Source organism: Streptomyces sp. NPDC003023 (assembly GCF_042888225.1).
In the GTDB taxonomy this organism is placed as follows: domain Bacteria; phylum Actinomycetota; class Actinomycetes; order Streptomycetales; family Streptomycetaceae; genus Streptomyces.
In genome coordinates this window covers 225938-337084 of the sequence record NZ_JBIAPL010000007.1, presented here as the reverse complement: position 1 = coordinate 337084, position 111147 = coordinate 225938, and the positions used below count along the sequence as shown (strand labels likewise).

General features: G+C 71.6%; 104 protein-coding genes, 7 tRNA genes and 1 pseudogene (1 of these 112 running past the window's edge). 34 read left to right on the top strand and 78 right to left on the bottom strand.

What is annotated here, in order from left to right:
- Window positions 1-481: the 5' portion of an MBL fold metallo-hydrolase gene (locus ACFYV1_RS24035; RefSeq protein ID WP_389397588.1), read on the bottom strand. 230 nt of this gene lie to the left of the window's left edge; only the first 481 of its 711 coding nucleotides appear in the window; the start codon lies at window positions 479-481; its stop codon lies beyond the left edge, outside the window.
- A gap of 200 nt (window positions 482-681) precedes the next feature.
- On the opposite strand from ACFYV1_RS24035, the gene ACFYV1_RS24030 reads away from it, so the two are divergent.
- Entirely contained in the window at window positions 682-1461 is a 780-nt protein-coding gene (locus tag ACFYV1_RS24030) for a peptidylprolyl isomerase (RefSeq protein WP_389397587.1), read from the top strand.
- A gap of 175 nt (window positions 1462-1636) precedes the next feature.
- Complete coding sequence (locus tag ACFYV1_RS24025; RefSeq protein WP_389397586.1) at window positions 1637-2866, top strand: DUF349 domain-containing protein; 1230 nt, start codon at window positions 1637-1639, stop codon at window positions 2864-2866.
- 86 nt (window positions 2867-2952) lie between these two features.
- On the opposite strand, the gene ACFYV1_RS24020 is transcribed toward ACFYV1_RS24025, so the two are convergent.
- The 15 genes from ACFYV1_RS24020 to pgsA form a co-directional block, all read right to left on the bottom strand.
- Complete coding sequence (locus ACFYV1_RS24020) at window positions 2953-5436, bottom strand: RelA/SpoT family protein (protein ID WP_389397585.1); 2484 nt, start codon at window positions 5434-5436, stop codon at window positions 2953-2955.
- A 214-nt stretch (window positions 5437-5650) separates the two neighbouring features.
- Window positions 5651-6193, bottom strand: coding sequence for an adenine phosphoribosyltransferase (locus ACFYV1_RS24015; protein ID WP_389397584.1), 543 nt, complete (start codon window positions 6191-6193; stop codon window positions 5651-5653).
- Window positions 6190-7290 (bottom strand): protein translocase subunit SecF, encoded by a 1101-nt coding sequence (gene secF, locus ACFYV1_RS24010; protein WP_389397583.1) that lies wholly within the window; start codon window positions 7288-7290, stop codon window positions 6190-6192. Before secF ends, ACFYV1_RS24015 begins: the two co-directional genes overlap by 4 nt.
- Before the next feature lies 1 nt (window position 7291).
- On the bottom strand, window positions 7292-9073 hold the full coding sequence (gene secD / locus ACFYV1_RS24005; RefSeq protein ID WP_389397582.1) for a protein translocase subunit SecD: 1782 nt from the start codon (window positions 9071-9073) through the stop codon (window positions 7292-7294).
- A gap of 151 nt (window positions 9074-9224) precedes the next feature.
- Window positions 9225-9704, bottom strand: coding sequence for a preprotein translocase subunit YajC (yajC, locus tag ACFYV1_RS24000; RefSeq protein WP_389397581.1), 480 nt, complete (start codon window positions 9702-9704; stop codon window positions 9225-9227).
- A gap of 162 nt (window positions 9705-9866) precedes the next feature.
- Window positions 9867-10943: a Holliday junction branch migration DNA helicase RuvB gene (gene ruvB / locus ACFYV1_RS23995; protein WP_389397580.1), complete on the bottom strand. Its 1077-nt coding sequence runs from the start codon at window positions 10941-10943 to the stop codon at window positions 9867-9869.
- A gap of 55 nt (window positions 10944-10998) precedes the next feature.
- Window positions 10999-11610 (bottom strand): Holliday junction branch migration protein RuvA, encoded by a 612-nt coding sequence (gene ruvA, locus ACFYV1_RS23990; RefSeq protein ID WP_389397579.1) that lies wholly within the window; start codon window positions 11608-11610, stop codon window positions 10999-11001.
- Window positions 11607-12152, bottom strand: coding sequence for a crossover junction endodeoxyribonuclease RuvC (ruvC, locus tag ACFYV1_RS23985; protein ID WP_389397578.1), 546 nt, complete (start codon window positions 12150-12152; stop codon window positions 11607-11609). The genes ruvA and ruvC overlap by 4 nt, the downstream gene beginning before the upstream one ends.
- A gap of 119 nt (window positions 12153-12271) precedes the next feature.
- Window positions 12272-13024: a YebC/PmpR family DNA-binding transcriptional regulator gene (locus ACFYV1_RS23980; protein ID WP_389397577.1), complete on the bottom strand. Its 753-nt coding sequence runs from the start codon at window positions 13022-13024 to the stop codon at window positions 12272-12274.
- 62 nt (window positions 13025-13086) lie between these two features.
- On the bottom strand, window positions 13087-13677 hold the full coding sequence (pdxT, locus tag ACFYV1_RS23975) for a pyridoxal 5'-phosphate synthase glutaminase subunit PdxT (protein ID WP_389397576.1): 591 nt from the start codon (window positions 13675-13677) through the stop codon (window positions 13087-13089).
- Window positions 13677-14585 (bottom strand): pyridoxal 5'-phosphate synthase lyase subunit PdxS, encoded by a 909-nt coding sequence (gene pdxS / locus ACFYV1_RS23970; protein ID WP_389397575.1) that lies wholly within the window; start codon window positions 14583-14585, stop codon window positions 13677-13679. Before pdxS ends, pdxT begins: the two co-directional genes overlap by 1 nt.
- A 115-nt stretch (window positions 14586-14700) precedes the next feature.
- Entirely contained in the window at window positions 14701-15195 is a 495-nt protein-coding gene (locus ACFYV1_RS23965; protein ID WP_389397715.1) for a hypothetical protein, read from the bottom strand.
- A 719-nt stretch (window positions 15196-15914) separates the two neighbouring features.
- Entirely contained in the window at window positions 15915-17078 is a 1164-nt protein-coding gene (locus ACFYV1_RS23960) for a glycosyltransferase family 4 protein (RefSeq protein WP_389397574.1), read from the bottom strand.
- Window positions 17075-17971 carry a phosphatidylinositol mannoside acyltransferase gene (locus tag ACFYV1_RS23955; RefSeq protein WP_389397573.1) on the bottom strand — a complete coding sequence of 299 codons (897 nt, stop codon included), beginning with the start codon at window positions 17969-17971 and terminating at the stop codon, window positions 17075-17077. The genes ACFYV1_RS23960 and ACFYV1_RS23955 overlap by 4 nt, the downstream gene beginning before the upstream one ends.
- Window positions 17971-18636: a phosphatidylinositol phosphate synthase gene (gene pgsA, locus ACFYV1_RS23950; protein ID WP_389397572.1), complete on the bottom strand. Its 666-nt coding sequence runs from the start codon at window positions 18634-18636 to the stop codon at window positions 17971-17973. The genes ACFYV1_RS23955 and pgsA overlap by 1 nt, the downstream gene beginning before the upstream one ends.
- A gap of 268 nt (window positions 18637-18904) precedes the next feature.
- Here pgsA and ACFYV1_RS23945 point away from each other — a divergent pair, with 268 nt between their 5' ends.
- Together ACFYV1_RS23945 and ACFYV1_RS23940 are read left to right on the top strand one after the other, a co-directional pair.
- Complete coding sequence (locus tag ACFYV1_RS23945; protein WP_389397571.1) at window positions 18905-21124, top strand: elongation factor G-like protein EF-G2; 2220 nt, start codon at window positions 18905-18907, stop codon at window positions 21122-21124.
- 236 nt (window positions 21125-21360) lie between these two features.
- Window positions 21361-23016: a hypothetical protein gene (locus tag ACFYV1_RS23940; RefSeq protein WP_389397570.1), complete on the top strand. Its 1656-nt coding sequence runs from the start codon at window positions 21361-21363 to the stop codon at window positions 23014-23016.
- 3 nt (window positions 23017-23019) lie between these two features.
- On the opposite strand, the gene ACFYV1_RS23935 is transcribed toward ACFYV1_RS23940, so the two are convergent.
- The 4 genes from ACFYV1_RS23935 to ACFYV1_RS23920 form a co-directional block, all read right to left on the bottom strand.
- Window positions 23020-23583: an HIT family protein gene (locus ACFYV1_RS23935; RefSeq protein ID WP_389397569.1), complete on the bottom strand. Its 564-nt coding sequence runs from the start codon at window positions 23581-23583 to the stop codon at window positions 23020-23022.
- A gap of 84 nt (window positions 23584-23667) precedes the next feature.
- Window positions 23668-25641, bottom strand: a complete 1974-nt coding sequence (thrS, locus tag ACFYV1_RS23930) for a threonine--tRNA ligase (RefSeq protein ID WP_389397568.1) — start codon at window positions 25639-25641, stop codon at window positions 23668-23670.
- Between the two features lie 102 nt (window positions 25642-25743).
- Window positions 25744-26979: a hypothetical protein gene (locus ACFYV1_RS23925; protein ID WP_389397567.1), complete on the bottom strand. Its 1236-nt coding sequence runs from the start codon at window positions 26977-26979 to the stop codon at window positions 25744-25746.
- On the bottom strand, window positions 26979-27569 hold the full coding sequence (locus ACFYV1_RS23920; protein WP_389397566.1) for a DUF4365 domain-containing protein: 591 nt from the start codon (window positions 27567-27569) through the stop codon (window positions 26979-26981). The genes ACFYV1_RS23925 and ACFYV1_RS23920 overlap by 1 nt, the downstream gene beginning before the upstream one ends.
- Window positions 27570-27690: 121 nt before the next feature.
- Between ACFYV1_RS23920 and ACFYV1_RS23915 the strand changes: the two genes are divergently transcribed.
- Window positions 27691-28416, top strand: a complete 726-nt coding sequence (locus ACFYV1_RS23915; RefSeq protein WP_389397565.1) for a 3'-5' exonuclease — start codon at window positions 27691-27693, stop codon at window positions 28414-28416.
- A 58-nt stretch (window positions 28417-28474) separates the two neighbouring features.
- On the opposite strand, the gene ACFYV1_RS23910 is transcribed toward ACFYV1_RS23915, so the two are convergent.
- Both ACFYV1_RS23910 and ACFYV1_RS23905 read right to left on the bottom strand, forming a co-directional pair.
- Window positions 28475-28546: transfer RNA gene (locus ACFYV1_RS23910), tRNA-Val, on the bottom strand.
- 39 nt (window positions 28547-28585) lie between these two features.
- Window positions 28586-29032 (bottom strand): SRPBCC family protein, encoded by a 447-nt coding sequence (locus ACFYV1_RS23905; RefSeq protein WP_389397564.1) that lies wholly within the window; start codon window positions 29030-29032, stop codon window positions 28586-28588.
- Between the two features lie 92 nt (window positions 29033-29124).
- On the opposite strand from ACFYV1_RS23905, the gene ACFYV1_RS23900 reads away from it, so the two are divergent.
- Complete coding sequence (locus tag ACFYV1_RS23900) at window positions 29125-31608, top strand: SCO7613 C-terminal domain-containing membrane protein (RefSeq protein ID WP_389397563.1); 2484 nt, start codon at window positions 29125-29127, stop codon at window positions 31606-31608.
- 78 nt (window positions 31609-31686) lie between these two features.
- Here ACFYV1_RS23900 and ACFYV1_RS23895 read toward each other — a convergent pair.
- Both ACFYV1_RS23895 and ACFYV1_RS23890 read right to left on the bottom strand, forming a co-directional pair.
- Window positions 31687-31758, bottom strand: a tRNA-Val gene (locus ACFYV1_RS23895).
- A 54-nt stretch (window positions 31759-31812) separates the two neighbouring features.
- Window positions 31813-32301 carry a TIGR02611 family protein gene (locus ACFYV1_RS23890; protein ID WP_389397562.1) on the bottom strand — a complete coding sequence of 163 codons (489 nt, stop codon included), beginning with the start codon at window positions 32299-32301 and terminating at the stop codon, window positions 31813-31815.
- Between the two features lie 190 nt (window positions 32302-32491).
- Between ACFYV1_RS23890 and ACFYV1_RS23885 the strand changes: the two genes are divergently transcribed.
- Both ACFYV1_RS23885 and ACFYV1_RS23880 read left to right on the top strand, forming a co-directional pair.
- Window positions 32492-32905, top strand: a complete 414-nt coding sequence (locus ACFYV1_RS23885; protein WP_003959770.1) for an SsgA family sporulation/cell division regulator — start codon at window positions 32492-32494, stop codon at window positions 32903-32905.
- Window positions 32906-33106: 201 nt separating this feature from the next.
- Window positions 33107-33661 carry a CGNR zinc finger domain-containing protein gene (locus ACFYV1_RS23880; RefSeq protein WP_389397561.1) on the top strand — a complete coding sequence of 185 codons (555 nt, stop codon included), beginning with the start codon at window positions 33107-33109 and terminating at the stop codon, window positions 33659-33661.
- Between the two features lie 23 nt (window positions 33662-33684).
- Here ACFYV1_RS23880 and ACFYV1_RS23875 read toward each other — a convergent pair whose 3' ends face one another.
- A complete protein-coding gene (locus ACFYV1_RS23875; RefSeq protein WP_389397560.1) occupies window positions 33685-33837 on the bottom strand; it encodes a hypothetical protein in 153 nt (50 codons plus the stop codon).
- A 116-nt stretch (window positions 33838-33953) separates the two neighbouring features.
- Complete coding sequence (locus ACFYV1_RS23870) at window positions 33954-34397, bottom strand: hypothetical protein (RefSeq protein ID WP_389397559.1); 444 nt, start codon at window positions 34395-34397, stop codon at window positions 33954-33956.
- Between the two features lie 176 nt (window positions 34398-34573).
- Between ACFYV1_RS23870 and ACFYV1_RS23865 the strand changes: the two genes are divergently transcribed.
- Complete coding sequence (locus ACFYV1_RS23865) at window positions 34574-35086, top strand: DsbA family protein (protein ID WP_389397558.1); 513 nt, start codon at window positions 34574-34576, stop codon at window positions 35084-35086.
- 16 nt (window positions 35087-35102) lie between these two features.
- Here ACFYV1_RS23865 and ACFYV1_RS23860 read toward each other — a convergent pair whose 3' ends face one another.
- The 3 genes from ACFYV1_RS23860 to ACFYV1_RS23850 form a co-directional block, all read right to left on the bottom strand.
- Complete coding sequence (locus ACFYV1_RS23860; RefSeq protein WP_389397557.1) at window positions 35103-35948, bottom strand: GNAT family N-acetyltransferase; 846 nt, start codon at window positions 35946-35948, stop codon at window positions 35103-35105.
- 63 nt (window positions 35949-36011) lie between these two features.
- A complete protein-coding gene (locus tag ACFYV1_RS23855; protein ID WP_389397556.1) occupies window positions 36012-36842 on the bottom strand; it encodes an aminotransferase class IV in 831 nt (276 codons plus the stop codon).
- Window positions 36839-37888: a chorismate-binding protein gene (locus tag ACFYV1_RS23850; RefSeq protein WP_389397555.1), complete on the bottom strand. Its 1050-nt coding sequence runs from the start codon at window positions 37886-37888 to the stop codon at window positions 36839-36841. The genes ACFYV1_RS23855 and ACFYV1_RS23850 overlap by 4 nt, the downstream gene beginning before the upstream one ends.
- A gap of 166 nt (window positions 37889-38054) precedes the next feature.
- On the opposite strand from ACFYV1_RS23850, the gene ACFYV1_RS23845 reads away from it, so the two are divergent.
- The 5 genes from ACFYV1_RS23845 (at window position 38055) to ACFYV1_RS23825 (ending at window position 38524) form a co-directional block, all read left to right on the top strand.
- Window positions 38055-38127: transfer RNA gene (locus ACFYV1_RS23845), tRNA-Gly, on the top strand.
- Window positions 38128-38166: 39 nt separating this feature from the next.
- Window positions 38167-38240 (top strand) — tRNA-Cys (locus tag ACFYV1_RS23840).
- 1 nt (window position 38241) lies between these two features.
- Window positions 38242-38313, top strand: a tRNA-Val gene (locus ACFYV1_RS23835).
- 20 nt (window positions 38314-38333) lie between these two features.
- Window positions 38334-38405 (top strand) — tRNA-Val (locus ACFYV1_RS23830).
- A 44-nt stretch (window positions 38406-38449) separates the two neighbouring features.
- Window positions 38450-38524: transfer RNA gene (locus ACFYV1_RS23825), tRNA-Val, on the top strand.
- Between the two features lie 56 nt (window positions 38525-38580).
- Here the strand turns inward: ACFYV1_RS23825 and ACFYV1_RS23820 are convergent.
- The 3 genes from ACFYV1_RS23820 to ACFYV1_RS23810 all read right to left on the bottom strand — a co-directional run bounded on the left by ACFYV1_RS23820 (window position 38581) and on the right by ACFYV1_RS23810 (window position 40346).
- A complete protein-coding gene (locus ACFYV1_RS23820) occupies window positions 38581-38868 on the bottom strand; it encodes a zf-TFIIB domain-containing protein (protein WP_389397554.1) in 288 nt (95 codons plus the stop codon).
- Window positions 38869-38936: 68 nt separating this feature from the next.
- Window positions 38937-39914 carry a phosphotransferase family protein gene (locus ACFYV1_RS23815; protein WP_389397553.1) on the bottom strand — a complete coding sequence of 326 codons (978 nt, stop codon included), beginning with the start codon at window positions 39912-39914 and terminating at the stop codon, window positions 38937-38939.
- A 225-nt stretch (window positions 39915-40139) separates the two neighbouring features.
- A complete protein-coding gene (locus tag ACFYV1_RS23810; protein ID WP_389397552.1) occupies window positions 40140-40346 on the bottom strand; it encodes a hypothetical protein in 207 nt (68 codons plus the stop codon).
- A 564-nt stretch (window positions 40347-40910) separates the two neighbouring features.
- Between ACFYV1_RS23810 and ACFYV1_RS23805 the strand changes: the two genes are divergently transcribed.
- A complete protein-coding gene (locus ACFYV1_RS23805) occupies window positions 40911-42068 on the top strand; it encodes a serine/threonine-protein kinase (RefSeq protein ID WP_389397551.1) in 1158 nt (385 codons plus the stop codon).
- A 25-nt stretch (window positions 42069-42093) separates the two neighbouring features.
- Here the strand turns inward: ACFYV1_RS23805 and ACFYV1_RS23800 are convergent, their stop codons facing one another.
- From ACFYV1_RS23800 to ACFYV1_RS23765, 8 genes are all read right to left on the bottom strand, one after another.
- Window positions 42094-42909, bottom strand: coding sequence for a TrmH family RNA methyltransferase (locus tag ACFYV1_RS23800; protein ID WP_389397550.1), 816 nt, complete (start codon window positions 42907-42909; stop codon window positions 42094-42096).
- Between the two features lie 64 nt (window positions 42910-42973).
- Window positions 42974-44206 carry a uroporphyrinogen-III C-methyltransferase gene (gene cobA, locus ACFYV1_RS23795; protein WP_389397549.1) on the bottom strand — a complete coding sequence of 411 codons (1233 nt, stop codon included), beginning with the start codon at window positions 44204-44206 and terminating at the stop codon, window positions 42974-42976.
- Window positions 44207-44401: 195 nt separating this feature from the next.
- Window positions 44402-48331: a nicotinate-nucleotide--dimethylbenzimidazole phosphoribosyltransferase gene (gene cobT / locus ACFYV1_RS23790; RefSeq protein ID WP_389397548.1), complete on the bottom strand. Its 3930-nt coding sequence runs from the start codon at window positions 48329-48331 to the stop codon at window positions 44402-44404.
- Window positions 48332-48639: 308 nt separating this feature from the next.
- Window positions 48640-49890 carry a precorrin-6y C5,15-methyltransferase (decarboxylating) subunit CbiE gene (cbiE, locus tag ACFYV1_RS23785; RefSeq protein ID WP_389397547.1) on the bottom strand — a complete coding sequence of 417 codons (1251 nt, stop codon included), beginning with the start codon at window positions 49888-49890 and terminating at the stop codon, window positions 48640-48642.
- A 124-nt stretch (window positions 49891-50014) separates the two neighbouring features.
- Window positions 50015-50656 (bottom strand): GNAT family N-acetyltransferase, encoded by a 642-nt coding sequence (locus tag ACFYV1_RS23780; RefSeq protein WP_389397546.1) that lies wholly within the window; start codon window positions 50654-50656, stop codon window positions 50015-50017.
- 165 nt (window positions 50657-50821) lie between these two features.
- Window positions 50822-51682 (bottom strand): MetQ/NlpA family ABC transporter substrate-binding protein, encoded by an 861-nt coding sequence (locus ACFYV1_RS23775; RefSeq protein WP_389397545.1) that lies wholly within the window; start codon window positions 51680-51682, stop codon window positions 50822-50824.
- Between the two features lie 72 nt (window positions 51683-51754).
- Entirely contained in the window at window positions 51755-52426 is a 672-nt protein-coding gene (locus ACFYV1_RS23770; protein ID WP_389397544.1) for a methionine ABC transporter permease, read from the bottom strand.
- Window positions 52423-53508, bottom strand: coding sequence for a methionine ABC transporter ATP-binding protein (locus ACFYV1_RS23765; RefSeq protein ID WP_389397543.1), 1086 nt, complete (start codon window positions 53506-53508; stop codon window positions 52423-52425). The genes ACFYV1_RS23770 and ACFYV1_RS23765 overlap by 4 nt, the downstream gene beginning before the upstream one ends.
- Window positions 53509-54101: 593 nt before the next feature.
- Between ACFYV1_RS23765 and ACFYV1_RS23760 the strand changes: the two genes are divergently transcribed.
- Window positions 54102-54461, top strand: a complete 360-nt coding sequence (locus ACFYV1_RS23760; protein ID WP_389397542.1) for a hypothetical protein — start codon at window positions 54102-54104, stop codon at window positions 54459-54461.
- Window positions 54462-54463: 2 nt separating this feature from the next.
- A complete protein-coding gene (locus ACFYV1_RS23755; protein WP_389397541.1) occupies window positions 54464-54880 on the top strand; it encodes a hypothetical protein in 417 nt (138 codons plus the stop codon).
- Between the two features lie 64 nt (window positions 54881-54944).
- On the opposite strand, the gene ACFYV1_RS23750 is transcribed toward ACFYV1_RS23755, so the two are convergent.
- From ACFYV1_RS23750 to ACFYV1_RS23740, 3 genes are all read right to left on the bottom strand, one after another.
- The gene (locus ACFYV1_RS23750; RefSeq protein ID WP_389397540.1) at window positions 54945-55448 is read right to left on the bottom strand and encodes a GNAT family N-acetyltransferase; all 504 of its coding nucleotides are present in this window, start codon (window positions 55446-55448) and stop codon (window positions 54945-54947) included.
- Window positions 55449-55486: 38 nt separating this feature from the next.
- Entirely contained in the window at window positions 55487-56020 is a 534-nt protein-coding gene (locus ACFYV1_RS23745; protein ID WP_389397539.1) for an RNA polymerase sigma factor, read from the bottom strand.
- A gap of 186 nt (window positions 56021-56206) precedes the next feature.
- Window positions 56207-57361 (bottom strand): glycerophosphodiester phosphodiesterase, encoded by a 1155-nt coding sequence (locus ACFYV1_RS23740; protein WP_389397538.1) that lies wholly within the window; start codon window positions 57359-57361, stop codon window positions 56207-56209.
- A gap of 258 nt (window positions 57362-57619) precedes the next feature.
- On the opposite strand from ACFYV1_RS23740, the gene ACFYV1_RS23735 reads away from it, so the two are divergent.
- Complete coding sequence (locus ACFYV1_RS23735) at window positions 57620-58282, top strand: lysophospholipid acyltransferase family protein (RefSeq protein ID WP_389397537.1); 663 nt, start codon at window positions 57620-57622, stop codon at window positions 58280-58282.
- 191 nt (window positions 58283-58473) lie between these two features.
- Here the strand turns inward: ACFYV1_RS23735 and ACFYV1_RS23730 are convergent, their stop codons facing one another.
- Genes ACFYV1_RS23730 through ACFYV1_RS23720 form a run of 3 tightly spaced genes read right to left on the bottom strand, consistent with a single transcriptional unit; the run spans window position 58474 to window position 61945 of the window.
- Entirely contained in the window at window positions 58474-60018 is a 1545-nt protein-coding gene (locus ACFYV1_RS23730; protein ID WP_389397536.1) for an MFS transporter, read from the bottom strand.
- Complete coding sequence (locus ACFYV1_RS23725; RefSeq protein WP_389397535.1) at window positions 60015-60566, bottom strand: TetR/AcrR family transcriptional regulator; 552 nt, start codon at window positions 60564-60566, stop codon at window positions 60015-60017. Before ACFYV1_RS23725 ends, ACFYV1_RS23730 begins: the two co-directional genes overlap by 4 nt.
- 38 nt (window positions 60567-60604) lie before the next feature.
- Window positions 60605-61945 (bottom strand): BTAD domain-containing putative transcriptional regulator, encoded by a 1341-nt coding sequence (locus ACFYV1_RS23720; protein ID WP_389397534.1) that lies wholly within the window; start codon window positions 61943-61945, stop codon window positions 60605-60607.
- A 117-nt stretch (window positions 61946-62062) separates the two neighbouring features.
- Between ACFYV1_RS23720 and ACFYV1_RS23715 the strand changes: the two genes are divergently transcribed.
- From ACFYV1_RS23715 to helR, 3 genes are all read left to right on the top strand, one after another.
- Window positions 62063-62581: a hypothetical protein gene (locus ACFYV1_RS23715; RefSeq protein ID WP_389397533.1), complete on the top strand. Its 519-nt coding sequence runs from the start codon at window positions 62063-62065 to the stop codon at window positions 62579-62581.
- A 238-nt stretch (window positions 62582-62819) separates the two neighbouring features.
- Window positions 62820-64061 (top strand): glycosyltransferase, encoded by a 1242-nt coding sequence (locus tag ACFYV1_RS23710; protein ID WP_389397532.1) that lies wholly within the window; start codon window positions 62820-62822, stop codon window positions 64059-64061.
- Between the two features lie 190 nt (window positions 64062-64251).
- Window positions 64252-66411, top strand: coding sequence for an RNA polymerase recycling motor ATPase HelR (gene helR / locus ACFYV1_RS23705; protein ID WP_389397531.1), 2160 nt, complete (start codon window positions 64252-64254; stop codon window positions 66409-66411).
- Window positions 66412-66538: 127 nt separating this feature from the next.
- Here helR and trxB read toward each other — a convergent pair.
- The 6 genes and pseudogenes from trxB to ACFYV1_RS23675 form a co-directional block, all read right to left on the bottom strand.
- Window positions 66539-67489, bottom strand: a pseudogene (gene trxB, locus ACFYV1_RS23700) (thioredoxin-disulfide reductase); the annotation flags it as partial.
- Between the two features lie 17 nt (window positions 67490-67506).
- Window positions 67507-68769, bottom strand: a complete 1263-nt coding sequence (locus ACFYV1_RS23695; protein ID WP_389397530.1) for a S8 family peptidase — start codon at window positions 68767-68769, stop codon at window positions 67507-67509.
- A gap of 131 nt (window positions 68770-68900) precedes the next feature.
- Window positions 68901-69350, bottom strand: a complete 450-nt coding sequence (locus ACFYV1_RS23690) for a thioredoxin family protein (RefSeq protein WP_389397529.1) — start codon at window positions 69348-69350, stop codon at window positions 68901-68903.
- A 90-nt stretch (window positions 69351-69440) separates the two neighbouring features.
- A complete protein-coding gene (locus ACFYV1_RS23685) occupies window positions 69441-69794 on the bottom strand; it encodes a rhodanese-like domain-containing protein (protein WP_389397528.1) in 354 nt (117 codons plus the stop codon).
- 1 nt (window position 69795) lies between these two features.
- Window positions 69796-71142, bottom strand: coding sequence for a purine-cytosine permease family protein (locus ACFYV1_RS23680; RefSeq protein WP_389397527.1), 1347 nt, complete (start codon window positions 71140-71142; stop codon window positions 69796-69798).
- A complete protein-coding gene (locus ACFYV1_RS23675) occupies window positions 71139-71864 on the bottom strand; it encodes a tRNA-dependent cyclodipeptide synthase (protein WP_389397526.1) in 726 nt (241 codons plus the stop codon). Before ACFYV1_RS23675 ends, ACFYV1_RS23680 begins: the two co-directional genes overlap by 4 nt.
- 258 nt (window positions 71865-72122) lie before the next feature.
- Here ACFYV1_RS23675 and ACFYV1_RS23670 point away from each other — a divergent pair, with 258 nt between their 5' ends.
- A complete protein-coding gene (locus ACFYV1_RS23670) occupies window positions 72123-73220 on the top strand; it encodes a LysR family transcriptional regulator (protein WP_389397525.1) in 1098 nt (365 codons plus the stop codon).
- Between the two features lie 53 nt (window positions 73221-73273).
- Window positions 73274-73924, top strand: a complete 651-nt coding sequence (locus ACFYV1_RS23665; protein WP_389397524.1) for a LysR family transcriptional regulator — start codon at window positions 73274-73276, stop codon at window positions 73922-73924.
- A 129-nt stretch (window positions 73925-74053) separates the two neighbouring features.
- Here ACFYV1_RS23665 and argH read toward each other — a convergent pair whose 3' ends face one another.
- Window positions 74054-75481 (bottom strand): argininosuccinate lyase, encoded by a 1428-nt coding sequence (gene argH, locus ACFYV1_RS23660; protein WP_389397523.1) that lies wholly within the window; start codon window positions 75479-75481, stop codon window positions 74054-74056.
- 97 nt (window positions 75482-75578) lie between these two features.
- Complete coding sequence (locus ACFYV1_RS23655) at window positions 75579-76775, bottom strand: argininosuccinate synthase (protein ID WP_389397522.1); 1197 nt, start codon at window positions 76773-76775, stop codon at window positions 75579-75581.
- 144 nt (window positions 76776-76919) lie between these two features.
- Here ACFYV1_RS23655 and ACFYV1_RS23650 point away from each other — a divergent pair, with 144 nt between their 5' ends.
- Both ACFYV1_RS23650 and ACFYV1_RS23645 read left to right on the top strand, forming a co-directional pair.
- Entirely contained in the window at window positions 76920-78359 is a 1440-nt protein-coding gene (locus ACFYV1_RS23650; protein ID WP_389397521.1) for a hypothetical protein, read from the top strand.
- Window positions 78360-78381: 22 nt separating this feature from the next.
- Window positions 78382-78963: a pyridoxamine 5'-phosphate oxidase family protein gene (locus tag ACFYV1_RS23645; RefSeq protein WP_389397520.1), complete on the top strand. Its 582-nt coding sequence runs from the start codon at window positions 78382-78384 to the stop codon at window positions 78961-78963.
- 319 nt (window positions 78964-79282) lie between these two features.
- Here ACFYV1_RS23645 and ACFYV1_RS23640 read toward each other — a convergent pair whose 3' ends face one another.
- From ACFYV1_RS23640 to ACFYV1_RS23610, 7 genes are all read right to left on the bottom strand, one after another.
- Entirely contained in the window at window positions 79283-79828 is a 546-nt protein-coding gene (locus tag ACFYV1_RS23640) for an arginine repressor (RefSeq protein WP_389397519.1), read from the bottom strand.
- 7 nt (window positions 79829-79835) lie between these two features.
- Window positions 79836-81041: an acetylornithine transaminase gene (locus tag ACFYV1_RS23635; RefSeq protein WP_389397518.1), complete on the bottom strand. Its 1206-nt coding sequence runs from the start codon at window positions 81039-81041 to the stop codon at window positions 79836-79838.
- Window positions 81038-81952 (bottom strand): acetylglutamate kinase, encoded by a 915-nt coding sequence (gene argB, locus ACFYV1_RS23630; RefSeq protein ID WP_389397517.1) that lies wholly within the window; start codon window positions 81950-81952, stop codon window positions 81038-81040. Before argB ends, ACFYV1_RS23635 begins: the two co-directional genes overlap by 4 nt.
- Window positions 81949-83130 carry a bifunctional glutamate N-acetyltransferase/amino-acid acetyltransferase ArgJ gene (gene argJ / locus ACFYV1_RS23625; protein WP_389397516.1) on the bottom strand — a complete coding sequence of 394 codons (1182 nt, stop codon included), beginning with the start codon at window positions 83128-83130 and terminating at the stop codon, window positions 81949-81951. Before argJ ends, argB begins: the two co-directional genes overlap by 4 nt.
- On the bottom strand, window positions 83127-84155 hold the full coding sequence (gene argC, locus ACFYV1_RS23620) for an N-acetyl-gamma-glutamyl-phosphate reductase (protein WP_389397515.1): 1029 nt from the start codon (window positions 84153-84155) through the stop codon (window positions 83127-83129). Before argC ends, argJ begins: the two co-directional genes overlap by 4 nt.
- A 117-nt stretch (window positions 84156-84272) precedes the next feature.
- Window positions 84273-84815, bottom strand: a complete 543-nt coding sequence (locus ACFYV1_RS23615; RefSeq protein ID WP_389397514.1) for a DinB family protein — start codon at window positions 84813-84815, stop codon at window positions 84273-84275.
- Between the two features lie 58 nt (window positions 84816-84873).
- Entirely contained in the window at window positions 84874-85836 is a 963-nt protein-coding gene (locus ACFYV1_RS23610; protein ID WP_389397513.1) for a hypothetical protein, read from the bottom strand.
- 231 nt (window positions 85837-86067) lie between these two features.
- Here ACFYV1_RS23610 and ACFYV1_RS23605 point away from each other — a divergent pair, with 231 nt between their 5' ends.
- Entirely contained in the window at window positions 86068-86532 is a 465-nt protein-coding gene (locus tag ACFYV1_RS23605; RefSeq protein WP_389397512.1) for a hypothetical protein, read from the top strand.
- A gap of 117 nt (window positions 86533-86649) precedes the next feature.
- Here ACFYV1_RS23605 and ACFYV1_RS23600 read toward each other — a convergent pair whose 3' ends face one another.
- Together ACFYV1_RS23600 and rox are read right to left on the bottom strand one after the other, a co-directional pair.
- Window positions 86650-87171: an AAA family ATPase gene (locus ACFYV1_RS23600; protein ID WP_389397511.1), complete on the bottom strand. Its 522-nt coding sequence runs from the start codon at window positions 87169-87171 to the stop codon at window positions 86650-86652.
- Window positions 87172-87370: 199 nt separating this feature from the next.
- On the bottom strand, window positions 87371-88849 hold the full coding sequence (rox, locus tag ACFYV1_RS23595; RefSeq protein WP_389397714.1) for a rifampin monooxygenase: 1479 nt from the start codon (window positions 88847-88849) through the stop codon (window positions 87371-87373).
- Between the two features lie 415 nt (window positions 88850-89264).
- On the opposite strand from rox, the gene ACFYV1_RS23590 reads away from it, so the two are divergent.
- Entirely contained in the window at window positions 89265-89816 is a 552-nt protein-coding gene (locus tag ACFYV1_RS23590) for a YciI family protein (RefSeq protein WP_389397510.1), read from the top strand.
- Between the two features lie 109 nt (window positions 89817-89925).
- Here ACFYV1_RS23590 and ACFYV1_RS23585 read toward each other — a convergent pair whose 3' ends face one another.
- Entirely contained in the window at window positions 89926-90342 is a 417-nt protein-coding gene (locus tag ACFYV1_RS23585; RefSeq protein ID WP_389397509.1) for a nuclear transport factor 2 family protein, read from the bottom strand.
- A gap of 87 nt (window positions 90343-90429) precedes the next feature.
- On the opposite strand from ACFYV1_RS23585, the gene ACFYV1_RS23580 reads away from it, so the two are divergent.
- Window positions 90430-90999 (top strand): PadR family transcriptional regulator, encoded by a 570-nt coding sequence (locus tag ACFYV1_RS23580; protein ID WP_389397508.1) that lies wholly within the window; start codon window positions 90430-90432, stop codon window positions 90997-90999.
- The gene (locus tag ACFYV1_RS23575; RefSeq protein ID WP_389397507.1) at window positions 90986-91819 is read left to right on the top strand and encodes an SGNH/GDSL hydrolase family protein; all 834 of its coding nucleotides are present in this window, start codon (window positions 90986-90988) and stop codon (window positions 91817-91819) included. Before ACFYV1_RS23580 ends, ACFYV1_RS23575 begins: the two co-directional genes overlap by 14 nt.
- A 42-nt stretch (window positions 91820-91861) precedes the next feature.
- Here the strand turns inward: ACFYV1_RS23575 and ACFYV1_RS23570 are convergent, their stop codons facing one another.
- Window positions 91862-92281, bottom strand: a complete 420-nt coding sequence (locus tag ACFYV1_RS23570) for a DUF5997 family protein (RefSeq protein WP_389397506.1) — start codon at window positions 92279-92281, stop codon at window positions 91862-91864.
- A 37-nt stretch (window positions 92282-92318) separates the two neighbouring features.
- Here ACFYV1_RS23570 and ACFYV1_RS23565 point away from each other — a divergent pair, with 37 nt between their 5' ends.
- Window positions 92319-93155, top strand: coding sequence for a LysR substrate-binding domain-containing protein (locus ACFYV1_RS23565; RefSeq protein WP_389397505.1), 837 nt, complete (start codon window positions 92319-92321; stop codon window positions 93153-93155).
- 53 nt (window positions 93156-93208) lie between these two features.
- Here ACFYV1_RS23565 and ACFYV1_RS23560 read toward each other — a convergent pair whose 3' ends face one another.
- Together ACFYV1_RS23560 and ACFYV1_RS23555 are read right to left on the bottom strand one after the other, a co-directional pair.
- A complete protein-coding gene (locus ACFYV1_RS23560; protein ID WP_389397504.1) occupies window positions 93209-93784 on the bottom strand; it encodes a histidine phosphatase family protein in 576 nt (191 codons plus the stop codon).
- Between the two features lie 109 nt (window positions 93785-93893).
- Entirely contained in the window at window positions 93894-95330 is a 1437-nt protein-coding gene (locus ACFYV1_RS23555) for a PLP-dependent aminotransferase family protein (protein ID WP_389397503.1), read from the bottom strand.
- Between ACFYV1_RS23555 and ACFYV1_RS23550 the strand changes: the two genes are divergently transcribed.
- Window positions 95329-96225 (top strand): DMT family transporter, encoded by an 897-nt coding sequence (locus ACFYV1_RS23550; protein ID WP_389397502.1) that lies wholly within the window; start codon window positions 95329-95331, stop codon window positions 96223-96225. The two genes, ACFYV1_RS23555 and ACFYV1_RS23550, sit on opposite strands and share 2 nt — an antisense overlap.
- 82 nt (window positions 96226-96307) lie before the next feature.
- Window positions 96308-96499 carry a DUF1918 domain-containing protein gene (locus ACFYV1_RS23545; RefSeq protein ID WP_389397501.1) on the top strand — a complete coding sequence of 64 codons (192 nt, stop codon included), beginning with the start codon at window positions 96308-96310 and terminating at the stop codon, window positions 96497-96499.
- Between the two features lie 27 nt (window positions 96500-96526).
- Here the strand turns inward: ACFYV1_RS23545 and ACFYV1_RS23540 are convergent, their stop codons facing one another.
- Window positions 96527-97804 carry a glycoside hydrolase family 10 protein gene (locus ACFYV1_RS23540; RefSeq protein WP_389397500.1) on the bottom strand — a complete coding sequence of 426 codons (1278 nt, stop codon included), beginning with the start codon at window positions 97802-97804 and terminating at the stop codon, window positions 96527-96529.
- Between the two features lie 173 nt (window positions 97805-97977).
- Between ACFYV1_RS23540 and ACFYV1_RS23535 the strand changes: the two genes are divergently transcribed.
- Complete coding sequence (locus ACFYV1_RS23535; protein WP_389397499.1) at window positions 97978-98838, top strand: 3-hydroxybutyryl-CoA dehydrogenase; 861 nt, start codon at window positions 97978-97980, stop codon at window positions 98836-98838.
- A 39-nt stretch (window positions 98839-98877) separates the two neighbouring features.
- Here the strand turns inward: ACFYV1_RS23535 and ACFYV1_RS23530 are convergent, their stop codons facing one another.
- The 9 genes from ACFYV1_RS23530 to infC all read right to left on the bottom strand — a co-directional run bounded on the left by ACFYV1_RS23530 (window position 98878) and on the right by infC (window position 109527).
- On the bottom strand, window positions 98878-99408 hold the full coding sequence (locus ACFYV1_RS23530) for an NUDIX domain-containing protein (RefSeq protein WP_389397498.1): 531 nt from the start codon (window positions 99406-99408) through the stop codon (window positions 98878-98880).
- A 51-nt stretch (window positions 99409-99459) separates the two neighbouring features.
- Window positions 99460-100809, bottom strand: coding sequence for a transcriptional regulator (locus ACFYV1_RS23525; RefSeq protein WP_389397497.1), 1350 nt, complete (start codon window positions 100807-100809; stop codon window positions 99460-99462).
- Between the two features lie 1053 nt (window positions 100810-101862).
- Window positions 101863-104376, bottom strand: a complete 2514-nt coding sequence (gene pheT, locus ACFYV1_RS23520; protein ID WP_389397496.1) for a phenylalanine--tRNA ligase subunit beta — start codon at window positions 104374-104376, stop codon at window positions 101863-101865.
- The gene (gene pheS / locus ACFYV1_RS23515; protein WP_389397495.1) at window positions 104376-105515 is read right to left on the bottom strand and encodes a phenylalanine--tRNA ligase subunit alpha; all 1140 of its coding nucleotides are present in this window, start codon (window positions 105513-105515) and stop codon (window positions 104376-104378) included. Before pheS ends, pheT begins: the two co-directional genes overlap by 1 nt.
- 197 nt (window positions 105516-105712) lie before the next feature.
- Complete coding sequence (locus tag ACFYV1_RS23510) at window positions 105713-106831, bottom strand: ATP-binding protein (RefSeq protein WP_389397494.1); 1119 nt, start codon at window positions 106829-106831, stop codon at window positions 105713-105715.
- Between the two features lie 98 nt (window positions 106832-106929).
- Window positions 106930-107781, bottom strand: coding sequence for a TrmH family RNA methyltransferase (locus ACFYV1_RS23505; RefSeq protein ID WP_389397493.1), 852 nt, complete (start codon window positions 107779-107781; stop codon window positions 106930-106932).
- Window positions 107782-108075: 294 nt separating this feature from the next.
- On the bottom strand, window positions 108076-108459 hold the full coding sequence (gene rplT, locus ACFYV1_RS23500; protein ID WP_389397492.1) for a 50S ribosomal protein L20: 384 nt from the start codon (window positions 108457-108459) through the stop codon (window positions 108076-108078).
- Between the two features lie 98 nt (window positions 108460-108557).
- Window positions 108558-108752, bottom strand: a complete 195-nt coding sequence (gene rpmI / locus ACFYV1_RS23495) for a 50S ribosomal protein L35 (protein ID WP_005319593.1) — start codon at window positions 108750-108752, stop codon at window positions 108558-108560.
- Window positions 108753-108873: 121 nt separating this feature from the next.
- Window positions 108874-109527 (bottom strand): translation initiation factor IF-3, encoded by a 654-nt coding sequence (gene infC / locus ACFYV1_RS23490; RefSeq protein ID WP_389397713.1) that lies wholly within the window; start codon window positions 109525-109527, stop codon window positions 108874-108876.
- 353 nt (window positions 109528-109880) lie between these two features.
- On the opposite strand from infC, the gene ACFYV1_RS23485 reads away from it, so the two are divergent.
- The gene (locus tag ACFYV1_RS23485) at window positions 109881-110261 is read left to right on the top strand and encodes a DUF1844 domain-containing protein (RefSeq protein WP_389397491.1); all 381 of its coding nucleotides are present in this window, start codon (window positions 109881-109883) and stop codon (window positions 110259-110261) included.
- A gap of 42 nt (window positions 110262-110303) precedes the next feature.
- Here the strand turns inward: ACFYV1_RS23485 and ACFYV1_RS23480 are convergent, their stop codons facing one another.
- Entirely contained in the window at window positions 110304-111050 is a 747-nt protein-coding gene (locus tag ACFYV1_RS23480) for an SseB family protein (protein ID WP_389397490.1), read from the bottom strand.
- Window positions 111051-111147 lie beyond the last annotated feature (97 nt).

Here is a 111147-nt window from a genome sequence, read left to right as displayed (position 1 = left end):
CTCCCGAGAAGAAGACGGACGGAACGTCCGCCGACTCGGGCATCCTGAAGGTCACCGACCCCTTGGTATGGCCGGGCGCGTGCGAGACGGAGAATTCGAGGCCGGCCAGGCTCAGCGCCGCGCCGTCGGTGAGTTCCCTGACGTTGTCGGGCTCGCCCACGGTGAGCTCGCCCATGAGCGGCATCCCGATGGAGCGGCCGAGGGCCTTCTCCGGGTCGCTCATCATGTAGCGGTCCTCCGGGTGGATCCAGGCGGGTACGTCGTGGGCGCCGCAGACGGGGACGACGGAGGCCACATGGTCGATGTGGCCATGGGTGAGGACGACGGCGACGGGCTTGAGCCGGTGCTTCTTCAGCGTTTCCTCGACACCCTCGGCGGCCTGGTGGCCCGGGTCGATGATCACGCACTCCTCGCCGGCGGCGGGGGCGACCAGGTAGCAGTTGGTCCCCCAGGCCCCGGCGGGGAACCCGGCAATAAGCACGATCGTCCTCAGTTCGGTCGTCGTCGGACAGCTGACGCGGTGGATTGCAGCAGATCAGAGCCTACCGGCGCTGCTCATCACACAGCCAACCCGTATACGGTACGGGGCAAGCTCGGCGGTTAGCACTGCGCGACGTACCCAGACCTACGACGTACGAGACCTACGACGTCGACGTACGAGACCTACAAGGAGACGACCCGGTGGTCAGCAGCGATCAGCGGCGGCGGCAGCTCGCCCGGGAGAAGTTCGAGCGCCAGCAGCAGCGCAGGGAGCAGGCGCGGCGGAAGGCCAGGGTGCGCAACTCGGTCATCGCGGCCGCGGTCGCCGTGGTGCTCTGCGCGGGCGGGGCCGTCTATGCCATCGGTCTCACCGGTGACAAGAAGGACGACGCGGCATCGGCCGACGCCTCGCCGAGCGCCTCCCCGTCGGAGAGCAGCACGCCCGAGCCGGCCATGGCGATCGACCGGAAGGCGAAGTACTCGTTCTCGCTCGAGACGAACGAGGGCGACATCAAGATCGCGATGGACGCCGCGAAGACGCCGCACACGGTCAACTCCTTCAAGGCGCTGGCGGACAAGGGGTACTTCAAGGACACGAAGTGCCACCGTCTGACCACGCAGGGCATCTTCGTGCTGCAGTGCGGGGACCCCAAGGGCGACGGCACCGGCGGCCCCGGCTACACGATCCCCGACGAGAACCTGGACGGCCTCGGCAAGCCGGGCGCGGACGGCACGGTCACCTTCCCCGCGGGCACGGTGGCGATGGCTAACACCAGCCAGCCCAACACGGGCGGCAGCCAGTTCTTCCTCGTGTACAAGGACAGCAAACTGCCGCCCACCTACACACCGTTCGGCACCATGGACGACAAGACCCTCAAGGCCGTGCAGGACGTCGCGAAGGCCGGAGTCGAGGGCGGCGGCCAGGACGGTCCCCCGAAGAAGCCGGTCACCGTCGCGAAGGCCACGGTCACGAAGGTGTGAGCCGGACAATTTCGGCCGCGCTGAGTGCGGACAGCCGGGCGGCCGGTCGCCTAGATTGGGCGTTGTGCAGCGCGTGCTGGACTCGCGTTGTGGAGGGCGGGCGAGGCCCGTCCAGGAAACTGTGGACGATGCCCGGGGGATGAACCCCTCGTCGGCATCAGGTTGAGGAGGCGCTGTGAGCAGCGACCCGTGGGGCCGCGTCGACGAGACGGGCACCGTGTACGTGCGTACTGCCGAGGGCGAGCAGGTCGTCGGATCGTGGCAGGCCGGGACTCCCGAGGAGGCTCTGGCCTACTTCGAGCGCAAGTACGAGGGCCTGGTGGTCGAGATCGGCCTCCTCGAGCGGCGGGTGAAGACCACCGACCTGTCGGCCAAGGACGCGCAGATCGCCATCGACCATCTGCGCCGGCAGGTGGACGAGCACCATGCGGTGGGCGACCTCCAGGCGCTGCGGGTGCGGCTCGACGCGCTGGTGGCGACGGTCGACAAGCGCCGCGAGGAGCGCAAGGCGCAGAGGGCGAAGCAGACCGACGAGGCGCGCCTGGCCAAGGAGGCGCTGGTCACCGAGGCCGAGGAGCTGGCCCAGAGCGAGCAGTGGCGCTCCGCGGGCGAGCGTCTGCGCGCGCTGGTGGACACCTGGAAGGGCCTGCCCAGGCTCGACCGGAAGTCCGACGACGAGTTGTGGCACCGCTTCTCGCACGCGCGCTCCGCGTTCTCCAAGCGACGCAAGGCGCACTTCGCGTCGCTCGACGCGCAGCGCGAGGAGGCCCGCAGGACCAAGGAGAAGCTGGTCGCGGAGGCCGAGGCGCTCTCCGGTTCCACGGACTGGGGGGTCACCGCGGCCCGCTACCGTGACCTGATGGCGCAGTGGAAGGCCGCCGGCCGTGCCCAGCGCGAGGCGGAGGACGACCTGTGGAACCGCTTCCGCGGTGCCCAGGACGTCTTCTTCGCCGCCCGCAGCGGTGTCTTCGCCGAGCGGGACGCCGAGCAGGCGGAGAACCTCAAGCTCAAGGAGGAGCTCGCGGTCGAGGCCGAGAAGCTGGTGCCCGTGACCGATCTGAAGGCCGCCCGTGCCGCCTTCCGTTCGATCAACGAGCGCTGGGAGGCCATCGGCCATGTGCCGCGCGACGCCCGTCCCAAGGTCGAGGGCCGGATGCACGCGGTGGAGCGGGCCCTGCAGGAGTCCGAGGAGACCGAGTGGCGCCGGACGAACCCGGAGGCGCGTGCGCGCGCCGAGGGTCTGACCGGGCAGCTGCAGGCGGCTGTGGACAAGCTGCGCGGGCAGATCGACACCGCTCGCGCCTCGGGCAACAACGCGAAGGCCGACAAGCTGGCCAAGGAGCTCGAGGGCCGTCAGGCGCTGCTGGACCAGGCGCTGAAGGGCCTCCAGGAGTTCGGCGGCTGAGTGTCACGGGAAGAGCCCGGTACGCGATGCGTACCGGGCTCTTCCCGTGTCTGCCGCGGGGCTGCGGGGCGCCCTCGCGCGGCTTCTCACGGCCGGCGGGCCGAGGTGACGCGGTAGACGTCGTAGACGCCCTCCACGCCCCGTACGGCCTTGAGGACGTGGCCGAGGTGCTTGGGGTCGCCCATCTCGAACGTGAAGCGCGAGGTGGCCACCCGGTCGCGGGAGGTCTGCACGGCCGCCGAGAGGATGTTGACGTGCTGGTCGGACAGGACCCGGGTCACGTCGGACAGCAGCCGGGAGCGGTCCAGCGCCTCGACCTGGATGGCGACCAGGAAGACGGACGACTGGGTCGGGGCCCACTCGACGTCGAGAATCCGTTCGGGCTGTTGCGAGAGCGAGTCGACGTTGACGCAGTCCGCGCGGTGCACGGAGACGCCGCTGCCGCGGGTGACGAAGCCGATGATCGGGTCGCCCGGCACCGGCGTGCAGCAGCGGGCCAGCTTGACCCACACGTCCTCGACGCCCTTGACCACCACACCCGGGTCGGCGCTCTTGCGACGCTGGCCGCGGCCGTGGGACGGCGGGGTGGCCTCCGCGATGTCCTCGTTGGCGGCTTCCTCGCCTCCGAGGGCCTGCACCAGCTTCTGCACGACGCCCTGCGCGGCGACATGGCCCTCGCCGATCGCCGCGTACAGCGAGGAGATGTCGGGGTAGCGCATCTCATGGGCGAGGGTGACCAGCGAGTCGCCGGTGAGGATCCGCTGGATCGGCAGGTTCTGCTTGCGCATCGCGCGTGCGATGGCGTCCTTGCCCTGCTCGATGGCCTCGTCGCGGCGCTCCTTGGAGAACCAGGCGCGGATCTTGTTGCGTGCCCGCGGCGACTTGACGAAGCCGAGCCAGTCGCGGGACGGTCCCGCGCCCTCGGCCTTGGAGGTGAAGACCTCCACCAGGTCGCCGTTGTCGAGGGTGGACTCGAGCGGTACGAGACGCCCGTTGACGCGGGCGCCTATGGTGCGGTGCCCCACCTCGGTGTGCACGGCGTACGCGAAGTCGACGGGGGTGGCGCCCGCGGGGAGCGCTATGACGTCGCCCTTGGGCGTGAAGACGAAGACCTCGTTGCGGGAGAGGTCGAAGCGCAGCGACTCGAGGAACTCGCCCGGGTCCTCCGTCTCCTTCTGCCAGTCCAGCAACTGCCGCAGCCAGGCCATGTCGTTGACGGTGTCCTGGCCGGCGGTGCCCTTGCCCGCCCTGGGGACGTCGGTGCGGATCTTGGAGGCTCCGGCGACGGTCTCCTGCTTGTACTTCCAGTGCGCGGCGATGCCGTATTCGGCCCGGCGGTGCATGTCGAAGGTGCGGATCTGCAGTTCGACGGGCTTGCCGTTGGGGCCGATGACCGTCGTGTGCAGCGACTGGTACATGTTGAACTTCGGCATCGCGATGTAGTCCTTGAACCGGCCGGGGACCGGGTTCCATCGCGCGTGGACGGTGCCGAGGGCGGCGTAGCAGTCGCGGACCGTGTCGACGAGGACGCGGATGCCGACCAGGTCGTAGATCTCCGCGAAGTCACGGCCGCGGACGATCATCTTCTGGTAGACGCTGTAGTAGTGCTTGGGTCTGCCGGTGACGGTGGCCTTGATACGGGCGGCGCGCAGGTCGGACTGGACCTCGTCGGTCACTATGGCGAGGTACTCGTCGCGCTTGGGCGCCCGCTCGGCGACGAGACGCACGATCTCGTCGTACATCTTGGGGTAGAGGATCGCGAAGGCGAGGTCCTCGAGCTCCCACTTGATGGTGTTCATGCCCAGGCGGTGGGCCAGGGGCGCGTAGATCTCGAGGGTCTCGCGGGCCTTCTTCTCCTGCTTCTCCCGCTTGAGGTAGCGCATCGTGCGCATGTTGTGCAGCCGGTCGGCGAGCTTGATGACCAGGACGCGCGGGTCCTTGGCCATGGCGACGACCATCTTGCGCACCGTCTCGGCCTGCGCGGCCTCGCCGAACTTGACCTTGTCGAGCTTGGTGACACCGTCGACGAGGAGTGCCACGGAGTCGCCGAAGTCGCGGCGCAGCTGGTCGAGCCCGTACTCGGTGTCCTCGACGGTGTCGTGGAGCAGACCGGCCATCAGGGTCGCCGGGTCCATGCCGAGCTCGGCGAGGATGGTCGTGACGGCGAGCGGATGCGTGATGTACGGGTCGCCGCTCTTGCGCTTCTGGCCGCGGTGCCAGCGCTCGGCGACCTGGTAGGCCTTCTCGACCTGGCGCAGCGTGGACGTCTCGATCTTCGGGTCGTTGCTGCGGACGATCCGCAGCAGCGGTTCGAGCACCGGGTTGTACGGCGACGAGCGCTGCACACCCAGACGGGCGAGACGAGCGCGCACACGGTTGGAGGAGCCGCCGGTACGCGCGGTGCCGGCCGGCAGGGGCTTGGGCGCGCTGACGGGCGTGGGGCTCAGTCGCTCGGGCGCAGCCGGGGCCGGCCTCTCAGTCCGCTTCGGCTCGGGCGTAACAGGGGTTGCCGCGGCCTTGTCGGCGTTCTGGGCGGGCTGCGCGGCGGCGGGCTGGGCCTCGTCTGGCAAGAGCGCTCCTCTGGGGGTCCCCCGGACGGACTCCGGGGGAGGTTCCGGATCCCCGGTCAGGCCCGGAAGGCCATGGTATCGACCTCGGCCGTCCTGCTCGCGCGGGAGGGGACGCGGCTCACAACGCGAGACGGGCACCCGGGGTGTTCCCGGGTGCCCGTCCTGGCAGGGTCATACGCGCGACCGTGCCGTGAATCCGCAGCTCAGCCGCGATTCACAGGGTGATCAGGGCCTCCAGCGGCGCCGTGCCCAGGGCGGGCTCGAGCCGGGCCCGGCCGCCCAGGAATCCCAGCTCCATGAGGACCGCGACGCCGGCGACTTCCGCTCCGGCCCGGCGGATCAGCTCGAGGGAGGCCTCCGCGGTGCCACCGGTGGCGAGGACGTCGTCGATGACCATGACGCGGTCGCCCGCGCTGAGGTCCTCGGCGTGCACCTCGATCTCGGCGGTGCCGTACTCCAGCTCGTACGCCTGGGAGAGCGTCGCCCCGGGGAGCTTGCCCGCCTTGCGCACCGGGATGAACCCGATCCCGGCCCGGACGGCGACCGGCGCGGCCAGGATGAAGCCGCGGGCCTCGAGGCCCACGATCTTCGTCGCGCCGTGCCGGACGCAGAACTCGGTGAGCGCGTCCGTCAGCGCCGTGAAGGCGACCGGGTCCGCGAGCAGGGGCGTGATGTCCTTGAACATCACCCCCGGCTTCGGGTAGTCCGCGACATCACGGATACGGCTGAGCAGGAGCTCCTGTGTGCTGACCGTCATCGACGCCTGCCAGAGGGGCGGCCGCGGCCACGGCCGCGAGGTCCGACGACCGCACCGGCGGCCGCGGCTTCGTCGTCGGCCGGACCGTCGTGCTCTTCCGGCCGGTCGTCCCTGGTCGCGTCCCCGGCCCCGGCGGTCGCGCGCTTGGCGAGCACCCGCTTCTTCAGGGCCTTCATCTGCGGGTCGTGTTCCTTGAGGTCGGCGACGAGCGGGGTGGCGATGAAGATCGACGAGTAGGCACCGGCCGCGAGGCCGACGAACAGCGACAGCGAGATGTCGTTGAGCATGCCCGCGCCGAGGAAACCGCCGCCGATGAACAGCAGGCCGGCGACCGGCAGCAGCGCGACGACCGTGGTGTTGATGGAGCGCACCAGGGTGCTGTTGATGCTGCGGTTCGCGATCTCGCTGTAGGTGAAGCGGGTCTGCTTGGTGATGTCCTTCTGCCCCTCCTTGAGGCTGTCGAAGACGACCACCGTGTCGTACAGCGAGTAACCGAGGATCGTCAGCAGACCGATGACCGTACCGACGGTGACCTCGAACCCGACGAGGGAGTAGATGCCGACCGTGATGGTGATGTCGTGGATCAGCGCGACCAGGGCCGCGACGGCCATGCGCCACTCGAACGCGATGGCCAGGTAGATCACGACCAGCAGCATGAAGACGGCGAGGCCGGTCCATGCCTTGTTGGCGATCTGCTCACCCCAGCTGGGTCCGACGAGGTCGGCGTTGATCTGCTCGGCGGGGACGCCGAGCGCCTGGCCGAGCTCCTTCTGGACACGGTCGGCCTCCGCCGTGTCCACACCGCTGATCTGGATGCGCAGACCGCCGGTGCCGAGCTCCTGGACGATCGGGATGTGGTCGGAGATCTCCTCCGCCGCCTGCGTGGCCTGGGAGACGCTCACGTCGGCCTTCGGCGTGGTGAAGACCGCGCCACCCTTGAACTCGATGCCCATGTTCAGGCCCTGGACGGCCAGGGCGACGATCGCCGTGATCGTGATCAGGATGGAGACGCCGTACCAGACCATGCGCTTGCCGACGAAGTCGTAGCCGACCTCGCCCTGGTAGAGCCTGGCGCCGAGATTGCCGAGTCGGGACATCTCACGCCTCCTTCGGGTCGATCGTCGGGGCGGCGGTGCGGCGCGAGCGGCGCAGCGGCGGCTTGGCGCCGAGACGCTTCGGGTCGAGACCGGACCACGGGTGGCCGCCGGAGAAGAACTTCGTACGGGCCAGCAGGGTCATCACCGGCTTGGTGAAGAAGAACACCACGACCACGTCGAGGAGGGTCGTCAGGCCCAGCGTGAACGCGAAGCCCTGGACCTTGCCGACGGTGACCACGAACAGCACCGCGGCGGCGAGGAACGACACGAAGTCGGAGACCAGGACCGTACGCCGGGCCCGGGGCCAGGCGCGCTCGACCGCGGGGCGCAGGGTACGGCCCTCGCGGATCTCGTCGCGGATGCGTTCGAAGTAGACGATGAACGAGTCCGCGGTGATACCGATGGCCACGATGGCGCCGCAGACGGCCGGCAGGTTCAGCGCGAAGCCGATCGCCGGCCCGAGCAGCGTCATGATCGTGTACGTGAGGACCGCGGAGACGCCGAGGCTCAGCAGGGCGATCAGCGACAGACCGCGGTAGTACACGACCAGGTAGATGATGACGAGCGCGAGCCCGATCGCGCCGGCGATCAGGCCGGCCTGGAGCTGCTCGCCGCCGAGCGCGGCGGTGACGGTGGTGACGCTGTCCTCCTCGAAGGACAGCGGCAGCGCGCCGTAGGACAGGATGTTGCCCAGGTTCTGGGCGGAGTCCTGGTCGAAGTTGCCGGTGATCTCGGCGCTGGCGCTCAGCGTCTGGTTCACCTGCGGGGCCGACACCACTTCACCGTCGAGGACGATCGCGAACTGGTTCATCGGGGGCTGCTGCTGGGACAGGCGGCTGGTGATCTTCTGGAACTTCTTGGCACCGCCGTCGGTGAAGTCCATCGTGACGAGCCAGATGCCGCGCTGCTGGTCGAGCTGGCCCTTGGCGTCGTCGACGTCCTTGCCGTCCACCTCGGCGGGGCCGAGAACGTACTTCTCCCACTGGCCGGGGGTGTTCTGGCCACAGGCGAGGGTCGGCTCGGACGGCCTGACGTTGTCGCCGAGCTTGCCGCGGGCCTTGGGGTCGGTGCAGTCCAGAGCGGCGAACTGCGCCTGGAGCGCGGCGGCGGCAGGGTCCTCGGACGGCGTCGGCGCGGGGCTCTCGCCGGGCTTGGGGCTCTCGGACGCCTTCGGCTCCTTCGAGCCGGAGGGGCTCGGGCTCGCCGCCGGCGCCTTGAGACCCTCGGTCACCGCGCGGCCCTGCGTGGTCGCGCTCGTCGAGGGGCTGGCGGACGGGGAACCCGACGGCGGGGTGGCCGTCTCCTTGTCCTTGTCGTCCTTGGCCTTGTCGCCCGCGGAGGCGCTGGGCTTGGGCTCGGGCGCGGCCGGGCCGCCGGCGGCGACCGTCAGGACCGGCCGGAAGAACAGCTGGGCGGTGGTGCCGACCTGCTCACGGGCCTGCTCGGAGTTCGTACCCTTGGGGATGTTCACAATGATGTGACTCTTGCCCTGGGTCTGAACCTCGGCCTCGGAGACACCCAGGCCGTTGACACGGCGCTCGATGATGCCGACCGCCGTGTTCATGTTGGTCTCGTTGACCGCGTTCTTCTGGCCGGGCAGGCTCTTGGCCTGGAGCGTGATGGACGTACCGCCCGCCAGGTCGATGCCCAGACGTGGCGTGAACTGCCCCGCCGCGAACATCCCGCCCGTGAGCGCGACCATGGCGATCAGGATCAGAGCCAGGGCACGCCCCGGCTTGCCCTGAGCCCCCGCGGGCCTTCGGCCCCTGTTCGGTGCTGCCACCTTCTCGTTTCTCCCTGTCCAACCGCCCACGGCGCCGGGTGTGCGCCCGGGGCGGCCACGAAGTGTTGTGGGGACCTGCCCCCGCGATCAGTCGGCACGCCCGGGGGACCGCCGGGCGCCGGTTGAGCGCCGCCGCGGTCCCCGATCGTGGCTACTTCGCGTCGGCCTCGCCGTCGGCCTTGCCGTCCTTCTTGCTGAGGTCGGGCTTGGTGTCGCCGGCCGGGGCCGCGGCGTCGGTGCGGTCCGCGTCGGCGGCGTCGTCGTCGGCCTGGTCGGCCTCGGCGGCGTCATCGGCGGTCAGCGAAGAGGCGTCGTCCGGGACGACCTCGGTGTCGGAAGCGAGGTCGTCGTCGCCGTGGACGATGCGGTTGTACTCCTCGTCGGAGAGCACGGCGCCGATGGCGTTCTTCGCGAACACCAGGTGGACGCCGGGGGCCGCCTCGAGGAGGACCATGTCGTCGTTGACCTCCTTCACGGTGGCGTAGAGGCCACCGATGGTCCGCACGCCGGTGCCGGGCTGCATCTGGTCGCGCATCTGCGCGGCCGCCTGCTGCTTCTTCTTGGCGGAGCGGGTCATCAGGAACATGGCCCCGATGAGCACGATGAAGGGGAGGAGGGTCAAGATATCCACGGGGGAATTCCTTCGCATGACCGCGCTGGGCGAGCGGCCGATCTACGGGGGTGGGCACGCCGACCTGTAAGGGCGGCATCGGCGGAGTCTAAGCGAGTCCGCATCGATGGAACAACGCCCAGCATCCCACCGTGGTTCCTGGCCGGGCGAGTCCCCTCGCCGTCACGTCCCGAACAGACCCTGTTGTCCGCTTGCGCCCTGCGCCTGCTGGGGCGGCGTGAGTCCGAGGTGCGCCCAGGCGGCGGGCGTGGCGACCCGGCCACGGGGTGTACGGGCCAGCAGCCCCTCCCGGACGAGGAACGGCTCCGCGACCTCCTCGACTGTCTCGCGCTCCTCCCCCACGGCCACGGCCAGCGTCGACAGACCGACCGGCCCGCCGCCGAACAGTTTGAGCAGCGCCTGGAGCACGGCACGGTCGAGACGGTCCAGGCCGCGGGCGTCCACCTCGTACACCTGCAGCGCCGCGGCCGCCACGTCGCGGTTGATCGAGCCGTCCCCCTCCACCTGCGCGTAGTCGCGCACCCGGCGCAGCAGCCGGTTGGCGATCCGGGGCGTGCCACGGGAACGGCCGGCGATCTCGGCGGCGCCGTCGGTGTCGATCTCGACGTCGAGCAGCTGCGAGGAACGGTGGATCACTCGCTCCAGCTCGGCCGGCTCGTAGAACTCCATGTGGGCGGTGAAACCGAAGCGGTCCCGCAGCGGCGGGGGCAGCAGGCCGGCCCGTGTGGTGGCACCGACCAGGGTGAACGGGGGGAGCTCCAGCGGGATCGCCGTGGCACCGGGCCCCTTGCCGACGATCACGTCGACGCGGAAGTCCTCCATCGCCATGTACAGCATCTCCTCGGCGGGCCGGGACATCCGGTGGATCTCGTCGAGGAAGAGGACCTCGCCCTCCTGGAGGGAGGAGAGGATGGCCGCCAGGTCACCGGCGTGCTGGATGGCGGGGCCGGAGGTGATGCGGATCGGCGCGTTCATCTCCGAGGCGATGATCATGGACAGGGTCGTCTTGCCGAGGCCGGGAGCACCGGACAGCAGTACGTGGTCGGCGGTGGCGCCGCGTTGACGGGCGGCCCGCAGGACGAGGTCGAGCTGCTGACGGACCCTTTCCTGCCCGACGAATTCGTCGAGGGACTTGGGGCGCAGGGCGGCCTCGACGGCGCTGTCCTCGCCGTCGGCACAGGGCGCGACGAGGCGCGCGTCCGCGGCGGGGGTGGTCGTCGTCTCGTCGTCCCGGTTCACGTGGTGTCTGCCTTTGTGGTGGTGGTCCGTGCGGTGTCCTGCGGGTGGTGCGGCGTCACCGCACGCGGCTCAGGGACTGCAGCGCCGCCCTCAGCAGCGGTCCCACCTCGGGCGCCGCGCCCATCGCCTCCGCCTGCGGGGTGACGAGGGAGACCGCCTCGTCCGCCTCCCGCGTGGCGTAGCCGAGGCCGATCAGCGCACCGTGCAACTGGTCCCGCCAGGACTGGCTGACGGGCGCGCCGACGGCCTGCGACGCGGAGCCGAGCGGCGCCCCGAGGCGGTCCTTCAGTTCGAGCAGGAGTTTCTGCGCGCCCTTCTTGCCGATGCCGGGCACCGCGGTGAGGGCCTTCTCGTCCCCGCCGGCGACGGCCGTCCGCAGTGCGTCGGGGCTGTGCACGGCGAGCATCGCCTGCGCGAGCCTCGGCCCGACACCGCTCGCCGTCTGGAGCAGTTCGAACACCTGGCGCTCGTCGTCGTCGGCGAAGCCGTACAGCGTGAGCGAGTCCTCGCGGACGACGAGCGACGTCGCGAGCTTGGTGTCCTGCCCGATCCGCAGCCGGGACAGGGTGTCGGGGGTGCACTGGACGGCCATGCCGATGCCGCCGACCTCGATCACCGCGGTGGTCGGGGCGAGTGCGGCGACGGGGCCGCTCAAGAAGGCGATCATGCGGTACGGCCTTTCTGCGCGTACGCCGACGAGCGGTGCGCGGCGACAGCTTGCTGGAGACGGTTCTGGGCGGGCGCGCGCCAGATGTGGCAGATGGCGAGGGCGAGGGCGTCCGCCGCGTCGGCGGGCTTCGGCGGTGCGTCGAGGCGCAGCAGCCGGGTCACCATGGCCCCGACCTGCGCCTTGTCGGCCCGGCCGCTTCCGGTGACGGCCGCCTTCACCTCGCTTGGGGTGTGCAGGGCGACAGGGATGCCGCGCCGGGCGGCGCAGAGCATGGCCACGGCGCTGGCCTGGGCGGTGCCCATCACCGTACGCACATTGTGCTGGCTGAAGACCCGCTCCACGGCCACGAATTCGGGTTGGTACTCGTCGAGCCACCACTCGATGCCCTGCTCGACGGCGACCAGTCGGCTGCCCAGCTCGGCATCGGCGGGTGTCCTCACGACCCCCACACCCCGCATCGTCAGCGGACGGCCCGCGACGCCCTCGACGACGCCCACGCCGCACCGGGTGAGCCCCGGGTCCACCCCCAGCACGCGCACGCCACCACATCCTTCGCTCAACTGTTTGTGCAGGCTATCGGGTGGCACCGACAAAGCACGGACGGGCCGACGGGAGCGTGTCCCGTCGGCCCGTTCGTGTACGCGGCCATGAAGGCGCGTCAGGCGTCGACCTTCTCCATGACCTCGTCGGAGACGTCGAAGTTGGCGAAGACGTTCTGCACGTCGTCGCTGTCCTCGAGCGCGTCGATGAGCTTGAAGATCTTGCGCGCGCCTTCTTCGTCCAGCTCGACCTGCATGGTCGGGACGAAGTTGGCCTCGGCCGAGTCGTAGTCGATGCCGTTCTCCTGCAGGGCGGTGCGGACCGCGACCATGTCGGTGGCCTCGCTCAGCACCTCGAAGGACTCACCGAGGTCGTTGACCTCCTCGGCGCCCGCGTCGAGCACGGCACCCAGGACGTCGTCCTCGGTCAGCTCACCCTTGGGGACGATCACGACGCCCTTGCGGTTGAACAGGTACGACACCGAACCCGGGTCGGCCATGGAACCGCCGTTGCGGGTCATGGCGACCCGGACGTCGGAGGCGGCGCGGTTGCGGTTGTCGGTGAGGCACTCGATGAGCACCGCGACACCGTTCGGGCCGTAGCCCTCGTACATGATCGTCTCGTAGTCGACGCCGCCCGCCTCGAGACCACCGCCGCGCTTGACCGCGGAGTCGATGTTCTTGTTCGGGACGGAGCTCTTCTTGGCCTTCTGGATGGCGTCGAAGAGCGTCGGGTTGCCCTCGATGTCCGCGCCGCCGGTGCGCGCCGCGACCTCGATGTTCTTGATCAGCTTCGCGAAGAGCTTGCCGCGCTTGGCGTCGATCACGGCCTTCTTGTGCTTCGTCGTAGCCCATTTAGAGTGGCCGGACATCTGCCTGTCTCCTTCGCGTAACCCTTTACTGAACGAACCCGAGAGATCCTACCGGGATCCCGTCAGGCGTCGGCGCGCACCATCTCGACGAAAAGGGCGTGCACCCGGTGGTCGCCGGTCAGTTCGGGGTGGAACGAGGTCGCCAGCGCGTTGCCCTGGCGTACGGCGACGATGTGGCCGTCGTGCTCGGCGAGCACCTCGACCTGCGCGCCGACGGACTCGACCCACGGCGCGCGGATGAAGACGCCCTCGACCGGCTCCCCGTCCACGCCCCTGACGTCCACGGCGGCTTCGAACGACTCGTTCTGCCGCCCGAAGGCGTTGCGGCGGACGATCATGTCGATGCCGCCGAAGGTCTCCTGGCCGGACCGGGGATCGAGGATCTTGTCGGCGAGCATGATCAGGCCCGCGCAGGTGCCGTACACCGGCATTCCCGCACGCAGCCGCTCACGCAGCGGTTCCATCACGCCGAACAGGGTGGCCAGCTTCGAGATGGTGGTGGACTCGCCGCCCGGGATCACCAGGCCGTCGATCTCCGCCAGCTCCTCGGGGCGCCGGACCGGCCTGGCCACGGCGTCCGCCGCGGCCAGAGCGATCAGGTGCTCCCGTACGTCGCCCTGGAGGGCCAGGACACCGATCACGGGCGTCGTCATCACCAGCCCCGGTTGGCGTAGCGCTCGGCCTCGGGGAGGGTGTCGCAGTTGATGCCGACCATGGCCTCGCCGAGGTTGCGGGAGGCGTCCGCGATGATCTTCGGGTCGTCGTAGAAGGTGGTGGCCTTCACGATGGCGGCGGCGCGCTTGGCCGGGTCGCCCGACTTGAAGATGCCCGAGCCGACGAAGACGCCCTCTGCACCGAGCTGGCGCATCAGCGCGGCGTCCGCGGGGGTCGCCACACCGCCGGCGGAGAACAGCACGACCGGCAGCCTGCCGAGCTCGGAGACCTCCTTGACCAGCTCGTACGGGGCGCGGAGCTCCTTGGCGGCGGCGTAGAGCTCGTTGTTGTCGAAGCCGCGCAGCCGGGCGATCTCGTTCTTGATCTGACGCAGGTGACGGACGGCCTCGACGACGTTGCCCGTGCCGGCCTCGCCCTTCGAGCGGATCATGGCCGCGCCCTCGGCGATACGGCGCAGGGCCTCGCCCAGGTTGGTGGCACCGCAGACGAACGGCGTGGTGAAGGCGAACTTGTCGGAGTGGTTGACCTCGTCGGCCGGGGTGAGGACCTCGGACTCGTCGATGTAGTCGACGCCGAGGGACTGCAGCACCTGGGCCTCGACGAAGTGACCGATGCGGGACTTGGCCATGACCGGGATGGAGACCGCGTCGATGATCTCCTCGATCATGTTCGGGTCGGACATCCGGGCCACGCCGCCGTCCTTGCGGATGTCGGCGGGCACGCGCTCCAGCGCCATGACGGCGACGGCGCCCGCGTCCTCGGCGATCTTCGCCTGCTCGGCGTTGACCACGTCCATGATCACGCCGCCCTTGAGCTGCTCGGCCATGCCGCGCTTGACGCGGGCGGTGCCGGTCTCGGGGGTCTGCGGGGTGGGGGTGACGGACACGGGTACCTCACTCGATGACGACGTTGTGATGCGACACCGATGGAACAACCGCCGACCAGTCCACTGCAAGGGCCAATGAACAGCCGGTGGATCGTTTTCGCCGGTCAGGTGGCGATCATGCGGGCCGGTCCGCGAGCGCAGCGGGCGGTTCGTCGTCCATCTCGAAGGCCAGTGGGAACGGGGCGTGGCCCGCCAGCCGGAACCATCGGACCTTCCGGTGCCTGCGCAGGGCGCGTGCCGCGCGGACGGCGTCGTTGTGGAACCGGCGCGCCATGGGCACCCGGCGCACCGCCTGCGCGAGCTCGCCCGCCGCGTCCACGCCGCCCGGCACCGCGCGTACCGCCTCGACCTGTTCGGTCGCCCCGAACACGGCCCGCAGCGCGGCGCTCAGCTCGCTCTCCGCGACCTCGCGGTGCTCCTCCTGGGCCTGCCGGGCCTCGTGCGCGGCCTCGTACAGCACGATCGAGGCGGCGGGGTCGAGCACACCGGAGGTGGCGAGCTCCTGCGCGACGGACGCCCGCCGCAGCAACTGCGCGTCGAGCGCTGCGCGGGCGGCGTCGATCCGGGCGTGCAGCCGGTCGAGGCGGCCGGCGGTCCAGCTGAGGTACATACCGATGGCGACGAGTGCGACGACGATCCAGATCAGGGTGCTCACGGGCGGCAAGGCTACCGGGGGGCGCTGCGGGGTCGGCTCGCGCGGGGCGGGCGCGTGGCCGCTGCGCGGGGCGTGTTCCCCTGCCCGCCCTTTCCCGAAACCGGGGCACGCCCCGGACCCCGGCGCTCCCGCCCTGACGGGCGGCGTACCGCGCTTCGCGCGATGGCCTCGATCGCCGACCGGGCCGGCGCTGCGCGCGGCGACCCGACCCAGGGGGCGGGCGCACGTGACATCTCAGCCCCACCGGCGATCGAGGCCATCGGGCCCCGACGCCGACCGGGCCGAGGCCCCCACGGCAAACCACCCCGCACACAGGGACAACGCGAGCCCCGCCGACGACCGACCCACGCCAGCCCGAGCGCGCACCGACCGGGCCGAGGCCCCCTCCTCCACGGCAATCCACGCCGCGCACAGGGACGACGTGAGCCCCGCCGACGACCGAGCCACGCGGGCCCGGAAAAGGCCGACCGCCGTCGCGCGGCACCCCGGTCGGCGGACGAGAGCGTCATCAGGTCGCCGGCACCCCCGGCGCGGAGGTCCGGTGGGAGGCCCTCCCACGCCGCCAGGCTCAGGGGGCGGAGCCCATGGAAGACCGCGCGCAGCACCGCACAGGGTCGGGAAGGGGTTGGGGGTGGGGTGGGGAAACGGCCCGCGCAGGCGCGACCCGGCCCGCGTCAGTCCCGCGCCGCCAGGCCGAACCGTGCCCGCAGCCCCGCACGTTCGTCCGCCGCCACCGACGCCGCTCCGTCCGTCACCGTCTCGTACACCGACAGGATGTCCGCGCCCACGGTCGACCAGTCGAAGCGCCGTACGTGCGCGCTGCCCCGCGTACGCAGTTCCGCGCGCCGCTCCGGGTCGCGCAGCAGCCGCACCGCCGCGGTCGCCAGCGCCGCCGCGTCCTCATTGGCGAACAGCTCGCCCGCCGCGCCCTGGTCCAAGACCTGGGCGAAGGCGTCCAGGTCCGCGGCGAGCACCGGCGCGCCCGCCGACAACGCCTCCACGAGGATGATCCCGAAGCTCTCGCCGCCCGTGTTGGGCGCCACGTACACGTCGACGCTGCGCAGCAGCCGTGCCTTGTCCTCGTCACTGACCATCCCGAGGAACTCGACCTGCGAGCGCATCTCGCGCGGCAGGGAGGCGACGGCCTCCTCCTCGTCACCGCGGCCGGCGACGAGGAGCCGGGTGTCCGGGCATTCGGCGAGGATCGCCGGGAGCGCCTTCATCAGGACGGGCAGACCCTTGCGCGGTTCGTCGATGCGGCCGATGAAGCCGATCGTGTTCCCCTGCCACTCCTTCTTGGGCTCGGCCTTCTCGAAGAAGCCGACGTCGACGCCGTTGGGAATGACGACGGCGTCCCCGCCGAGGTGCTCCACCAGCGTCCGCCGCGCGTACTCGCTCACCGCGATCCGCGCGCTGATCTTCTCCAGCGCCGGCTGCAGGATCGGGTACGCGGCGATCATGGCCCGGGAGCGAGGGTTGGACGTGTGGAAGGTGGCGACAATCGGGCCCTGCGCCGCCCAGCACGACAGCAGCCCCAGTGACGGCGAGGCCGGTTCGTGGATGTGGATCACGTCGAAGGTGCCGTCGTGCAGCCAGCGCCGTACCCGGGCCGCCGACAGGAAGCCGAAGTTCAGCCGGGCCACCGACCCGTTGTACGGCACGGGGACGGCCCGCCCCGCCGAGACGACGTACGGCGGCAGGGGCGTCTCGTCGTCCGCCGGGGCGAGCACGGACACGTCGTGGCCGAGCCGGATCAAGTGGTCGGCGAGGTCCCGGATGTGGAACTGGACGCCGCCGGGCACGTCCCACGAGTACGGGCACACGATGCCGATCTTCACGTCCGGCGCTCCTCGAGGTCCGCGAGCCACAAACGCTGCAACATGTGCCAGTCCTCCGGGTGTTCGGCGATGCCCGTGGCGAAGGCGTCGGCCAGGGCTTGTGTCATGGAGGACGTCTTCTCGGCCCGTGTACCTGTCTCGGGCACCTCGACGGGCGGATGCACCCGGCCCTTCATCACGGACGTCTCGTCGTACCAGAGGGTCACCGGCAGCAGCAGTGCCCCGGTCTGCTGGGCGAGCAACGCGGGCCCGGCCGGCATCCGGGCCGTGTCACCGAAGAACTTCACTTCGACGCCGGACTCGGACAGATCACGGTCGGCCACCAGACAGACCAGGCCGCCGTCGCGCAGCCGTCTGGCGAGCGTGCCGAAGGCGGATCCGCCGGTGTGCGGGAGGACCTCCATGCCGAGGCTCTCCCGGTAGGCGACGAACCGGTCGTACAGGGACTCCGGCTTGAGCCGCTCGGCGACCGTGGTGAACGGCACCCCCAGGGCCCGCGTCACCCACACCCCGGCGACGTCCCAGTTCGCCAGGTGCGGCAGCGCCAGCACCACACCGCGGCCCGTGGCGAGGCCGTCGGTCAGACGGTGCATGTCGTCGCCGTCGAAGCTGCTCCGGGCCCGTTCCTGGCTCCACGCGGGCAGCCGGAACGACTCCATCCAGTAGCGCATGTACGAACGCATACCGGCCTTGGACAGCTCGGCGAGGCGCTCGGGGCTCGCATCCGGCACCACCCGGGCGAGGTTGGCCTCGAGCCGCAGGACGCCCTTGCCGCGCCGCTTCCACGCCGTGTCCGCGATGGTGCGGCCCAGCCGGGTCGCCATCGGCTCCGGCATCTTCTTGACCGCGGCCCAGCCCAGTCCGTACAGGGCGTCGGTCAGGCTGTCCCGCATCACGACGTCTCCGCCCCGCGCTCGTGCGCCGCGGCCGCGTCGGCCTCGGCCGACTCGCGCCGCACGGTCACGACCCGCTGCCCCAGCGTCACCACGCTGCCGGCCGCGACGATCCACAGGGCGATCGGCAGCAGGATGTCGACGCCGGGGACACCGAAGCCGTGCAGCCCGGCGAGACCGGCGGCCACCAGTGAGATCACCAGGCGTTCCGCACGCTCGACGAGCCCGTTGACCGCCACCGGCAGACCGATCGATTCGCCACGGGCCTTCGTGTACGAGACGACCTGGCCGCTGGCCAGGCAGAAGATGGCCACCGCGCACAGGACGTTGTCGTCGCCCCGGCCGGCGTACCAGAGGGCGAAGCCGCCGAAGATCGCCCCGTCGGCGACCCGGTCGAGGGTCGAGTCCAGGAAGGCACCCCACCGGCTCGAAACACCGGCCTGGCGCGCCATGTTGCCGTCGACCAGGTCCGAGAAGACGAACAGGGTGATGACGATCGTGCCCCAGAAGAACTCCCCCCGGGGGAAGAAGACCAGCGCTCCCGCCATCACACCCGCCGTGCCGATCAGGGTGACCGCGTCGGGGCTCACCCCGCGGCGGAGCAGAAACGCGGCGAACGGTGTGAGGACACGCGTGAAGAATGCACGCGCGTACTTGTTCAGCATGGCCTTCCCGAGGGTTCGGTGGGCCGCATGGCCCCGTCGGCCATCGGCTGGCCCATCGTAGTCACGCCCGCCCCGTGACAGCGCCGCGCACCCGCCCCCGGAGGCGCCGTCCGACGTATGGACGCACAGTGACGGGAGTGGAAAGCTCGAAAGACAACCGCGGGCCTCGCCGGAGCCGCCCCGGACGCCCTTGGGGACGCCTTCGAACGGCTCCCAGCCCGCCCGCGGCTTTCCCTCCTCGCCGTGCAATCGATCGGGAGGCAAGATCATGGGTGACAAGGCGCACGCACACCACCCCGGAGCCGCCGGCAGAGCAGTAACGGCCGACCGCCCCGCATCCGTACGGAATGTGGTGCTGGTCGGCCACAGCGGATCCGGCAAGACGACCCTGGTCGAGGCGCTGGCGCTGACCGCGGGAGCGGTCAACCGGGCCGGCCGGGTCGAGGACGGCGCGACGGTCTCCGACTACGACGAGATCGAGCACCGTCAGCAACGCTCCGTACAGCTCTCGCTCGTCCCCCTGGAGTGGGGCGGGTACAAGATCAACCTGTTGGACACCCCCGGATACGCCGACTTCGTCGGTGAGCTGCGCGCCGGTCTGCGAGCGGCGGACGCGGCCCTCTTCGTCGTCTCGGCCGCGCAGGAGGCCGATGCCGTGGCCGGCGCGACCCGCATGGTGTGGGAGGAGTGCGCCGCGGTGGGCATGCCGCGTGCGATCGTCGTGACGCACCTGGAGACCGCGCGCACCGGCTTCGACGAGCTCACCGCGGTCTGCGCCCGCGTCTTCGGCGGCGACGACCCCGACGCCGTACTGCCGCTCTACCTGCCGCGGTACGGCCCCCCGCACACCGACGGCCACGCACCGGTCACCGGCCTGGTGGGCCTGCTCACACAGAAGGTCTTCGACTACTCCTCCGGCGAGCGGCGGGAAGAGCCGCCGGACCCCGCCCAGACACCGCTGCTCGAAGAAGCCCGCGGCCGTCTGATCGAAGGGATCATCGCGGAGAGCGAGGACGAGACCCTCATGGACCGCTATCTCGGCGGCGAGGACATCGACCTCGGGACACTGATCGACGACCTGGAGAAGGCCGTGGCCCGCGGCACCTTCCACCCCGTGCTCGCCGCCGCCCCGGCCACGGGCGGCGCCAAGCAGGGCCTCGGCACCGTGGAACTGCTCGAGCTGATCACCGGAGGCTTCCCCACACCCCTCGAACCGGCCCCGCCGGCCGTCACCTCCCCCGACGGCGAACCGCGCCCGCGGATCAGCTGCGACCCCTCGGGGCCGCTCGTCGCCGAGGTCGTCAAGACGGCCTCCGACCCCTACGTCGGACGGATCTCGCTGGTCCGGGTCTTCTCCGGGACCCTGCGTCCCGACGACACCGTGCACGTCTCCGGGCACGGGCTCGCCGACCGGGGCCACGAGGACCACGACGTCGACGAACGCGTCGGCGCCCTGTCCGCGCCGTTCGGCAAACAGCAGCGCCCCCTCCCCCACGTCGTCGCCGGCGACCTGGCCTGCGTCGCGAAGCTCTCCCGCGCGGAGACCGGTGACACGCTCTCCGCCAAGGACAATCCGCTCCTCATGGAACCGTGGGCCATGCCCGACCCGTTGCTGCCGCTGGCCGTCGAGGCCCACAGCAAGGCGGACGAGGACCGGCTCTCCCAGGGGCTCGCCCGCCTCGTCGCCGAGGATCCGACCATGCGGCTCGAGCAGAACCAGGCCACCCACCAGGTCGTCCTGTGGTGCCTGGGCGAGGCGCACGCGGACGTCGCCCTGGAACGGCTGCGCAACCGCTACGGCGTCCAGGTCGACGTCGTCCCGCACAGGGTGTCGCTGCGCGAGACCTTCCAGGAGAGCTCCGCCGGCCGCGGCCGTCATGTCAAACAGTCCGGTGGGCACGGCCAGTTCGCGATCTGCGAGATCGACGTCGACCCGCTGCCTCCGGGCTCCGGCATCGAGTTCGTCGACAAGGTCGTCGGCGGCGCGGTGCCACGCCAGTTCATCCCGTCCGTGGAGAAGGGCGTTCGTGCCCAGGCGGCACGCGGCGTGGCCGCCGGCTATCCCCTCGTCGACGTACGGATCACCCTGCGCGACGGCAAGGCCCACTCCGTGGACTCCTCCGACGCCGCCTTCCAGACAGCCGGCGCCCTGGCTCTGCGCGAGGCCGCCGCCGACACCCGGATCAATCTGCTCGAGCCCGTCGCGGAGTTGCGGGTGCTCGTCTCCGACGAGTACGTGGGTCCGGTGATGAGCGACCTGTCCGGCCGCCGCGGCAGGGTCGTCGGCACCGAGCAGACGGCCGGTTCCCGCACCCTGGTGCGGGCGGAGGTCCCCGAACTGGAGATCGGCAGATACGCCGTGGACCTGCGCGCGATCTCGCACGGCACCGGCCGGTTCAGCCGTTGCTACGCCCGTCACGAGGCCATGCCCCAGCAGGTCGCCGAAAAGCTGCGCGACCAGGGCGGGAACGGCTCCAAGGCGCCGTGACGGCGCCCCCGTCCGCCTGCGCCGGCCCCGGGGCGACACGGGCGGGCGCTCGGGGCGCACGGGCGGAGCACGGACAGCAGGCACCGGGCAGGGGGCGACGCGATCGCCCACTGACGTGACGGCCCCGGCCTCGCTAGGCTGGGGCCACCTGCTGGGCTGCCCAGCTCAGCAGGTGTGCGGATCACGGTAGTTGGGAACAGGCCGCAGAGCACGATCAAGCGGCGATGGGGGCGGTAGTGGCGAACGACCTATTCGATTTCACGCCCGGGGCGCAGGTTCCCCTCATGGGCGCGGCCGGACAGACGGCGGCGACGCACGCCCTCGCGTCGGCCGCCTACCGGGACTCCGAACTGAAGGAGATCCTCAAGGCCAACAGCGAGTGGCACAAGTCCGAGGTGAAGCCGGGAAAGGTCTCGCTCTTCGAGGCCAACCTCGGAGAGGCCTTCTGCCGGGCCGTGCAGACCCGGATGCTCGGCGGCGGCCGCAAGGCGCTCATCCAGTCGTTCGGCACCGAACCCCAGTCCGTGGTCGAGCACTGCCTCGCCGCCACCCGCCTGCGCCGCGAACGCGACAGCAGGCTCACCGCCGTCATGGCCGTGTGCGGACTGCTCTTCCTGCCGGGCCTGCTCCTGTGGCTCGGTGTCTTCCAACTCCGCCGCACTCTCGCGGGATCGCAGAACAGGACCGCCGGCACGCTCGGCAGCCTGCTGCTCGTGGGCGTCGGCATCCTCGCCGCGCTCGTCCTCTTCCGGCTCCCGTTCGGCGGCTTCTGGGCGTACTACGTGCGCGCCATGCTGGTCGCCCCCGTCATCGGCTGGTTCATCGCCAAGCGCATCTGCGAATCCTCCGCCAAGGACATGCGCGACCGCTGGGACGGACTCCTGTCCGGCGGCGGCATCGGCGCCAAGGTGCCGGAGGCCGTACCGGGCAACCCGGGCGACGCCGCCCGCGAGCAGCTCCGCCAGGGACTGGAGAAGCTCACCGCGGAGCAGCGCTCCAACGTCGTCTTCTACGCCGGCCCCAAGGGGATACTCGGCATGGGCACCCGCTGGGGAAGCTGGCAGATGGCCGAGGAGCTCGTCTCCAAGGACCCGGCCAAGGAGATCAACCAGTTCCGCAGCTGGGACGTCGTACGGGCCATTCACGACAAGCTCAAGCTGCTGGAGCGCGGCCCGCTCAACTCGGGCGGCTTCCCGCCGCCCTCGGTCAGGCACTGGATCGTCTCCCCCGTCGGCGAGAACGCCGGCTCCGTCGCACGCCCGGAGGGCCAGGAGGTCGAGGCCTTCCAGATCCGCGGCAACGAGATCCAGCGCATCTGCAACCACCAGCAGTTCGGCAGCGGCAACCGCCACTACCTGGGCGTGCAGTTCACCCTCTGGGACGGCCAGCTCGTCATCACCATGATGATCACCGTCACGGTGCTCCACGAGACCCTGCGCGTCGAGGTCACCGGTCACGCGCTCGGCCCCGTCCACTCCCTCTTCACCACGAAACCCGAGCCGAAGACCGTCACCGTCAGCAAGACGGTCCGCTTCTGGGAGACCGTCGACCGGGTGCTGCCCCTGGTGGACGCCAAGGAGGTGGTGCGCCTCGCCGTGCGGGCGCCGTTCACCTGGTACCCGCCGCTGCTGGACTTCCTCGGCGGCAAGCTCGTGCTGCCCGAGCCCTTCGGCCTCCGGCACGCCTGGGCGGACAAGCCGTGGCGCCACCGGTTCATGGCCGACGACGCCATGCGCGCCGCCGCACCCGTGCTGCGCGTGGCGCACGCCGCGGCGCTGAGGGTCCTCGACGAGAACGGCGTCGACACGGAGCGCTTCGGCAGCCGCTCGCTGGCCGTCAGCGGCAGCATCCAGGACCCGGCGCCGGGGAAGGCCGACGTCTACGACGCGTGAGCGTCAGCCCTGCGGCCAGTGCTCGGCGAGCATCCTGCGGGTGTCGCCGAGCAGTTGGGGCAGCACCTTGGTGTTGCCCACGACCGGCATGAAGTTGGTGTCGCCGCCCCAGCGCGGCACGATGTGCTGGTGCAGGTGCGCGGCGATACCGGCGCCCGCGGCCGAGCCCTGGTTGAGGCCGATGTTGAACCCGTGCGCACCGGACGCGGCACGCAGGGCGGTCATCGCCTGCTTGGTCAGCGTGGCGAGCTCCACGGTCTCCGCGTCGTCCAGCTCCGTGTAGTCGGCGACGTGCCGGTAGGGCACCACCATGAGGTGGCCGCCGTTGTAGGGGTACAGATTCAGCACGGCGTAGACGCGCCGGCCACGGGCGACGATCAGACCGTCCTCGTCGGACTTCGACGGGATCGAGCAGAACGGGCAGCCGTCCCCGGATCCGGGGCCGGTGGGCTTGTTCTCACCCTGGATGTACGCCATCCGGTGAGGCGTCCACAGTCGCTGGAACGCGTCAGGCGTCCCGACTCCGATCTGCTGCTCCGGCTGCTCTGTCGTCATGCGGGCCAGCATATTCGGCGCTGCTCGCGGCATGCGGCGAGGGGCGGCCCCGGGAAGGAGCCGCCCCTCGGTCATTCCCGCCAGGGCGGGGAAGGGTCAGACCTGTACGCGACGCTCCACCACGTCGCAGAGCTTGGCCAGCGCCTCGTCACGGGCGATCCCGTTCTCCTGCGAGCCGTCGCGGTAGCGGAACGAGACCGTGCCGGCGTTCATGTCGTCGTCGCCGACGATGATCATGAACGGGACCTTCAGCTTCTGGTGGTTGCGGATCTTCTTCTGCATCCGGTCCGAGGAGGAATCCACCTCGACCCGCAGGCCCTTCTTCTTCGCGTCCACCGCGAATGCCTGCAGGTAGTCGACGTGCGCGTCGCCGATCGGGATGCCGACCGCCTGCACCGGCGCCAGCCACGGCGGCATCGCCCCCGCGTAGTGTTCCAGCAGCACCGCGAAGAACCGCTCGATCGAGCCGAACAATGCCCGGTGGATCATGACCGGACGCTGCTTGGTCCCGTCAGGGCCGGTGTACTCAAGGTCGAAACGGGCCGGCAGATTGAAGTCCAACTGGATGGTGGACATCTGCCAGGTCCGGCCGATGGCGTCCTTGGCCTGGACGGAGATCTTCGGCCCGTAGAACGCGGCGCCGCCCGGGTCGGGGACCAGCGGGAGGCCCTGCTTCTCGGCCACCTGCCGCAGCGTCTCGGTGGCCTCCTCCCAGATCTCGTCGGAGCCGACGAACTTCTCCGGGTCCTTGGTGGACAGCTCCAGGTAGAAGTCGGTCAGACCGTAGTCGCGCAGCAGGTTCAGCACGAAGGTGAGCGTCGAGTCGAGCTCGTCCGCCATCTGCTCCTTGGTGCAGTAGATGTGCGCGTCGTCCTGGGTGAAGCCGCGGGCACGGGTCAGACCGTGCACGACGCCCGACTTCTCGTACCGGTACACCGTGCCGAACTCGAACAGGCGCAGCGGCAGTTCGCGGTAGGACCGGCCCCGCGCGTCGAAGATCAGGTTGTGCATCGGGCAGTTCATGGGCTTGAGGTAGTAGTCCACGCCCTCGTCGAGCTGCATGGGCGGATACATGCCCTCGGCGTACCAGTCCAGGTGGCCCGAGGTCTCGAAGAGCTTCCCCTTGGTGGCGTGCGGGGTGTAGACGAACTCGTAGCCCTCCTCCTCGTGCCGCCTGCGCGAGTAGTCCTCCATGACCCGGCGGATGATGCCGCCCTTGGGGTGGAAGACCGCGAGGCCCGAGCCGATCTGCTCGGGGACGGAGAACAGGTCGAGCTCGTTGCCCAGCTTGCGGTGGTCACGCTTCTCGGCCTCGGCCAGGAACTCGAGGTGCGCCTTCAGCTCGTCCTTCGACGGCCAGGCGGTGCCGTAGATGCGCTGGAGCATCGGGTTCTTCTCGCTGCCGCGCCAGTACGCGGCGGCGTTGCGCATCAGCTTGAACGCAGGGATGTTGCGGGTGGTCGGCAGGTGCGGACCACGGCAGAGGTCCTTCCAGCACAGCTCGCCCGTCTTGGCGTCCAGGTTGTCGTAGATGGTCAGCTCGCCCGCGCCGACCTCCACGTCCGCGCCGTCGTCCGAGGACGCCGAGCCCTTGAGCCCGATGAGCTCCAGCTTGTACGGCTCGTCCGCGAGCTCCTCGCGCGCGGCCTCGTCGGTGACGACGCGGCGCGAGAAGCGCTGACCCCGCTTCTGGATCTCCTGCATCTTCTTCTCGATGGCCTTGAGGTCATCGGGATGGAAGGGCTTCTCGACATCGAAGTCGTAGTAGAAGCCGTCCTTGACCGGCGGGCCGATGCCGAGCTTGGCCTCCGGGAAGAGCTCCTGCACGGCCTGGGCCATGACGTGCGCGGTGGAGTGGCGCAGGATGGCCAGGCCGTCCTCGGAGGAGATCTCGACGGGCTCCGCCTCCTCGCCGTCCTTCAGCTCGTACGCGAGGTCCTTCAGCTCGCCGCCCACGCGGGCCGCGACGACGGTGCGCTCGGGGAAGAGGTCGGCGGCCGTAGTGCCCGTCGTCACCACGCGCTCTTCCCGCTCGGAATCGCGTTGGATGATCACACGGACGTCTGACACCGGTCTCTCCTGACTGAAGGCGGATGCGTACGCGACCCGTATTGCGTACGCACTCGGAATCGTACCGAGCCGAAGGGGCCGCTCGCGAAACGGTCGGGGCCGCTATCCGTCGGTCTCCTGGTCGCCGGTCTCCTCGAGGAAGTCGGGATTCTCCTGCAGCGACTTCATCAGGCGGTCGCGTTCCGCCTCGTCCACCGGCACCGGCACCACTCCGGAGGCATCGGTGAGCCGGCGGAACCCGCCCCTGCTCTCCAGCCGTCCCGCCACCCGGATCGGCACTCCCACCAGGTGGGCGTGGCCGGCGGCGCGGTACGCGTCCTCGTCGAGCGCCACTCTCACATGGGGGACGTCGGCGCCCGCCAGGACCCGCAGGCGCACGGTACCTGCGCCCCGCGGCCCCGAGCGCCTCATGCGCACCACGGTGCCGGTGATCCGGACCGGCACGGACGGCTCGTCCTGGAGGTAGCGGGCGCCCGCGGCCCGGAGCGCGGGAAGGTCGCCGGGCGAGAACTCGACCGGTTCCATACGGGCGGGGCAGCCCGGCGGCACTCCGGCTGCGGGCGACCAGCCGAGGCCGACGCGGGCCCCTTCCGAGCCGCGTACGAGCACGATCAGGGCTTCGGTCAGTTCACGGCTCACTCCGGCCCGGACCGCCGCGTCGAAGGCCTCGGTGCCGCCGGTCGCGCGCTGGAAGTCGATGGCTTCCCTGGCGGCCTGCAGGGCGTGGCAGAGGCGTACCGCGAGGGCCCGCCCGGACCGTACGGGCACGAAGGCGGTGAGGGACCGGCCGCCGGGCGCAGGTCCGACGAGGACACCTTCCAGCAGGGCCTGTGCCGCCCGGCGGTGGCGCGAACCGTAGTAGCCGGCGCGTTCGCGTGCGGCGAGCGCCCCGGCGAGCAGCATCTGCCGCGCGCCGGAACGCAGTTGTTCCTGGACGGTCCAGGAAGCGGTGCCCGGGGGCCCGTCCTGCGGTACGTCGCGCCACCAGCGGATCTCGTCACTGGGGACGGTCAGCCCGACGAGCACGTCCTTGGCGGAGGGGGCTGCGCTCCGTACGAGGGCGGTGATGGCCTCTCCGAGGAGGTCCTGGGAGTCGGGGAAGGCCTTGCTCTCGGGCACGAGCAGACTGGTGCCCCCGGTGGCGGGCCCCGGCGGGGTCCAGCGGGTGTAGCGGCCCGCGGCGCCGCCGCGGCGGCGCCAGCCGTGCCGGTCCAGCAGCGCGCCGAGGACTGCGGGGTCGACCTCTGCGGGGTCGGGTTCGGCCGCCCCGAGCCAGGGGTCGGGCGGCTCCGCGGCGCTCGGGTGCGGGCGCATGTGGTCGTCGAAAGGCCGGTGCATCAGGGTCTCCCTCCCGCCCCGACGCGCGTCATGATCTCGCAGAGTGCCCGGTCGTCGAAGATCCGCGAGGTCGGGATGCGCACGGTGGTCCTGCGCCTGCCGGTCACTCCTTGGCCGGCCAGGTTGGTCCAGTAGCAGCAGTGCCTCAGGTCGAGCCGGTCGTGCCCGGCCCGCAGCCACTCGTCCTGGGTCCTGGGCACGAGCATCACGACCAGGATCTTGTGCACGGAGACAGGGGTGCGGGCCAGTTTCACCAGGTGGTCGTTGTCGAGGGTGAACGAGAACGCGGGCCCCGGCGGGTGCGGCGGGATCTGGTAGGTGCATTTCAGCTGCACCTTGATGGTGACCTCGTCGTCGACCGTGTGCCCGGCCGAGCTGTGGCTGACATGCCAGTCGATGCCGTTGTCCGGGAACGGCTGGGAGAGCGAGCAGCCGGCCGCGGCGGCGACGGCATGCAGATAGCCCACTTGGAGGGTCTCCATGCAGGCGGTCGTGGCGAGTCCTCCGCGCAGCGGGAGCGTCCGCTGCGGCTGGGGATCCTTCCCGCTTGCTGGGGACAGCCCTCCCTGCTCGGGCTGGGCGAGCGCCATGGCGATTTCCTTCCCCGTCAACAGTGTTGTCACCGGGCTGCGTACGGTGCAAACAGCCCGGGTATCACCGATTCGGGCAGGGGCTCATGCCATCTGCCGGATGAGTGCGAGGAGTTCGGGGATGACGCACTGGTATGACGGCCCCCTGGCCGCATTTGACACAGAGACAACAGGAGTCGACGTCGAGGAGGACCGGATCGTCTCGGCCGCGGTCGTGGTCCAGGACTCGCCCGGCGGGCGGCCGAGGATCACACGCTGGCTGGTCAATCCGGGTGTGCCCGTGCCGCCGGAGGCCGTCGAGGTGCACGGGCTGACCGACGACCACCTTCAGCGCAACGGCCGTTGGCCCGCGCCGGTGATGGAGGAGATAGCCCGGTCGCTGGCAGAGCAGTGCTTGGCGGCCCGGCCGCTGGTCGTGATGAACGCGCCGTTCGACCTGACCCTGCTGGACAGGGAACTGAGGCGCCACCGTGCGTCGTCGCTGAGCCGCTGGCTCGACCGGTCGCCGCTGTGCGTGCTGGACCCCCGGGTGCTGGACAAGCATCTGGACCGCTACCGCAAGGGCCGGCGAACGCTCACGGACCTGTGCGCGCAGTACGAGGTGGTGCTGGACGGCGCTCACGACGCGGCGGCGGACGCGCTGGCGGCGCTGGAGGTCGTACGGGCGGTGGGGCGGCGTTTCAACACCCGCCTGGAGCGGTTGTCACCGGCGGAGCTGCACACGCTGCAGGCGGTGTGGCACGCGGCACAGGCGCGGGGGCTGCAGGCGTGGTTCGCCCGCAGTGGCGCGCCTGAGGCGGTCGATCCCGCGTGGCCGCTGCGGCCCGAGCTGCCTGCCGCGGCCTGAGTCCGGGCGGCGGGAATGAGCAAGGCCGGTCCGTCTTCGACGGACCGGCCTCTCCCGGTGGGCGATACTGGGTTCGAACCAGTGACCTCTTCGGTGTGAACGAAGCGCTCTCCCACTGAGCTAATCGCCCGGGAACGGACTGAACAATACAGGGCGCCGCACGCTTCCTTCAAACTCCTTCCAGGTACGCCTCGAGTCCCCGCCGCCCGGCCCGCATCATCAGCGCGTGATTGGCCCGGAAGAACGGCCGGCAGGGAATCGCCAACCGCCGCATCAAGGGCCTGCGCACCACCACCTCCTGTTCGTACAGCGCCCGGGTACCCCTGCCGCCGGCTCGCACCGTCCATCTCGACCAGCCCTCAAGATCGCCCGTCATCCGGATCTCCAGCACACCGTCCGCGGGGTCGCGGCGGCAGGCACGGACGCCGACGCGCAGGTCGTACGGGAGCAGTGAACGGAACCGGGCGGTGCCTGACTCGTCGTCCGCGGGTGTCACCTCGCGCACCTGCGGCCACCAGTCGGGGTAGTCCTCGGCCCGGGACAGCACGTCGTAGACCTTGTCCGGCGCGGCGGGCAGGTCCCAGATGCTGCGGAAGCGGTAGCGGCACCAGTCCATGGGGCCAGTCTGCGCCCGACGGGACCCGTACTCACCGGGAATTGAGTATCCGCACCCATGCCGGCGTCTGTGGCCGGGGCCACACTTCCGCCATGGACAACGTGCCACCACCGGCCGAGGAACTGGCGACACTCGACCGCGAGCTGCATCAACTGGACATGCGGCGCGCGCAGTTGCTGGCCCGCAGGGCCTGGCTGCTCGCCGCGCTGCGGCCCCCGGCAGCGCCCCCTGCCGCCTTGCCCCTCGCGGCTCGCACCGCGGAGACCTCACCGCCCGGCGTACGGAACCTGCTTCTGACACTCGGCGGCCTCCTGCTCACGGTCGCGGCGATCGCCTTCACTCTCGTCAGCTGGGGCGCGATGGGCATCGGCGGCCGCTCCGCCGTTCTGGGCGTCGTGACGTCGGTGGCACTCGCGGCCCCCGCCCTCCTGCAGCGCCGGGGTCTCGTCGCGACGGCCGAGTCCGTGGCCGTGCTGGGCATGGTTCTGATGGTGCTCGACGCGTACGCGCTGCACCGGGTGGCGCTGCCGGACACGGACGGGCTCGGCTATGCCGCCCTGGCCGCCGCGGCCCTCGCGGGGCTGTGGTCCGCCTACGGCTTTTCCCTGCCCCGCCTGCGTTCGCCGTTGCCGGTCGCGGTGGCGGCCTCCCAGCTTCCGCTGCCGCTGTGGGCGCTGACCGGGGACCCCGCCGCGCCGCCGGTGGAGTGGGCGCTGCTGCTCACCGCGGCGCTGGGCGTGGCCGTCGCACTGTGGACCCGGCCGGCGGGCGTGCGGGCGGTCGCCTGGACGGGTGCCGCGGCGACGGGTGGCGGTGCCCTGCTGATCGGAACGTACCGGTCGCTGATGGCGGACACTCCGGCGGCCGCCGCCGGGCCTGCGGTCCTGCTGGCCGTGGCGGCGGCGGTCGCCCTGTTCACCGCGTGGCGTGCCCCGGCCGCCGTCTGGGTCTCTGCCCTCGGAGGCCTGACGGTGGTGGCCGGTGCGGGAGGCGTGATCCGCGCCTCGGTCCCGGCGGGCTGGTCGGTCCTGGGCTATCTGCTGTGCGCGGTGGCGCTGCTGGGCGTCGCACGAGTCCCGTCGGCGCGCCGCCTGGTGCCCGGCCTGGCGTGCGCGTCCGGTGCGGTGCACGCGGCGGCGGTCGTGACGGCGCTGCCCCTGACACTGCTGGCACTGGCGGGCCCGGCGACGCTGACGGCCGACATCTGGTCCGGCACGTCCGACCTCCCCGATCCGGACGCCGTGGCGACAGCGCTTCTCCCGGTGCCTCTGGTGCTCCTGATCACGGCGACGGTGTCGGCCACGGCGGCGGGTGTCCGCGGCACGGCACCGCTGACGGCGGGCGGAAAGGACACGGCGGCCTCGCCGTCTGCCTCACGGCCCGCCGGGAACGAGGCGACGGCCGATCCCGGCGAGGCGTCCCGGCTCTCGTCCGCGGCGAGCTCCCACGCGGTCGGCCACCGGTGGCGGGGAGCGGCCCGGTGCGTCGCCCTGGTGTCGGCATGGGCGGCGTTCGTGGTCGTGCCCCTGGTGTTCGGCTTCGCCCACTGGCCCGCTGTGGTGTGGCAGCTCGCGGTGACCCTCGCCGTGCTCGTGTTCTCGGTACGCCAGGCGGGCGCCGAGGCGGTGGCCGCCCTGGTGTGTGCTCTCGGCGGGTCGGTCAGCCTCGCGCTGCTGTCGCTCGCGACACGGTCGGCCACCTTCGTCGTCCTCGGTGCCCTCGTCGTCGCACTGGCCCTCGCCGCACGGCATTCCAGCGGCCCGGTGCGGACGCTGCTCGCCTGCACGGCGACGCTCTGCGCGGCGGCCTTCACCGGAGCGGCCGCCGCGGCCCTCGAACTGCCGCCGCACCGCGCGGCACCGCTGCTCCTGGTCGTCCCGGCGGTCACCGCGCTGCTCGGAGGCGTGCTGCGCGACCGCTCACCGGCCCTGGCGGTGGAGACGACCGGCGCCGCGACGGGCCTCCTCGCGCTCCCGTTCGCGGCGGGTCACCTGCCCGTCTTCGCGCTGGTGCTGGCGCTGGGCGGCGTGATCGCCGCGGGGACGGCGGTGCGGGTGGAACGGCGTCCCGTCGCGGGGTACGTGGCGGCGACGCTGTTCGTGACGGCGACCTGGGCGCGGCTGGCGGCCTCGGACATCGCGTCCCCGGAGGCGTACACGCTGCCGGTGACCGCCGCGGCAGTGGTGGTCGGGGTGCTGCGCCGCCGCCGGGATCCGCAGGCCTCCTCGTGGACGGCGTACGGACCGGGCGTCGCGGCGACGCTGGTGCCGAGTCTGGTCACCGCCTGGGGCGACCAGCACTGGATGAGGCCCCTGCTGCTGGGGCTCGCGGCGCTGGCCGTCACCCTGGCCGGCGCCCGGCTGGGGCTGCAGGCGCTGCTCGTGCTCGGCGGGGCGGTACTGGCGCTCGACGCGCTGCACGAACTCGCCCCGTACGTGGTGCAGGTCGTCGGTGCGCTCCCCCGCTGGCTGCCGCCCGCGTTCGCCGGCCTGCTGCTGCTCGCCGTCGGGGCGACGTACGAGCAGCGTCTGAAGGACGCCCGCACGCTGCGGGACCGCCTGAGCCGGATGCGGTGACGGGCACGGAGGAGCGGAACCGTACGGGAATGCCGAATGCCCCGGAGACTGGACGGTCTCCGGGGCATTCGGTCCGGGTGGGCGATACTGGGTTCGAACCAGTGACCTCTTCGGTGTGAACGAAGCGCTCTCCCACTGAGCTAATCGCCCGGGCGCAGCGCAAACATTACCGCATGTCAGCGTGTGCCCCGGACCGCGCTCGGGTCACTGGTCGATCTTCCAGGGCATCACGAGCCCGAACTTCCAGAGGTAGACACCGCAGAGCACCGCGACGATCACGAGACCGATCGTGGTGAGGATGATGTTGCGCCGCCGGACCTTGGGGTCGAGCGCCCGCTGGGCGGCCTCCGTGACCTTGCGCTTGGTCCAGCGCAGCACCAGTTGTGCCCAGACGAACTCCGTCGCCCAGATCGCCATGCCGCCGAAGATCACGACCCAGCCGGGCCCGGGCAGGACCAGCATGGACACGCCCGCCCCGACGACGGCGAGACCGACGATGAAGACGCCGACCTGCCAGCTCACATGCAGTGTCCTGGACCGCTTGATGAAGTGCGGTGCCTTGGAGCCGAGCGCCGGTTCCTCCTTCTCCGTCTCGCGGAGCGGCTCAGCCGCCCCCGCCGTCACGTCCCCCGTCGCGGGCGGGGCCGTCGCTGCCGCGACGGTCTCGTCCCGCTCGTCACTCTGCGCGTTCATAACTCCAAACTTACCGGACTGAACTCAGTCACCGGAATGGCCGTATAACGCAAAGTAATCCACCGCCGTACGAGCGACCTGAAGGATCCCAAAACGGTCAGAGGGGTTTACAACGGCACCGTAGGTGGCATGTCGACTTCGCCGACGTGCGAATCCCCGAGCGCACACTGAGCGAAAGGCCCTGGCGCTTATGAACACCACGGTCAGCTGCGAGCTGCACCTGCGCCTCGTTGTATCGAGCGAGTCATCACTGCCTGTACCCGCGGGCCTGCGGTATGACACGGCCGATCCCTATGCCGTGCACGCCACCTTCCACACCGGAGCCGAAGAGACGGTCGAATGGGTCTTCGCCCGCGACCTTCTCGCCGAGGGGCTGCACCGCCCCACCGGCACGGGCGACGTACGCGTCTGGCCGTCCCGCAGCCACGGTCAGGGCGTCGTCTGCATCGCGCTGAGCTCCCCGGAGGGCGAAGCCCTGCTCGAAGCCCCGGCGCGGGCCCTGGAGTCGTTCCTCAAGCGGACGGACGCCGCGGTGCCACCCGGCACCGAGCATCGTCACTTCGATCTGGACACGGAGCTGTCGCACATTCTGGCCGAAAGCTGAGTCCAATCCGGTCGGCGGAAAGCCGCACGGTGCCGTCCGTCTCGGGGAGACGGCACCGCGTGGCCGGCCGGATACGGCGAACACCGGCGCCGTCGCCGCGGAATCCACCGCGGCGACGGCGCCGGTGTGCTCTGTGCACGAACCGCTAGAGTCAGCGCAATTCGGCGGGCACCGGCCCGCATCCGGCCAGGGAGCGAATTCGTGCTGATCCCCCACGACACCCGTATCGCCCTAGACACCGTCGTCGATCTGGTGAACACCTCACCGGAGAGCAAGGACGACGGGCTGACGGACGTCGAGGCGCTGTACGACTTCGTGCGGAACCACAAGGTCAGCGGCGTGGGGAAGCTGACCCCACGGGATCTGAAGGCGGTGCAGGCGATCCGCGCGCTGTTCGCGGAGGTGTTCGCGGCGACGGACAGCCGGGCCGCCGCCGAGGTGATCAACCGCCTGGTGGCCGCCGCGGGAACGACTCCGCAGCTCACCGACCACGACGGCTACGACTGGCACGTGCACTACTTCGCACCGGGCGCGTCGGTCGCCGACCACCTCGCGGCGGACTGCGGGATGGCGCTGGCGTTCATCGTCGTGGCCGGCGAGCAGGAGCGGCTGCGACGCTGCGAGGCGCCGGACTGCGGGCGCGCGTTCGTGGACCTCTCGCGCAACCGGTCGCGCCGCTACTGCGACAGCCGGACGTGCGGCAACCGACTGCATGTCGCCGCGTACCGGGCACGCCGCAAAGAGGCGGCGGGCTGACAGGGCCGTGGCGGCTCACCGCGTCACAGCCAGAACAGATCGTGCACGGCTGCCATGAGCAGCAGGACGCCGATCACCCCGAGGAAGATCATCAGGGGCGGCTGGGAGAGCGCGAAAAGGCATCCGCGCGGTTCCTGGGTCGGTGCGGGGGGCTGGCCCCGCGAGGTATCGAGCATCTCGGGGTGATGATGACGCAGGCCGGACCGTAATGATCAATCAACACGCCACGTGAGCATGGCCGTTCATCACATCCCGTGGTGCGGCGCTCGCGTCGGCCGGGGCCGTCCGACGGTCAGATGCCGTGCTTCTTGAGGATCGCCTCGATGTCGCTGAAGTCGTCGCCGGCGGACGTCTTCTGCCGGGTGGCCCCGGGCTTTTCGGCCGGCGGAGCGGACCGGCCCAGCGAGGGCTGCGACGTACCGGGCTCGACCGGGCCGCGTCCGGCCGCCGCGGCGGCCTTGCGTTCCTTGCGGCTGCCGCCCGCCCGGCGCTCGACGAATCTGGTCGTCATGAACAGCAGCCACGCGCCGCCGAGGAGGCCGAAGCCGACCCAGGCGGTGAGGCTGAACACCGATCCGGCCACCCAGTCGACCGCGCCGGTGAGCACCAGGCCGAGGGGGACAAGGGAGTAGGCGGCGATTCGCGTCGCGGCGAGGAAACGCCTGCGGTACGCCGTGATCGCGGCGATGCCCAGTCCCGCCGCGGACACCGCGGAGCAAATGGTCTCGGCAAGCATCGCGTCCTCCAGGCATGGGCGGCTCGATCGGCTCGATCCCTTCCATCCTGCACCGTCGTTGCTGTTCGGGGCCACGGTGCGGGCCGGGTCCGGTCGTATCTGGGGGAGATCTCCGGGGTGGAGTCCTACCCAGGTCCCGGTTGGGGTGGCCGGTACGGGACTGGGAGACTGGCCGTATGAGCGACTCCTCGACCGCCTCCCCCGTCGTCCTCGACGTCTGGTGCGAGCTCCAGTGCCCCGACTGCCACAGCGCCCTCGAGGACCTGCGGGCCCTCAGGGAGCGCTACGGCGACCGGATGGAACTGCGGCTGCGGCACTTCCCCCTCGACAAGCACAAGCACTCGTTCGCCGCCGCGCAGGCCGCCGAGGAGGCCACGGTGCAGGGCCGGGCGTGGCCCTACGTGGAGGCGGTGCTGGCCCGTACCGAGGAGCTGGCCGCCGAAGGGGAGGCTCTGCTGCTGGAGGTCGCGCGCGAACTGGGCCTGGACGCCGAGGAGTTCGACACCGCGCTGATCGACGGCCGGCACATCCTGATCGTCGACGCCGACCAGGCCGAGGGCAAGGCCATCGGCGTGACCGGCACGCCGACCTATGTCATCGGCGGGGAGCGCCTCGACGGCGGCAAGAGCCAGGAGGGGCTGCGGGCGCGCGTCGAGGAGATCGCCGACCGGCTGCTGACCGGACGGTAGGCGGTGCCCGAGGGGGCTATACGAGCCGCTTGACGAAGTTGCGGTGGGTGGTGCGGTAGCCGAGCGACTCGTAGAGCGTGCGTGCCCGGTCGTTGCCCTCGAAGACGTGTAGGGCGATCAGCCGCCGGCCCGCCGCGGCCGCGAGGTGTTCGGCGTGGAGCATCAGGGCGCGCCCGTGACCCCGGCCGCGGTACGCCTCGGCCACCTCGACGTCGAGCACGTACGCGCCCTCCTCACCGGGTCGCACCTCGCGATCGGAGACCCAGACGTGGCCGACGGCCGTGCCCCCGGCGAGCAGGCGGTGGATGCGGGTGCCGGCGGTTGCCCGGCCGTCCGGGAGGAGGGCGGTGTGGACGGCTTCCGAGCGTTCGAGGGCCTCGTCCTCCGGGACTCCGCGGGCGATCCAGTCCTGCGCGAACTGCACCACCGCGCGCGCCTGCCAGGCGGCGAACTCCGCCTCGTCCATCGGGCGGCCCTCGACACCGGCGGGCAGTGACGGCGGCGGCCCACCCATCTCCTTGAGCATGTTGCGGCCGCGCTCGGTGTATCCGAGCGCGACGGTGAGCCGGAGCGCGGGCCCGGCGTCGGCGTCGGCTGGGAGCGCTGCGCGGATCTCGGTGCAGTTCCAGCCGCGCAGCACTTCCTCAGCCGCCAGAGCCGCGACGGTGCCGCGACCGCGCCGGCGGTCCGCCTCGTCGATGCGCAGCGACCGCACATAGCCGACGGGGCGGCCGGCGCCGGAGTCGGTGGCGAGCTCGACGGCCCCGACGGGTCTTCCGTTCACGCAGACGTCGTAGGTGCGGGAGGCGGCTCCCGACTCGTCGCGCCGTATCGGCCCGGTGGGCCGCAGAGTTGTGGTCATCGAGGAGTTTCTACCTGGCGAGGGACCGTCCGACACCCGGTTTTCCTCCCGATCACGGGCGATTCAGACGGACTTCGGGTCCGCGTCCGCCGCCGCGCGCTCCTCGAAGACGCGCATCGCCTTCGTGGTGACGGGCCCCGGGGTGTCGCCGACGGCGCGGCCGTCGAGCCGTACGACGGCCTGGACGTCGCGCAGGGTGGAGGTCAGGAAGATCTCCTCGGCGCTGTCGAGGACGTCCATGGGCAGGTCCGTCTCCTTCGCGCCGGTCCACTCGACGGTCAGGGCGCGGGTGACGCCCGCGAGGCAGCCGGAGGCGAGGGGCGGGGTGTGCAGTTCGCCGTCGACGACGACGAAGACGTTCGAACCGGTGCCCTCGCAGAGCTGTCCGACGGTGTTCGCGAACAGGGCCTCCGAGGCGTCGTGCCGGTGCGCCCTGGCGAGCGCGACGACGTTCTCGGCGTACGACGTGGTCTTCAGGCCGGTCAGCGCGCCGCGTTCGTTGCGGGTCCAGGGAACCGTGATGACGGCGGTGGTGTCGGGGCGGCGGGTGGTCTCGCCGACGGCGACGACCAGGGTCGGGCCGTCGGTGCCCCGGTCGGATCCGAGGGGCGAGAGGCCGCCTGTGTACGTGATGCGCAGCCGGCCGAGCGGCATCGGGTTCGCGGTCAGCACGGCGGCGCAGGCGTGGCGGACCTCGTCGAGGTCGGGCTCGGGAAGGCCGAGGCCGTCGGCCGAGCGGGCCATGCGTTCCAGGTGCCGGGTGAGGGCGAAGGGGCGGCCGTGCACCGCCTTGACCGTCTCGAAGATGCCGTCGCCCACGGTCATGCCGTGGTCGAACACGGACACCCGGGCGTCGCCCGGTTCCGAGAGTGCTCCGTTGACCCAGACCTTCATCGAGCTGTCCTTCCGATCGCCGCGTACGCGCCCGACGCTACCGCCAGCAGTCGGGATGCCTTCAGTTCCGTCTCCGCCCATTCGCGTTCCGGGTCGGATCCCCAGGTGATTCCGGCGCCGGTGCCGAACCGCAGGACGTTCTCCGGGCGGTCGATCCAGAACGTGCGTATGCCGACGGCGAGCTCCGCCGTGCGGCGGTCGGCGTCGACCCAGCCGATGCCGCCGCAGTAGGGCCCGCGCGGCGAGGTCTCGAGGGCCTCGATGATCTTCAGCGCGCTGGACTTGGGGGCGCCGGTGACCGAGCCGGGCGGGAAGGTGGCCGTCAGCAGTTCGCTCCAGCCGGCTCCCGCGGCGAGGTCGCCGCGGACGGTGGAGACGAGGTGCACCAGGCCGGGGTGGGGCTCGACCGCGCAGAGCGCGGGAACCGTGACCGTGCCGGTGGCGCAGACCTGTCCCAGGTCGTTGCGGACCAGGTCCACGATCATGACGTTCTCCGCGTGGTCCTTCTCGAGGAGGTCGCCGGCGGTGCGGCCGGTCCCCTTGATCGGGCCGGACTCCACGGTGCCGCCCTCGCGGCGCAGGTAGAGCTCGGGCGAGGCGGTCGCGATCTCCACTCCGTACGCGGGCAGCCGGATCGTTCCTGCATAGGGCGCGGGGTTGCCGCGGGCGAGCAGGGCGGTGAGCTCGTCGACGTCGGCCGCATCCGGGTCGGGCAGCGGCGCGGACAGCACACGGCACAGATTCGCCTGATAGACGTCGCCGGCCGCGATGTGCTCGCGGATCCGCCGTACGCCCGCGGTGTAGGCGGCGCGGTCCAGGGACGACGTCCACTCGTCCGCGGCCGGCCCCCGCCAGCGCCCGGAAACGGGCTCTGGAACCGGTTCTCTGCGGACATCACCGAAGCGTGCGCAGGTCAGACGGCCTTCGAAGTCGGCCACCACGGCCCAGAAGCCGGTGGAGTCAAGGGCTGCGGGGTCGCTGGTGACGTCCCTGAGGTCGGTGGCGACGAGGGAGCCGAAGCGGGCCAGAGGAGCGAGGTCGTGCACGTCTGCGAGTGTATGACCGGCGCGGTTGTGGTGCGGATGGGCGGCCGGTGAGCTGCCGCCGCGTGAACACACGGCGGCAAGCTGCACAAACGCGTTTTTGTACTGGCCCGGGAATCCGCTAGAGTTCAACACGTCGCCGGGACGCGCAAGCGGAACCGACCGACAGGCGGACGTGGCTCAGTTGGTAGAGCATCACCTTGCCAAGGTGAGGGTCGCGAGTTCGAATCTCGTCGTCCGCTCGAGAACGTGGGGGATCTTCCCGAACCCCCTGCACTCCGGGTGGAGTGGCCGAGAGGCGAGGCAACGGCCTGCAAAGCCGTCTACACGGGTTCAAATCCCGTCTCCACCTCCAAGGACGATTAGCTCAGCGGGAGAGCGCTTCCCTGACACGGAAGAGGTCACTGGTTCAATCCCAGTATCGTCCACTGGGTCCGCGAGGATCCGAGCGCGATTAGCTCAGCGGGAGAGCGCTTCCCTGACACGGAAGAGGTCACTGGTTCAATCCCAGTATCGCGCACGCAGTACGCAGTGCCGCAGGTCGTTCGATCGTCCTGTCGCCCTGCGCGATTAGCTCAGCGGGAGAGCGCTTCCCTGACACGGAAGAGGTCACTGGTTCAATCCCAGTATCGCGCACCACCTGAAGCCCCCGGTCTCATGGGACCGGGGGCTTCGTCGTGCGCTCCCCCGTCGGATCAGGAGGAGAAGAGCATCCGGCCGAAGCCGCGCTGGCGGTGATGACCGTGGTGGCCGCCGTGGTGCGGCGCGCCCCATGCCGGGGCAGCGGGGGCCGGAGCGGCGGGATAGGCCTGCGGGGCCGGCGGCGCGGGCGGAGCCTGCTGGGTCCACTGCGACTCGAGGCGGGTCAGGGACTCCAGCTCCCCGTAGTCGAGAAATATGCCCCGGCAGCCGCTGCACTGCTCGATCTGGACGCCATTGCGGTTGTACGTGTGCATCGCTGCGTGGCACTTCGGACACTGCATCGTCTGGTCAGCTCCTCGCCGTTCGGTCGACGTCGCCGGGATGCATGCCCGGCGGCGATGACTTCACCCTACGACGGGGTCTCGAACTCCAACTCGGGTGGCAGTGTCCCGATTCGGGTACAACCGTCCAGCACCGTCCGTTCCACCTCGTCCGGTTGGCGCCCCTGCGCCGCCGACTTCGCGAGAGCGAGCGCGGCCGTCTGCACGGTCAGCGCCCTGGCGGGCACGTCCAGTTCGAGCCAGGGGTCACCGTGGGCGGAGACCGCGGGACCGCCGGCCGTCCGGTAGGCGCCGAGGAACCGCTGCCAGACCTGCGGTGCCAGCAGGCCCACCGCGAACCAGGCAGCGGGGCGTGCGAGGTCCCAGGCCGGGTCGCCCGGGCCGAGGTCGTCGACGTCGATCAGCAACCAGGCCCCGTCGGGGGCGGGGTGGCGCACCAGCTGGCCGAGGTGCAGGTCGCCGTGGCAGAGCGCGGTCCGGCGCGGGGGCGGCTCCTCGCCGCGCGCCCAGGCCGGCAGGCGCTTCCAGGCGCGCCGGACGTCGCGGGCGGCCGGGTGGTCCGGCGCGGCCGCTTCCATGCGGGCCACGGCAGCGGCGGCCTTCGCGGGTCCGCGCATCGGCGGGAGCGGGCCGGGGAGCCGGGCGAGCGGTACGCGGTGCAGGCGGGCCAGGAGCACGGCCGCCTCCTCCCAGGGCGCGGCGTCCGGGTCCGCCGGGTCGACGGGGGCTCCGTAGGGCCATGCGGTGACGGCGCGGTCGGCCACGGGCGCGGTCAGCGGGCGGGGAAGCGGGAGCGGCGGGAGGAGGACGCCCGCCAGCGCGGGGTGCGCGGCCACGGCGATGCGGGCGCGGTGGGCGTCCGGGTCGGTGCCGGGGGCGTGTGCCTTGGCTACGGCGGCGCCGTGGCGTACGACGGTGCCGTCGGGACGGTCGGCGAGCGTCTGGCCCTCGGGGGCGCCACAGGCCCGGCAGGCACCCAGGGGGCCGGTGAGGTGGGCGGCGTCGCGGGCGACGTCGGCGAGTACGCGTACGACTGAGGCGGTCACGTCCGGAGCGTATCCGGGGGTGCCGGGCGCCGTTCGGGGGCGGATGCGGGCGGGTACGCGCTCCGGGGCGCCGGGGGCGGCGCGGATCGGCCCCGGAAAAGCGCGATGGCCGGTCAGCTCCCCAGCTGACCGGCCAAACGCTGCCGTCCGCCGCACCCCCGTCCCCACGGGGTTGTTGGCCGGATGTCCCCGACCCGGACCGCTCTTCCGGGCCCGGAGCGCCTTTCAGCGCCCCAGCATCACGCCTACGGACGACGCCTGTGTGACCACCGCGTCCCAGCCGCCGAAGACGACTACGAGCAGTGCCGCGAGGGGAAGGACCATGGCGGTCGCCACCAGCGGGTGGCGCGGGCCGGACCGGCGGCCGCCGAACGCGGCGGATGCCCTGCGTCCCTGCGTGCGGATCATCGTCCGCGTTGCCGTGTCCGTCATGGTCCTTCTCCTGTTCCGGTTGGCAGCGGCGGGTGTCTGACCTCGGGGGACGAGTGCTGCACCCGCCGCTTGACATCAACATTAGGGAAGCGGCGGGGGCCGGGCGTCATGCCCTCGTACCGATTACCGGGCCTCCCGGAGGATGAGCCGTCACCCTTGGGAGTACTCCCCTGGGTGGAGACGCCGCGGCGGGTCCCGGGGTCTTCCCGGAGGGGACGGCGTGGCGCAGTGACTTCGCTCACTTCGGCCGGCCCTGCCGTCGGGACCTGCCGTCGTGGCCCGTCCCGCGTCGTCCCGTGCCGCCGCGCCGGCGGCCGCGATCGCCGCCGCGCCGCCGTGGTCCTTTGATCCAATCCCCCTTCTGCGACTGTTGGTTGACGTCCCACGCCGGATCGGTTCTTCGTCGGCCGCTCCTCAAGTGCGCCGTCGGGGACCGACAATCGACCCGATCGGGAGGGCGCGGCCTATGAGCGCACCGGCGCGGGGGTACGTAAGCTGTGCCACGTCACAAGCGGACGACCGGGCATTGGGGTGGGGCCTCCCCACCGTAGGTAGGGGACGGACATGGCGATGATGCGGCTCCGGCGCGAGGACCCGCGTGTCGTCGGCTCGTTCAGGCTTCACCGGCGGCTCGGTGCGGGCGGCATGGGCGTCGTGTATCTGGGCTCGGACCGGCGGGGGCAGCGGGTCGCTCTGAAGGTGATCCGCCCCGACCTGGCGGAGGATCAGGAGTTCCGGTCCCGGTTCGCCCGTGAGGTGTCGGCGGCGCGGCGTATCCGCGGCGGCTGTACGGCCCGGCTGGTGGCCGCGGACCTGGAGGCGGACCGTCCGTGGTTCGCGACCCAGTACGTACCGGGTCCGTCGCTGCACGACAAGGTTGTCGAGGAGGGTCCGCTGCGAGCCGCCGACGTGGCCGCGGTGGGTGCCGCGCTGTCCGAGGGGCTGGTGGCGGTCCACGAGGCCGGTGTGGTGCACCGGGATCTGAAGCCGTCGAACATCCTGCTGTCCCCCAAGGGGCCTCGGATCATCGACTTCGGCATCGCGTGGGCGACGGGCGCGAGCACTCTGACGCACGTCGGTACGGCCGTGGGGTCGCCAGGTTTCCTCGCGCCGGAGCAGGTGCGGGGTGCGGTGGTGACGCCCGCGACCGACGTGTTCGCGCTGGGAGCGACGCTGGCGTACGCGGCGATGGGCGACTCGCCGTTCGGGCACGGCAGTTCCGAGGTGATGCTGTACCGGGTCGTGCACGAGGAGCCGCAACTGTACGGCGTGCACGACGCGCTGGCGCCGCTGGTGTCGGCGTGTCTGGCGAAGGACCCTGAGGAGCGGCCCAGCACGCTGCAGCTGTCCATGCGGCTCAAGGAGATCGCGGCCAGGGAGGCGCAGGGCCTGCACGACGCCCGGCCGCCGGCGCAGCGCGAGCGGGTCGAGCCGAACCGGCCGACCGCGCGCTACCCGGAGACCGTGGACCGTACCGAGCGCATGGAGCGGGTCACGGGTGGGTCGTCACGGCCGCAGGCCCCGGCGCGTACCGGTGGCGGGACCCGGCCGACGCAGCCGCGTCGTACGAACGGACGGCAGGGCGGCACCCGGCCGGGCGTGCGGACGACGTCGACCGGCCGGCGGCCGGCCAATCCGCGGCTGCTGCGTCAGCGGATCACGGTGTTCTTCGTAGTGACTCTGATCGTGGCGCTGGGCATCGCGGCGGCCCAGAAGCTGTAGCCGCCGCAAGGTGCGGAGCCGCGCGCTATTCGGGGCGGCCGGTGGCGACCGCGTAGAAGGCGACGGCGGCTGCCGCGCCCACGTTGAGCGAGTCGACTCCGTGCGCCATGGGGATGCGCACCCATTCGTCGGCGGCCATGAGTGCCTTGGTGGACAGCCCGTCGCCCTCCGCGCCGAGCATGAGCGCCACTCGGTCCAGACGGTGCGGGGCGGCCTCGTCGATCGAGGTCGCCTTCTCGTCGGGGGTGAGGGCGAGCAGCCTGAAGCCGGCCTCGCGGACCGTCTCCAGGCCCTTCGGCCAGGACTCGAGGCGCGCGTACGGGACGGAGAACACCGCGCCCATGGAGACCTTGACGGAGCGGCGGTAGAGCGGGTCGGCGCAGTCAGGGGAGAGCAGGACGGCGTCCATGCCGAGGGCCGCGGCGCTGCGGAAGATGGCGCCGATGTTGGTGTGGTCGTTGACCGACTCCATGACGACGACTCGGCGTGCCGTGCCGAGCAGGTCCCCGGCGTCGGGCAGCGGCTTGCGCTGCATCGAGGCGAGGGCGCCGCGGTGCACGTGGTAGCCGGTGACGCGTTCGGCGAGGGCGGGGTCGACCGCGTAGACGGGGGCGGGGACCTCGTCGATGACGTCGCGCATGACGTCGACCCACTTGGCGGAGAGCAGCATGGAGCGCATCTCGTAGCCGGTCTGCCGGGCGCGGCGGATGACCTTCTCGCCCTCGGCGATGAACAGTCCCTCCGCCGGTTCGCGGCGGCGGCGCAGCTCCACGTCGGTCAGGCCCGTGTAGTCGCGCAGGCGGGGGTCGTCGGGATCGTCGATGGTGATGAGATCGGCCACAGGGTGATACTGCCTTCTTGGATGTGCGGTGCCAACGGTTCCCGCAAGGTCGGGTTACCGGCGGTTACTTGCGAGGGCCGACGGCGACCACGTCGCCGATGACGATGACGGCCGGCGGCCGTACGTCCTCGGCCTTCACGGTCTCCGCCACGGTCGCGAGTGTGGCGTCCACCCTGCGCTGCGCCGCGGTCGTGCCCTCCTGGACCAGGGCGAGCGGGGTGTCGGGGGCCTTGCCGTGCGCGACGAGTGCCTCCGCGATGGCACCGATCTTGTCGACGCCCATGAGGATCACCAGCGTGCCGCGCAGACGGGCGAGGGACTGCCAGTCGACGAGAGAGCGGGGGTCGTCGGGGGCGACGTGGCCGCTGACGACGGTGAACTCGTGCGCCACACCGCGGTGCGTCACCGGGATGCCGGCCGCGGAGGGGACCGAGATGGAGCTGGAGATGCCGGGCACGACGGTGCATGGGATGCCCGCCTCCGCCAGAGCCTGCGCCTCCTCCATGCCGCGTCCGAACACGTACGGGTCGCCGCCCTTGAGCCGGACGACCGCCTTGCCGGCCCTGGCGTGCTCGATGAGCGCGTTGTTGATGGCCTCCTGGGCCATGAACCGCCCGTAGGGGATCTTGGCCGCGTCGATGACCTCGACGTGCGGCGGGAGTTCGTCGAGGAGGTCGCGCGGGCCGAGGCGGTCGGCGATGACGACGTCAGCCTCCGCGAGCAGCCGGCGGCCTCGCACGGTGATCAGGTCCGGGTCGCCCGGACCGCCGCCGACCAGGGCGACGAACGGGGCGCGGGCGCGGTGGTGGGGCGCGGCCAGGGTGCCGTCGCGCAGTCCCTCGACGATCGCGTCGCGCACGGCGGCGGAGCGGCGCGGGTCGCGGCCGGTGAGGACGGCGACGGTCACGCCGTCGCTGCGGCCGGTGGCCGGGGTCCAGGCGGTGGCGGCGTCGGCGTCGTCGCTGCGTACGCACCAGGTCTTGGTGCGTTCGGCCTCGGCGGAGGCGCGGCTGTTCGCGTCCGGGTCGCTGGTGGCGACGAGGGCGTACCAGGCGTCGGCGATGTCGCCGTCCTCGTAGCGGCGGCGGGTCCAGCTGATCTCGCCGGACTCGGCCATGGCCTCGACGGAGGGCGTGGCGGACGGGGAGATCAGCGTGACGTCGGCACCGGCCGCGACGAGGGCCGGAAGGCGGCGCTGGGCGACCTGCCCGCCGCCGATGACGACGACGCGGCGCCCGGACAGGCGCAGGCCGACGGGGTAGGCGGGGTGCTCGGCGGACGGGGCGTGCTCGGCCATGGCGGTGCGGCTCCTCGGGCAGGGCAGTGCTTGGTGGCGGGCCGCTGCGACGGTGAAGCGGCTGGTGGGGACGGGTGAGGGGTCCTGGCGACCACGATACGGTCCCGGCCCCGGGCCGGCGGAAGCCGTTGCGGAACGGTTGCCTCCGGGGGCCACGCACCCGGTGCAGAGCAGACCGGGTGCGTGGCGCGGACGCTACTTCTCGGTGACGCCGGCCGAGTCGAAGGTCGCCACCTCGTGCATGGCACGGGCCGCGCTCTGGACCACCGGGAGCGCCAGCAGGGCGCCGGTGCCCTCGCCGAGGCGGAGGTCGAGGTCGACCAGGGGGCGCAGGCCGAGCTTGTTGAGCGCAGCGACATGGCCGGGCTCGGCGCTGCGGTGGCCCGCGATGCAGGCCGCCAGCGACTCGGGGGCGATGGCGCGGGCGACCAGGGCCGCCGCACCGGTGCTCACACCGTCCAGGATGACCGGCGTGCGCAGGGACGCGCCGCCGAGGATCAGGCCGACCAGCGCGCAGTGCTCCAGGCCGCCGACGGCGGACAGCACGCCGATCGGGTCGGCCGGGTCAGGCTGGTGGAGCTCCAGGGCACGCCGGACGACGTCCACCTTGCGGGCGTGCATCTCGTCGTTGATGCCCGTGCCCCGACCGGTGATCTCCGACGGATCGGCACCCGTGTAGACGGAGATCAGCGCGGCGGACGCGGTGGTGTTGGCGATGCCCATCTCACCGGTGAGCAGTGCCTTGTTCCCCGCGGCCACCAGGTCGCGGGCCGTCTCGATGCCGACCTCGATCGCGGAGAGGACGTCCTCGCGGGAGAGCGCGGGCCCCGTGGTGAAGTCGGCGGTGCCGGGACGGACCTTGCGCGGCAGCAGACCCGGCGTGGCGGGCAGGTCGGACGCGACGCCGACGTCGATGACGCAGACCTCGGCGCCCACCTGGTTGGCGAAGGCGTTACAGACCGCTCCCCCGCCGAGGAAGTTGGCCACCATCTGGCCGGTGACCTCCTGCGGCCACGCCGTGACGCCCTGGGCGTGCACACCGTGGTCGCCCGCGAAGATCGCGACCGCCGCGGGCTCCGGGATCGGCGGCGGGCACATCCGGGACAGGCCGGACAACTGCGCGGAGATGATCTCCAGCATGCCGAGCGCGCCGGAGGGCTTGGTCATCCGCTTCTGGCGCTCCCACGCCTCGCCGAGCGCCTTGGCGTCCAGCGGACGGATGTTGGTGATCGTCTCCTGCAGCAGGTCGTGCGGCTGCTCGCCGGGCAGGGCGCGGCGGCCGTACGTCTCCTCGTGGACGACCCAGGACAACGGGCGGCGCTTGGACCAGCCGGCCTGCATCAGTTCGGGTTCGTCAGGGAACTCGTCGACGTATCCGACACAGAGGTAGGCGACGACCTCGAGGTGCTCGGGCAGGCCGAGGGTACGGACCATCTCGCGCTCGTCGAAGAAGGAGACCCAGCCGACGCCGAGCCCTTCGGCGCGGGCGGCGAGCCACAGGTTCTCAACGGCCAGGGCCGAGGAGTAGGGGGCCATCTGCGGCTGGGTGTGCCGGCCGAGGGTGTGCCGGCCGCCGCGGGTGGGATCGGCGGTGACGACGATGTTCACCGGGGTGTCGAGGATGGCCTCGATCTTGAGTTCCTTGAACTGCTTCGCCCTGCCCTTGGGGAGCGACTTCGCGTACGCCTCGCGCTGCCGCTGGGCCAGCTCGTGCATCGTGCGGCGGGTCTCCGCGGAGCGGATGACGACGAAGTCCCAGGGCTGGGAGTGGCCGACGCTGGGTGCGGTGTGCGCGGCTTCGAGGACACGGAGCAGGACCTCGTGCGGGATGGGGTCGCCGCGGAAGCCGTTGCGGATGTCGCGTCGTTCGCGCATGACACGCAGGACGGCCTCGCGTTCGGCGTCGTCGTAGCCGGGCGCGGGCGGGGTGGCCGCGGGCCCGGTCGGCTCGGCGTCGGCGTCGGCGTCGGCGTCGGCGGGAGTGGGGGCGTCGGCGGGGGTGTCGGGGGTCGCGGCGTCCGCCGGGCTGCCGGTGGCCGTCTGCGGGTCGGCGGCCGGCTCCGGGGCGGCGGCCGCGGGCCCGGGTGCGTCCGCGGGCCCGGCCGGCTCCGGGGTCGGTGCCGCCTCGGCGTGTGCGTCCGGCCCGGCGGGGGCGAAGTCGCCCCCGGCGGCCGGCTCGGGAGCCGGGCCCTCGGCCGCCTCGGCGGCGACGGGCTGCGTCCGGGACGCGGCGGCGTCGACCTGATCGGCGGCGGCGGCCTGGTCGGTGGGAACGGGGGTCGCCGGCTCTGCCGCCGGGGCGGCCTCCTGCGACTGCACGTCGGCGGACTCGGTGGTGGACTCCGCCGAGGGCTCGGCAGCCTCGGTGGCCGCGGCGGTTTCCGCGGCCACAGCCGCCGGGACGGCCGTCGGCTGGGGCTCCGGTGCTGCCTCATCCGCCGGGCCGTCGGTGTCGGGGGCCGCCGCGGGCCCGGCCTCGGGCGACTCCGGGCCGACCGGGTCGGCGGGGGGCACGTCGGTCGGCGCGTCAGAGGCGGCGTCGGCAGGCGTGCCGGTGGACGCGTCGGTGGACGCGAGGCCGTCCGGGTGGGTCGGGGGGATCGCCTCCGCTGCCTCGGCCGTCGGGACGGCGGCCGGGTCGGGGTCAGGGTTCACGGGCTCGGCGGCTGCCACGGCGTCGTGTGCCTCGGGGGCAGCCGGCGTGGGCGCCGGGTTCCCGGGCTGCTGGGGCGGGGTGGCGTCCTGAGGAACGGTCACGTCCTCGGCCGGCGCGGCGTCCGCCGCCGTTGCTGTCGCCTCCGGCACGTCAGCGGCGGCCGGCACGGGCGCCGCCTCGTGCTCGGCGCCCTCAGGCCCGGTCCCGTCGGGGACGGCCGGCTGCTGCTCCGAACCGCCGGCCCGCGGCGCGGGCACGGTGGCTTCGGTGTCCGGCCGGCCGGCAGGGACGACCGTTTCTGCGGGGGCGACGGTCTGTTCCTGTGGCGGGTGAGGGTCCCAAGGGGCCCCGGCCTGCGGCGGGATCTCGCCCAACTGCGGTCCCGGCAGCTGTGCGGCGGGCTCGTCACGGGCCACGTCGAGGTACTCCACACCGGTGGTCGTGGCCGGCTGCGGCGGAGTTCCGCGGACGACCATCGGATGCGGCGGCGTCCCGGCCGGTCCGCGGTCGGCGAGCGAGCGGACCACACCGTTCGACGCCTCCGGCACGGGCGGGCCCATGTGCAGCGGGCGGCGCGCGGGCGGCGGAGTCGCCATGGCGGAGGTGGCGGCGGCCGGCGTCCGTACGGCACCGAGGTCCACGGCCCCGGAGTCACGGCCGCCCGCCTCGTGGGCACCCGCCTCGTGGGCACCCGCCTCGTGGGCACCCGCCTCGTGAACGCCGGCCTCGTGGGCACCGGGCTCCTGAACAGCCCCCTGTGCCACGGCTGCGGGGTCCGCCCCGGCAGCAACGGCACTGGCCGGGGCGGCTGCTGCCACACCCGGAACGACCGACATGGTCCCCTGCACCTGCGCCGGCGGCTGCCCGCCCTGGTCCTGGTCCTGGTTCTGGTCCTGCTGGAACTCCGGGGCACCGAAAGCCGTCTGGCCCCCGGCCGCTCCCGCGTCGTGGAACTGCTGCTCCTGCGTCCGGAGGGCACCGCCCGGGGCCGAAGCCACCTCGACGAACTCCGGCACGGGCGCGGAAGCCGCCCCCGGAACGTGCTGCTCCTGGAAGGCGACGTCCATCGGGACGCCCTCCGCCGCCGGCTGCCCGAGTCCGTGCACGGCCGGGGCCGACCCGTAGTCGTGCGCCTGGTGGCCCGCGCCGTACTCCACCTGGTACTCACCACTTCGATGCTGCGGCTGGATCTCCTGCTGGGCCGCCGTCTGAACGGAACCGGGTGCGGCCGCGTACTGGTCGACGGCGGGCGGCGCGGGCTGCGTGTGCGCCGCGTGGGACGCGGCCGCGTGCTGCGCCTCGCTCCACGCGCCCTGCGCGCCGGGCATCAGCAGGAGGTCGTCCTCTTCCGGGCTGTTCTCGGAGTTCTCGAGGAAGGTGTACGCGCCGGGAGCGGGGACGCCCGGCTGCTCCACCATGCCTGCGTTCTCCGGCAGCCCCTCGCCCGGGATCTGGCCGGTGTCAGTCATGCGCGTACCCCTCGCCCATCGGTTGCTCCTTCGCCCATCGCCCGGGGCGTCCGACAGCGGCACACCTGACGCCCGTGAACAAGAACGAGCGTGTGCGCCGCGCGGCACGATTGACCCACGGACCAAAGCATTGTCGCGGTCGTTCGCCACCGCGGCAGCAAGATCCGCCGCGGTTCGCTGTGGGCTGCGCCACGTCGCGCGACCCCCCGGTACCGACGTACCACATACGGGAACCAAAGTGGCTCCCTTTTCCGGACATTGACGAACGAAGCGACGAACACCCGGCTGCGGTACAACGATCGGCCAGCCTACCCCGGACCGTCCGGCACAGGGGGCCGGGGGCGCGGGTCGGGCTGCCTTCCGCAGAGCAGGAAGACCACGGATCGTTCCCGCTCCGACCAGTCGGAAGTGTCCAGTTCGACGGCCTGGAGCAGGACGCATTCGACGGTGTATCCGCCGCCGGCGAGCGCCCCGCCGATGGCCTCCGCCTCGTCCCGGTTGGACGCGTGGGTGACGATGCGCTGCGGCCTGCGGTCGGCGACCGCGATGACGACCGGCACTCCCCCGCCGCCGATCCGTACGACATCGGGCTCGGGCAGCCGTTCGAGTACATGCGGGGCGCGCCCGTGCACCGCCTGGATCTGGACGCCGAGCCGGCGCGCGGCGGCCTCGCTGCGGCGGCAGGCCTCGAGGTCGCTGTCGACGGCGATCACGGCCGCGCCGAAGCGTCCCGCCTCGACGGCGAACGCGCCGCTGCCGCAGCCGATGTCCCAGACGAGGTCGCCGGTGCGCGGCCCGAGGCGGGCCAGTTGGGCGGCGCGCAGCCCGGTGAGCTCACCCTCGCCGCGGGTCGGCGCCTCGGCCGGGGGCAGTGCCCAGCCGCGTTCGGCGGGCGGGTACCCCGGCTCCCGGCCGGCGATCCAGCCACCGGTTCCGGTGGGCGACGCCGCGTTGCCGGTGCCGCCGATGACGATGACGACGTTGGGGTCGCGCCACATGTGGTCGGCGACCTTGTCCGAGGTGAGGACGGTGACCTGTTCGCGGTCGGTGCCGAGCTCCTCGCAGATGACGAAGGTGCGGTGGACGCCCTCGAGGAGCAGCGCGAGTTCGGCCGGGCCGGCACCCGGAGAGGTGAGGACCGCGACCTTGGTGTGCGCCCGGCAGACGTTGACCGCGCGGCGCAGCGTACGGCGGTGGGCGACGACGATCTGGGCGTCGTCGTAGGGCATGCCCGCCCTGGCGAAGGCGGTGGCGACGGAGGAGACGGCGGGGACGACCTCGACCTCGAGCCCGTACTCGGGGGCGCGCAGGATGCGTACGACTCCGAAGAGGCCGGGGTCGCCGTCGGCGAGGACGACGGCGCTGCCGCGGTGTCCGGCGATCCGCCTGGCGGCGAGGCCGACACTGCCGAGCCGGATGCGCTCGGCGTTCGGCGGGACCTCGGGCAGTGCCAGGTGGTGGGCGGCGCCCGCCACCAGAGTGGCGGCGGAGAGGGCGGACCTGGCCGCTCGGGTGAGCGGCGAACCGTCCCAGCCGATCACCGTGACCCGGTCGGCCATCGTCGTCAGTCTCCTGGAGTTGTCGCAGGTCGGGGCAGTTCTGAAGGGGGCCTCGCAGGTGAGGGTACCTGGCGGACCTGTCCGTCGGCCGTCGCGGGACGGTGCCCGCCCCCGGGGGAGCCGGTCAGTTCCAGTCGGTGAAGGAGGCGTAGCCCGCCTCGGCCATGCGGTCGGCCTCGAGATCCTCCGGCAGCAGGCTCCAGACGATGAGGTCGGTGCGGGTGTCCGCCCACGTACCGTCCTCCGTCTGGGTGCGGGCTATCCACGCGTTGCGCAGGACGCCTTCGCTGATGCAGCCCATCTTCTGCGCCACCTGCTGGGAGGCGGTGTTGTCGGCGGCGGTGCGCAGCTCGATGCGTTCGAACCCCTGGGTGCGGAAGAGCCACTGGGCCACGGCGAGGACGGATTCGGTGGCGTACCCCTCGCCGCGCGCCCAGGGGGCCGTGACGTAGGAGACCTCGGTGGACAGCGTGCGCCAGTCGGTGTTCCGGAGACGGACGACGCCGACCAGCCGCTGGGTGAGGAACTCGGTGACGGCGAGGGCGATGCCGTGGCCCCGTGTGCGTGTCGCAGGAGCGATCCTGCGCACCCAGTCCTCGGAGTCCGCCGTCGTGTAGGGGTGGGGTGCGGAGGTCCAGGCGGTGACCATCTCGTCGTTCATCATCTCGGTGTGGGCCGCGATGTCGGCGTCCTCGTAGGGGCGCAACACCAACCGCTCCGTGCTGATGGACACGTCCGGGAAGGTGGTAGTCATGCGCAGCTCCATACCGAAGACTGTCGATAAATGGTCAAAGCCGTTGGGTCGTCCGGGTTGTAAAGGCACAGCATGCAACATCGGGTGCCGGCCGTGCATGGCCGGGTGGGGTACGACGGGGGCCCCGCGCACCTTGGTCGGTGCGCGGGGCCTACGTCAAGTGGGGCCGCTCGGGCCCTACTTGACGGCGCCGAAGGCGGGTACGACCGAGCCGGCGTACTTGTCCTCGATGAACTTCTTCACCTCGGGCGAGTTGAGGAGCTTCACGAGCTTCTGCACGCGGGCGTCGTCCTCGTTGCCCTCCTTGACGGCGAGGAAGTTGGCGTACGGGTTGCCCTCGGCCTTCTCCAGCGCCAGCGACTCCTTGGCGGGCTCGAGGTCGGCCTCGATGGCGTAGTTGCCGTTGATGACGGCGGCGTCGACGTCGTTCAGGGCGCGGGGCAGCGTGGCCGCCTCCAGTTCCTTGAACTTCAGGCCCTTGGCGTCGGCGATGTCGGAGAGCTTCGCGTCGGTGCCGGCGCCGTCCTTGAGGGTGATGAGGCCGTTCTCCGCGAGCAGGTGGAGCGCGCGCCCCTCGTTGGTGGTGTCGTTGGGGACGGCGACGGTCTGACCGGCCTTGATGTCCTTGATGTCCTTGGCGCTCTTGGAGTAGATGCCGAGGGGCTCGAGGTGGACGTTGACGACCGGGACGATGGTCGTCTTGTTCTTCTTGTTGAAGTCGTCCAGGTACGGCTTGTGCTGGAAGAAGTTGGCGTCGACCTGGCCCTGCTGGGTGGCGGTGTTCGGCAGGACGTAGTCCGTGAACTCCTTGACCTCCAGCGCGAGGCCGGCCTCGGCCGCCAGGTTGTCCTTGACGTAGTTCAGGATGTCGGCGTGCGGCGTCGGGGACGCCGCGACGACGAGTGCCTTGGACTCGCCGGCCTTGGCACCGGAGTCGGCCGTGGCGCCGGGGTCGGAGGCCGTGCCGCAGGCGGAGAGGCCGAGGGCGAGCGCGGCGGTGGCGGCGGCAGCCGCGGTGAGCTTGATGTTCTTACGCACGAAAAGTGCCTCTTTCTGGTGGTGACGTCGCCCGGACAAGGAGTGCGGGCTGTGCGGGGAGAGAAGTCGGGGTCAGTTCGCGGCGCGTCCGCGTCGGTCGAGGAGCCGTACGACGCCGTCGCCGACGAGCTGCACGATCGTCACGATGGCGATCAGGATCACGACCGTGACGAGCATGAACTGCGTCTCGAAGCGCTGGAACCCGTAGGTGACGGCCTTGGACCCGAGGCCTTCGCCGCCGACGGCCCCGGCCATCGCGGAGTAGCCGACGAGGACGATCACCGTGGTGGTGACGGCGGAGACCAGCGACGGCAGGGCCTGCGGCAGCAGCACCTTGCGGACGATGGTGGGAATCGAGCCGCCCATGGACTGGACCGCTTCCACGAGACCGTGGTCGACCTCGCGGATCGCGGTCTCGACCAGGCGGGCGAAGAACGGGATGGCTCCGACGGCGAGCGGCACGATCATCGCGGTGGGACCGATGAAGGTGCCCACGACGAGCGTGGTGAACGGGATCAGCGCGATCAGCAGGATGATGAAGGGCAGCGAGCGGCCGATGTTCACGACCACGCCGACGGCCTTGTTCACCGGGGTGTTCTGCAGCAGCCCGCCCTTGTCCGTGAGGACGAGGAGCACGCCGAGCGGCAGGCCGCCTGCGACGGTGACGAGCGTGGACCACAGCACCATGTAGAGGGTGTCGAGGGTGCCCTGACTGAGCAGGGGCTGCATCTCCGACCAGGTCACTTCGCGACCTCCTTGACGAGCGCGGGGCCGTTCTGCGCCGGGACGGACACGCCCGCGGTGCCGTGGCTGTCGCCGTCGCTGTCGACGACGTCCACCTGGAGGCCCTGTTCCCGCAGGAAGCCGACGGGGACGACGTTCTCCTCGTACCGGCCGGGGAGCTCGATCCGCATCCGGCCGATCTGCCGGCCGCCGACGGTGTCCATGGCCGCGCCGAGGATCGAGATGTCGATGTTGTAGGTGCGCGACAGCTGGGAGATGACCGGCTGGGTGGCGGCCTCGCCGTGGAAGGTGACGTCGATGACGGTCCGGTCGGGTCCGGACGCGTCACCGCCGACCGGGAAGAGCTCGTGGGCGAGCTCGGAGCCGGGAGTCGCGAGCAGTTCGCTCACCGTGCCGGATTCCACGATCTTCCCCTTCTTCATCAGGGCCGCCGAGTCGCAGATGGTCTTGACGACGTCCATCTCGTGCGTGATCAGCAGCACGGTGAGGCCGAGCTGCCGGTTGAGGTCGCGCAGCAGTTGGAGGATCGAGCGGGTGGTCTCGGGGTCGAGGGCGCTCGTCGCCTCGTCGGACAGCAGCACCTTCGGGTCGCCCGCGAGGGCCCGGGCGATGCCGACGCGCTGCTTCTGGCCGCCGGAGAGCTGTGCCGGGTAGGACCTGGCCTTGTCGGCGAGGCCCACCAGGTCGAGGAGCTCGAGTGCCTTGCGGGAGCGCTGGGCACCCGGGACGCCCAGGATCTCCAGGGGCAGTTCGACGTTGTCCTTGACCGTGCGCGAGGACAGCAGGTTGAAGTGCTGGAAGACCATGCCGATGCGGCTGCGCGCCTCGCGCAGCTCCGCGGACGCGCGCCGGCCGCGGCCGGTGAGGGCGGTGAGGTCCTGTCCGGCGACGGTCACGGTGCCGGAGGTGGGGCGCTCGAGCAGGTTGACGCAGCGGATCAGCGAGGACTTGCCGGCACCGCTCTGGCCGATGACTCCGAAGACCTCGCCCTCCCGGACGTGCAGATCGACGCCGTCCAGGGCGGTGACCTCTCGGCCGCCTCGCGACTGGTAGACCTTGGTCAGGCCCGTAGTGGTGATCACAGGGGGTTTCCGTCACTGTCGAGTGCGCGGCGAGGTGTCCGCCGGGCACGGGGCATTCGGTTCCGGTGCGGCACGGCTGGTTCGGCTGTCGGCCGGGGCAACGCGTGCGCGGGGCAGGCTCGGTCCGATGCGTTCCTGATTCTCCGGGGACGATCGGACGCGGCGCGGCTGTCGGTCTCGCTTCGGGGCGCGAGGCTCAGGCAGGGGCCCTCAGATGGCGCACATTCGACACATGCAACGAGCACCGGGCGTCGTGATCGCCTCGGTCGCAAGGGTGCGGCTGCTCGTCGTGGTCATGGCTGCAAGTAAAACAGACAGACCCTTGATCGGGCCGAGCCTGTCCGTATAGCGGACAGGCGGTTCATGCCATGTGGACAGACAACACCGGGGGGACGATCGACGCGCCCGCGCCTTGACCTGCGTGGACACCGAAGAGAGACCGGAATTGCCGCTTCCGCCTCGAGCGCGGCGACAGCCGCCGACTGTGGTCGACACCACGGTGCGCCCGGCCGCCGGTCGTGGCCGCTGCCACGGTGTGCCCTGCGCCGGGGCCGACCGCAGTACACCCCTCGGCCCGTAATACCCTCGAACCCATGCTTGACGCCCTGACGGTCGCGGTCGGTGTCACCGCGCTCGCCCTCGCCGCATGGTGCGGCCTCGCCGCCTACCGGGACCAGCCCACCAAGGACTGGCACTTCATCGGCATGGCCGTGGTGAGTGTGCTTGCGCTGGCCCAGCTGATCGTCGGCATCGTGCAGCTGGCGCGCGGCGAGGAGCCGGACCAGGGCACCGCGATCTTCCTGTCGTATCTGATCGGCTCGGCCCTCGCGGTGCCGGCGGCCGGTTTCCTGTCGCTGGCGGAGCGGACCCGCTGGGGTTCGGCGACCGTGGCGGCCGGCGCGGTGGTGCTGGCCGTGCTCGAGGTACGGCTGCACGACATCTGGGGAGGCTGACGATGACCGGGACCGCCGAGAAGACGCGGGGGACGAAGCTGGTCGCGGGTCCCGGCCTGCTGCTGGTCTGGCTCTACGGCGTGATGTCCGTCGGCGCCGTGTCCCGGTCGGTCTACGAGATCCTCACGGACTACGACAGCGCCCCCCTCGCCCATACCCTGTCGGCGGTCGCCGCGGTCGTCTACGCGTTCATCACCTACACGCTGGTACGGGGCGGCGAGACCGCCCGCAAGGCGGCGCTGGTGTGCTGCGCCGCCGAGCTGGCGGGCGTCCTGACCGTCGGGACGTGGACGGTACTGAACCCGTCCGCTTTCCCCGACTCGACGGTGTGGTCCGAGTACGGGATGGGCTACGTCTTCATCCCCGTACTGCTGCCGGTGACCGGGATGCTCTGGTTGCGGCGCTCCCGGTCCTCCTGAGCACACCAGCCACTCCCGAGACCACTCCCGAGACCCGGCGGGTCAGGCGTCTCGTCGCGCTCCTTCAGGCGCTGGCCGCATACGCGCCGGCGGACGCCTCCTTCTCCAGCGTGACCAGTGTCAGCCTCGGGTCCACCTGCTCGCGGGAGACCGGTGCATAGCCACGGCTGCGGTAGAGCCGAAGGTTGCTCTCGCTGCGGTGGCCGGTGAAGAGCTGGAACCGCTTGGCGGCAGAGTCCCCGGCGAAACGCTCCTCGATCGCGTCGAGCAGCCTGCCGCCGAGACCGTGGCGCTGCATCCGCGGGTGCACGATCAGCTTGGCGATACGGGCGGTCCCGGTGGCGTCCACCCGGGCGCGCACGGAGGCGACCACCTCGTCACCGAGCCTCGCCACGAGGGCGGGGCCCTGGGCGATTTCTTCCCGGAGGTCCGCGAGTGTCTGGGTGAGGGGCTCGATCCGGTAGTCGCCGTAGAGCTCGGCCTCGGTCTGATAGCACAGATACTGCAGCTTGAGGATGTGCTCCGCGTCGGCCTCCGCCGCCGCCGAGATGGTCACGCTCATGCCCATGTGCGCACGCCTCCCGCTCACCTGTCACCGCCGGTTGTCTACCGCTCCTTTCCCCGATGTTCAGGAGCTGCAACCTCTGCCGGCAGCATTCTGCGCAGACATCCCAGGCAACGGGAACGCATCGGCCCCAGACTGCCTTGTGAGATACCCAACGTCCCTGCGATTTCCCGGTAGGTGGGGTCGCGCGGCGACAACATCTCAGTCAGCAGGCGCGGGCAGTTGCCGGGGGTCCGGGCGACGGCGGCCCGCAGGACGCGCCGGCGCTCGTTCCTGAGCACCGCCCGCTCCGGGCCACCCATGGGGTCGGCGGAGGGCTCGTGGGCGTAGGGAAGTTCACGGGCGGCCGTCCGGCGGGCACGACGGGCCTCCGCCCGCACGGCAGTCCTGACCCAGCGCGCGGCGTCGGCCGGCGGTCCGTCGTCGCCGAGCCGTTCCAGGAGCCGTAGCCATACGGCCTGTTCGAGGTCGCCCGGTTCCATGGCGGCACCAGGCGCTTCCGCCGTCGCCTCTGCGCTCACCAGCGCCATGAGCGCGCCGACGACCTGGCCGGAGGTCTGCTGAGTTGCGGTCATGCCGGGCGGGACGGCCCCGGACCGGCCCGTGGTTGCTCCACCGGGCCGCCGTCACCCGTACGGGGGGCTCGGCCACCGCCCCGCGGCACCGGCACCGTGACGCGGCGTCAGCCTCGAGGAGGACTCGGAGGCCGACGCCGCTCGACGGCCGTCAGGCGTCAGGCGCCAGGGGTCCGGCGTCAGGCGTCAGGCGTCGAAGTCGGCTGCCGCCAGCAGACCGGTGTCCGGATTGTCGGTGAAGATGCCGTCGATGCCGGTGGCGAAGTACGCCCGGTAGGCACCGAAGACGTCGCCGTAGGCGTTCGGGTCGGTGCCGCGCCGGAAGTCGGCGGGGAGGAAGGTGTTCTCGTTGCGCATCGTGTAGGGGTGCACGATCAGTCCCCGGGCGTGGGCGTCGCCGACCAGCGTCGTGGGCTCGGTGAGGCAGCCGTCCGCGTCCTTGGGGATGACGAGGTCGAGCAGCGGCCCGATGCCCTGGGCGAAGCCGGCGATCCACTTGAGCCCCTCGGGCCGGACCAGGTCGGCGACCGTACGCGGGTCCCCCGACTCGCGGAAGTCCCAGGGGCGGTCGTCCGGTGTCCAGAGCAGGACCACACGCGGCGTGCCGACCAGGGCGGCCATGCGCTCCATACTCGTCGGCTCGAAGGACTGCAGGAACGTCGGGGAGTCCGCGCGGTGGCGTCCGTACCTGCGCAGCAGCTTCGCCAGCCGCTCCTCGAGGCCGAGCCCGATGCCCCGGAAGTACGTGGGGTGCTTCGTCTCGACGTGCAGCCACACCGGGTGGCCGCGGCGGCGGCCCTCCCGCTCGGCCCACCGCAGGACCTCCTCGAAGGTGGGGACGGTCCAGCGGCCGTCGTAGAGGGTGTTCTCCTGGCGGGTGCCGGGGATCCGCTCCTTGGCGCGCAGGGTCTTGAGCTCGGCGAGCGTGAAGTCCTCGGTGAACCAGCCGGTGAGGCTGACACCGTCGACCGACTTGGTGGTCCTGCGGGAGGCGAACTCGGGCCGGGCCGCGACATCCGTCGTGCCGGTGATGTCGTTCTCGTGACGGCATACGAGATGGCCGTCCTTCGTGGGCACCAGGTCCTGCTCGATGACGTGCGCGCCCATGTCGAGGGCGAACTGGTACGCGCCGATCGTGTGCTCCGGCCGGTAGCCGCTGGCGCCGCGGTGGGCGACCACGGTGGGCACGGGCAGGTCCCGGTACGCCGGACGGCCGCCTTCCCCGCGCTCGCCGGCCAGCGCGGTCCCCGCACCGGCGCCGACTCCGAGGGCGGCCGTGGTCAGGACCGCTGCTCCCAGCACGCTGCGGCGCGCCGGAGTGCTGCTCGCACCCTGTGTCATGAAACGTTCCTCCATGTGCCTGTCCGAGTGATGTCGTGTGATGTCCCGCACCTGCCAAGCGACGCCCGATGGTAGGCAGTTGCGTCTTACTTACGGCAGACCCTGCACGAACACCGCGCAAACGCGCGTCAACACCGCGTATCTCCCGCGTGAACCCGATGTGCGATCGGGGCCGAGCCGCGAGTATCGTCCTCACCTGCACAGACTTCACCGGCCATAACCGCCCGCCCCATGACACCGGAGGACCCGTTGTCCCGCTTGACGCTCATCAAGGCAGTGCTCGGGCCGATCCTGCGCCTGATGTTCCGCCCGCGCGTGGAAGGCGCGGAGAACATTCCCGCGGACGGGGCGGTGATTCTCGCCGGTAATCACCTCACCTTCATCGACTCGATGATCCTTCCGCTGGTGTGCGACAGGCCGGTGTACTTCATCGGCAAGGACGAGTACGTCACGGGCAAGGGCATCAAGGGCCGTGCGATGGCCTGGTTCTTCACGGGGTGCGGCATGATCCCGGTCGACCGGGACGGCGCCAACGGCGGCGTGGCCGCGCTGATGACGGGCCGCCGGGTGCTGGAGGAGGGCAGGATCTTCGGCATCTACCCGGAGGGCACCCGCTCCCCCGACGGCCGGCTCTACCGGGGCCGTACCGGCATCGCCCGCCTCACCCTGATGACGGGTGCGCCGGTCGTCCCGTTCGCTGTGATCGGCACCGACAAACTCCAGCCGGGCGGCGCGGGCCTGCCCCGCCCGGGCCGGGTGACGCTGCGCTTCGGTGAGCCGATGGAGTTCTCGCGGTACGAGGGGATGGACCGCGACCGGTACGTGCTGCGGGCGGTGACGGACTCCGTGATGACGGAGGTCATGCTGCTGTCGGGACAGGAGTACGTGGACATGTACGCGACGAAGGCGAAGGCGGCGTAGCGCTTCACGGGGATCCGGGGCGCTGACACCTGGGCCCGGCGGCACGGGAGCTCGACCGCGCCTGATGCCGGGGACGGGGACGGGGACGGGGACGGCAAGATCGTCTCCGTCCCCGTCCGCGCCCGGCCGCCGGCGTCCGACCCGACAGCGTTCTGCCCGCCAGTGCTCGGGCCCGTCAGGGTTCGGGCCCGTCAGTGCTCGACCGACTCCGCCAGCTTCTGGCCCCGCAGCAGGAACCACGCGGCGACCGCGGTCGCCAGCAGCACCGCCGCGCCCGCGCCCGCCGCGAGCCGCAGCCCGTCGACGAACGCCTCCTGCGCCGCGCCGACCAGCATGTCCGCCCGGGCGGGCGGCAGCGCCGCCGATGCCTCCACCGCCCCGCCGAGCGACTCGTGAGCGGCAGAGGAGACCGCCGCCGGAGTGCCTTCCGGTGCGGTGAAGTCCCGGTAGACGCCGGTCACGATCGACCCCAGCAGTGCGATGCCGAGCGCCGCACCCAGTTCGTACGCGGTCTCGGACACCGCGGAGGCGGCGCCTGCCTGCTCCTTGGGGACGCTCGAGAGGATCACATCGGCGGTGACGGTGAACGAGAAGCCGGCTCCCGCTCCCACGATCAGCAGCGCCGCGCCGAGCAGCGGATAGCCGGTCGACTTGTCGAGCAGGGTCAGCACGGCGAGGGACAGTCCGACGGCGGCGAGACCACCGGCGACGACCGACCGTACGGAGAAGCGGCGGGCGGCCCTTCCCGCCACCAGTCCGGTCGCCACCGCGCCGACGGCCGCGGGGAGTTCGGCGAGACCCGCCTCGAACGGCTGGCGCCCCTGCACCAGCTGCAGGAACTGGGACAGGAAGAACACGAGTCCCGACAGGCCGAGGATGGTCAGCAGGTCGGCGAGCACCGCGGCCGAGAAGCCCCGGTGCCGGAACAGCCGCATGTCCAGCAGCGGCGTGCTCAGCGTGAGCTGGCGGCGGGTGAATCCGTACAGGCAGGCGACGCCGAGGAGCGCGGCCGCGCCCGCCTCGAGGCCCGGTCCGTGGCCTGCCACCTCCTTGATCGCGTAGACGACGGCGACGATGCCGACGAGGGAGAGGGCGACGCCGGCGAGGTCCCAGGGCCCGGTGACCGGATTCCTGGACTCGGGCAGGAGTCTGGCGCCGACGACGACGAGGACCGCCATCACGGGCAGGTTGATGAGGAAGACCGAGCCCCACCAGAAGTGCTCGAGCAGGAAGCCGCCCACCACGGGCCCGACGGCCGCGCCGGCCGACGCCGCGGCGCCCCAGACCCCGATGGCGAAACTGCGCTCCTTGGGGTCGTGGAAGATGTTGCGGATCAACGCCAGTGTGGACGGCATCAGGGTCGCTCCGGCGACGCCGAGAAGCGCCCGCGCGAGAATCATCGTCTCGGGCGTGGTCGCGTAGGCGTTGAGCACGGAGACCGCGCCGAAGGCCACGGCTCCGGTCAGCAGCAGCTTCTTGCGGCCGATGCGGTCGCCGAGGCTGCCCATCGAGACGAGCAGACCGGCGATGACGAACGAGTAGACGTCACCGATCCACAGCAGTTGCGTCCCGGTCGGCTTCAGGTCCTCGCTGAGGAACGGCGTCGCGAGACCGAGGACGGTGGCGTCGACGGCCACCAGCAGGACGGCGAGGACGAGGACCGCGAGCGCCAGCCAGCGTCCGGGGCGGTGCACGGTCTCGTCCGTCCCGCTCGCGGGCGAGGCGGTGCTTCTCATTTCTCCACTCTCCGCAGTGCTCCGCCGAGCAGCAGCTCGGCGGTCATGTGCTGGAAGTCCTTCTTGGCGACCCGGCCGTCCATCACCGCCCAGGCGCAGGCGCCGATGAGGGCGTACAGCGCCTCCGTCAGCCAGGCCGGGGTCAGTTCGATGCGGAACTCGCCCTGTTCCTGGCCGCGCCGGAACAGGGCGGACACGCGGGCGTCGAGGCGGGCCCAGCCCTCGTTGATCTCGTCGCCCTCGAAGAGCTGGTTCTCGGTGTAGAGGAAGGCCAGCAGGTCGGCGGCGGGCTCCGTCTCCGCGATCAGCCGTCGCAGGGCGTCGCCGGCGCCGTCCTCGTCGAGGCGCGCACGGTCGACGGCCGCCTCGAACTCCTGGATGCCGAGCTCTTCCAGTGCTCCGACCAGCGCGTCCCGGCCGGCGAAGTGCCGGTGCAGGGTCGCACGTCCGATGCCCGCCGCCCGGGCGACCTCGTCCATGGTGGCGGTCGATCTGCGGGCGAGAAGGGCGGCGGCGGTGCGGAGCACGTGTTCTCGATCCATGGCCATGAGACAACCATAGACCAAGTGAGACACCAATGTCTCATTCAGGGCGTCGCTGTCTCCTTGCCGCAGGTCTGGAGACTGCACCATCTCCGCCGTCCCGCGGCGTCCGCGAAGAGCCAGCCGCAGCCTTTGCCGGGGCAGACCCGGACGGTGAAGCGCCGGGGATCGGCCAGCAGATCCGCGGCGCGCCGGGCAACGGCGAGCACGGGCAGCCGCAGTCCCGCGGACGGCGACAGCCGCCACCGGCCCAGACCGTCGTCGCCCCGGACGAACACGGACACCCCCGCCGCCTCCTCCGCGACATCGGCCACCGCCTTGAAGGCGCGGCCGTCCTCGGGATCGGTCAGGCAGGCGTACAGCCGTGCACGCAGCTCCCTCGCCTCGTCCAGTGCCGCCGCGGCCTCCCGCGGATGGTGACGCGCCTGCTTGAGGAGTCCGGCCACCAGCCAGTCCTCCGCGAGGTCGAGATGTCCGGTCCACACCGCGAGGGTGCTGTAGCCGCGCAGCCACTCGGAGCCGGACTCCGGCGGGCCGCTCCAGCCGGCGTAGGTGTTGCAGAACTCGAGCGCCGGGTCACCGCTGGTGCTCCACGGCAGCCACTCCTCACCCACCCGGACCGCGTACACCGGCGCGGGCGGCCGGTTCAGCCGCGCATCGCCCCGCAGGATGCGGTCGTGCAGCGTGTGCAGCCCGGCGCCGGGCTCGATGCCCAGGGCGCTCACCAGCGCCCTGCGGGTGTCGCGGTAGAGCTCGAGCGCGTCGGCCTGCCGTCCGCTCCGGTACAGAGCGGTCATCTGCGCCGCGACGAGCCGTTCCCGGCCGGGGTGCGCCCGGGCGAGCGGTGTCAGGTCGGCCACCACCCTGTCGTGCATGCCGAGCTCGAGCTGGACCTCCGCGCGCTGTTCCAGGGCGGACAGCCGGAGTCCGGCGAGCTGGCCGCCGAGCCGCTCGCGCAGCCGCTCGCCGGCGATGTCGGCCAGCAGCGGTCCCCGCCAGAGCGCGAGCGCGCGGTCGTAGAGGCGCTCGCGCTCCGCCGCGCCGGCGGCGGATCCGGCGCGGCGGACGAGGGCGGCGAAATCCCTCACGTCGACCTGGTGGGCGTCCGGCTCGTCCACGGCGTAGCCGTCGTGCCGGGTGCCGATGTGCAGCCCGAACGGCTCCAGCCGGGCACGGAGTCGGCCGATGTAGGTGTGGACGGTGCCCCGGGCGGAGGCGGGCGGGTCGCCGTCCCACAACAGGTCGATGACGCGCCCGGTGGTCACCACCCGCCCCGCCTCGAGCAGCAGGATCGACAGCAGGCAGCGTTCCTGGCGGCGGCTCCCCACCAGGACCCTGTCTCCTTCGTGTCGGGCCTCGAACGTGCCCAGCAGCTGGAATTCCATCGCATCGGCGAGCTTAGGGGCTGCTTCGCCGATGTCCATGCGGTGGTGAGAACGTGGTCAGGACCCGGGGACAGGCTTGGGGTGAGAGCACCGATCCCGAGCACGAGGAGATCCGACATGCGACGAACCCTTGTCGCCCTCACCGCAGTTGCCGCCACCGCTGTGATGGGGGCGGCGCCCGCCTCTGCCGCGCAACCCGACGCCGTTCTCGGCTGGGAACCCGCCCCTTCCGCCCCCTGGGACGTCGCCGCGGGCCTGCGCTGCGACTTCGCCGTCCACGGGGAGCAGATCGTCGACGAGGTGGTGCAGCGTGTGCTGAGCACCCACCCCGACGGCTCCCCGGAGTTCGTCGCCTACAAGGGGGACCTGGTGATTCGGGTCACCAACAAGGAGACGGGCGACTTCTACGACGCGGACGCGAGCGGCAGCGCGGTGGTCGAGTACCGCACCGACGGCTCCCAGTTCTGGTCGGTGCTGGGCCCGGTGCTCGTCGGGGTCGGGGAGGACGCCGGCAATCTCGACCGGGGCCTGTACATCGTCGACGGGGTGTACACCATGGACATCAGTTCGTCGGGCTACAAGACCGTGACCATGGCCCACGGGTCGACGACGGACATCTGCGACCAGATCGACTGAGCGGACAACCGGGCAGCCGACCGGGCAGAGCAGACGACCGGGCGGCCCGCCGCTCCTCGGCCGACGGCCCCCGCCGTACGCGGCGGGGGCCGTCGGTCCTCGGAAAACAGGAAAGGCAAGGAGTGCGTACTCCTCGCCACTCTTAACTTATAGCGCACCGGGGGGCTTGCGGCAAGGCCCGGGTGATGGCGCAGAATCGCCGACCTGAGCCGGAACCCAAGGAATCGGGAGTCACTGGATGCGCGTGCTGTTGTCGGGGTACGACTCGCGCGGGGGCGTGGAACCGCTGATGGCCCTCGCGGTGCGGTTGCGGGAACTCGGCGCGCAGGTGCGGGTGTGCGCGCCGCCCGACGAGGAGTTCGCACAGCTGCCGGCCGGCGCGGGCGTGGAGATGGTGCCGGTCGGCAGGTCGGTGCGCGCGCTGGTGACCGGGGCGACGCCGCCCACGCCGGCGGGACTGCCCGGCCGCGCGGCCGAGTTGACGGCCGCCTGTTTCGACAAGGTCGCCGCGGCGGCCGAGGGATGCGACGTACTGGTGGCGACCGGCCTGATGCCGGCTGCTGCCGCCACGCGGTCGGTGGCCGACAAGCTGGGCATCCGCTACCGCTTCGCCGGCTTCCAGCCGATCGTCCTGCCCTCGCCGCACCACCCGCCGATGGCGTATCCGGGCCGGCCGATCCCGCCGGACGTGACCGACAACAGGGTGCTGTGGGACCTGAACGCCCAGGACGTCGACGCGCTGTTCGGCGAGGTGCTCAACACCCATCGGGCGTCGGTCGGCCTGCCGCCGGTGCACAACGTCCGCGACTACGTCGTCACCGACCGTCCGTGGCTGGCGACGGACCCGGTCCTCGGCCCGTGGCCGGAGCCGGCGGATCTGGACGTGATGCAGACCGGTGCGTGGATCCTGCCGGACGAACGGCCGCTCCCGGCCGACCTGTCGGCGTTCCTGGACGCCGGTGCACCACCGGTGTACGTGGGCTTCGGCAGCCTGCCCATGCACGCGGCGCCGGACATCGCCCGGGTGGCCGTCGAGGCGGTCCGCGCGCAGGGTTGCCGCGCGCTCGTCTCCCGCGGTTGGGCCGGCCTGGGCCTCGTCGACGACGGGGACGACTGCTTCGCCGTCGGCGAGGTCAACCACCAGGCGCTCTTCGGCCGGGTGGCCGCCGTCGTCCACCACGGCGGCGCGGGCACGACGACCACGGCAGCCCGGGCCGGTGCCCCGCAGGTGGTGGTGCCCCAGACGACGGACCAGCCGTACTGGGCCGGCCGGGTGGCGGCCCTGGGCATCGGCACGGCACACGACGGTCCGGCCCCGACCACCCGATCCCTGACCACCGCGCTCGAGCACGCCCTGTCCCCCGGGACCCGCGCACGGGCGAAGGCCGTGGCCGGCACGATCCGCACCGACGGGGCGACGGTGGCCGCGGAGCTGCTGCTCGACGTGATCCGCCGGGAAAGGCCGCCCCTGCCCGCGTGAACCGCTCGGGTCGCCCGACCGCGACCCGGAACCCGACCACCCGCAGAATCCGGCGACCTGGACCGACGACGGCCCCGGGTCCACGTCGGGCGGAGTGCTGCCCCGCCCTGACCACCAGGCTCGCCACGCCGGTCCGCAGGCCTTGCCGCGCGAGGCGGCCGCCGCCGGCCCCCAGAACGGAGTTGATGCCATGAATCCGCTGACCACCAGGGCGTTCGACCTTCCCGATCGTCTTGCCTCCAAGGACGACCCGACTCTGATCGGCGGCGACGAGCGGCACTTCGCGGCCGTCGCGGAGTGCCTCGAGCAGTCGATCGCCGAGCTGTCCGACCGCCTCGAGGCCGAGCGCAGGGCGCCCGGCGGCGTGGGCCGGCAGGCGATGGACCGGGACATGGAGATCCACCGGCTGACCGCTCGCCTGCGCGCTCTGCGTCGCTTCGGTCTCGACCTGTGCCTCGGGCACATGGTCGGCGCCGACGGCGAGCCCGTGTACGTGGGGCGGCTCGGTCTCAAGGACAGCACGGGCCGCCGGCTGCTGCTGGACTGGCGTTCACCCGCCGCCGAACCCTTCTTCGGAGCCACCCACGCCAATCCGATGGGACTGTCGAGCCGCCGCAGGTACCGCTGGACCCGCGGCCGGATCAGCGACTACTGGGACGAGGTCTTCACCACCGACGGGTTCGCCGGGCACGCCGCGCTCGACGACCAGTCCTCCTTCATCGCCGGCCTGGGCAGCAACCGCTCGGCACGGATGCGTGACGTCCTCGGCACCATCCAGGCCGACCAGGACGCCATCATCCGCGCGGGGTCCCGCGGTGCCCTCGTCGTCGACGGCGGTCCCGGGACGGGCAAGACCGTCGTCGCGCTGCACCGCTCCGCCTACCTCCTCTACTCCGACCCCCGACTCGCAGGCCGCCGCGGCGGCGTGCTGTTCGTCGGCCCGCACCAGCCGTACCTGGGCTATGTGGCCGACGTCCTGCCGAGCCTCGGCGAGGAGGGCGTGCAGACCTGCACCCTGCGGGACCTCGTCCCCGAGGGAGCCGCGGCGTCGATCGAGGCGGACCCGGAGGTGGCCCGGCTGAAGTCGTCCGCGAATCTGGTGAAGGCGATCGAGAAGGCCGTCAGTTTCTACGAGGAGCCGCCGGCCGAGGGGATGGCGGTCACGACCCACTGGTCCGACATCTGGCTGAGCGCCGACGACTGGGCGGCGGCGTTCGAGGCGGCGGAAGCGGGCACCGCGCACAACGACGCGCACGAGCAGGTCTGGGAGGAGCTGCTCACGATCCTGGTGGACAAGCACGACGGCGACGCCTCGGAGGAGTTGCTCCGTAAGTCCCTGCGGCAGAACAGGGAGCTGCGTACGGCTTTCAACCGCGCGTGGCCGCTGCTCGATGCGGCCGACCTCGTCGGCGACCTGTGGTCGGTACCCGCATACCTGCGGATGTGCGCTCCGTGGCTGCGACCGGACGAGGTCCGGAAGCTGCAGCGCCACGACGTCCAGGCCTGGACGGTTTCCGACCTGCCGCTGCTGGACGCGGCACGGCAGCGGCTCGGCGACCCCGAGGCGTCGCGCCGGGGGCGCCGGCACAAGGCCGCCGTCGCCGCAGAACGCGAGCGGATGGCCGGCGTCATCGACAGTGTGCTCGCGGCCGACGACGACGGCGAGGGGGCGGTGACGATGCTGCGCGGACAGGACCTGAAGGACACCCTGGTCGACGAGAGCGCGCTGCCGGGCACCGAACCCGACCTGCTGGCCGGCCCGTTCGCGCACATCGTCGTGGACGAGGCCCAGGAACTGACCGACGCGGAGTGGCAGATGCTGCTGCTGCGGTGCCCGTCCCGGAGCTTCACCGTCGTCGGGGACCGGGCCCAGGCGAGGCACGGCTTCACGGAGTCGTGGCAGGAGCGGCTCGAGCGGGTCGGGTTCGACCGGATCGGCCTTGCCTCCCTGAGCATCAACTACCGGACACCGGAAGAGATCATGGCGGAGGCAGAGCCCGTCGTCCGGGCCGTGCTCCCGGACGCCAACGTGCCGGTCTCCATCCGCAGCAACGGTGTCCCCGTCGTCCACGGATCCGCCGCGGACCTGAACCCGGTCCTCGACACCTGGCTCGCGGCGCATGACGACGGAATCGCCTGCGTCATCGGGGCGGGTGACATCGCGGAGGGCACGGTCCTGACGTCGCCCCGCGTCCGGTCGCTGACCCCGGAGCTGTCGAAGGGGCTCGAGTTCGACCTGGTCGTCCTCGTCGACCCGGAGGCGTTCGGCACGGGCGTCGAGGGAGCCGTCGACCGCTATGTCGCGATGACCCGGGCGACCCAGCAGCTCGTCGTGCTGACGACCTCCTGACGCCGCCCGGGCGGGCGACCGCTCCCGGGCCCCGACCGGCTCACGGACCGGGCGGCGCCCCCGCGGTGACGGCGGCACCCACGGCCGGCGCTCCCGCGGCGCCGGTGGCGGGGGGCTGCTGCGAGGGTGCGGTCCCGGGCGCCGCCTGCGCCTCCCCGTCCCGCAGGGCGCTGAGATGGCGCTCGGCGTCCAGGGCCGCCGCGCAGCCCGACCCGGCCGCCGTCACGGCCTGCCGGTAACGGTGGTCCACCACGTCGCCGCAGGCGAAGACCCCGGGGACCCCGGTCAGGGTCGTCGGGGACTGGACGAGGAGGTATCCCGACGCGTCGCGTTCGAGTTCACCGGCGAAGAGTTCCGAACGGGGGTCGTGCCCGATCGCTATGAACAGTCCGCGGGTCCGCAGCAGGGTGCGCCGGCCGGTGATGCAGTGGCGCAGCGTCACCCCGGTCAGGGCCTTCTCTCCGAGCAGTGTCACGACCTCCTGGTCCCAGAGGAACGAGATCCGGGAGTCGCGGCGGGCCCGGTCCTGCATCACCTGCGAGGCCCGCAGGGTGTCCCGGCGGTGGACGACGGTCACCGAACGCGCGTAACGGGTGAGGAAGGTGGCTTCCTCCAGGGCCGTGTCGCCGCCACCGACCACCACGAGGTCCTGCCCTTTGAAGAAGAACCCGTCGCAGGTGGCGCACCAGGAGACGCCCCGGCCCGACAGGTCGCTCTCGCGGGGCAGTCCCAGCGTCTTGTAGCGGGACCCGGTCGCCACGATGACCGTCCGGGCGGCGTACGTACGGCCGGTGCCGTCCGTGATCCGCTTGATGGTGCCGCCCAGATCGACCGCCACGGCGTCCTGTTCGACGGACAGTGCTCCGAAGCGCTCCGCCTGGGTCCGCATCTGGTCCATCAGTTCGGGGCCGAGCACTCCCTGTGCGAAGCCGGGGAAGTTCTCGACCTCGGTGGTCGTCATCAGCGCGCCGCCGGCGACCCGTCCGCACAGCACCAGCGGACGCAGGCCGGCCCTGGCGGTGTAGAGGGCGGCCGTCCAGCCGGCGGGCCCGGAGCCGATGATCACCACGTCGTGCATGTCGGTGCCTTCCGGGTTCACCGCGACCGCCTGCCTTCGCCGTCGATGGCGCCCGTGTACAGGAGCAGGTTCTTCGAAAACTCTCCCGCGTCGCGCACATGGTCCTTGGTGGCCGCGGCGGTGAGGCCCTGGTCGATCTGCTCGGGGCTCGCGCCGGGGTGGGCCTCCAGATACAGCGCGGCCGCGCCCGCGACGTGCGCCGCGGCGGCGGAGGTTCCGCTGAACGCCGTGTACGCGCCGTCGCCGGTGGCGGCGGCGGCCGGTATCCGGGTGCCGGGTGCGAAGAGATGGGTGCAGTAGCCGAAGTTGGACCAGGCGGGCCGGGTGTCGTCGGGTCCGGTGGCCGCGACGGTGATCGCGGTGGTCTGCCGGGCGGGCGTGGTGGCGCACGACTCCATGCCCTGGCCGTTCTCGTCGCCGTTGCCGGCCGGCGCCGTGTAGGCGATGCCCATCTGCGTCATCTGGTAGAGCTGCAGGTCGAGCACCGATCCCGGCGGTCCGGTGAAGCCGAGTTGGACCACGGCCGGTTTACGGGCATGCGCGGCGATCCAGTCGACGGCGCTGACCAGGTGCTCCAGCGTTCCGGTGCCGTTGCATCCCAGGGCGCGCACCGACTCGACCCGGGCCCGCTTGGCCACTCCGGTGAAGGTGCCCGCCGCCACGGCGGCGCTCGCGGTGCCGTGACCGTGGCAGTCCTTGCCGGACTCGCCGGCCGTCTGCTGCGTGATGGCGTCGTACGCTCCGCGGGCGCGGCCCGCGAACTCCCGGTGCCCCGTGCGCACACCGGTGTCGACGACATAGACGTGTACGGAGTCGGCGGTGCCCGGGAAGCGGTAGAGCCGGTCGAGGGGCAGGTCCCGCTGGTCGACGCGGTCCAGCCCCCACGGCACGTCACCGAGCTGGACACCGGACCCGCGCCGGGTGGCGGTGTTCCCCGCGACCGCGTAGGTGCGGTCGCCGGTGACCGAGTCGACCCGGGTGTCCTTGAGGTAGTTGCGTATCTGCTCGGTGGTGAGTTCGGCGGAGAAGCCCTGCATCGCCGAGAAGTAGAGGCGGCGCAGCTGGCCGCCGTGCTGCTCCGTCATCGCCCGGGCCTGTTCCCGGACGGCGTCCTCGTTCTCTGCGACACCGTTGATCCGGACGATGTAGACGCTGCTCTCGGCCGCGGGGGCGTGGGTGCCGGTGGGGGCGGCGGGCGCGGCGGGCGCCAGGGAGGTGAGCACCGCGGCTCCGGCGGTGAGGCCCGCCGCCGCGTACCTCAGCAGGGTTCTGGTTTTCATGAGCGGCCTTTCATCGTGTGGGGGGTGGGGGGCGGCGGTCGCGCCCGTGGGCGGAGTGCCACCGCCCCACGAAGGGCGGTGGCACTCCTGGCCGGACGGTGGGAGGTCCGTGCGGCCGGTCACTCGATGGATCAGAGGTTGTTGAGCCACATACGCAGGGAGCTCGGTCCGTCGAAGCCGACGAGCCGGCTGCCGGCCTCGGTGCCGTTCTGGATGTTCAGCAGCGCCGGGATGCCGTTGACCCGGTACTTGTAGTAGAGGTCGCGGTTGGCGTCGACGTCGACGCGCGCCCAGACCCAGGAACCGGCGTCAGCGGTGTTGTACTGCTGCAGATACGGCTTCTGCCGCTGGCACCAGTAGCACCAGTCCGCGGTGAAATCGAGGACGACGGGCTTGGTCTTCGACCACTCCATCACCTGCTGGTAGTTGGCCGCGGTGACGTCCACCTGGTTCGGTATCTCGGCGGCGGACAGGGGCGCGGAGGCGGCCGGCGGCACGGGAGCGGGAGCTGCGGTGGCGGGTACGGCTGCTCCGCCGAGCATCATGACCGTTGCGGCAACGGCCAGGGACATACGCAACATCGGGGTTCCTCTCTCGGGTTTCTGTGGGGGGTCGACCGGGGCGGTGCGCCCCGGAGCAGGGGGGGTGGGGCGGTCGGGGCGGGGGTCGGGTCAGGCGGCGGTGCCCTCCGTGGGCAGGCCGGCCGCGACCCAGTCCTCTATGCCCTCGCGGTACTTCTGGACGTCGGAGTAGCCCAGTTCGAGCAGCCGGGCGCCGACCAGCTCGCTGTTGCGGCACGGCACGTTGGCGCAGTAGACGACGATCGGCACGGTGCGGTCGGGGACCACGGACGGGGCGTACTCGTCGGTGAACCGGGCCGCGTCGTCGTAGGGGAATCCGGGGATGTTGAGGGCACCCGGCAGGTGTTCGCGTTCGTAGTAGTCCGCGGGCATCGTGTCGACGACGACGACGGTCTCGGCTTCCATCATCGCGTGGAGCCGTTCGCGGGTGATCAGTGGCAGCACATCAGCCTCCGGTGCGGGTCAGGCCGTTCTCGGTTGCGGTCGGGGGTTCCACCGCTGCGGGTCCGCGCGGGCGCAGCAGGCGGCCCAGCACGGCGTAGAGGAGGAAGGCGGTGCCGATCGAGTTGGCGGCGGCGATGCCGAGGTCGACGTAGGCGCCGACGGCCCAGCCGGCGGCCCAGCACAGCAGGGAGAGGGGCAGCCAGTCGGCACCGCTCTCCGGCAGTCCGCCCTGCTCGCGCGCCTTGTCGAGTGCGGGCCGGTACTGCCGGACGACGAAGTACTCGGCGATGATGATTCCGGCCACCGGTGGGGCGAGGACGCCGATCGTGGTGAGGAACGCGGTGAAGTGGTCCGCGATGCCGGCCGCCGACAGGGCGGTTCCCGCCACGCCGATCACCACGGTCACCTGCCTGCGGCTGACTCGCCTGCCGAAGAGGACCTCCAGCGAGTTCACCAGGCCGAGCGAGGACGAGTACAGGTTCCAGTCGTTGATCTTGAGGATGGCTGTCGCCAGGACCATCGTGCCGAGGAGTCCCGACGAGGAGACGATGATTCCCACGATGTCCTCGGTGCGGGCGGCGTGGCCGAGGAGCACGGCCGTCAGGCCGATGACGTACTCGCCGAGCGTGACGCTGATCAGTGTCTGCTTGACGACGTCGGAGGAACGGCGGTTGAACCGCGTCATGTCCGGCGTCATGATCGCGCCGAGCACGAAGGCACCGGCCACCAGTGTCGTTCCCTCGGCGAGCGACATCGGGGGCCCCGGCGGCGGGCTCGTCATCAGGTCGGTGAGGGAGTGCTCCGCCAGTGTGTCCGTCATCGCGTAGGCGGCCAGCAGCAGGAAGGCCGGCACGGTCAGATATGCCGTGCGCGCCATCATGGTGAAGCCGAAGAGCGTCACCGCGGTCACGGCCGCTCCGCCGACCACCGCCCACGCCCAGCCGGGTGCCCATCCGGCGAGATCGTGCATGCCCTCGGCGAACACGCCGTTCTGCACTCCGAACCAGCCGGCCAGGCTCAGCGCGATGAGCAGGCCGACGGCGGCGGAGCCCTTGCGGCCGAACCCGGACCAGCGCGCCAGGACCGAGGTCGACAGCCCCTCCCGGACGCCGGCGATGCCGAGCAGGATCGTGATCACTTCCAGCAGTACGGAGCCCAGCGTGATGGCCAGGCAGGCGTCCCAGAAGGACATCCGGAAGCCGAGCACCGCGCCGACCAGGAACTGCTGGAAGGACGAGACCTGGCCGAAACGCTGGACGGCGACCGAGATCCAGGAGTGGCGGGCCTCCTGGGGCACCCGGCTCAGCGCGTAGTCGTCGTTCTCCTCCGCGCGCTTCTCGGCCCTCATGAGGCACTCTCCCCCGCGGCGCCGACGACCGCGGGCTCGCCGGTGCCGGGCTCGTCGCTCACCACGAGGAATCCCTGGCCGGGCGCCGGGGTCCAGCCGAGTTCACGGCGGTAGAAGCGTTCGAGGAAGGCGACCCGGTGGTGGTAGACGAACAGGGAGCCGGGCGTGGAGGATCCCACGATGCCCGCGGTGTCGGTGAACAGCGGCAGCTCGGCCAGGAAGTACCGTACGGCCAGTTCGAGTTGCTCCGGGGTCGGTTCGGCACCGGGTGGCAGTTTGCGGTCGAGCACCCAGTGGGAGGCGCCCAGGCAGGCGATCCTGAAGTCCTCGTCCCGGACGTACAGGGCCTGTGCCTTGCTGAGCAGTTCGGTGTACCGCGGCGTGCGCTGCAGGCGATCCATGCCGAGGATCCGACTGTCCGGGTCTTCGACCCCGAGTCCCTGTAACGCGGTCCGTACCTTGTTGTGGACGTATGCGCCCTGACGGCGTGCTTTGTGCCGTGCACGTTCCGGGGGATATCCGAGCGCTTCCATCGTGTACGCGGCCGCCGAGTCCGGAATGAAGAAGTGGCAATCGACGAATTCGGACAGTGCCCATTGCGCCAATGCCGTCAGACGGTGCGTGCTGAAGTAGCTGTTGAACGGACTCACTCCGATGCACACGTGCGGGGCACCGGTCATGACGGCTCTGCAATTCTCCGTGAGCGGTTCAATCTTGAACATGTCTGTGGTCCTTGCGCTCCGCCCGGACACGACTCCTGCAGGTGGGGTCTGCCGGGGTCCGGGCCGTTGCCGTGTGATGCTCCTCCGCCGCACGGCCGCGCGGTACTGTCAGCGGGTTATGCCACTGCCGCATACCACCGCAGCGGCGTACGCCCCAGCAGGGCGCGGCCCGAAGCTACGCGCGTATCAATTCGGGTCACCGAAGGAATTCCGCAAGACGCTGGCATCGCACGAGTGTGCGCGCTTTACTGACGACTCATGGAATTACAACTGCGGCACCTGCGCAGCCTGTGTGTCCTCGCAAGGACGGGAAGCCTGAACCGGACGGCGACCGCTCTGGGGCTTCCCCAGCCGGCACTCAGCCGCCAGGTCCGGCGGATCGAGAACCTGCTCGGCGGCCCCCTCTTCGAGAGGGACAGCAGCGGAACCCGGCCGACCGCGCTGGGCGCCGAGGTGGTGGAACAGGCCGATGCCATCGTCGCCCTGTTCGACGAACTCGGTGAGCAGGTACGCACCCATCGCCTCACCCGCAGCCGCACACTTCGCGTCGGATGGGCCACCAGCGCCTTCCACGAGGCGCTGCTGCGCGGCCTGGACTCACTCTCCATCCGCGCCGAACGCCCCTACGTCGTGATGGCCTCCTCGTCCCACGAACTCATCCAGTCCCTGCGGACCGGGGACATCGACATCGCGCTCATCGACCGCGACGAGAGCGACATCCCCCGGTGGGGCGAGGGCGTCACCGAGATCACCTGGGCACGCAGCCCCGTCCTCGTCTCCTTCGCCGCGGACCACCCACTGACACAAGTGCCCACGCTGACGATGCGGCAGCTCGCGGAGGAACGCTGGATCTGCTCCAGCGGGCCGGACGGCTGCATGGACGTCCTGCGCGACCTCTGCGGCGGCTACGGGTTCGAGCCGCGGATCAGCCACGACATCGCCGTCACCGGCCCGCGCGGCGACGTCGTCCGGCACCAGCACTGCGTCAGTCTCTCCCAGGCCGTGCGCTCCATGGGACCCGGCGTCGTCCGCCGCGCGGTGGCCGATCTGCCTCAGTACGCCCACCACTGCCTGGCGTTCCGCACCACCGGCCCGATCGTCGACGAGGTGCCCCTGCTCGCCGGGGCACTGGCCCGTGCGCATCGCGAGGTGATGGGCTCGCTGCCCTACCTCCCCGCCCGTTTCGGCCCGCGACCCCGCTCGGGCACGACCCTCGTTCCCTCCCCCGGCGCGTCCCGTGCTTCCGCCCCTGCCTCCGGTGCGTCCCGCGCTCCCGCCCCCGGCGCGACGCTCACCGCCCCCGGCCCGTCCGTCGTCCCCGGCCCGGCGGCGGACCTGCTGCGCCTGCTGAGGTGACGACCGGCGGAAGCAGTGCGTGCACCCCTCGGCCGACGACCCCCACCACCCCCATGGACCTGGACATTCAAGACCTGCGTCTCCTCCGGGCCGTCGCCCGTGCCGGCAGCATCTCCGGGGCGGCCCGCGACCTCGGCATCGATCAGGCCAACGTCAGCCGCCGGCTCCAGAGGCTCGAGCGGATCACGGGACTGCCCGTCGTCGTACGGCGCCGCGGCAGCGTGACCCTGACCGACGCCGGACGGCTGCTGCTGCGCGGAGCCGACACCCTGCTCCCGCTCGTCGACCGCCTCCTGGCGACCGGCGCCGAGCGCCGGAGCCACGATCTGCCCGGGCGGTTCCGGCTCGCCGGCGCCTCCCATTCCGCCACGCCCGTGGTCGTGTCGCACCTGTCCCGCATGCTCCCGGCGGTGTCCGTGGTGCTGTGCGACGAAACGGCCGGTTCACCGCTCACGCTGCTGCGTGAGGGGGAGGCGGATCTCGCTCTCATGAGCAGTTGCCCGGGGCCCGAGGAACTCGCCGCGGAGAACTTCGCGCTGGCGCTCCTGGGCCGCGAACCGGACTGCGGCGGGCAGTCACCGGCGGCGGGCCGATCCGCTCCGGCGGACGCCCTGGTCCTGCTCTGGGACCCGCAGGGACCGTTCGCCGCGCACGCCGCCCGGCTGGCCTTCCTGGTCCGGCCGGCCCACCCGGAAGCGCCGTGACCGCCCGCGCGGGCGGTGATCCGCGCGGGAGGGGATCCGCGCGGGAGAGGAACACGACCGCACCCTGGCACCCTGGCACCCTGGCACCCTGGCACCTCGGGGCCGAAGGGGCCCCGAGGCGCGGAGGCTTCACTTCTTGGCCGTGGCCCAGGCGTGCTGTATCACCAGGTCGGCCTTGACCTCGTTGAGCTGCGTCTGGACGGCAGAAGGGGCCGTGCCGCCCCGGCCGTTGCGGGAGGCCAGCGCGCCGGGGACGTTCAGTACGGTGCGGACCTCAGGGGTGAGGTGCTCGGAGATCTTCGCGAACTGCTCGTCCGTCAGCTGGTCCAGCTCGATGCCGAGCTGCTCGCACTCCTTGACGCACTCGCCGGCGACCTCGTGCGCCACCCGGAACGGCACGCCCTGCTTCACCAGCCATTCGGCGATGTCCGTGGCGAGTGAGAAGCCGGCCGGGGCCAGCTCCTCCATCCGCTCGCGGTTGACGGTGAGCGTGGCCATCATGCCGGTGAACGCCGGGAGCAGGACCTCGAGCTGGTCGCAGGAGTCGAAGACCGGCTCCTTGTCCTCCTGCAGGTCCCGGTTGTAGGCGAGCGGCAGTGCCTTGAGCGTGGCGAGCAGTCCCGTCAGATTGCCGATGAGGCGGCCGGACTTGCCCCGGGCGAGCTCCGCGATGTCCGGGTTCTTCTTCTGCGGCATGATCGAGGAGCCGGTGGAGAAGGCGTCGTGGAGGGTGACGAAGGAGAACTCCTTCGTGTTCCAGATGATGACCTCCTCCGCGATCCGCGACAGGTTGATCCCGATCATCGCGGTGATGAAGGCGAACTCGGCGACGAAGTCCCTCGACGCCGTGCCGTCGATGGAGTTGCCCGCGGAGCCGCGCTCGAAGCCCAGGTCGGCGGCGACCGCCTCCGGGTCGAGGCCGAGCGACGAGCCGGCGAGCGCGCCGGAGCCGTACGGCGAGACGGCGGTCCGGGTGTCCCACTGACGCAGTCGCTCGGCGTCCCTGGACAGGGCCTGGACGTGGGCGAGGACGTGGTGGGCGAAGAGGACGGGCTGCGCGTGCTGCAGATGCGTACGGCCCGGCATGGCGACGTCGGAGTGGGCCTCCGCGAGGCCGACGAGAGCGTCCTGGAGGTCGGCGATCAGGCCGCCGATGACCCGGGCGTGGTCGCGCAGGTACATCTTGAAGAGCGTGGCGACCTGGTCGTTGCGGGACCGGCCGGCGCGGAGCTTGCCGCCGAGGTCGGGGCCGAGCCGCTCCAGCAGGCCCCGTTCGAGGGCGGTGTGGACGTCCTCGTCCGCGATGGTGCCGGTGAAGGAACCGTCGGCGACGTCGGCCTCGAGCCGGTCCAGACCGGCGAGCATGCGGGTCAGTTCGTCGTCGGTGAGCAGGCCCGCCTTGTTCAGCACGCGGGCGTGGGCACGGGAGCCGGCGATGTCGTACGGCGCGAGACGCCAGTCGAAGTGCACCGACGCGGAGAGCTTCGCCAGGGCCTTGGCCGGACCGTCTGCGAAGCGGCCGCCCCAGAGCCGGACGTCACCGTTGTTGCTGCTCACAGCTGTTGCTCCTTGGGAGGGTGTGAGGACGCCGCCCCGCGGCTACGGAAGGGGGCGTCCTGTTCAACGCTTGTGGGTTACGCGGGGTCCCGCCGGGCTACGCCCGCAGGTCACGCCGCGCGGCGATCTTCTGCGACAGGCCGAAGATCTCGATGAAGCCCTGCGCCTTCGACTGGTCGAACGTGTCGCCCGAGTCGTAGGTGGCCAGGTTGAAGTCGTACAGCGAAGCCTCGGACTTCCGGCCGGTGACGACGGCACGGCCGCCGTGCAGGGTCATCCGGATGTCGCCGGTGACGTGCTGGTTGGCCTCGTCGATGAAGCCGTCCAGGGCCCGCTTGAGAGGGGAGAACCACAGGCCGTCGTAGACCAGCTCGCCCCAGCGCTGCTCGACCTGCCGCTTGTAGCGGGCGAGTTCGCGCTCGACGGTGACGTTCTCCAGCTCCTGGTGGGCGGTGATCAGCGCGATCGCGCCGGGCGCCTCGTAGACCTCGCGGGACTTGATGCCGACGAGCCGGTCCTCGACCATGTCGATCCGTCCGATGCCCTGGGCGCCCGCCCGCTCGTTGAGCTGCTGGACGGCCTGAAGGACGGTGACGGGCCTGCCGTCGATGGCGACGGGGACGCCCGCCTCGAAGGAGATGACGACCTCGTCGGCCTCGCGCGGCTCGGCGGGGTTCGAGGTGTACTCGTAGATGTCCTCGATCGGCGCGTTCCAGATGTCCTCGAGGAAGCCGGTCTCGACGGCCCGCCCGAAGACGTTCTGGTCGATGGAGTACGGCGACTTCTTGCTGGTGGCGATCGGGAGCTGCTTCTCCTCGCAGAACGCGATCGCCTTGTCCCGGGTCATCGCGTAGTCACGGACCGGGGCGATGCACTTCAGCTCGGGCGCGAGCGCCACGATGCCGGCTTCGAACCGCACCTGGTCGTTGCCCTTGCCGGTGCAGCCGTGGGCGACGGTGGTCGCGCCGTGCTTCTTCGCGGCGGCCACGAGGTGCTTGACGATCGCGGGCCGGGAGAGCGCGGAGACCAGCGGGTAGCGGTCCATGTAGAGAGCGTTGGCCTTGATCGCGGGGAGGCAGTACTCCTCGGCGAACTCGTCCTTGGCGTCGGCGACCTCCGCCTCCACCGCACCGCAGGCGAGCGCGCGCTTGCGGATGACGTCCAGGTCCTCGCCGCCCTGTCCGACGTCCACAGCGACGGCGACGACCTCGGCGCCTGTCTCCTCGGCGATCCAGCCGATGGCGACGGAGGTGTCCAGACCGCCCGAGTAGGCGAGTACGACGCGCTCGGTCACTGGTTTCTCCTTACGGTGCGCACGCTGACCGGTATAACTATGCAGACCTCCGTATGATTTGTCAACGGACACCGAAAAGCGCTGGTCACAGGGCAGCGCCGCTCCTACAGTGGCCGCGTAAACGGCATGAAGGGGGCGTACGGGATGAGCAGGCGCTGGGACGACGCGGCCGGCCGCGAGGCCGTCGAACGCCTGCTGGAGGGGCGCGGCGCGGGCGACGTGCTGAGTTTCACCGACCCGGCCTGCTGGACCGCGCTCGATCTCGCGGTCCGAAGCTTCGGGCGGTACCTGTGGAACGAGTACGACCCGCGGGCCACGGACCGTCTGCGTACGCGGCAGGAGACCGCTCTGTGCCACCCCGACGGCCGTGTGCGCGAGAGCGCCCTCGCCGGGACGCCCGAGCACCCCGCGTTCTGGTACCTGGTCGTGGTGCGGTGCGCGGACTGGGTGGAGCCGGTACGCCTGCGGGCCCGCCGACTGCTCGCGGAGCACCTGCGCGACGAGCCGGAGCGGTCACTGCGCGCCCTCACCCCCCTCGTACTGCGTATGGGCCGGCGCGAGCAGGGCGGCTGGGCGCGCGACCTGTGGGAGGAGACGCTGCGCGCCGTCCCGCACACGGCACGGGACCTCCTCCACGACACCGGGGACACGGCGACCCGCCGCCTCGCCGCCCGCGCCGTCCTCGAAGCGGGGCTCCTGGATGCCCGCGAACTGGCCCGGTACGCCGCCGGAGAGCAGGACGCGGCCCTGTGGCGGCCCTGGTCGGACGGCGCGCTCGCCGCGATGGCGGCGGACGGGGCGGACGGGACGGACGGGGCAGAGGGGACGGAAGGGGCGGACGACGAGACGATCGACATCCTCCTCGGTGCGCGGGCGCCACTCGTCCGTTCGGCCGGGGTGACCGCGCTCCGGCGGGCGGGACGGGCCCACGAGGCGGCCACCCACCTCACGGACCGGTCGGGACTGGTGCGCGCCTGCGCCCGCTGGCTGTTCAGCAAGGGCGGCGGCGACCCGCACGCCCGCTACCTCGAACTGTGCGGGGATCCCACCACGGTCGAGCCCTACGCGGTGGCGGGACTCGCGGAGTGCGGCAGGCGTGCGGACGCCGCGCTCCTGCGCCCTCTGCTCGGCCACCCCGTCGCCGGGGTGCGGGCACAGGCCGTCGGGGGGCTGCGGCTGCTCGAATCGGTATCCGTGGAGACGGTGCTGCCTCTCCTTGACGACCCGTCGTCCGCGGTGGTCCGCGAGGCGACACGGGCACTGCTTCCGTACACACGCCGGCTTCCGGCGGACCTGCTGACCGAGCGCCTCTCCCCGCAGCGGCCGGCTCACGTCCGCCGAGCGGCGTTCCGCCTGCTGCGCGCACAGGGCGGACTCGTGCAACTCCGTGCCGCGGTGGCCGTGTTGACGGATGCCGACGCCAGGCTGCGACGGAACGCGGAGTCCGCCGTGCAGCTGCGCCGCTGGGTGGACGATGTTCCGGCCCGGGACGCGGAGGCGGACCGGCTGCTCAGACAGTGCACGCACCTGTTCAGCGACTACGTCATGACGGTGCTGCGCGGGCGCATCGGGCTCCCGAAGTGACGCCGGGCGGATAATCGCCTTCATGGGTCAAACGTATGAACAAATCGAAGGCCGCCTCCGCGAGTTCATCGAGGAGCAGCCGGTCTTCTTCACGGCGACCGCGCCGCTGGCCGGCGACGGGCACGTCAACCTCTCTCCCAAGGGCCGCCGCGGAACCCTCGTCGTCCTCGACGCGACGACACTCGCCTACCTCGACTTCGGCGGCAGCGGCGCCGAGACCGTCGCACACGTCCGCGAGGAGGGGAACGGACGGATCACGCTGATGTGGTGCGCCTTCTCCGGACCGCCGAAGGTGGTGCGGGTGCACGGGCGGGGCGAGGCGGTCTTCCGGGACGATCCGCGGTGGGCCGGACTCGTCCGCAACTTCAAGGAGGCCGACGGCCCCGGCGCCCGCGCGATCATCGTCGTCCACGCCCGCCGTATCAGCCAGGTCTGCGGCTTCGCCGTGCCGTTCATGGACTACCGGGAGGAACGCACGCAGCACGCGGAGCACTTCGGGCGGAAGTCGGACGAGGAGTTCGCGGCGTACTGCGAGAAGAAGGTCGGGGTCAGCCTGGACGGGCTGCCGGCGCTGCCGCTGCCGTTGCCGGCGCGCACGGACTGATCCGGCGGAGGCGTTTCCGCTGCCCGGGGCGCGCGATACGCGGCTCCGCGGCATGGCGGGCCGGCCCGAGCCCCGTGTCGCGCTTTACGCGATGGTGGACGTCTCCACCCCGCCAAGCGTGGCGGGCCCCGGAACCGGCCTGGATCTCGCTCCGGGAAACGGCCGCTGACGGGGCGACTCCAGCCCCCGTCGGCGGCTGAGGCGCGGTGTTTCGGGGGCAGAGCCCGAATTCGGGGTGGGGTCCCTCCACGCCGACGGCGCAGGGGGACCCACCCGTGGCCGTCAGGCCGGGCGGGTGCGTGGGTGGGCGGAGAAAGGGCTACCGCCCGTTCTGCGCCAACCGCAGCAGGTGGTCCGCCAGCGCCTGCCCGCCCGCCGGATCCCGGCTGATCAGCATCAGCGTGTCGTCACCGGCGATCGTGCCCAGCACGTCCTGCAGCTCCGCCTGGTCGATGGCCGACGCCAGGAACTGTGCCGCCCCCGGCGGTGTCCGCAGGACGACGAGATTCGCCGAGGCCTCCGCGGAGATCAGCAGTTCGCTGGAGAGACGCCGCATGCGCTCCTCCTTCGCCGACTCGCCGAGCGGGGCCTGCGGGGTGCGGAAGCCGCCCTCGCTGGGAACCGCGTAGATCAGCTCGCCGCCGGTGTTGCGGATCTTCACCGCGCCCAGTTCGTCGAGGTCCCGGGAGAGCGTCGCCTGCGTGACGTGCAGTCCGTTGTCCGCGAGGAGCTTGGCCAGCTGGCTCTGGGAGCGCACCGGCTGCCGGTTGAGGATGTCCACGATCCGGCGGTGGCGGGCCGTGCGGGTCTGCGGTACGGCGGGCCCGGCGTGCTCGGCGTGCTCGTTGTCCTGCGCCTCGGTCATCGTCGTCTCATTCCCCGGATCGTCCTTCCCCGTTGCTCGCGTCGAGGATGCCGGGCAGCGCCTGGAGGAACGCGTCCACCTCGGCGTCGCCGACGGTCAGTGCGGGCATGAGCCGTACGACATCGGGCGCGGGGGCGTTCACCAGGAAGCCTGCATCCTGAGCCGCCTGCTGCACCTTCGGTGCGAGGGGCTCGGTGAGCACGATACCCAGCAGCAGCCCGCTGCCGCGGACGTGGGAGACGAGCGGGTGGCCGAGGCCCTCGATTCCGTCGCGCAGCTTCTCGCCGAGCCGCTTGACCGAGTCGAGGACGCCGTCGGCGGAGAGGGTGTCGAGGACTGCGAGTCCGGCGGCGCACGCGACCGGGTTGCCGCCGAAGGTGGTGCCGTGCTGGCCCGGCCGCAGCAGGTCGGCCGCCTTGCCGAAGACGACGGTCGCGCCGATGGGCAGGCCGCCGCCGAGGCCCTTGGCCAGGGTGACCACATCGGGCTCCACGCCCTGGTGGGCCTGGTGCTCGAACCACTGCCCGGTCCGTCCGACGCCCGTCTGGACCTCGTCGAGGACGAGCAGCGTGCCCGTCGCCCCGGTGATCTCCCGGGCGGCCTCCAGATAGCCCTTGGGCGGTACGACGACGCCGTTCTCGCCCTGGATCGGCTCGATGATCACGAGTGCGGTGTTCTCCGTGACCGCGGCCCGCAGTGCCTCCGCGTCGCCGTACGGTACATGGGTCACGTCGGAGGGCAGGGGCAGGAACGGGTCCTGCTTGGCGGGCTGTCCGGTGAGCGCGAGCGCGCCCATCGTGCGGCCGTGGAACCCGCCGGTGGTGGCGACCATGTGCTGACGACCCGTCAGCCGGCCGATCTTGAAGGCGGCTTCGTTGGCCTCGGCACCCGAGTTGCAGAAGTAGACGCGTCCCGGGCGGCCGAAGAGCTGGAGCAGCCGTTCGGCGAGCGCGACGGGCGGCTCCGCGACGTACAGGTTGGAGACGTGGCCGAGGGACGCGATCTGGCGGGTGACGGCCTCGACGACGGCGGGGTGGGCGTGGCCGAGCGCGTTGACCGCGATGCCGCCGACGAAGTCGGTGTACTCGGTGCCGTCCGCGTCCCAGACCTTGGCGCCCTCGCCGCGGACCAGCGACAGTTTCGGCGTGCCGTAGTTGTCGGTCATGACGCCCTGCCACCGCCGGGCGAGGGCCTCGTTGGCGTCGGTGCTCATTTTTCCCCCAGTCCGTCGGGCACGACCATGGTGCCGATGCCCTCGTCGGTGAAGATCTCCAGCAGGATCGAGTGCGGGACACGGCCGTCGATCACGCGGGCGGTGTTGACGCCGTTGCGTACGGCGTGCAGGCAGCCCTCCATCTTGGGGACCATGCCGCTGGACAGCTCCGGGAGGAGCTTCTCGAGTTCGCTCGCGGTGAGCCGGCTGATGACCTCGTCGCTGTCGGGCCAGTCCTCGTAGAGGCCCTCGACGTCGGTGAGGACCATCAGGGTCTCTGCGCCGAGCGCGGCGGCGAGTGCCGCGGCCGCCGTGTCGGCATTGACGTTGTAGACGTGTCCGTCGTCCTGGGAGCGCGCGATCGAGGAGATGACCGGGATGCGGCCGTCGGCGAGCAGCGCCGCGATGGCGCCGGTGTCGATCTCGGTGATCTCGCCGACCCGGCCGATGTCGACGAGCTCGCCGTCGATCTGCGGCTGGTGCTTGGTGGCGGTGATGGTGTGGGCGTCCTCGCCGGTCATGCCGACGGCGAGCGGTCCGTGCTGGTTGAGCAGCCCGACCAGCTCGCGCTGCACCTGACCGGCGAGGACCATGCGTACGACGTCCATGGCTTCGGGGGTGGTGACCCGCAGCCCCGCCTTGAACTCGCTGACCAGGCCGTGCCGGTCGAGCGCGGCGGAGATCTGCGGGCCGCCGCCGTGCACGACGACCGGCTTGAGGCCGGCCTGGCGCAGGAAGACGACGTCCTGCGCGAAGGCGGCCTTCAGGTCCTCGTCGATCATCGCGTTGCCGCCGAACTTGATGACGACGATCCTGCCGTTGTGGCGGGTGAGCCAGGGCAGTGCCTCGATGAGGATCTGCGCCTTGGGCAGGGCGGTGTGCTTCCGCGTCGGACCGTGCGAATCACTCATGAGCTGTACGCGCTGTTCTCGTGGACGTAGTCGGCGGTGAGGTCGTTGGCCCAGATGACGGCGGACTCGGACCCGGCGGCGAGGTCGGCGGTGATCCTGACCTCCCGGTAGCGCATGTCGACGAGGTCCCGGTCCTCGCCGACGGAGCCGTTCTTGCAGACCCAGACGTCGTTGATGGCGACGTTGAGCTGGTCGGGCTCGAAGGCGGCTTCGGTGGTGCCGATGGCCGAGAGCACCCGGCCCCAGTTGGGGTCCTCGCCGTGGATGGCGCACTTGAGGAGGTTGTTGCGGGCGATGGACCTGCCGACCTCGACGGCGTCGTCCTCGGTCGCGGCGTTGATCACTTCGATCCGGATGTCCTTGCTGGCACCCTCCGCGTCACCGATGAGCTGCCGCGCGAGGTCGTCGCAGACGGCGCGTACGGCTTCGGCGAACTCGTTCTGCGCAGGAACGATCCCGCTCGCGCCGGAAGCCAGCAGCAGCACCGTGTCGTTGGTCGACATGCAGCCGTCGGAGTCGACCCGGTCGAAGGTCTGCCGGGTGGCGTCGCGCAGCGCCGCGTCGAGGGTGGCGGAGTCCAAGTCCGCGTCGGTGGTGAGGACGACGAGCATCGTCGCGAGGCCGGGGGCGAGCATGCCCGCGCCCTTGGCCATGCCACCGACCGTCCAGCCTGCCCCGGAGCCGTCGGCCTGGGGGGACCCCCCTCCCTGGGCGAAGGCCGTCTTGTGGACGGTGTCGGTGGTCTTGATCGCGATGGCGGCCTTCTCGCCGCCGTGTTCGGAGAGCTGGGCGGCGGCCTGCTCGATGCCGGGGAGCAGCTTGTCCATGGGGAGCAGCACACCGATCAGGCCGGTGGAGGCGACTGCCACCTCGCCGGCGCTGTGGCCGAGCACTTCGGCGGCCTTCTCCGCCGTGGCGTGGGTGTCCTGGAAGCCCTTGGGACCGGTGCAGGCGTTGGCGCCACCGGAGTTGAGGACCACCGCGGTGACCTCACCACCCTTGAGGACCTGCTCCGACCACAGGACGGGGGCGGCCTTCACGCGGTTCGAGGTGAAGACGCCCGCGGCGGCGCGGCGGGGCCCGTTGTTGACCACGAGGGCCAGGTCCGGGTTGCCGTTCGCCTTGATTCCGGCGGCGATGCCCGCTGCCGTGAATCCTTTCGCTGCGGTCACGCTCACGGCGCAACTCCAATCGTGGAAAGACCGGTGCTCTCGGGAAGTCCGAGGGCGATGTTCATGCTCTGCACCGCGCCGCCGGCGGTGCCCTTGGTGAGGTTGTCGATGGCGCTGATCGCGATGACGCGCCCGGCGCTCTCGTCGTACGCCACCTGGATCTGGACGGCGTTGGAGCCGTACACGGAGGCGGTGGCGGGCCACTGCCCCTCGGGCAGCAGGCGGACGAACTCCTCGCCGGCCAGCGCCTTCTCGTAAGCGGCCCGTACGTCCTGTGCGGTGGTGCCCGGCTTCGCCTTCACGGAGCAGGTCGCGAGGATCCCGCGGGCCATGGGGGCGAGGGTGGGCGTGAAGGAGACGGTGACCCGCTCCCCCGCGACCGCGCTCAGGTTCTGGATCATCTCGGGGATGTGGCGGTGGCCGCCGCCGACGCCGTAGGGGCTCATCGAGCCCATGACCTCGGAACCGAGCAGATGCGGCTTGAGCGCCTTGCCGGCGCCGGACGTCCCGGTGGCGGCGGTGATCACGGCCTCGGGCTCTGCGATCCCCGCCCGGTAGGCCGGGAACAGCGCGAGCGAGACGGCGGTCGGATAGCAGCCGGGCACGGCGACGCGCCTGGACCCCGCCAGTGCGGCGCGGGCGCCGGGCAGCTCCGGCAGGCCGTAGGGCCAGGTACCGGCATGCTCGGAGCCGTAGAACTTCTCCCAGTCCGCGGCGTCCTCGAGCCGGAAGTCGGCGCCCATGTCGATGACCAGCACGTCGTCGCCGAGCTGCTCGGCGACGGCGGCGGACTGCCCGTGGGGCAGGGCGAGGAACACGACGTCGTGTCCGGCGAGCACCTCCGGGGTGGTCGGCTCCAGCACCCGGTCGGCCAGCGGCAGCAGGTGCGGCTGCAGGCCGCCGAGGGGCAGGCCGGCGTTGGAGTTCCCGGTCAGGGCGCCGATCTCGACCTCGGGGTGGGCGAGAAGCAGTCGGAGCAGTTCCCCGCCCGCGTATCCGCTCGCACCTGCAACTGCTGCACGTACCGTCATCGAAACATCCTCCTCATCGGAGGCATGACTATACGCATGAACGCAGTTTTATGCAATGGCTTGGCTGTCAGGCCCGGCCTGCCATGCCGGCCTTCAGCAACGATGACGGGGTACGGCTCAGTCCTGCCGGCGGTAGAGGTCCCGCAGCAGGGAAATCTCGGCGCCGTGATGGATCAGCTCCCTGTTGACGTGCAGGACCCTGTTCTCCATGGGATACCGCTCGGGACCCACTGTGGGCGGATTCTCCAGGTCGGCGTCCGAGAGCGCGCGGACCCCCGCGTTCCATCTCCCGTACATCTCATCGAGCTGTTTCAGCGCCTCGTCAGCGGTCCCCGCGTAGGCGAATGTCGCGGAGTCGACGTCCTGGCCGCCGAAGTACCATCCGACCCGACAGCCCAGGCAGTCGACGATGATGTGCGCCAGCCGCCAGGCGATCGTGGTCACCGGCGCCGGCACCGGGCCAGGGGACGCGGAGTCCATCGTCCATTCCCCCGAACCTTCCGGCATCGGTGCGGTCGACGTGCCGCGTGGGCGGATGCTCCAACAGCCACGCACCGGCTCCCAGAAGTACTCCTCATCGGTGAGACCGTCCAGCCGCGGCCGCAGGTTTTTGTGCCAGTACCAGTCCAGCTGCTCCGCGAGCCGGTCGCCTCTTGTCATGTCCGCACACTACATACAGAGGAGACCCGCCCGAGATCAGCATGAGTGTCCCCCTCGGCTACTCGACCCCTCGGGCCGGAGACCGGCGGACGGGGTGACCATCAGGACCGTCGGTGAGCCAGGAGCCGTCACCCAGGGGCTCCAGTTCGTACGGGTTGGTCACCTCGACGGCGATCTCACCGCCGACCATGCCCGTGTTCACGTCGACCAGGCGGTGGCGGAACCATTCCTCCGCATCCTCGTCGCCCTCGTTCTCACCGACCAGCGTGACGACGGCCGTGTCCGGGGTCAGGTAGCCGCCGGACCACTCCACGAACGTCTCTTCGGGGTCGTATCCGAATGCCTCGGCGGAGAGAGTGAAGAGCACCTCCCCGCTGGGGTGGCGGTGGAAGGCGACATCTCCCTGCCCGTGGTCGACGGTCATGAACTGCTCCCCTCCCGGCGCCAGGTCGATCAGGCAGCGGTCCGACCACGGGTACGTCACGAACTCCACCGCGCCGTCAGCCCCGGGGGTACCCCTGAGAACGACGGCACCGTCCTGGCCCTCACCGACGTCGAGGTAGATGCTGCCGTCCACGGGGTGGACGTGGTGGCCGGCTCCGTGCCCGACCGTCTCCAACTCCCGGCGCGCGAGGACCGCCCCGCTGTCGGTGTCGTACACGACCCATTGGTCTCCCCCGCGTCCCGCCATCGCGTCCGGGCGGTAGACCCACACGTTCCGACCGTCCAGAGACAGCACGCAGCCGGGCCGGTGGCCGTGGAGCACGTCGGAGTGCGGTTCGAAGTCCGACGCCCACACCAGGTCACCGGCGCGCGTGAGGCAGACGACGCCGTTCAGGGTCGTGTACACGACTCGCTCGAGATCGGGCCGGACCGCCGACTCCACGACGTCGTCGCCGGGCCGCGGCTGGAACACCGCGGCGGGTTCCAGTGTCCCGAGTGCGCCGGGGCCCGTCAGGTAGGCACGGATCTGCCCGTCGTGGTGGCGCGTGACGACCTTCGGAGGCGGCGCAGAGATCATCCGCCGAGGCTAACGCCCGGCTCGGGCCGACAGAGAACCGGGCAGGCCGGCTGCAACACTCTTCCTGGCGGTGTCTGTCTGCCCAGCGCCGCCGGCTCAATGTGCTGACGCGACAATGACGCAGGACGAGTACGACGACTTCGCAGAAGCCGGGCGCCCACCACACAGCCCGCCAGGTGGACAACACCAGGGGCGACAGCGGAAGATCCACCCGCTCCGAGGAGTCCACGCATGCCGTACAAGCCCTCGATCAACGAGGCCCTTCAGGTCCTGCGGGACGAGCTGGGAGGCAGCCCCGGCGAGCTCGACGGCAGCCTGACCACGCATGACGCCTGGACGGCGTTCCTGCGCTTCGGCGGGCAGCGCTTCGAGACACCTGCGACCCCTGACTCCGACGGACTGCTTTTCCAGTACGGCACGTATGCCTTCGACGGCCCGCCGATGTTCATGCTGGATCTCACCCGGCAGTTCGAGATCAACGATGCCAACGGTGAGCACGACCACTACGTGCAGATCCACTGCGAGCTCCGGTACACCCCCCGGTCGCCGCTCAAGGACCTCGGGACCTTCGGCTCATGGTTCTTCCACGACTCGGGTGACGACCTCCATACCTGGGCCGCATCGCTGGGCGTCCGTCTGAAACCGCTCCGGGATCACGAACCCGCCGGGATCCGTCTCTACGAAGATCCGGTTTAGGCGAGGTCAGCCACCGCCCCCGACCGCGTACTTGAACCGGTGCAACGGCTTCTCGTATCCACGAATGGGCCCTGCTCCCACGCCGGGTCCACAGGCCGATCGAGAGTGGCGGGGCCCTCAGGCCTTGACGGCCTCCGCGATCCGCAGGGCGGCCTGGGCCGGTGTGAGGTGCGTGGTGTCGACGACCGCGGCCTCGCCGTGCAGCCATGTCCGGGCCGCCTCGGCGTAGGGCTCGAGGTGTTCGAGACGGAACGGGGAGGGCCCGAGAACGGTGTCCCCCTCGATGCGTCCGCGGAGGGTTTCCTCGTCGGCGTGGAGGACGAAGTGCCGCACCGGAATGTCATGCCGGGCGAGGCCCGAACTGATCTCCCGCCAGTACTGCTCGACGAGGACGGTCATCGGCATCACCAGAGTCCCGCCGGTGTAGTCGAGGATGCGGTGGGCGGTCTCGATCACGAGTTGCCGCCACGGCGGCCAGTGCTGGAAGTTGCCCGTCCAGGGCAGCCCCGGCCTGATGTCCATGAGTGTCTCACCGACCTTCTCGGCGTCGAACACCCGTGAATCCGGGAGCAGCTGCTGTACGACAGCACTGGTCGTCGTCTTGCCCGCGCCGTGGGTGCCGTTGATCCATACGATCATGGAACCGACGCTACCGCCGGGCCGGGCGCGAAAGCGGGCACTTCAGAAGTCGGTTACGGCTTGGGCGGTTTCGCCTCGCCCTGGTTACTCGTACTCGCGGACCGTGGACGACCACGACCACGACCACGACCACGACCACGATCCGCGAAGCGTCCCCTACGAGATCCACCTACCGAAGGTCCGAGTCAAAGGCATGTGCTCAGCCGACGGCAGCGCCGAACCACTCGGGCAGCCGGCTGACCAGATCCTCCTGGTCCTCGCCGACCCAGGCGACATGGCCGTCCGGCCGGAGCAGCACGGCGGGTACGTCCGGTTCCTCGCCGGCGTCGACGACGTGGTCGACCCGGTCCTCCCAGCCGGCCACGGAAAGCCGGCCGGTGCGGTCGAGCAGCAGTCCGTGGCCACCGTGCATCCGCTCGTACAGGCGTCCCTGCTTCAGCTTCACGTCCGGCAGCCGTCGGCCGAGCAGTTCATGGCCTTCGCCGAAGTCGTAGCGGACCCCGACGGCCGTGATCATCTCGGTGACGTACCGGTTCACCTCCTCGAAGTCCATCAGCTTCGAGAACAGCTCCCGCAACGCGGTCGCACCCGGGTCGGTCCCCATCAGCGCGATCTGCGCGCGGGTGTTGTCCAGCACGCGGGCACCCACCGGATGCCGCTCGGTGTGGTACGTGTCCAGCAGTCCGTCCGGTGCCCAGCCGTTCACCGTGGCGGCAAGTTTCCAGCCGAGGTTGAACGCGTCCTGCACACCGAGGTTGAGCCCCTGCCCGCCGGTGGGCGGGTGGATGTGCGCCGCGTCGCCGGCCAGCAGCACCCGGCCGGCCCGGTAGCGCTCGGCCTGCCTGGTGGCGTCGCCGAACCGGGAGAGCCAGCGCGGCGAGTGGATGCCGAAGTCGGTGCCCGCGAAGGCCCGCAGCTGCTGCTTGAAGTCTTCGAGGGTCGGCACGGCCGCACGGTCCTCGGCCACGCCGTCGGCGGGCACGACGATGCGGTACACCCCCTGGCGCCCGTCCACATCGGGAACGGCCCCGAAACGCAGATGGGTCCTGCGGACTTCCTCGACGACGGCGGCGATCGTCGCCGGATCCTCGGTCACCTGCATGTCGCCCAGCAGCGTCTCGACCGTGGCGGGCTCACCGGGGAAGCCGATGCCGAGCGCCTTGCGCACCGTACTGCGACCGCCGTCGCACCCGACGAGGTAGCGCGAGCGCAGCCGCGTGCCTTCCTCGCCGGCCACGTCCCCGCCGGCGGGGGCGCTGCCGGGCGCCGCCAGCTCGACGGTCACCCCGTCCTCGTCCTGGCTCAGCCCCACCACTTCGCAGCCGCGCCGGATCTCGGCACCGAGTTCGACAGCACGCTCGTGGAGCAGTCGCTCGGTGACCGGCTGCGGGGTGGCGAGACCGTACGGGTGGGCCGTGTCCAGGCTGTCGGGCCACGGCTTGGAGATGCCGCCGAAGAGACCGCCGACCTGGAACTTCTCGCTGACCGCGAGGAACCGGTCCAGCAGGCCGCGCTGATCCATCACCTCGACGCTGCGCGCGTGCAGTCCGCGCCCGCGGGACTGCCCGGTCGGTTCCGTCAGCCTCTCCAGCACGACCACATGCACTCCGGCCAGCCGCAACTCGCAGGCCAGCATCAAGCCGGTCGGTCCGCCGCCTACCACGATCACGTCAATCATCAACACGCCCATTCAACGAGACTGGTTTTCGGCCGGCCGCTCCGCGGCGCGGTAACGCGGTGCGCCGGTGCGCACACCCGCGTCTCCGCGCCGAGCGCTGCGAACACGGCAGAGCCCAACGGGCTTCGCGATATGCCTGTTTCCGCAGGCTGCGGCCTTGGCGCGCCATTCTGCGGCACGCCCGGGGCCTTGCCGCAAGCCCCCCGGTGCGCTATACGTTGAGAGTGGCAAGGAGTGGGTTCCCTCCTTGCCTTTGTCTTTGCCCTCCGTCTGCGCGTCCGTGCATCTGTGCGTCCGCTCGGGACGGACGGGGCTCCTCCCGAAACGGTGACGCGCCGCGCACCGGCTTCGTCGGTGTCGACGACGGCCGAAGACGGTTGAGATGTCGCCCTGTCATAGGGAAGGGTCTGCGGTCATGGAGTTCTTCTGCTACCACCGCGACCGGTCCGAATCCCTGTCTCTGCGCTACGAGTTGCTGGAAGAGCACTGGTCGTACATGGACCGGTACGCGAAGGAGATGGTCGCCCGCGGACCGACCCTCACCGAGGACGGCGAAACGCCCACGGGCAGCGTGCACATCGTCGATCTGCCCGATCCCGCCGCCGCGCGCGCGTTCGCCTTCGACGAGCCCGGCCTCCAGGCAGGCGTGTACCGGGATGTGATGCTGCGCCGGTGGCGCAACATGCTGGGCCGCACCATGTGGGACTTTCCCGGTGGGGGCACCGGCGGCAACCGGTATCTGGTGTTCGGCCTCGGCGCGGGGGAGGCCGCCGATACTGCCGTACCGGACGACCGGGACGCCCTGATCGCGTACGGACCGCTGCTGTCCGACGACGGCAGTGCCTGGCTGGGGACGGCGGCGCTGGTCCTGGCACCGGACCCGGACCGGGCACGAGCCGTCCTGACTCCGGGCCGGTACACGGACATCGAGGTCCACAGATGGCAGTTCGGCGGGCGGCCGGCCTGAACCCGGAGAACCACCCGCCGACACCCGGTTGACGGTGTCCTGCCCGTCGCGGCCGTCACGGCAGCACGGTCACCGTCAACCGGAGCGGCCGGTCACGCCGGCCGACCCGCTACGGGGCGAGCCCGTCGGCGACCAGGCCCGCGAGCACGGCCTCGCCGAGCGCGTGCACGGCCGACTGCGGCCGGACCATCACGGTGAACTCCTTGATCCTGCCCGCCTCGTCGAAGTGGAGCATGTCGATGCCGTGGATCTCCTTGCCCTGGACGGTGGCCCGGAAGACGAGAATCGCCGACGGCGCCTCCGCTCCGTCGGCGCTGGTCCGGGCCGTGCCGGTGAAGTCCCCGACGTAGCGGAAGTCCTCGAACGTGCGCAGCAGGACACCGAAGAGGCCGAGCACCATGGGCCTGCCCTCGAAGGGCGTGAACTTCACCGGGCTGTAGAGGCGGATGTCCTCGGTGAACAGATCCTCCAGTGCCTCGTGGTCGCCCGCCTCGACGGCGGCGCGGAAACGTGCTGCGCTCCCCATGCCCTCTCCCAGTACTCAAGAATATGACTAGTCTGTTTTTTGAGTATGCTGCCATCGGCGGACGAAGAAGGGGAAGGGGTTGCTCCCATGGCTTTGAGACACGCGGTGCTGGCGGCGCTGCTGGACGGCGAGTACAGCGGGTATCAGCTGGCGAAGGCGTTCGACGTGGGTGTGGCGAACTTCTGGCACGCCCTGCCGCAGCAGCTGTACGCCGAGCTGGCCAAGCTGGAGAAGGAGGGCCTCGTCACGGGCCGCCAGGTGGTCCAGGAGACCCGGCCGAACAAGCGGCTGTTCCGGGTCTCCGACGCCGGGCTGGCCGAGCTGGAGCGTTTCGCGGCGGCCACGCCGAAGCCGTCGTTCATCCGCGACGACCTGCTCGTCAAGGTCCAGGCCGTCGACGGCGTCGACTCCGGACCGGTGATCGAGCAGCTCGAGGAGCGCGCGTCCGCGGCCGAGGCCAGGATCGAGCTCTTCGGCGGTCTGCTGCGGCGGATGCGGGGTGACGCGGACGAGGAGGAGTTCCTCCGCCGGGGCGGACGTATCGGTCCGTACCTGACCTGCCTGCGCGGACTGGCTCTGGAGGAGGAGCACCGGGACTGGTGCCTGCGGGTCGCAGGTGTCCTGAAGGAGAGGCAGGCGTCCCGTGCCCGGAAGTGAGCGGCCACGCTACCTGCGCTACGTCGCCCTGGGCGACAGCCAGACCGAAGGGCTCGGCGACGGCGACGAGTCAGCAGGCGGTCTGCGCGGTTGGGCGGACCGGCTGGCCGAGCACCTCACAGCCGTCAGCCCCACGCTCCGGTACGCCAATCTGGCGGTACGGGGACGCGTCGCCGCGCAGGTCCGCGCCGAACAGCTGGAGCCCGCCCTGGCGCTGCGTCCCGATCTGGTGTCCGTCGTCGCGGGGGCGAACGATCTGCTCCGGCCACGGTTCGACGCCGCCGAGGTGGCGGGTCATCTGGAGGAGATGTTCGCCGCGCTCTCGTCCTCCGGCGCCCACGTCGTGACGCTGACCTTCCCGGACGTCGGGAGGATCACGCCGCTCGCCAAGCCGCTCGGGCCGCGCGTGCACGATCTCAACGCCCGCATACGGGAAGCGGCCGCCCGCCACCGGGTCACCGTCGCGGAGACCGCGCCGCACGCGGTCACCACCGACCCGCGCCTGTGGAGCGCGGACCGGCTTCATGCCAGTCCCCTCGGTCACGAGCGGATCGCCGCGGCCGTCGCCCACGCCATCGAGCTGCCCGGAAGCAGCGACGCCTGGACTCTGCCGCTGCCGCCGCGAGCGGTCGTCACGGGCCGTCCGGCCGTGGTGGCCGAACTGCGCTGGGCTGCCGCGTTCCTCGGACCCTGGATCGGGCGCCGGCTTCGCGGCCGGTCCTCCGGCGACGGCCGCACGGCGAAGCGCCCCGGTCTCCTGCCGCTCGTACCGCTCCTGCCGCTCCTGGACGAAGGGCAGGAAGGCGCGCCGCGCGGCTGACCGCCTCGGCGCGCGTTCGTCAGCGCGTGCTCAGCGCGTACGTCACCGTGCGTCGTTCTCGGTGTTCTTCGCCGCGTTCTTCTCCTTGATGCGCACGGCTTCCCGGCGGACCTCGGCCTGGGTGGCGCGTTCCTGCCGCAGCCAGTCGGGGAGGTCCTGCTTCAGCGCGTCGATCTGCTCCGTGGTGAGGGCCTCCGTGACTCCGCCGCGGGCGAGGCCCGCGATGGAGACGCCCAGCTTCGCCGCGACGACCGGCCGGGGGTGCGGGCCGTTGCGCCGCAGGTCCAGCAGCCACTGGGGCGGATCGGCCTGCAGCGCGCTCAACTCGCTGCGCGAGACGACACCCTCCTGGAACTCGGTGGGGGTGGCCGGGAGGTACACACCCAGCTTCTTCGCCGCGGTCGCGGGCTTCATCGTCTGGGTGGTCTGGTGCGACGTCATGGTGTCAAGGGTATCGAGCATGTTCGATGCCTCCGACCACGACCGGTAACCTGGCGGGGTGACAGGCTCGGAAGTACCCCCTTCGTTCCGGCTGGCCTACGTTCCGGGCGTGACACCGACCAAGTGGGTGCGGATCTGGAACGAGCGGCTGCCGGACGTGCCGCTGACCCTCGTCCCGGTCTCCCCGGCCGACGCACCCGGTCTGCTGCGGCGTGGCGACGCCGACGCCGGGCTCGTACGGTCGCCGATCGACCGTACGGACCTCAGCGCGATCCCTCTCTACACGGAGACGACCGTGGTCGTGGTCCCCAAGGACCACGTCGTGGCCGCGGTCGAAGAGGTGACCACGGACGATCTCGCGGACGACATCGTGCTGCACCCCCTCGACGACACCCTCGAATGGGAGCGCCTGCCCGGGCGGCCCGCCGTCGAGCGGCCCGCCACCACGGCCGACGCCGTCGAGCTGGTGGCCGCGGGGGTGGGAGTCCTCGTCGTCCCGCAGTCGCTGGCACGCCTGCACCACCGCAAGGACCTCACGTACCGGACGGTCTCCGACGCCCCCGAGTCGAGCGTCGCACTGTCCTGGCCCGAGGGCGAGACCACCGATCTGGTGGAGCAGTTCATCGGCATCGTCCGCGGCCGGACGGTCAACAGCACCCGGGGCCGGCCCGCGGCGGCCGCCCAGCCCGCGCAGAAGCGCACCAAGCCGGGAGGCGCACGGCCTGCGCCCGCGGGCGGCAAGGCGTCGGGCAGTCGCTCACGCAGCGGCGCCGGCGGATCCGGCGGCAAGGGCAGTGGCGGTTCCAAGGCTGGTGGCTCCAAGGGCGCCGGCGGCCCCAAGGGTGGTGGCGGGAAGAGCGGCGGCAAGCGCGGCAAGCCGCGCCGCCGGCCGTAGCAGCCGCGCTCGGGCCCACTCATGCGGACAGTGACCGGGCGGCCGGGCTCCGGTCAGGCCGCGGCCTCCAGTCGCAGGTTCCAGCGGCCCGGCACCCCGGTCAGCGTCACCGTCGACAGCGGGCGGACGTCCACGTTCCAGTACATCGACGGGTGCGCCCTCAGCGCGTACACGAAGGCCGCCCGTACGACGGCGGGCTCTGCCACCGCGACGATCGAGCCCCCGTCGTCCGCGGGGCGGGTGTCCAGCCAGCCCCCTATGCGCGAGATGAACGCGAGGAGAGGTTCCCCGCCGTGCGGTGCGCTGCGCGGGTCGGTGAGCCACGCGTCGACGGCGGCGGGCTCCATGGCCGTGACCTCCGCCAGCGTGAACCCGCGCCAGCGGCCCATGTCGCAGTCCCGCAGGGCGGGCTGGGCCAGAGGTGCGAAGCCCAGGGCGTCGCCGGTCGCCCGGCTGCGCGCGGTGGGCGAGCAGTAGCGCAGCTCGGCGGCGCTGAGCGGTACGAGGGCGTGCGCGGCGAGCTGCACCTCGTGCCAGCCCGCCTGGTCGAGCGGCCGTTCGTCGTCGAAGCGCTCGGTGAGCAGCGAGGAGGTGCGCGCGGCGGCGACCAAAGTGACCCGGACACTCATGGCGTGATGGTGCTGGCCAACGCCTCGCAGGTCAAGAGTCTGCCGCCGACGGACCGGGCTCCGTCAGCCGGGCGGGGTCTCGCCGACGCGGTGGCCCGCTCCCGCGCCGTCAGCGGAGCGCTTCGTCACAGGCGGCGCGCATTCTGCGGACGCCTTCGGCGATCTCGGCCGGTCCCGCGACTCCCGCGAAGCTCAACCGGAGGTGACCTGCGGGGGGTTCGGCACAGAAGTAGGGGCGGCCGGGCGCCACGGCGACGCCCGCCCGCAGGGCGGCGGCGACGAGCGCCGCCTCCCTCGTCCCGTCGGGCAGCCGCAGCCACAGGTGCTGGCCGCCGGACGGGATGTGCGGCAGTGCCAGGTCGGGCAGGGCGAGCCGGAGCGCCGCGGCCATCGCGTCCCGACGCGTCTTCAGTTCGGCGGCCACGCCGCGCAGATGGCGGCTCCACGCGGGCGCGCCAACCAGTTCGAGGGCGGCTTCCTGGAGCGGCCGGGAGACGAAGAAGTTGTCGACGACGTGGATGGCTCGGAGCCGTTCGAGGACCGGGCCGCGGGCGGCGAGCACGCCCACCCGCAGGCTGGGCGAGGTCGCCTTCGTGAGCGAGCTGACGTGGACGACGACCCCGTCCGGGTCTTCCGCGGCGAGCGGCGGCGGCAGAGTGCCCGCGTCGTCGTGGGCGAGGCGGCGGGCGAAGTCGTCCTCGACGACGAACGCCCCGGCCTCGCGGGCGATGCGCAGTACGTCGGCGCGCCGGGCGGGTGCGAGGACGGCGCCGGTCGGGTTCTGGAAGAGCGGCTGGCAGACGAAGACCCGTGCGCCGGTGGCGTGGAAGGCCGCGGCCAGCAGTTCGGGCCGTACGCCTTCCGCGTCGGTGGGAACCGGCACGGGCCGCAGTCCGGCGGCGCGGGCGATGGCGAGCATGCCCGGGTACGTGGGCGACTCGACGAGGACGGGCGCGCCGGGCGGTGCGAGCGCGCGCAGTGCGGTGGTCAGGGCGGACTGGCCGCCCGATGTGACGAGGACGTCGGCAGCGGTGACGGTGCCGCCGACGCCGCGGGCGAACCATTCGCGCAGTTCGGGCAGTCCCTCGGTCGGTGGGCGGCCCCATGCCCCGGGGCGGCGTCCGGCGCGGGTGAGGGCGGCGGCCATGGCCCGCTCCGGCTGGAGGGAGGTGTGCAGATAGCCGCCGTTGAACTCGACGACGCCGGGGGGCGGTGCGGCGAGGGTGACGAGTACGCCGGAGGCGTCGACGGCGCGCGGCACGACCTCTGCGGCGGAGTCGGCGCTGAGCGCGACTTCCTGCCACGAGGTGTCACCGGCGGGCGGCGCGGCTGGACGGGGCTCTGCACGGTAGGCGCCGGCGCCGGGCCGGGTGACGACGAGCCCTTCCGCGGCGAGCTGTGCGAGCGCGCGGGAGACGGTCACCGGGGACACCCGGAAGCGTTCGACCAGAGCCCGGCTCGACGGCAGCTTTCCACCTGTTGGATAGCGGTCGAGCTCTCGTTTCAGCGAAGACGCCAGTTCAGCCACACTGCTACGCTCATGCATGACAGCACAGAATAGCGCTACTACCACCAGGCCGATAGCGATCGGCGGCGGCACCCTCCTCGCCGCGCTGGGCGTCGTCGCCTTCTCCCTGACCTTTCCGTCCACGGTCTGGGGGCTCGAGAGCTTCGGTCCCTGGTCCCTGGTGGCCGTGCGCAGCGTCCTCGCCGCGGTCGTCGCCGGCGCCTTTCTGCTGGCGATGCGTGTGCCGGTCCCCGACCGGCGTCACTGGGCCGGCCTCGCGACGGTCGCGGCCGGTGTGGTCGTCGGCTTCCCGCTGCTGACGACCCTCGCTCTGCAGACCTCCACCTCCTCGCACGCCGCCGTGGTGGTGGGTCTGCTGCCGCTGACGACCGCGGCGTTCGCCGCCGCGCGCACGGGCCGCCGGCCGTCGCGCACGTTCTGGGCGGCGGCATTCGCCGGTGCGGGCGTCGTGATCGCGTTCACGGTGCAGCAGAGCGGCGGGGCGCTGCACTCCGGGGACGTGTACCTGTTCGGGGCGCTGCTGGTGTGCGCCGCGGGCTACACGGAGGGCGGCCGGCTCGCGCGGGAGATGCCGGGCTGGCACGTGATCGGCTGGGCGCTGATCCTCTGCCTGCCGCTCGCCGTGGCGGGCTCGGCCGTGGCCCTCGCGTACGAGCCGGTCCAGCTCAGTGCGCGCGGCGTGATCGGGCTGCTCTGGGTGGCAGCCGGGTCCACGTTCTTCGGTCTGTACGTCTGGTACCGGGGCATGGCCGGGATCGGGATCGCCAAGGCCAGCCAGCTCCAGCTCGCCCAGCCGCTGCTCACTCTGGTCTGGTCGGTGCTGCTGCTGGGCGAGCGGCTCACGCCGGCGGCCCCGCTGGCGGCCGGCGCCGTCCTGGTGTGCATCGCCGTGACCCAGCGTTCCCGCAGCTGAAGATGCAGCGGGCCCTCCCGGCCGTAGACTCGAGAAAACGGACCATTCGACACAACCGGCCGCTTCGAGGAGGTCTCTCCCGATGCAAGCGAACGTGGGCGACACGCTGCTGGTCCACGGCAGGACCGTGGGGCAGCACGACAAGGTCGCCGAAGTCGTCGAGGTGCTGGGGCCCGAGGGCAATCCGCCGTTCCGCGTCCGTTTCGAGGACGGGCACGAAGCGCTGATGTCCCCCGGACCCGACACCGTCGTCCGGCACCACGAGAAGACCTGATTCCTCCGCCCGCCCCGGGCGCCGGGGTCAGGCCGGCGGTCTGACCCGCGTCGGGTAGTGGTCGGCCACCACCTCGGTCATCGCTCCGAGCGGGTCGTCCACGACCTCCATCGCCGAGAAGTAGCAGTGGCCGCCGACCTCCGGATACCGCTTGGCGTACGTGAGGTGCCGGGAGAGTTCCTCCGGATCGTGCCAGGCCTCCGGTTGTCCGAGCACCCCGACCTTGTACAGCGCCTCCCCGATGAAGAGGTCGACGCCGGTGTCGCGGGCCACCTGGGCCCACCAGGGCACGAGCGCCTCGTAGTCGGCGGGCGGGAAGCCCATGTTCCAGTAGACCTGGGGGACGACGTAGTCGATCCAGCCCTCCGTGACCCAGCGGCGGGTGTCCGCGTGCAGGTCGTCGTACGTCTGCACACCGGCCTCCGTGCGCGACCCGAGGGGGTCCGTGGCGGCGTTGCGCCATACGCCGAAGGGGCTGATCCCGAAGCGGACGTGCTTCTTCGCGGCCTTGATCCGGGCGGCCATCTCGCGCACCAGCCGGTTGATGTTGTCGCGCCGCCAGGCCGCCTTGTCCGTGAAGCCGTCGCCGTACCTGGCGAAGGTCGCGTCGTCGTCGAAGACCTGGTCGGGGACGGGGTAGGGGTAGAAGTAGTCGTCGAAGTGGACCGCTTCGATGTCGTAACGGACGACGGCGTCCAGCATCGCGTCCTGGACGAAGCGCCGGACCTCGGGGATGCCGGGGTCGTAGTAGAGCTTCCCGCCGTAGGCGATGGTCCACTCCGGGTGCAGCCGTGCCGGATGGTTCGCCACGAGACGGGTGGGGTCGGTGTGCGTGGCCACGCGGTACGGGTTGAACCAGGCGTGCAGCTCCAGGCCGCGGCGGTGGGCCTCGCGCACGGCCGTGCCCAGGGGGTCCCAGCCGGGGTCCCTGCCCTGGAAGCCGGTCAGGTACTGGCTCCACGGCTCGTACGGCGAGGGCCACAGGGCGTCCGCGGTCGGCCGGACCTGGAAGACCACGGCGTTCAGCCTCCGCCGCACGGCGGTGTCCAGGTACGAGAGCAGTTCGGCGCGCTGCCGGTCGGCGGTCAGACCGGGCTGCGAGGGCCAGTCGCGGTTGCCGACGGTGGCGAGCCACATCCCGCGGAACTCCCGCCGGGTCTGCCGCCCGCGCGCCTCGGCCGCGAAAGCGCCGTCGGGCGCGGCCCCGGAGGGGGTGCGGGCCGCTGCCGCGTCCCCCGCCGCCGCGAACGCGGCGAACGCCCCGGCGGCCGTCGCCACGAACCCTCTTCTACCGATACGCCCCATATGACCACCCCTGTCTGACTCGGTGTGCGCCGTCGTATCCGCAGAGCATGCCCGCCCCGGGCGCTCGGGCACCCACACATCCGGAGTAACGTCGTGGGGTCGGGCGGGCGCCGGAACCATACGGGGGACCTGCCGGCCGAAGGATCAGCGAAAGGCACGAGGTGACGGACTCAATGGCCGACATTGCACGCGTCGGGGTAGTGGGTTGCGGCCAGATGGGCGCAGGCATCGCGGAGGTCTGCGCCCGCAGCGGGCTCGAGGTGAAGGTGGCCGAGACCACGGGCGAGGCCCTGGAGATCGGTCGGACCCGGCTGTACAACTCCCTCTCCAAGGCCGCCGAGCGCGGCAAGATCTCGGAAGAGGAGCGGGACGCCACCCTGGAGAGGCTGAGCTTCACGACGGACCTCGGGGAGTTCGCCGACCGCGACCTCGTCATCGAGGCAGTCGTCGAGAACGAGCACGTCAAAACCGAGATCTTCCAGGTGCTGGACCAGGTGGTCACCCGCCAGGACGCCATCCTCGCCTCCAACACCTCCTCCATCCCGCTGGTGAAGCTGGCCGTCGCGACCTCGCGCCCCGACCAGGTCATCGGCATCCACTTCTTCAACCCGGCCCCCGTGCAGAAGCTCGTGGAGCTGATCCCGGCGCTGACCACGTCCGAGGAGACCATCAAGCGCTCCGAGGCCGTGGTGCAGCAGGTGCTGGACAAGCACCCGATCCGCGCCCAGGACCGCTCGGGCTTCGTCGTCAACGCGCTCCTCATCCCGTACCTCCTCTCCGCGATCCGGATGTTCGAGTCGGGCATCGCGTCGCGCGAGGACATCGACAACGGCATGGAGCTGGGCTGTGCGCACCCCATGGGTCCGCTGAAGCTCTCCGACCTGATCGGCCTCGACACGGTGGCCTCGGTCGCCGACAGCATGTACGCGGAGTTCAAGGAGCCCCTGTACGCCGCTCCCCCGCTGCTCCAGCGGATGGTCGACGCGGGCCGGCTCGGCCGCAAGACGGGTTCCGGGTTCTACCCGTACGCCTGAGACCGCTGCCCGACGGCGCCGGTCCGCGCCGACCGGTCGTCAGCCGAGTCGCAGGTGATGCAGCATCAGCAGCCCGGCCGCCATGTTGGCGGCCGGGACCTCGCCCCGGGCGATCATGTCCGGCACCAGTTTGAGCGGTATCCACTCCCTGCGCGAGGACTCGAAGTCGTCGGCGGGGTGGCCGGTGTACGTCGCCTCATCGGTCCAGTAGAGGTGGTGGCGGGCGTCGGTGAGGCCGTTGGACGGCTCCACGGTCAGCAGGTGCCGGAGCGGGCCGGGCCGCCAGCCCGTCTCCTCCTCCATCTCCCTGGCCGCCGCGGCCGCGACGTTCTCGCCGTCCTCCACGACTCCGGCCGCGAGCTCCCAGCCCCAGCTGTCGGTGATGAAACGGTGCCGCCAGAGCATCAGCACCTCGTTGGCCGCGTTGACCGCGGTCGCGACGGCGACGGGGCGCAGACGGATCACGAAGTGGTCCAGGTGCCGGCCGTCGGGCAGCTCGACATCCGCGAGCCGCACCCTGAACCACCGGTTCTCATACACGGTCTGTTCGCTCAAGTTCGTCCACTGCACGTTTCTGCCACCTTCCGACGAGTAGATGGCAACATGGCAGCAGGGCCTCGGTCAGAGGGGAACGCGCAGCGCCCCGTCGATGAGTTCGGCGGCCTCCTCCGCACCGGCCGATCCGCTCGCCGCCAGATGCTCGCGCACTGCCCGCAGCCGGTCCCGCAGCCGCTGCGACTCCATCCCCCTGGACCGCTCCACCATCTCCGCGGCCGTGCGCGCCGCGCGGTCCGCCTCGCCCTGCCGCAGCTCGATCTCGCTGAGCATGGCGAGCCGGTGGACCCGGCCCCGGTCGTGCGCCGGAGTGCCGACGGCGGCCGCGGCGTGCTCCCTGGCCGCCGTCAGATCCCCCAGACTGAGCAGCGCCTCCGCGACCTGCACGTTGACCAGGCCAGGCTGGACGTAGCCGGTCTCGGCCGGCTCATGACCCGGGCGGATCCGCTCCGCCTCGGTCTCCGCGCGCCGGATGCAGGTCAACGCGCCGTCGGCATCGCCGAGATGCGCGTACGCCTTCGCCTGCATCGCGTACAGATCGGCGGCCAGGGCCGGGGTGATCTGTCTGCCCGCCGTCCGCAGCGCCGCCTCCGCGAAGGCGACCGCCTGCCGGTACTCGGAGGTGAACAACGACTGGTTGACCAGCAGTGCGATGACGTAGGCGCCGAGCCCCCGGTCACCGCTCGCCTTCGCCAGGCGCAGCGCCTGGTGGAAGTAGCGCTGGGCCGACCCGTGCGCGTCGGAGTCGTAGGCGCAGATGCCCGCCACAGCGACCAGGCCCCCTGCGGCGCGGTGCAGTTGCCGGCCCACGGCATCGCCGTACGAGCCGCGCAGCAGCGGCGCCGCCTCCGCGTTGAGGAAGCCGACGACGCGGGAGCGGGTGGCGACACCGCCCGAACGCCGGTACATCAGCTCGTAGTGCGCGCGGGCCGCCCGCAGCATCTCGATGTCGGCGGAGCCCACGCGGGTGCGGCCCTCGCGGGAGACGTCCGAGTCCTCCGGTGGGTTCTCCCACTCCCAGACGGGCATCACGGCCGGGGTGCCGGTGAGGGCGGGCGCCGGGGCGCTCTGCGACTGCCTGTGCTGCTGCGCCTCGAAACGCCAGTGCGCCGCAGCCCGCTCCACGAAGCCGGACAGCGACGAACTGTGGGGCTCCGCCCTGCCCGCTTCCGGTACGCCGAGCCCGATGTCGTCGAGGGTGACCACGCGGTGGAGCCGGCCCGCGAGCACCTCACAGATCAGGTCCGGCACCTGGCCGCGGGGCCGCTGCCCCTTCAACCACCGTCCCACCGCGGTGTGTTCGTAACGCAGCGACAGCCCCCTGGCCGAACCCGCCCGGTTGACGCGGGCGGCGAGACCCGCGTTGGAGAAGCCCGCCTCTTCGAGCAGGGCGTCGAGCAGGGTGTTGGGCTGCATGGCACCCTCCGGTGACTCAAGTCCGCTCAGGGTAGTGGAGACCGATTCGCACGGGGTGTGAAACAAGTGCGCTTTTCTGCGGCTTGCGTGCTCTGCCGCCGTCCGGGCGGGCGCTGTTGACTGAACTGCCTCTCCTGGAGGCGGCCGGGCCGTCGGCTCCCCCTCGTACAGTGCGACGGCCCCGATCGCGTCGTTCGCCCTGCCGACCTGCCAACCACTCCGCGGCAGGGCGGACGACGCGCAGGCCGCGGCGGCTGACCGGACCCGATCGAGGACGGTCCCGCCCCGGCGCGCGGGCCGGCTTCCCCCTCCGGCCCGCGCGCTTCCGCGCCGGGACTGGTCCGCTGCGCGGAACTTTCCCCTCCCCGCGCCTTCCCGAACCGGGCTCCGCCCGGACCCCGTGCCGCCCCACGGACCGCTGAACCGCGCTTCACCCGAACCCGCTGCCGCCCCACCGACCACTGAACCGCGCTTCGCGCGGTGGCCTCGCACTTCCCGCCGCCAGGCGGCCGTGGGCGGTGGCACCTCCCACGCCGCCAGGCGTAGGGAAGTGCGGCCGGGCCGGTTTTGCCGCTGCGCGGCAACTCGGTCCGCCGGCGGGGGCAACTCCGTCCCCGTCGGCGACTGCGGCGCGGGGGCACGGGGGGGCAGAGCCCCCGGAACACCGCGCGAAGCGCGTACCGGGGCCGGGCCGCGGAGGCTGGGCGCGGTCCCTCCGGGACCGGACCGCTCCGCGCACCATCGGGCCATCGAACGGCTGAGGTTTGGCCGCTGAGCTCAGGGGCGAGCCAGGGACCGATCATGACACGGTCGCCTTCCACCTCGATCCACTCGCCGGGAGCGAGGACCAGATCGATGCCGTGCTCGGCGAGGGAGAGCCCGGCACGGGGCGGGTGTACTTCCCCTACGGCCTGGCGGCCGTGGGAGGTGCCACCGCCCATGGCCGTCAGGCCCATGAAGGGAGGGCGAGGCAGGGAAGCAGGCGCAGGGGCATGCGAAGGGGCCCGCCCGGCGCACAACGCGCTGGACGGGCCCCTTCGTACGGCCCGGGGCTCACGCGCCCCGCAGCACCGCTCCCGTCCGCTCCGACGCCAGCGCCACCGCCGCGTCACGCGCGGCCGACGCCTCGTCGACGGTCAGCGTGCGGTCGCTCGCGCGGAAACGCAGCGCGTACGCGAGCGACTTGTGGCCGCCGCCGATCTGCTCGCCCGTGAAGACGTCGAACAGGCGGAGGGACTCCAGCAGTTCGCCGGCACCCTCACGCAGCGCGGACTCGACGTCCGCCGCGGGCACGTCGTCGGCGACGACGAGCGCGACGTCCTGCGTGGCCACCGGGAAGGTGGAGATCCGCGGCGCCTGGAGCGCACCGGTCGCCGCCTGCTCGAGCACGTCGAGCTCCAGTTCCGCCGCGCAGGTGCGCTCAGGCAGGTGCAGCGCCTTGACCACACGCGGGTGCAGTTCGCCCGCGTGGCCGACGAGGGTCTCCTCGCCGTCCACCGTCGCGTACAGCGCGGCGCACCGGCCGGGGTGCCACGGCTCGTGCTGGTCGGCACGGATGGTCAGCTCGACACCGGCCTCACGGGCGACCAGCCGGCCGGCCTCGATCGCGTCGGCCCAGCCGGAGGGACGTCCCTTGCCCCACCAGCCGTCCTGCTCGCGGGCGCCCGCCAGGACGACCGCGACCCGGCGCGGCTGGCGCGGCAGGGCCGCGTCGAGCCCGGCGATCTCCTCGTCGGTCGGGCGCCGGTCGACGGGCAGCCGTACCGCGCGCACCTCCTCGCCGGTGGGCCGGAAGACCAGACCGGTCTCGAAGAGCGCCAGGTCGTGGCTGCCTCGGCCGTCGTTGCGCCGCAGTGCGCCGAGGAGGCCGGGCAGCAGCGTGGTGCGCAGCGCGGGCTCCTCGTCGGACAGCGGGTTGGCCAGCCTGACCAGCCTGCGGCGGTCGTCGTCCGGCTCCAGGCCGAGCTGGTCGAGGACCTGCTCGCCGATGAAGGGGTAGTTCGGCGCCTCGACGTAACCGGCGCCGGCCAGCGCGCGGCCGACGCGGCGGTGCAGCCGCTGCCGCTCGGTGAGCCCGCGGCCGGACGGCGGCTTGGGCAGCGTCGAGGGCAGGTTCTCGTAACCCTCGAGCCGGATGACCTCTTCGGCGAGGTCGTTGGGCTCGGCGAGGTCGGGCCGCCACGAGGGGACGGTGACGACGAGCTCGTCCTGCCCGTACACGTCGCAGCCGACCTCCTGGAGGCGGCGCACCACGGTCTCGCGGCCGTAGACCATGCCGGCGACGCGGTCCGGGTGGTCGGCCGGCATCTTGATCGCGCGCGGCGCGCTGGGGGCGACGACCTGGGTGACGCCGCCCTCGGCCGTACCGCCGGCGAGCAGCACCAGCAGGTCGACGGTGCGCTGCGCGGCCGCGGCCGCGGCCTGCGGGTCGACGCCGCGCTCGAAGCGCTTGGAGGCCTCGGAGGACAGCTTGTGGCGGCGCGCGGTGCGGGCGATCGAGACCGGGTCGAAGTGGGCGGCCTCGATGACGACCTCGGTGGTGGCACCGGCGGTGTCGGCGTGGTCGGCGATCTCGGTGTTGGCACCGCCCATGACGCCCGCGAGGCCGATGGGCCCGCGGTCGTCGGTGATGACCAGGTCCTCGGCGTCGAGCACGCGCTCGGTGCCGTCGAGGGTGGTGAGCTTCTCACCGGCCTCCGCACGGCGCACACCGATCGGCCCGTCGAGCCGGGAGCGGTCGTAGGCGTGCAGCGGCTGGCCGAGCTCGAGCATCACGTAGTTGGTGATGTCGACGGCAAGCGAGATCGGGCGCATCCCGGCCTTCTGCAGGCGGCGCTGCAGCCAGATCGGGGAGCGGGCCTCGGGCTCGAGGCCGACGACGGTGCGCGCGGTGAAGCTGTCGCAGCCGACCGGGTCGGCGACCTGCACCTCGTAGCCGTACGAGTTGGGTCCCGGTACGTCGAGCAGCGCCGGGTCGCGCAGCGGCAGCCCGTACGCGGTGGCGACTTCACGGGCGACGCCGCGCATCGACAGGGCGTAGCCGCGGTCGGGGGTGACGGCGATGTCGAGGACCTCGTCGACGAGCTCGAGGAGCTCGATCGCGTCGGTGCCCGCCTCGTGCTCGGGCGGGAGCACGATGATGCCGCCGCTGCCGTCGTCGCCCATGCCGAGCTCGTCGCCGGAGCAGATCATGCCGTGGGACGTCCTGCCGTACGTCTTGCGGGCGGCGATCGCGAAGTCGCCGGGCAGGACGGCACCGGGGAGGACCACGACGACCTTGTCGCCGACGGCGAAGTTCCGGGCGCCGCAGACGATCTCCTGGGGCTCGCCGGTGCCGTTGGCACCGCCGACGTCGACGGTGCAGAAGCGGATCGGCTTCTTGAACTCCGTCAGTTCCTCGATGGTGAGGACCTGGCCGACGACGAGGGGGCCCTTGAGCCCGGCGCCGAGCTGCTCGACGGTCTCGACCTCGAGGCCGGCGGCGATGAGCTTGGCCTGGACGTCCCGGCCGGTCTCCGTCGCCGGCAGGTCGACGTACTCCCGCAGCCAAGAAAGCGGGACCCGCATCAGATCTCCATCCCGAACGGCCGGGTGAACCGGACGTCACCCTCGACCATGTCTCGCATGTCTTCGACGTTGTGGCGGAACATCAGCATTCGTTCGATGCCGAAACCGAAGGCGAATCCGCTGTACCTGGTGGGGTCCACACCGCAGGCGGTGAGCACCTTCGGGTTGACCATGCCGCAGCCGCCGAGCTCGATCCAGCCCTCGCTGGAGCAGGTACGGCAGGGGCGGTCCGGGTTGCCGACCGACTCGCCGCGGCAGACGTAGCAGAGCATGTCCATCTCGGCGGACGGCTCGGTGAACGGGAAGAAGTTCGGCCGGAGCCGGGTCTTCATGTCCGCGCCGAACAGCGCCTGGACCATGTGGTCCAGGGTGCCCTTGAGGTCGGCCATGGTCAGGCCCTCGTCGACGGCCAGCAGCTCGATCTGGTGGAAGACGGGGGTGTGCGTGGCGTCCAGCTCGTCCGTGCGGAACACCCGGCCGGGGCACACGACGTAGACGGGCGGCTCGCGGCGCAGCAGCGAGCGGGCCTGCACCGGGGAGGTGTGGGTCCGCAGCACGACGCCGGACTCCTCACCGGATCCCTCGGCATCGACGGCACCGGGCACCTGGACGAAGAACGTGTCCTGCATCTGCCGGGCCGGGTGGTCCGGGGTGAAGTTGAGGGCGTCGAAGTTGAACCACTCCGCCTCGACCTCGGGGCCCTCTGCGACCTCGTACCCCATGGACACGAAGACGTCGGCGACGCGCTCCATCATCGTGGTCAGCGGGTGGCGGGCACCTGCGGGCACACGGTCGTGGGGCAGCGTGACGTCGACCGCCTCCTCGACGAGCACCCGGGCGTCACGCTCGGCCTCGAGCTCGGACTGGCGGACGGCGAGCGCCTTGCCGACGGCGGCGCGGGCCTGGCCGACACGCTTGCCGGCCTCGGCCTTGGCCTGCGGCGGCAGGGCCCCGATCTCGCGGTTCGCGAGGGACAGCGGCGAGGTGCCGGAGGTGTGCGCGGTCTTCGCGTGGGCGAGCGCCTCGAGGGAGTCTGCGGCGGCGAAGGCGGCGAGCGCCTCGTCCCGCATGCGCTCGATCTCATCCGGTTTCAGTGCCTCGACCTCAACTGGGTCGTACGACTTATTGGGTGCGGACATCTCTTCCCGTACTTCCGATGGGCTGGCTGGGGACCCCGCACGTCAGGGACGACCGAGGATGCAAAGGTGCCAAAGGTCGAGTCTAACGGGGTGCGGGGGAACGAATGAGCCCGTGGGCTGCCAGGCGGGCTCCCGGCGCGCTGGCCGAAAAGGGTTCACCGGCGCGTACGGCCGGGCGTCCTTTCCGGTCGGCGCGCTCAGAGAAGGTGCGCCGGGGTGCCCACGGGCAACGTAAATCGGAACTCGGCACCGCCACGGGGTCCCCGGCCGACGGTGATCGTCCCGCCGTGTGCCTCGACGATGCCCTTGACGATGTAGAGACCGAGGCCGGTGCCACCGCGTTTGCTCCCCCGCCAGAAGCGGGTGAAGACCCGTGCCATCGACTCCTCCGGAATTCCCGGGCCCTCGTCGCTCACGGTGACGGCGGTGCCGGCACCGGTCTGCTCACCGGCAGACGGCGAGGGCGCTATGTCGATGGTGACAGTTCCCTCTCCGTGCCGCACAGCGTTTTCCAGCAGGTTGCCCAGCACCTGGTCGACCTTGTCGGGGTCGGCCCACAGGTCGGGCAGGGGGCGGCTGACGTTGACGCGGAACCGGTCGGTTGTCTGTCCGGCCGCGACGTGCGCGTCGACGTGCCGGCGGACTGCGGCTCCGAGGTCGACGGGCTGGCGGCGCACCTCGAGGCGGCCGGAGTCGATGCGGGAGATGTCGAGGAGTTCCGCGATGAGCCGGGTGACGCGGCCCGCGTCGGCGTCGACGGTCTCCAGCATCAGCCGCTTCTGGTCGTCGGTGAACCGTTCCCATTTGGCGAGGAGCGTCGCCGTGAAGCCTTTGACAGAGGTCAGCGGGGAGCGCAGTTCGTGGGCGACGGTGGCGATCAGCTCGGCGTTGCTGCGTTCGCTGCGGCGCCGGGCCTCCGTGCCGCGCAGGCTGACGACGAGGCGGCGCAGCGGCCCGGTGGGGACGTCGCGCACGTAGCGGGCGGAGACGAGGACCTCGCGGCCTCCGGGGAGCAGGAGATTGCGCTCCGGCTGGCCGACCCGGGTGGCGATCCCGCCGTACGGGTCGGTGACGGTCCACCAGCGGCGGCCCTTGAGGTCCTCGAGCGGGAGTACCTGCTCCAGGGGCCGGCCGATGGCGTCGGTCCTGGCCACGGCGGTGATGCGTACGGCGGCGGCGTTGAAACAGACGACCCGGCCGTGTTCGTCGGCGACGACGAGGCCGTCCGGGAGGTCGTCGGGGTCGATCCAGGACGCCTCGGTGTCCCACGGGGGCGCGTCCTGCCGCCGCAGCGGCCTGCTGGTCCCGACCGTCATGTCCCCGTACCCCACCTCTCCGCCGGCGCAGTGGGCCCCCGAGTGCGTCACCCTACTAGCTGAAAGTGACGTCGCCGACCCCCTGAGCGAGTGGTGCGTCAGGTGGTCGGGGCACCCTTGGCCCCGGCGCGCTGGGCGCGCGCCGACGCGTAGAGACATACGGCCGCGGCGGTCGCCAGGTTCAGGCTCTCAGCCTTGCCGTGGATCGGGACGCGTACGACGGCGTCGGCGAGTGCCCTGGTCTCCTCCGGCAGGCCCCAGGCCTCGTTGCCGAAGATCCACGCCGTGGGGCCGCTCATGGTGCCGGCGTCCAGCTCGTCGTCCAGGTCGTCCGAGCCCGCGCCGTCCGCGGCGAGGACGCGTACGCCCGCGTCGCGCAGCCCCTGCACGGCCTGCTCGACGGGCACCCCGACGGCGACCGGCAGGTGGAAGTGCGAGCCGACCGACGCGCGCACGGATTTCGGGTTGTAGAGGTCGACGGACGCGTCGGTGAGGATCACGGCGTCCGCTCCGGCGGCGTCGGCGCAGCGCAGCACGGTGCCGGCGTTGCCGGGGTCGCGTACGTGGGCGAGCACGGCGACGAGCCTGGGCCGGGCGGCCAGGATGTCCTCGAACGGTGAGTCGAGGAACCGGCAGACGCCGACGAGGCCCTGCGGGGTGACGGTCTGGGACACCTCGGCGAGCACGCTGTCCGCGGCGTGGTGCACCCGGGCTCCGGCGGCCTGGGCGGCGTCGACGATGTCGGCGTGGCGCTCGGCGGCCTCGACGGTGGTGAACAGCTCGACCAGGGTCGCCTCGCCGCCGGGCCCGCGGTGGGCGACGGCCTCTCTGACGGCCTGCGGCCCCTCTGCGATGAAGAGGCGGTCCTTCCCCCGGAAGTTTCGCTTGGCGAGCCGCCGCGCGGCGATGACGCGCGGGGAACGGGGGGAGATCAGCTCGGGGGTCGGCATGCGGCTCGACGGCTCTCTCTCACGGGGTCCGGTCGGGGAAGGTGCACATCGCGGCGGCGGGGTGCCGGCCCTGCCGGACCGGGGGTGTGCGGTGCGCCGGGGCACGGTGCGGTGTCTCGGAGCAGGTCTTTTGAGCACGGGTCTTTGAGCACGAGTCTCGTAGCGCGTGCTCGTAGCGCGTGCTTTCAGGGGCACGGCGCGGTGCGCCGGAACACGAATCGCGGTGCGCCGTGCGCCGGAACACACCGGACCCGCAGGCCGAGGCCTGCGGGTCCGGTCGGCTCTGTGCGGGCGTCAGGCGGCCTTGGGCGCGTTGACGTCGCTCGGCAGCGCCTTCTGCGCGACCTCGACGAGCGCGGCGAACGCGGCGGCGTCGTTCACGGCGAGCTCGGCCAGGATCTTGCGGTCCACCTCGATGTTGGCGGCCTTCAGACCCTGGATGAGGCGGTTGTACGTCATGCCGTTCTGGCGGGCAGCGGCGTTGATGCGCTGGATCCACAGCTGACGGAAGTCGCCCTTGCGCTTCTTGCGGTCGTTGTAGTTGTAGACCAGGGAGTGGGTGACCTGCTCCTTGGCCTTGCGGTACAGGCGCGAACGCTGACCGCGGTAACCGCTGGCCTGCTCGAGGATCGCCCGGCGCTTCTTGTGGGCGTTGACTGCCCGCTTGACGCGTGCCACTTGTTAACTCCTTGTAGCGGGGCCGTGGGTGTGGTCACACGGCCCGGAAACGAATTGGTCCCGGTCTCGGCGCGTGTCCCCGGTCGGGGACACGAACGTCACTTGCCGAGAAGCTTCTTGATGGTCTTCGAGTCGCCCGGGGCCATCTCGGCGTTGCCGGTCAGGCGGCGCGTCAGCTTGGACGGCTTGTGCTCGAGCAGGTGGCGCTTGCCGGCACGCTCACGGAGCACCTTGCCGGAGCCGGTGATCTTGAAGCGCTTCTTGGCACCGCTGTGCGTCTTGTTCTTCGGCATCGCGCCGTATCTCCTCGTCAGTGGCGCTCCCCCGGTGCGGGCACCGGACTGCGGGAGCGTCAGATCTTGGGTTTATGGGTTCCGGGCCGGACCCGGGGCTGCCGCGCGGACAGCCCCTCGGTCACGCCTCGGAAGGTGTGTCGGTCGGGGCGGCTTCGACGCCCTCGCCCTCCTGCGAGCCCTGGCGCTCGGCCTTGCGTGCGGCCTGGGCCTCACGCGCCTCGGCCATCGCCTCGGTCTTCTTCTTGTGGGGGCCGAGAACCATGATCATGTTCCGGCCGTCCTGCTTCGGGTTCGACTCGATGAAGCCGAGTTCCTCGACGTCCGCCGCGAGACGCTGCAGCAGACGGAAGCCAAGCTCGGGGCGGGACTGCTCACGACCACGGAACATGATCGTGATCTTGACCTTGTCGCCCTGCTTGAGGAACCGGACGACGTGACCCTTTTTGGTGTCGTAGTCGTGCGGGTCGATCTTCGGCCGGAGCTTCATTTCCTTGATGACCGTGTGCGCCTGGTTCTTGCGCGCCTCACGGGCCTTCATGGCCGACTCGTACTTGAACTTCCCGTAGTCCATGAGCTTGCAGACGGGCGGACGGGCGTTCGCCGCCACCTCGACGAGGTCGAGGTCGTACTCCTGAGCAAGCTCAAGGGCTTTGGCAAGCGGAACAATCCCGACCTGCTCGCCGCTGGGACCGACAAGTCGCACTTCGGGAACGCGAATCCGGTCGTTGATGCGGGGCTCGGCGCTGATGGATCCTCCTAAGTAGCACCACACGGATGTCTGGCAGACAGCCGCGCATACGTCTGTTTCATCAGACCAACCGCTGCCGGAACACCAAAAACGCCCCGGACGGGACACAGGCGGATGCTCCTGAAATACCGGAACACCGCCGCGGTCCACGCGGGGCGCACATCGGGCGACTCCATCGTCCGTACGGAACGATGGCAACCGCCTGACCGGTGACCCGCCGCCCCGAGGGGCAGCCAGGTGGGAGATCGGAGCCTCCACTTGTGGGCCGGGCACCGAGGTGTCCGGCCGGTCGTCACACAAGGTTAGCAGCTCCGGAGGGACGGGGCTAACCGGCGGCCGAACGGGAGGCGCGCGCGGCGGGGCATATCGTGTGCGTCATGAGTGACGCGACCTCCCCCGATGAAACACCCGGATCACCCGACTCTCCCGACTTCGACGCCATGACGCGTGACATCGCCGAGGTCCCCGCCGTCGAGGTGATCGTCACGGTCGCGGTGAACCTGATGAGCGCGGCGGCGGTGAAGCTCGGTCTGACCGAGGACGCCGAGGACCACAAGGACCTCGACGAGGCCCGCAAGCTGGTCCACGCCCTGGCCGGACTGCTGGACGCCAGTACGACGGAGATCAGCTCGTTCCACGCGGCACCGCTGCGGGACGGCCTGAAGTCGCTGCAGCTGGCCTTCCGCGAGGCGTCCCTGGTGCCTGACGAGCCCGGTCAGGGCCCCGGCGAGAAGTACACCGGACCGGTCTACGGCTGACCCCGGCTCCCCTCTTCACCTGCTCACACATCTCGCTCTGCTTCACACAGAGCTCTGTCTCACATAGAAGGGCTCGCCCGGAGCGGTGGCCCCGGCCGGCAGGAACGCCAGGTCGAGGCCCCGCACCAGGCGGGCCCTCAGTACGTCGTCGGCCGCCAGCGCCTGCGCCACACGCCGGCCGGCCTCCGCCGGCGCCGCGTCCGCCGCGAGGACGAGCGCCAGCGTGCCGTCCGCGTCCCGGCCGGGGCCCAGGTGCGCCCGCAGGACCGCCGGCTCCGCGGCGACGGCCGCCCGCAGCGCCTCGGTGACGGCGGGGTCGGCGAGCGGATCGGTGCTCGTGCGGCCCTCGGCCAGGGCGAGCAGCGCGGGGCCGGTCAGCTGGTACGGGACGGGCCCGGCCAGGTCGAGCACGAGGGTGTCCGCCTTCTCGTGGGCGGCGGCCTGGAGCGCCTGGTGCAGGGGAACGGCCACGGGCCGCGCCTGCGGGTCCCACCGGGCGAGGGAGGCGAGGGACGTGAACGCCGGGAGGGCCCGGCGGGAGCCCGCCGTGAGCGTCGGTACGGCCATGTCGCTGGTCTTCTCGCGGCGCAGGCCGGTCTCCGGGTCCTCCTCGGCCTCGCCGAGCACGGCCACCACGGGGACCAGGAGCCGGGCGCCCCTCAGTGCCTCGAGAACCGGCTGTTCGGCGGTGCTGTCCTCGGACCAGGCGGCGAGTGCCGCCTCCAGGGCCGGGTCGGCAGTGCCGTCGTCATCGGAGAAACCGGGATCGGGAATGTTCTTGAGCGCCACGCGACGAGCCTAACGCCCTGTTCGCAGGGCCCTGCGCGCGGTCAGCGGCCGCTGCCACCGGAGCCCGGGCGCCCCTGGGTGCGGGCGCTGCGGGGTG

Bases quoted from the DNA above. Each gene is read 5' to 3' on its own strand.
- pheT (WP_389397496.1), bottom strand. From the start codon at position 104,376: ATGCGGGTCCCGCTTTCTTGGCTGCGGGAGTACGTCGACCTGCCGGCG.
- ACFYV1_RS23485 (WP_389397491.1), top strand. From the start codon at position 109,881: ATGAGTGACGCGACCTCCCCCGATGAAACACCCGGATCACCCGACTCT.
- ACFYV1_RS23905 (WP_389397564.1), bottom strand. From the start codon at position 29,032: ATGGACTGGTGCCGCTACCGCTTCCGCAGCATCTGGGACCTGCCCGCC.
- ACFYV1_RS23750 (WP_389397540.1), bottom strand. From the start codon at position 55,448: ATGGGCATGAGCGTGACCATCTCGGCGGCGGCGGAGGCCGACGCGGAG.
- ACFYV1_RS23980 (WP_389397577.1), bottom strand. From the start codon at position 13,024: ATGTCCGGCCACTCTAAATGGGCTACGACGAAGCACAAGAAGGCCGTG.
- ACFYV1_RS24015 (WP_389397584.1), bottom strand. From the start codon at position 6,193: ATGACGGTCAGCACACAGGAGCTCCTGCTCAGCCGTATCCGTGATGTC.
- argB (WP_389397517.1), bottom strand. From the start codon at position 81,952: ATGAGTGATTCGCACGGTCCGACGCGGAAGCACACCGCCCTGCCCAAG.
- ACFYV1_RS23540 (WP_389397500.1), bottom strand. From the start codon at position 97,804: ATGGGGCGTATCGGTAGAAGAGGGTTCGTGGCGACGGCCGCCGGGGCG.
- ACFYV1_RS23580 (WP_389397508.1), top strand. From the start codon at position 90,430: ATGGCTTTGAGACACGCGGTGCTGGCGGCGCTGCTGGACGGCGAGTAC.
- ACFYV1_RS23690 (WP_389397529.1), bottom strand. From the start codon at position 69,350: ATGTTGCGTATGTCCCTGGCCGTTGCCGCAACGGTCATGATGCTCGGC.
- ACFYV1_RS23945 (WP_389397571.1), top strand. From the start codon at position 18,905: ATGGGTGACAAGGCGCACGCACACCACCCCGGAGCCGCCGGCAGAGCA.
- cobT (WP_389397548.1), bottom strand. From the start codon at position 48,331: ATGACTGACACCGGCCAGATCCCGGGCGAGGGGCTGCCGGAGAACGCA.
- helR (WP_389397531.1), top strand. From the start codon at position 64,252: ATGAATCCGCTGACCACCAGGGCGTTCGACCTTCCCGATCGTCTTGCC.
- ACFYV1_RS23925 (WP_389397567.1), bottom strand. From the start codon at position 26,979: ATGCACCGGCCTTTCGACGACCACATGCGCCCGCACCCGAGCGCCGCG.
- ACFYV1_RS23965 (WP_389397715.1), bottom strand. From the start codon at position 15,195: ATGTACCTCAGCTGGACCGCCGGCCGCCTCGACCGGCTGCACGCCCGG.
- pdxT (WP_389397576.1), bottom strand. From the start codon at position 13,677: ATGACGACGCCCGTGATCGGTGTCCTGGCCCTCCAGGGCGACGTACGG.
- ACFYV1_RS23715 (WP_389397533.1), top strand. From the start codon at position 62,063: ATGCGACGAACCCTTGTCGCCCTCACCGCAGTTGCCGCCACCGCTGTG.
- ACFYV1_RS23710 (WP_389397532.1), top strand. From the start codon at position 62,820: ATGCGCGTGCTGTTGTCGGGGTACGACTCGCGCGGGGGCGTGGAACCG.
- ACFYV1_RS23615 (WP_389397514.1), bottom strand. From the start codon at position 84,815: ATGACAAGAGGCGACCGGCTCGCGGAGCAGCTGGACTGGTACTGGCAC.
- pgsA (WP_389397572.1), bottom strand. From the start codon at position 18,636: ATGCTGAACAAGTACGCGCGTGCATTCTTCACGCGTGTCCTCACACCG.
- cbiE (WP_389397547.1), bottom strand. From the start codon at position 49,890: ATGGCCGACCGGGTCACGGTGATCGGCTGGGACGGTTCGCCGCTCACC.
- ACFYV1_RS23805 (WP_389397551.1), top strand. From the start codon at position 40,911: ATGGCGATGATGCGGCTCCGGCGCGAGGACCCGCGTGTCGTCGGCTCG.
- ACFYV1_RS23505 (WP_389397493.1), bottom strand. From the start codon at position 107,781: ATGCCGACCCCCGAGCTGATCTCCCCCCGTTCCCCGCGCGTCATCGCC.
- ruvA (WP_389397579.1), bottom strand. From the start codon at position 11,610: ATGATCGCCTTCTTGAGCGGCCCCGTCGCCGCACTCGCCCCGACCACC.
- ACFYV1_RS23675 (WP_389397526.1), bottom strand. From the start codon at position 71,864: ATGTTCAAGATTGAACCGCTCACGGAGAATTGCAGAGCCGTCATGACC.
- ACFYV1_RS23570 (WP_389397506.1), bottom strand. From the start codon at position 92,281: ATGCTCGATACCCTTGACACCATGACGTCGCACCAGACCACCCAGACG.
- ACFYV1_RS23510 (WP_389397494.1), bottom strand. From the start codon at position 106,831: ATGACGGTCGGGACCAGCAGGCCGCTGCGGCGGCAGGACGCGCCCCCG.
- ACFYV1_RS23760 (WP_389397542.1), top strand. From the start codon at position 54,102: ATGCTTGACGCCCTGACGGTCGCGGTCGGTGTCACCGCGCTCGCCCTC.
- ACFYV1_RS23545 (WP_389397501.1), top strand. From the start codon at position 96,308: ATGCAAGCGAACGTGGGCGACACGCTGCTGGTCCACGGCAGGACCGTG.
- ACFYV1_RS23745 (WP_389397539.1), bottom strand. From the start codon at position 56,020: ATGACCGCAACTCAGCAGACCTCCGGCCAGGTCGTCGGCGCGCTCATG.
- ACFYV1_RS23780 (WP_389397546.1), bottom strand. From the start codon at position 50,656: ATGGAGCTGCGCATGACTACCACCTTCCCGGACGTGTCCATCAGCACG.
- rpmI (WP_005319593.1), bottom strand. From the start codon at position 108,752: ATGCCGAAGAACAAGACGCACAGCGGTGCCAAGAAGCGCTTCAAGATC.
- ACFYV1_RS23605 (WP_389397512.1), top strand. From the start codon at position 86,068: ATGCCGTACAAGCCCTCGATCAACGAGGCCCTTCAGGTCCTGCGGGAC.
- ACFYV1_RS23890 (WP_389397562.1), bottom strand. From the start codon at position 32,301: ATGAACGCGCAGAGTGACGAGCGGGACGAGACCGTCGCGGCAGCGACG.
- ACFYV1_RS23870 (WP_389397559.1), bottom strand. From the start codon at position 34,397: ATGCTTGCCGAGACCATTTGCTCCGCGGTGTCCGCGGCGGGACTGGGC.
- ACFYV1_RS23535 (WP_389397499.1), top strand. From the start codon at position 97,978: ATGGCCGACATTGCACGCGTCGGGGTAGTGGGTTGCGGCCAGATGGGC.
- ACFYV1_RS23730 (WP_389397536.1), bottom strand. From the start codon at position 60,018: ATGAGAAGCACCGCCTCGCCCGCGAGCGGGACGGACGAGACCGTGCAC.
- ACFYV1_RS23635 (WP_389397518.1), bottom strand. From the start codon at position 81,041: ATGAGCACCGACGCCAACGAGGCCCTCGCCCGGCGGTGGCAGGGCGTC.
- ACFYV1_RS23590 (WP_389397510.1), top strand. From the start codon at position 89,265: ATGGAGTTCTTCTGCTACCACCGCGACCGGTCCGAATCCCTGTCTCTG.
- ACFYV1_RS23600 (WP_389397511.1), bottom strand. From the start codon at position 87,171: ATGATCGTATGGATCAACGGCACCCACGGCGCGGGCAAGACGACGACC.
- ACFYV1_RS23645 (WP_389397520.1), top strand. From the start codon at position 78,382: ATGGGTCAAACGTATGAACAAATCGAAGGCCGCCTCCGCGAGTTCATC.
- ACFYV1_RS23885 (WP_003959770.1), top strand. From the start codon at position 32,492: ATGAACACCACGGTCAGCTGCGAGCTGCACCTGCGCCTCGTTGTATCG.
- ACFYV1_RS23680 (WP_389397527.1), bottom strand. From the start codon at position 71,142: ATGAGGGCCGAGAAGCGCGCGGAGGAGAACGACGACTACGCGCTGAGC.
- secF (WP_389397583.1), bottom strand. From the start codon at position 7,290: ATGTCCCGACTCGGCAATCTCGGCGCCAGGCTCTACCAGGGCGAGGTC.
- argC (WP_389397515.1), bottom strand. From the start codon at position 84,155: ATGACGGTACGTGCAGCAGTTGCAGGTGCGAGCGGATACGCGGGCGGG.
- ACFYV1_RS23810 (WP_389397552.1), bottom strand. From the start codon at position 40,346: ATGACGGACACGGCAACGCGGACGATGATCCGCACGCAGGGACGCAGG.
- ACFYV1_RS23665 (WP_389397524.1), top strand. From the start codon at position 73,274: ATGGACCTGGACATTCAAGACCTGCGTCTCCTCCGGGCCGTCGCCCGT.
- ACFYV1_RS23585 (WP_389397509.1), bottom strand. From the start codon at position 90,342: ATGGGGAGCGCAGCACGTTTCCGCGCCGCCGTCGAGGCGGGCGACCAC.
- ACFYV1_RS23695 (WP_389397530.1), bottom strand. From the start codon at position 68,769: ATGAAAACCAGAACCCTGCTGAGGTACGCGGCGGCGGGCCTCACCGCC.
- ACFYV1_RS23610 (WP_389397513.1), bottom strand. From the start codon at position 85,836: ATGATCTCTGCGCCGCCTCCGAAGGTCGTCACGCGCCACCACGACGGG.
- ACFYV1_RS23900 (WP_389397563.1), top strand. From the start codon at position 29,125: ATGGACAACGTGCCACCACCGGCCGAGGAACTGGCGACACTCGACCGC.
- ACFYV1_RS23555 (WP_389397503.1), bottom strand. From the start codon at position 95,330: ATGCATGAGCGTAGCAGTGTGGCTGAACTGGCGTCTTCGCTGAAACGA.
- ACFYV1_RS23915 (WP_389397565.1), top strand. From the start codon at position 27,691: ATGACGCACTGGTATGACGGCCCCCTGGCCGCATTTGACACAGAGACA.
- ACFYV1_RS23720 (WP_389397534.1), bottom strand. From the start codon at position 61,945: ATGGAATTCCAGCTGCTGGGCACGTTCGAGGCCCGACACGAAGGAGAC.
- ACFYV1_RS23865 (WP_389397558.1), top strand. From the start codon at position 34,574: ATGAGCGACTCCTCGACCGCCTCCCCCGTCGTCCTCGACGTCTGGTGC.
- ACFYV1_RS23920 (WP_389397566.1), bottom strand. From the start codon at position 27,569: ATGGCGCTCGCCCAGCCCGAGCAGGGAGGGCTGTCCCCAGCAAGCGGG.
- ACFYV1_RS23525 (WP_389397497.1), bottom strand. From the start codon at position 100,809: ATGCAGCCCAACACCCTGCTCGACGCCCTGCTCGAAGAGGCGGGCTTC.
- ACFYV1_RS23875 (WP_389397560.1), bottom strand. From the start codon at position 33,837: ATGCTCGATACCTCGCGGGGCCAGCCCCCCGCACCGACCCAGGAACCG.
- ACFYV1_RS23670 (WP_389397525.1), top strand. From the start codon at position 72,123: ATGGAATTACAACTGCGGCACCTGCGCAGCCTGTGTGTCCTCGCAAGG.
- pheS (WP_389397495.1), bottom strand. From the start codon at position 105,515: ATGTCCGCACCCAATAAGTCGTACGACCCAGTTGAGGTCGAGGCACTG.
- ACFYV1_RS23820 (WP_389397554.1), bottom strand. From the start codon at position 38,868: ATGCAGTGTCCGAAGTGCCACGCAGCGATGCACACGTACAACCGCAAT.
- ACFYV1_RS23755 (WP_389397541.1), top strand. From the start codon at position 54,464: ATGACCGGGACCGCCGAGAAGACGCGGGGGACGAAGCTGGTCGCGGGT.
- ACFYV1_RS23725 (WP_389397535.1), bottom strand. From the start codon at position 60,566: ATGGCCATGGATCGAGAACACGTGCTCCGCACCGCCGCCGCCCTTCTC.
- cobA (WP_389397549.1), bottom strand. From the start codon at position 44,206: ATGGCCGAGCACGCCCCGTCCGCCGAGCACCCCGCCTACCCCGTCGGC.
- rox (WP_389397714.1), bottom strand. From the start codon at position 88,849: ATGATTGACGTGATCGTGGTAGGCGGCGGACCGACCGGCTTGATGCTG.
- ACFYV1_RS23740 (WP_389397538.1), bottom strand. From the start codon at position 57,361: ATGACACAGGGTGCGAGCAGCACTCCGGCGCGCCGCAGCGTGCTGGGA.
- ACFYV1_RS23640 (WP_389397519.1), bottom strand. From the start codon at position 79,828: ATGACCGAGGCGCAGGACAACGAGCACGCCGAGCACGCCGGGCCCGCC.
- ACFYV1_RS23855 (WP_389397556.1), bottom strand. From the start codon at position 36,842: ATGAAGGTCTGGGTCAACGGAGCACTCTCGGAACCGGGCGACGCCCGG.
- ACFYV1_RS23860 (WP_389397557.1), bottom strand. From the start codon at position 35,948: ATGACCACAACTCTGCGGCCCACCGGGCCGATACGGCGCGACGAGTCG.
- ACFYV1_RS23550 (WP_389397502.1), top strand. From the start codon at position 95,329: ATGACAGCACAGAATAGCGCTACTACCACCAGGCCGATAGCGATCGGC.
- ACFYV1_RS23560 (WP_389397504.1), bottom strand. From the start codon at position 93,784: ATGAGTGTCCGGGTCACTTTGGTCGCCGCCGCGCGCACCTCCTCGCTG.
- ACFYV1_RS23650 (WP_389397521.1), top strand. From the start codon at position 76,920: ATGAGCAGGCGCTGGGACGACGCGGCCGGCCGCGAGGCCGTCGAACGC.
- ACFYV1_RS23935 (WP_389397569.1), bottom strand. From the start codon at position 23,583: ATGCTGGCCCGCATGACGACAGAGCAGCCGGAGCAGCAGATCGGAGTC.
- ACFYV1_RS23955 (WP_389397573.1), bottom strand. From the start codon at position 17,971: ATGCGGGACAGCCTGACCGACGCCCTGTACGGACTGGGCTGGGCCGCG.